This window comes from Brachyspira murdochii DSM 12563 (assembly GCF_000092845.1).
GTDB lineage: Bacteria > Spirochaetota > Brachyspiria > Brachyspirales > Brachyspiraceae > Brachyspira > Brachyspira murdochii.
The window spans coordinates 1,499,459-1,614,801 of record NC_014150.1; the positions used below are offsets into that span (position 1 = coordinate 1,499,459).

Here is a 115,343-nt window from a genome sequence, read left to right on the forward strand (position 1 = left end):
AATATTTATAGTATATTCTTTAGCTTCAAAACTACTAGAATCTTGTTTTCCTATAACAAACATAGGACTTCCAAAAACTAAAGCAAAATTATATTTAAGTTTTTCTTCTCCTTCTATAACTATTTCATTATCTGATGCATTTGCATATTGATAAATAAACTGTGATAATTCATTTGTTATATATATAATATCTTTATTTTTTTCTTCACCTTTTTTTTGTATAGATATTATGTTAAAGATAAGATTAGAAGAAGTATTATTATTATTATTATATATTAAAGTACCTTTCAAAACATATTTATCAGTACTCTTTTCTAATACTAGATCATAAACTTCTTCTGCATTATCTATATGAGATAAACTATTTAAATAATAATCAGTTACTAAACTGATATTATAATTATCACTTAGTTGATTTTTTATTGGCGGAAAATCGTATCCGTCTGAAAAATCTAAATTGGCATTATCATTATTAAAAGCTATTTTATCAGCTGATGATGTACTTCCGTTTGTTAAACCATCAACTCTTTCTTTTAATTCTTTTATATTAGAAATAGGAGCTTCGTTAGCTTGTCCTCCTTTTATTTTTTCTATATTTGATATTATTTGATTAATATCTTCTGCATATACAGTTTCTTCACTCTGCCTTGCAGATACTTCTTTATATTCGTTAGGTTTACTTAAAGCCATATAAAACTCCTAAAAACATGGATGTTTTTTATACAGCTGCTACACGGAGGTAAAAGCAGCTGTATACATATTATTTATTTTTTATATAAGTAATAATTCGTTCCTACTTGTATGTTGTACCATAGCTGCCATTCGCCAATCTTTATAATACTTTCTTGGTATCTTCTCATTAAATCTTGCCGATTTGTTACGGACTTGATTATAAATATTTCTGGCGGTGTAGAAAGCGGTACTTTGACATATTTTGTTTTTGTACTGCATGAAGTTAATATCATTAAAATACTTATAAAAATTATTAGATATATTATTAAATGTTTCATGTTCTGTCCTTGTCAGTAATTCTTCATCTATATTTTTTATCATTAAACTAGAATTACTAAAACTATTTTGAAACTTCTCATTTTCTTTAATAAATAATATTTCATTTTGAAGCGTTTGATTATTAAGCTCCAAGCCCTTAATATCTTCCTGATACTGTGCAATCTCTTTTTCTTTTTTATGTATTTCACTGTCTTTAGCAGCTATTAATACTATAAAAATAGAAACTATTAAAACCATTATGACTGCTATAATGATTTTTTTGTTTATTTTTGACAAAAAGCCCGTTATTATTGGTATCATATATACTCCTATTATTATATTTTTTAATCTTTTTTATTTAGTAAAATAAAGAACAGCTTTTATTATTGCTATGCTCAAAAAAGCCTATAAGTAAATCGATAATAAATTATCGATTTGGCTTTTTTTTCGCTTTTTTCTTATTTAGTAAAATAAAAAATAGCTCCAACTATAGTACCTATTGCTGTAAGAAGTCCTGCTATACCCACAACCGCTTTTTGAAACTTATGCAAAGTATCAACAGTAATATTACCTTCTAAACTTTTCTTTATTTCTTTTAATTCATTTTCTTTTTTATCTTTATCTTCTTTCATTTTCTGTAAAAAATCCTGTATCTGATTTTCAAGCTTTTCTATTCTTAAATCTATTTTGATAAAATCTTCTGATAGATTATCTAAATATGTATCATAGCTTTTTATATCATTTCTAAGATTTTTAATTTCTTCTTTTACTTCTTCCATTTTATGAATAAGTCCGTTTCCGTTTTTTGTACCGTCTTCATTAAGACCGACTGTATTTTCTATACGCATTAATCTTTTTTCCAATACAGCAGTTCTGCTTTCTTTTGATGCAGGCATATTAAACTCCAAGTATATTTAATATATTTTTATATCTTTCTTCTCTGTCTTCAAGTCCATTGTATCCGCCGTTAATAAGTTTAGTAACTCCTTTTACATCTCCTTTACGTGCTAGCAAACCGCAGCCTTTTTCTTTCCAAAATAATAATGCAATCTCTATAGCATTATTAGGCTCTTTGGCAAGGTCTGGATTATTAACTAAGTCAGCATTTATTTTTTTACCATAGTTTTTATAATTATTTTTTCCAGTAAGCTGTATTATTCCTCTTCCTCTATATTTATAGCCTTCGTTTTCAGCATTACCTAAACGACCGCCATAAACAAAGTTGCCAATAGCCTCAGCTCCCTGAATACATAACTTTTTAGCATTTTCCAAACTTCCAACCCTTTTTTTGAAAACTTCAAAAAGCCTTTGAGGTGCATATCTGAAGCTCTCTTCAAGTCTTTTATAATCATTGCTTTCATGTGTTGTTTGTGCCAAGAACATAGCAGCTTCTTTTATGTTTGTAATGTTATGTTTTTGAAAAGCATTATTTAATGGTAAAAGCCATTTCTTATTTATACCGATTTTATTTAATGTATTTTCATTTAGCATAGATTAAGCCTCTTTATTTTTGTTTTGTAATTCATATACTTTTATATATTCAGTTTTTTGTTTCTCTTTTGCTATTTGGAGTGTTACTTCTCTTTGCTTTAAGACTTTAATCTCTGTTTCTATATTCACTATAGCTTCACTGTATTGATATGATGTATTTTCATGCATTGATATGTTATATCCGTTATGAACTACTTTGCCTTCATGTTCTTTTAATAATGCAAGAACATCATCTTTTAAAGCCTCAATATTTTCTTTATTTTTTTTCTCTTCATTTTTCAGTTTTATATATTTTTCTATTAATGAAGTTTCTTTTTTATTTAATTCTGTTATACTTTCTTTTGCCATGTTTTATCCTTATATCTATATTCATACACTTATATAAAAAAATATAAGGATAATTCATTGCCTAAAGAAAAAATTATAAAATATACGGCATTATCTGTATCATTGAATCCTGAAGTTCTTTCTTTATACTATTTAATTTTTGAGATACATTACTTTGAGACATTTTTAATTTTTCTGCTATTTCTTTTTGTGTATATCCTTTTGCAAGCAGTTCCAGCATTTCCCTTTGGTCTTTTTTTAGTAATGCTATTATTATTCTTTTACTGTCTCTATCTTCTACTTTTGAAAGTCCAAAAGTATATATAACTTTAGAAATATCTGTTTCAAATACATTAAATGTAGCGTCAGAATAAATATCATTGTTATTTTTTTTATTTCTTATTGCTTTTTTCATATCATCACATAACTCTCTGCATTTATCTCTCTTATGACATAAATTGCAGGTATTAGTATTTTTTTTCATTTTTTATCTCCTAAATTATTTATATACTCTGCTATTTTTAAAGCATCATAAGTATTGCAAATATTTTTAATCTTTAATTTTTTCTTAGCCGAATCTATATCATTTTTCAGCTCAATATACTCAGTGTAATTATTGCTGTATGCTATATCTTCTAAAGACATATTATCTATTGTAATAACTCCTAAACTCGTAATCATAATCTACCCCCTATAATTGTCTTAATTTTATAATATTGTCAAATATATTAAGTTTAAGTATTTCACACTTACAAGGCTTTATATAATAACTTCCATCTTCTCTTTTATATTCTATCTCTACTATATCAAATAGCTTTAGAAAATCTAAAGTTTCATAATATTCAAATGTATAATACTCTTTTAATAAATATCTGCTTTTCATTATTTCATTAGATAAGCTCACTGCATCTTCTTTTCTTTTTAATAAAGTTTCAAACTCTTCATGAGCATTTATTCTATGTCTTTTTTTAGCTTCCTCTTCAAAGTCAGTATTTTTGTATGTTGACTTTAATAAATCATATTTAATACTTAAGCTTGATAAATACTCATCACTTTCTACTGTTTTATCAACTCTGCCCATGCAGTACTGTTTTATTTTATATTTAGCTTCATTGCTGCGAAATCTTGTACTGATAAAATCTATTTTATTGTTGTCTATTTCTAATCTTCCTTGTTCTAAAAAAGAAAGTTCTCCTATTAAATCAAGTGTAGTCTTTTTATTATCATTATCAAGAAGAACTGTTATTTCTCTTGAACGTTCTTCTTCAATCTGCCAATTTTCTATATTATAATTTTCTTTTATGTATGCTATGTTTTCATAATCTTCTAAAATCTCACGCATTAAAGTTAAAGATTTATAAGGAGGTATATCTATTTCTGCATATATCTCATATAAATTATCATTAGTATCTGTTATAGAATGTACTTGGTTTTTTCCTCTAAAAATTAACTGTCCTCTTTCTTTATCTAAAGTCCATACTCTTTGCTCTCCGTTTCCGTCTTGATAATCTTTAAACTCTGGAATAAATATCTCCAATTCTCCGCTTATAATAGTACCATTTTCACGTTCTATTATTTCATTTTCACTCTCTGGTGTTTCTATAAAATATATATGAGGTTTTAATTTATTGTCATCAAGCGGATCATTTCTATTAACAATACTTTCTATAGCATTCCTTGAAGTGTCGCATATTTCAAAAACTACTTCAGGAATCAAATCAGGATTTAGTATGCTTGGAGTATAATATTTTATAGGCTTTAATTTTACTGTAATACCATGTCCTGCTGCTAAAGTTCTGCATGTGTCAATAATATCTTCTCCGCTTTGCACATTCTCAGGGAAGTTCTTTAAATCTGAATATTCTTTTTCACTGAAAACATTTTTAGGAAGCTCAGTAGAAAAAGAAGCTCTTATATCAGATGCTGTTATCGTTATAGTTTCTAAAAAAGAATATTCAGGTTTTTGAATAAAACCAGAGAATATAATTTTGGAATCTAAAAAATCACTTCCATCAAATATTTGTCTTACCAAAAATCTATTGCCGTATAAATTAGAAAAATCATCAAAAAGTCCGTCATCATTTCTTAAAGTAACAGACATTTCATTTGTTTGAATAGTATCAAATGCAAGTGAATCGCCTTCTATATCCGCTGTATCTATTTCCTCCACTCTAGGCTCTACATACATATTATTTAATTCAGTAATTAAACTATTATTACTATCAAGCACCGAAGGTGGGCAGGTGTCCCATTCACGTGTGGAGAATAATTTTTTAATATTTATAATAATATTCTTTTTACTGTAAGGAGTTTCAAAGTTATTAAAATGCACGGCTATATAATTAATATTATCTTTTTTATATTGATAATAAGATTTATTCTGTTTATAAAGAGCTTCTAAAGAAAATACTTCTATATATCCTCTGTCATTATCCACACTTACAGAGCCAATATTATATAAATTATATAATTCATCTTCTTGAATATTAAATAATTCATTAAAATAAGAACTGCTGTATAATGAGTATATTTCATTAATACTTGCAGTCCATACACCTCCGAAAGGTGCAAATATTAATCTAGTATCAGGACTAGAAATATCAAGCTCTATAATATTAGCAAAACTCTTAAGCATTTTATAAACCTACTATTTCTGCATATACTCTATAACTGCTGAACCATTTTCGCCATTATTCATTCTTGTTGGATTACCATCCATATATCCGCTAACACCTCCAGATCCTACAATAATTTTAATTTTAGAATAAGCTCCTATCATATCTCTATTTATATCTACTGTAGCAGCTGAACCAGAACCGCCTCCTATTGACCCATTGTTACCTACATTATGTACTATCCCATTACCGCCATTTCCTCCGCTTGCTAAACATTGACTTTTTAAAATACCGCCTTGACCAGGTTTTCCATTATTACCATTTGATCCTTGATATAATTTACCTTGTCCGCTAGATTGACCTGCTAATCCTGAACCTTGAGTTAATCCTGTCATTTTTCCGCCGCCTCCTCCTGTGCAGGTTGTTATTGCTATATCATTTATTAATACTTGAGAATTGCCCCCATTTGTAGCATTATGATAACCATTATCGCCTGTTTCTAATATTGTCATACCAGCACCTCCTCCGCCTGAACATATATGCACAGTAATACTATTAACATCGCTTGGAAAGTCAAACTCATGTTCTCCTGCTCCAAAGCTCACTGTTTTTCTTTTTAATGTCAATCCTTTTCTTTGAAAGTCATTAATATTCCAATATTTCTTTTCAACATATCCGCCTAAACTAGTATCATATTTCATTGATAATCTTAAATATTTTGATGTTACAATATTATTATTATCTTTGACATAAAAACCTCTGTTTTCATAATCATAAGCTGGAAAATCTTCACTTTCTTTACTGCTTCCTGATGCTATTTCTGCTGTTAAATAATCATTATTACTATCTTCATTATCTCTATGAATAACAAGTTTTATATATCTTAAATCTTTATTACTATCAGTTGTATTATCAGATAATTGTATATTTTCAATTGTTTCAAATAATCTGCCTTCAAACTCGCAAATGCTTCCTGCTAAAATGTCAGGCAATTCTCTGTCTGTATCATTCCAATGATTTAATTTTATGCCGTCAAAAGCAGTATGAAGAATACGCATTTTCTGCATAATAATATTCTGCTGTCTATAGCTGTCTAGTAAATTACTTGGATTTTCTTCAGGTTCTTTTATAAGTGTAAAAATATTACTCATGACTAATATACCTCATTATTATACATATCAAAATAATCTATTTCATAAGTTCCATTTTTTGTTATTACTAATGGAATATATTTACTTATTCCTTCATTATTGATTAAATAAAAACCGCCAAGCTCTTCATTATAATAGCAGTCTAAACTGCTTACTATTTGTGCATCTAAGTTTTTACCATTATTAATTAATTTTAATAATATATATTTATTACTGTCATTATTTGTATTGTCTTTCAATATAATATGCTTTTTAGCTTCATATATTGAATAGCAAAACATACATACAGAACCTTTCCGTATAAACGGCATACTGCTTTTATTAGAGAAATCTATTTTTGTACCCTCAAATGCAGTATGCAGAAATCTTGTATGTTTTAATAATTCATTCTGTCTTTTATATCCATCTTCAATAGTAAGAGGTATGCTAGAAGGCTCATAAACAAGTTCAAACATTATTTCACCTCTCTAAATGTAAGCTCTGTAGAATACTGATATAAATCATTCTTTCCTTTCTTAAAAGCTATCTCTTCATTAGTACATACATAAAGTCCAGACTTCATATAATATTTAACTTTAGATGATGTATTATCTTTTATAATAGTTGTATGCTTAGATGTATTTTGATTTTCTATTGTTTTTGTAATAGTGTTTGTTTTACTTGCATATTTAGATAATCCATATTTGCTTATATTATATTTTGCTGTTTCTATTTCTGATTCTAAAATCTCATCAGGACTTATTGTTTCTTCTATCCATACTTGAAGTACAAAAGGTTCAAAATTACTAATATCAAAAAAGTTAATGATTTTTTCTCTGTCATCATTAGTCAGATATGGAAAAGATACTTTCCAAGTATCATAGCTTTTAACAGGTAGTTTTCTATAAAAATAATGACCTGTTAAAGAAAAATATTGATTACGAGTATAATTTATAGTATGCGTTTTACTTTTATCATGAGGAGGAAAATCTACTCCTTCACCTATTATTAAATATCCGCATTCAATCATATTGCCATCTTCATCTTTGATAAAAGTTATTTTGACTTTTATAAACTCTACAGCAGCTATATTATGAATAGCTTGTTTATTTATTATATTAATATTATATGTAAGCAGATCATTATTAATATTTGTTATTTCTAATTTTATTTTTTGAGCATTTGTATTAAATACTGCTATTTCATTTATAATGCCGTTTCCTGATAGTGTTAAACTTCCTTCGCTTTCACTTGCAAACTTTCCAACTTCAAGAGTTTGATAATTAAACATATTAGAAATAGGGAAAAAATCATATTCACTAGAGAAAGTATATTCAAAATTATTAAAAATATTATTCCATAATAGCCTCATAATATTCCCCTTTGTGATACTACCTTAACGCCTCGTTTACTTAAATTGAGCATAGTGCTTGCAACTATCTTTCCGTCAAGCATTAAATAAACAGGCTGATTGAATATAGTTTCTGACTGTGTATTTACTTCATATATTCCATCATTATTTTTAGCAGCTTCAAAAATCTGACTTCCTATTTTTGATAGTATTCTATCTTCAAGAGGTATAACCGCTTCATCGTTTGCACCCTCTCCGATTACAGCATTAATTCCTCCGTTTCTTCTCTCTACAAGTCCGCCTTTTGCCAAGTATTTAGGTTCACTCGGTTTAGCTTGAGATAATGTCGCCAAATTAACAGCACCGCCTGCAATAATTCCTGCTAAAGTTGCATAGGCTATTAAAGGCATTGGAAAAGGACCAGCACTCATAGCTGATGCCAATGCACTTATGGCTGCCTGTGCCATAGAAGCTGACGCCTGAACTAAAGACATTTTCCAGCTTTCCATTTGCGAATTATATTCTAGCTTCATCTTATCATTATTATAGTTTTTCTCTACTTCCATCTGCTTAGCTTTGGCTTCTTCTTCTATTTGTATTTTAGCTAGTTCTTTTTGTTTCTCTTCAAGTTCAGCTTTTATTCTCTCCTGCTCATAAAGTCCTAAAGCAACTTTTTGCCTATTCTGTAATTGTTTTATTTCATTTAATAAACTCTGCTTTTGCGAGTCCTCCATTATTCCTATAGCTTCAAGCCTTGCATTTTTTTCTTCTTCTATCGCTTCTAATGCTGCCTCTTTTCTTTCCTCATTTTTTTCTATTTCAAACTCTATAGCCTGTATTTGCATTTCCTGTATAGCAGAATAAAAATCATTTGTATATCCTATAGTGTCATTAAGCATTTGAAGCCAATTCGCACTAAAATAATCTGAAAAACTTTGAGTAGGTGTTTTCCAAAGTTCGCCGAACTTCTCTTTTAATATTTCTACCTGTTCAGTTGTAAGTTCTAATTCATTAGTTATGCTTTCTATTCCGCTTCTTACTATTTCACTTTTCTGTCCCTGCTGTTCAGCTTCGCTTACTTTATCGCCGAACTCTTCAGCAACAGAAACGCCTCTTTCATAAGCGGATATACTATTTTCTATTTCTTTTACTAATTCAGAAAATCTGTCAGTTTTGATACTGTCTAATGCGTAGCCGTAATTATCACTTAAATATTTTATTTGATTAGCATTTAAGTTTAGTACCGTACTCATTTCTGTGAGTATAGCACCTACTTTGTCTTTTTTAGCTTCTAAAGCCTCAGCATCACTGATTTCAGCTCCCATATTACGAAGATTGCTTACTCTGCGATTTTCCTCTGCCTCTGCTTTTTTTAGTAAAGCTAAATAATCTTCATAAGTTTTTGTTTTATCTTTTACAGCATCAGATTTACCTTTTATTGCATTAATGCTCTTTTCATTAGCTTCTTTTTCTTTAGTCTCTAAATCTATTCCATCTCTAGTTAGAGACTGTCTTAAATGCATGCTTTGATTTAAGTCATTTCTTTGTTTTTCTAATGTATTTAATGTATTTTCTACTTCTGATAATTTTTCATAATCAGAACTCTTTAATATCTCATCATTGGCTTGGCTTTCTCCCATACCAGATGCATATAAAGAACTTCTTAAGTTTTCAACAGCAGTATTATATATTTTGCTCTTTTCTTCTAATTCTTTTATTTTTGTTTCTATAGTTTGTATTTGTATACTTTCTTCTGCCGTTCTATAGTCTTCTAACTTCATAGTAGCAGAATCTATATATGTAATTCCGTCTAAAACTACAGTTTTTAAATTAGGATATAGTCTAGTAAGTTTATCAGTTACTTGGTTTAATCTTTCAGTAGCTGCTGCATCTAACTCTTTGGCACTAGCTAGTTTTTGATACTCTTCAAATAAACCTACATCTTTAAAAGAATTATCATTTAATTCTTTTGTGCTGTTAGCTAATTGGTTTGAAGTATCTATTAATGCTTTATATTCCTGATTTAATTTATATGCTTTTACTGCTAAAGCACCAAGTCCTACGGTTAAAGCTGTTATAATACCAACAGGACTTGCAATCATTACTGTATTTAATGCTTTCCAAGCTGTACTTAATCCTTGAATAGAGCTTGCGGCTGTCTTTAATGTAGATACCGCATTTTTAAAATCTTTTATAGTTTTCTTAGCTTCTGTTATTCCTTTTGAAAGTCCTACTATACCTTTTAATGCAGGACCAAAGCCTGCTGCTAAAGCAACAAAGCCTACACTTACTGCCTGCAAAGGTGCTGGCAAGTCGCTGAATGTTTTTATTAAAGATATAATAGTAAGAATCATTTTTTCAGCTATAGGTACTATTTTATCTTGCATAACAGGAAGTAAATCTTCATTAACAACAGGAAGTAAACTATTTCCAAGCTCTACTACTAAAGCACTAAGCTCTGCTTTCATTTTTTCAAACTGTCTTGCTGGACCGTCATCTATTTTTTTGAATGCCTCAGCTGTAGCTCCTGCCGAATTATTCATCTGATCTAAAGCATCTTTAAACTTATCTGCATTCTTTCCAGATAAAGCTAAACCAGCATTTGCTGCCTCAACACTGCTGAACATACTAGAAATATCTTTTCCGCTTTTATCAGCTTTTTCAGCAAGCATTTGAAGAGCTTCCTGTAAAGTTCCTCCTTGCTCTATAAACTCTTTAAAGCTTTTTCCTGCTATTTCTCTAAATGCTATATCTGTAATGCTTCCTTCTTTATTAAGTTCTACTAAAGCCTGACGAATCTGTGTTGTTGCAACAGAAGTAGGAGTTCCTTGTGCAGTCATTACAGCAATAGCAGCTCCTATATCTTCAAACTTCACTCCTAAAGCTGAAGCGGTAGGAATAACATTAAATAAAGATTTTGATAACTGAGTAAAGTCTGTTTTTCCTAGCTTCAGTGTTTGAAACATTATGTCTGAAGCTCTATTAGTATTAAGAACTTCTGTTCCATAAGCATTAGTAACAGAAGTAAGTCCGTCAACTGAAGTTTCTAATTCAGCAACACCTGCAATAGCAGCTTCGCCTGCCGTTTTTAAGAACTCAAATACATTTTCACGTGGAACTCCTGCAGAAAGTGCTTGATAAAGAGCTTTAGTTGTTTCTTCTGGAAGTTTGCCTATTTCTTTACTAAACGCTAAAGTTTCATTTTTTAATTTTTCAAAACCTTCATTGCTTAATTTAGGAAGAAGAGTAAGAACCTCACGCATTCCATTATCAAAATCAGTAGCTTTTTTAGTAGCTAATGCAAAAGCTGTTGTCCCTGCTGCTATTGGCACAGTTAAACTTTTAGTAGCTAAAGAACCGAACTTGTCAAAAGATTTTCCTATTTTATCAAAGCCTTTTTCTAAGTCTGTTGTTTTATCTTTAAGTTTTCCAAATGCCTCAATAGCTTGAGAAGCATCTGCATTAATATATACATTTAATTTACTCATTATTGCTAAACTCAAAAAAGCCTTTGAGAAAATCGATAATAAATTATCGATTTGGCTTTTTTTCGTTTTTTATTCCTTTTTTATTATTGCTAATTATTTACCGTAATAGTTTCTATTTCCCATAAACCTTGTCTTTCTTTTTTTATAGTTTTATTTCCCTGTTTTATTTCAGATGAAGAATTGTTTGATTTAGTTTTCTCTTCTACTTCTATAATATAAGGCAAATTTAAAGAAGCTGTATAATAGAGCAGAAGTCTTTGCAAACTCATCTCCATCATACAGTCTTCTGTCCACCCATAGCTATTAGCTAAATGTGCAAATAACTTTATTAATTCTATTTTTATTAGTTTTCTTTTTTTTTATCCTCATTAGGAGCATCAATTCCTGCTTTATAAAAGCCGTCCATTATCATTCTGAATATTTTTATAAGCTGATCATAATTAAAATCTTCTAATATATCTTCTCGGCAGGTATTTTTATCCTGTCTTTGTATAAGAGGAATTACTATATCTTCTATCACAGTCTGTGAATCAAGAAAACCTTTCTCTGCTATAGACTGGCTATAATCACTTATTTTTAATGCCAAGCCCACAGGTATATCATTAACATTTATCTTGTATTTGCCAAGTTTGGCATAAACTGCTTTTTTATTACTAAACTCTTCTAAATCTACAATTTCTATATCTGCCATATTTCAGATCCTTATATATTTGCATTTATATTTACTTCTATATCTTTTACAATATCTTCACTGCCTGTTTTTTTAGCTGTGATTTTTAATGTAGCTGTACCTTCTGCCTTTCCTGTGATAGTGAAAGTTTTAGTTTCAGCTTCATAGCTCACATCAAAAAACTGCTGGTCTGGAGGCTCTACTGTATGTGTTATCTCGTCAGCATTTGAAGTTAATACTACAGTATCATTTTCATCTGCTCTTATATCTACATTTGGTTTATCACTTTCTAAAGTTAAAGCTTCTGGAACCGCTTGTATATTAATAGATATATCTTTAGTAATATCTTCACTGCCTGCTTTTTTAGCTGTGATTTTTAATGTAGCTGTACCTTCTGCCTTTCCTGTAATAGTGAAAGTTTTAGTTTCAGCTTCATAGCTCACATCAAAAAACTGCTGATCTGGAGGCTCTACTGTATGTGTTATCTCGTCAGCATTTGAAGTTAATGCTACAGTATCATTTCCATCTGCTCTTATATCTACATTTGGTTTATCACTTTCTAAAGTTAATGGAACATTAGGTTCACTTTCTGTATCTGATGTTTCCTCTTCTGTATCTTTTATTTCTTCTTCATCTTTACCTACAGACTGTTCATCTTCATACCATGCAAGCTGCTCTCCGCTTTGCTGACTGCCTGCTAAAGTCGCTGAGAAACTTAATTTCCCTACCAACACATCCTGTGCTTTATCAGAAGGGAAGCTAAACTCTAAGCCGCCTGCTATTGAAGCCTGCGGTAAATATATTCTTAATTCTTTACTCTCAGCATTAGTATTAACTATCATTATGCATTTAGGTTTGATTGTAGAACTTTTTCCTCCTGTTGCCATGCGTACCATTTTAGGCATAGTTCTAGTATATGTAATAATTAAAGTATCTGTGCTAGGAGATATTTTAGTATCTGTAATTTTTATTCCATTAGTTCCTATTTTTTCGTAGCTTGATTCTTCTATGCGAATATTTCCCATAGAGTTTTTCTTTTCTACTTTAGTTATTGTTACTTCGCTTCCGTCTGCATTTCTAAATGGAACTTTTATTTCTTCACCTCTTTTATATGTATCTGATTCTACTATATACTGTTTTGTAACTTCTGTTTTACCATCATAGCTGTCTATATTATCTATACCGCCTCTTGCCTCAGCATAGTTTTTGAAATTAATTTCTAAACTGTCAAGAGTTAATTCCATTTTATGTTCTGTCACTAAAGTAGCTATAGTTCCTGCATTGTCGCTTTCTATATCTGATGTAGTTATAGTTTCTTTTACAGCAACACTGCGTGCTGCTCCTATATTTATAAGTTTATCAAATCTATCTCCTATCAAAACTTTGGCACTTCCGTATCTTATTGTTTTTTTTTTCTTGCACACTTGTTTGACTCATAATATCTCCTTATTGTTATTATGCTAGCTTTATATTAATATTTATATAATATTTCTATTATTGTCATTGTCTGATATGCATTATCTATACGAGAATGGGCTTTCATTGCTTATATCACAGCCGCATATCTCAATATTATCTATCTTTTTTTTCAAACTATTAAAATACTTACCTATTTTTTTCTGAAGAGTTAATGCATGTTCTAAACTTGTAGAATAAACACTAACTTGATAAATATCTCTTGAATATTCAAACTCATATTTAGGATTTGAACTTTGAAGAGAATAAACTATATAGCTTTTATCATTATCTACATTGCTGTCCTCAACAAAATCCAAATAAACACCTGCCGTTTTTTTATCTTCTTGAGTAAGACTTTTTAATAATTGATAAATTACTCTATGCATATTTATAAACTCTATTTATTATTAGCTTTTTGTATTACTATATTCAAAGCACTTTTGACTGCCTCTTCTATATTCTCTCTGTTTGATTCAAATAGAGGTATTAACAAAGGCACTTCATTTTTATATTTATTTCCATATTCATTAAAAAAAGCATAATACCTATCGCCTTGCTCTTTATACCATTTTATTTTATTTTTCTCAGGTGCTGTGCCTCTTTTTCCGCTAATTGTAGTAATCTTAACATTGCTTTCAGTATTACTCTTTTTGTTTATTCTTGTTTCTTTTACAGTAAAATATTTATCAAAAGTCCAGCCTCTGCTTTTTGCTTTTGCATTAGCTTCTTTTGCTATTCTTCTAGCTTCTTTTAATGAGGCTTTTTTTACTTCATTCTTAAAATCAATTCCTAACTCTTCTAAAGTTTTCCTGAACTCATCAAACCCTGTAAGAGTTACTTTATTTTTTTCAGACATATTACTCTCTATTGTCAGCTTTTTTATTATTTACTAATTTCTTTATTGTAAATATGCATTCTATATTTTTATATGAAACATTCTCCATATTAATGACTTCATAGATATCATTTTCACGGTTTATTTTGGCCATCATTCCTTTGGTATCAAACTCTTTGAAATAATGAGTATGTACTTTCAAAGTTCTTGTTAAATCTTTTCTTTTACCCTGCTGTATATCTTTATATGTTATATCTTCAATAGAGCATTTTACTTTTCTTAATTCTATTAATTCATTACTTCCTGTTCCGTTTCCATTATCTATATACTTTGTTCTATAAAAAGTTATAGTATGAATTAATTTTCCAACTTTCATTATTGTTATATTCGCCTCGCCTAATAAAAGCGAATAAGTAAACTTATTCGCTGGCTTGGCTCATCTCCTATAGAGTAAACTTTTCCCTTGCAATGGCCAATAATCTATGAACACCTTTCAAAGCAACTTCCTCACTTTGACTGGCTTCTCCTGTTTTGCTTTCAAAATAATGAGCAGCAAGTCCAAGAATAGCATACCTAACTTCAGGAGGACAATCGGCTCTTTTGTATTCTATTTCATTAGCTTTATTACAATAGCCGATTGCACTGTCTAAAGTCAGATGCAGTATATCATCATCATAGTCAATGCCTTCTAAGTTTAGAAACTTTTTGAACTCTGACAAAGTAACTACTTTATTATCTTCGCTCGCTACAAGCCCCGACAATCCCGAGTGATTAGTATCACTCGGCGGGCTTTCCGCTTGCTTTTCTTCGTCATCATCACCTTCTTCGACTACTTTTCTGACATCAATGTCTATACTATTAATATCTTCAGTATCACTGCTCATATATAAAAGCCTTATTAAAAATTATTAAGCTGCATACGCTTGATCATTTGGAAGTAATCTTACAAATGCTGATTTTTGAATAGGGGCACCGTCTCCCCAATATCCTACTTGGAAACCTACCTGATTTGTTTTGCTGTATAACTCATGCAAAACTTGAAGTTCCATAGACAAGCTGTCAAAAATCCAATAATATTTTAAGTTTGCTAAGAACCCAAAATATTTTGTAGCTTCCAGCTTATCTTCTATAAAGTCATTTTGCACAACTGGTATACCAAGTAAAATACTAGGCTGTCCCGCTATTAAACTTTCCTGCCAAATAGGACGGTCCTGCTTATCTTTTAATTTTCTTAAAGCAGCAACTGCTTTTTTATTAAGCATCCATACCGCTCCGTTTTGATATCCGCCTTTCAATCCGCTTACTGCATCTACTAAACCATCATAAGTTATAGCAGCACTTGCAGTTCCTACTTTTATATCTCTGTCAGTTGGAATAGCTGCTGTATTATCTGAAGTTTGAGCAAATATACCTAGAGGTTTATCCTGTCCATTTCCATATAAATAATTATGCTCTAATGTAGAAGCCAATTTATATACTATTCTCTCCTCAACTAAACCTTGAATATCTATGTTGCTTTGCTTTATTAATCTTTTACTAAGTTTAACTAACTTAGTTAATTGATTAGCCTTCATTTCTCTTTTTCCAAAAGACATATTTGTATCTTCTGTAACTTCTGCGATTTCTGCTGTCCAATCAAGATCATTTAAATCACTGTCAAGTGTAGGTATTCCTATGCTTGCATATCCGTTCATAGCAGGAATGATATTTGCTCTTTTTCTTATCTGTACTGCATCATCTAAGTCTTTTATAATTTGCTTTACTAGATACTGAGGTGCTATAGTATATCCGCCGCCTTCGGCAACGCCTGCCTGAAGTGTTTCTCTTATTTCTTTATCATTGCCTGATCTAAACCATCTGTCAACTTTAGCTCTTAATTCAGCTTCGTTATCATCAGCAGATGAATTGTCCAAATTATCAGCTAAATTTCTTTTATTCATAGAAGATTTAGTTTGAAGTGATAGAAGTTTATCATTTCTCTCTATTTCCTTATTTCTATTTTCTATATTCTTCATTAAAGTATCTATATCATTATCTAGTTTTGATATATCTTCTTTTTTATTTTCTCTCTCTTCAATACTCATAGCAGAATATGCTTGTCTTTTTTGCATAAGTTCATCAATAGATTGTAAATCTAAAGCATTTTCATTTTTTAGTTTTTCTATTAAAGCTCTCAATTCTTCTGGTGACATAATTTGATACTCCTTATTATTATTTATTTTTTATTTTTAGATATTTTATTTTTTGTTCATATTCTTTATTTCTATAATCAAAATCATCATTCTCTATAGGTATAGATTTATCAGGCGGTTTTGCCGATAGGCACCTACTCGGTGGAATATATACATCTTCATTTTTATGCCTAACATTCGTTTGAGGATAAGCTGGAAATGTTACTAATGATATTTCATGCAAAGTGATTTCTTCTACTTCACGTATAGGCATTCCGTATTCTTTTAATGTTTCTTTATCATCAATCCAATTATCTCTCACTACTTTGAATCCGAAAGACATCTGCTTTATATCGCCTCTGTCCACGCTTTCTTTCAAATCTCTTGCCCAAGTAGTATTTGGCATAGAAACTTCAAAATATAACCCTTTTTCATCTTCTCTTAAAATTAATGTGCCAGAACTCTTTCTGCCTAGAACATATCTTGTATCATGTCCCCCATAAACATACTTGATCATTTTCTAATAATGATTTAGTGAAAGCTCCTCTGTTTATACGCTCTCTAAATAAATCTCCATAGAGAGGCTCACTTAAAGAATTATATACAATAGCATAGCCTCTTAATTTAAGAGGCTCACCTTCTGTGTCTGTACTTTTTTGAATATTAATATCTATACTTCTAATTTCATTATTACTTGCTGGCATCTTTATATTCCTCTTCTAATTTTTTATTTTCATTATTATTTATATTAAAGTCTTGATTGCTCTCATTTTCTGAAGTTTCATAAACTGTTTTTATTGGTCTTATTTGCTGAGAAACGAAATACTCATCTCCGTATTCATCATCTACTTCGTTAAGGTTTTCCAGTATCCGCCATTCATTTCTAGTGAGAACACCATTATTTAATTTTATTTGGTTAGCCTGCTGCCTTGTAAGAGTATCGCCTCTCAAAAGTCCGTCTAAATTAAACTCTATATTATATTTTTTTCTTTCTAAATTATTTAATAAATAGCCATTCAATGCTTTTTCTATACGAACGCACCACGGTCTTATTGTGTGCGTTACAAACTCTATACTTTGATGTTCTATATTATTATTTGTACTCCTGCTTAAATCACCAATTAAATGTGGAGGTACACGGAACACTCGGCATATTTCCTCTACTGAAAATCTTCTGCTTTCTAAAAACTGTGCATCTGACAAGTTCATTGTGATAGGGTCTATTTTCATTCCTTCTTCAAGAACAACAATACCTTTTTCCCAAGCATCTCTGAAACTTTCTTTGAGATTTTGTTTGGCTTCTTTGCTTAATTGTTGCGGATGCGAAATAATTGGAACTTTTTTAACACCATTAGAAAAGAAATCTAATGCAAAATTATCCTGATAAAGTCCAGTAGTTATTTGCTTACGCATCATAGCTATTGGACTGTATCCTATCACTCCGTTCCATCCAAGTCCTGCTATATGCATAACTTGAGACGGAGATAAAGTAATTATTTCTCCATCATCTGAATATTCAAACATTTTATTGCCGTTTGAATCTCTATATATTTTAATCTTATTTGAATCTATTAGATAAAGTTCTGTTACTCTGTTGAAATTATCCCTTACTACTTCTACAAAGCCGTTGCCTTGAAGAAGTATTTGAGTGATTAGACTTTCTATAAATGATACTGATGTGCATTCTTCATTAGGAGCGTCATGCAATAATCTATATAAAGAATGATCTTTAGCTTTTATTTTATTATTTCCATTTACTTTATATACAAAAAGCGGTAAAGTAGCTATTGTTTCAGCAATAACTCTCACGCATGCAAATACTGTAGAGAAAGTTAAAGCAGTATTTGGATTGACTGCTGATAAAGTTTTATCATTTTGAATTGATAAAAAATTACTGCTGTCAATATAGCTGAAATCAGGAAACAGCCATTTTTTTATATAATTCCTTATATTTTTTATTACAGACATATATATATAAAAAAAATATAAGGAAATATAAGTTTTATTTTATATTTCCTATTTTTTTAATGTATTTATAGTCATAAATTATTATATTCATTACTATTTAATGAGCATTATTTTTTAATGGAGTCTATTATGCAAAATAAAAATGATAAAAAAAGATATAAAATACAAGCTCCTCCTAATTATTTTAATAAATATTCTATAAAAAAATGGAAAGAACTTGCACCTATCTTTGCCGAAAAAAATATGCTCGGACCTGCTGACATATCAGCTTTTGAGCTTTTATGTCTTCATTACGGCGATGCTATGAATCTTTATGAGGCTATGATTAATGAAGGAGGTTCTATAGCTGGTTATTTATCAGGTAAAAACTCTCAGACTATGGGAGAATATTTAGCTTATCATAAAGCTATAACGGCATATACAAAAATGCTTACCGAGTTTGGTTTAACTCCTGCTTCAAAAAAGAAAGTACCATATCCTGAAACTATAGAAGAGGATGATCCGCTTGAAAAAATGATAAATGGTTAAATAATATAATGTATACCTATGAAGAATATATCAATAAAGTTATAAATAAAGAATTGCCAGTGTGTCAAGCTGCTTTTTTATCTGTAAAAAGGCATTTGGACGATATAGAAAAATCAAAAAATAATGATTATCCTTTTTATTTTGATGATAATGAAGCTAAACGTCCTATCATGTTTATACAATCTTTAGTACATACAAAAGGAGAATGGGCAAATCATAATATTATACTAGAGCCTTGGGAACAGTTTATAATAGCAAGTATATTCGGATGGAGAAGAAAGGAAAATAAACTCAGACGTTACAAAAAAGCATACGTTCAAGTGAGCAGGAAAAATGGAAAAACTACTTTTGCATCTGGCATTGGTAATTATTGTTTTTTCTGCGACAGTCCTGCAGAGGCTGGAGTTGAAATATATTATATAGCTACTAAAAAAGATCAAGCGAAAATTGCATGGAGCGAAAGCGAAAGGCAAATAAGAAAAGCAAAAGCTCTTAATAAAGAAGCGATTACATATAAACAAACTTCTACAATTACAAAGAAAAAAGATACTGCATCAAAATCCAAACCGCTTGGACAGGACAGCAACACTGAAGACGGATTAAATCCTCATTTAGTGATAGTAGATGAGTACCATGCACATCCTGATAATGAACTACTAAATGTTCTTGAATCTGGAATGGGAGCTAGAAGGCAGCCGCTTGTATTTATAATTACTACTGCTGGTTTTGATAAATCTTCAGTGTGTTTTTCTGAATATGAATATGCAAAGCAAATATTAAAAGGTTCATTAAATAATGATGAATACTTTACAATAATATATGAGCCTGACAACATCAATGATATTTGGGTATTTATGTCCGAATATAAAGAAAAATTAAATAAAAATGAAGATGTTTCTAAGCAGGAAGAATTAATAAATAAAATTATTTTTCAAGCTAATCCTAATATAAATGTTTCTGTAAAAGACAGTTATCTCAAATCTAGGCTTTTAGAAGGGCTAGATAAACCTATTCAAAGAACTGATATACTTACAAAAAACTTGAATGTTTGGACACAGGCTAGTGAAGTTTGGATATCTTCTGACAGATGGATTAAATCTTATTCACATCAAAATATAAATATAAATGAATTAAAAGGCAGGAAAGCCTGCATCGGTTTGGATTTAGCAACTACAAGAGATATAGCAGCTTATGTTTTATGTTTTGATTCTATTGATAATGGTCCGTATATACTTCTGCCTCGCTTCTTTATGCCTAAAGAAAATATAAGGCAGCGTTCTAAAGAAGACAGAGTGCCTTATGAATTATGGGCTTCGCAAGGTTTAATTACTTTAACAAGCGGTGATATAATAGATTTTGATGTTATAGAATCCTCAATACTAAATGATGCGAAAGATTTTGAAATTATAGAAATAGCTTATGACCCTTGGAAAGCTATTGAAATAGTAACACACTTAGAAAGTGAGGGCTTCAAAATGGAACAGGTTAGGCAATCTTTTGCAGTCGGCGGTTTATCTGAAGGAACTTCTTTATTTGAAAAAACTATAGATGAACGAAAACTCCTTCATGGTAATAATGCAGTTCTTAATTGGATGATAAGCTGCTGTGAAGTAAAAACGGATGGGAGGGATAATTATTTGCCTGTAAAACCTGACAGAAGAAGATCATATAAAAGAATAGATGGTGTTGTAGCCTCCATTATGGCTCTTCATAGAGTGATTAAAAATCATTTTGAAGATACTAAAAGTATTTATGAAACTGAAGGCGTTTTTACATTATAATAATATCACTAATTTTATAAGTACCCCCTAATAAAAAAATTATCGCCATGCACAAAAGACTCCCCACTCGTTGCACCGATTGAAAGCCTGTAGAGATTTTCCCCACCCCCCGCCAAGCAAATATAAATCACTTATAATTTTGTTAAAGAAAAAAAGTTATTAATTTTAATTGAAAAATAGTTGACATTTTTTCAAGATATGCTATAATATAATTAATCCTAGATAAAAGGAGGAAATAATTATGGAAGTCTTAACTTTCATAGCTACAATTATTGATATAATGACCCTTATCGTAATTGTGGTTAAGCTGATAAAGATTAAAAAATAATTTTTATTAGCTTACGAAAGGGAGCTGAGTTTGCCGACTTGGCTCCTGACTTCCATAGTTATTATTATATATATAATATAGGAGTTGTCAAGATGTTAACAACTATAAATGCAATATTATCTTTAGTATCATTATCACTTAATATAGCAGTTTTAGTTCTTTTATTTAAAAGAGGTAATTAATGGATAATAAAAAAAATACTCATGGTGGTGCTAGAATTGGAGCTGGCAGAAAAAAGAAAGATGATAAGGATAAAAAGCCTAGCTATAGAATATCTTTTAGATTAAATGAAGAAGAAAATAAAATGCTTGAAGAAGCCGCAAAAAAAGAAGGAATGAGCATAGGACAATATGCTAGAAAATGTGCTTTGGAGAAATTTAAAATATAACAAATAAATAATTTATATATATTAGGTGTTGCGATAATAAAGGTTATCGTATTGGAATTCATTATGTATGTAAAAAAAGAAAGTAAATTAATAAAAGTAAATGGAAGATTAATAACAAATTCTTTAGTAGATAAAAGCAATACTTTTTTAGCTTTATGTGAACTTATAAATAATTCTATTCAAGCATCTGCAAATAATATAGAAATAAATATGACATCTGATTCTGAAGGTGAAATGATAAAAGATAGTATAACTTCTTTATCAATAAAAGACGATGGAGAAGGTGTATCTCTTAGTGATTTTCAAAAGAAAATATTAGAAATAGCTACAGACATAAAACCTAAAGGAAAAGGAACAGGAAGATTTTCAGTCTTTCAATTTGGTAAAACTGCTTATTTTGAAACAGTTTCTTATGATAAAATTTTAAATAATTATACAAAGACATCATGTACATTAAATTTAAATGAACTTCAAAATGGATATATAGATAAAGAAGTAGAACTTGAAAGTTATATTTTTAATTCAAAAAAGGATACATATTTTTTTATAGAAGTAAGAGACATATTTACTAAAGATTATGAAAATTATAACAGTAGAAAACATAAAATTTGTGATGCATTAAAAACAGAAAATATAGGTTTATCATTATTTACTATGTATCCTATAGAAATGTTAGATAAAAATATTCAATTTTTTGTAAATGGTATAAAAATTGATACTAAAAACTATCAGTTGGATAGAAACAAATTTGAAAGACAATATAACGATTATTCAATAGAATATGATGTTATAGAACATAAGTCTAAAAAAAAGAAAGAAGAAAAAGTACTTTGTATAAGAACTGAAAATAACAATATAAAAAATATATTAAATTATTTTGATATAGAAATGGATATACCTTATAAAGAAAAATCGGAAGTTAGTTGGCATATATATGTGGATTCTGAATACATAGATAAAAATGTAGAATCATTTGAAAATATAGATTTAAAGGATATGAATATTGATGTAAAAAATTTTTTAAATCAAATAGAAACAGATATCAAAAATTTTTTCTTAAATAATTATGAAGAATATTTTAATTTTAGAGATAAACTAATAAAAAATGATAACTATCCATATAAAAACAATATTAGTTCATCTAAAAGTAAAGAAATAGCATTTATACAAATAGCGTATTCTATAGAAGATAAATATAAATTATTGTCATCTAATAATAAAGATTTGATGAAAATTATTTATCCATTATTAGATGGTTGTTTAGATAATCCAAATTTAAAAAAAATAATTAATAGTATTAATACGCTAAAAAAAGAACACATCAAACAATTTGAAGAATTAATAGATAAAACAGAATTAGATGAAGTTATAACTTTTTCTGATAATGTTGCTAATAAAATGGCATTTTTAGATTTTTTACATGAAATTAATTATAGTGATGATATATCTAAATATATATTAGAACGTAAACAGTTACATAAAGTACTAGAGAAAAATTTATGGATATTTGGAGAACAATATATTTATAGTAGTGCTATAATAGAAAGTGATACTAATTTAGGAAAAAATTTAGAACGATTACGAGCAAATATTATGAAAAATAATTGTGAAGAGTTTGATGAAATAAAATCAGATGATAATATAACAAAAATAACAGATTTATTCTTTTATTCAGACTTTAAATTTAATAAAAAACATGAGGTATTAGTTGTAGAATTAAAGAGACCTAGTGTTAAATTGGGTAATAAAGAAATTGAACAAGTAAAAAGATATGGATCTGAGATATCAAAATCCAGTAGTATAAGTAAACAAAATGTAAATTTTAAAATCATATTAATAGGTTCAAGTATTAATGAAGATGATGCAATATATATAAGCAATAATGAACCATTATATAAAACAGGAAATATTGAAATATGGGTAATGAACTGGGCTGATTAATAAAAAGAAAATAGAGATAAATTAACTTATATGAGTAATGAAATAAAAGTTAAAGATAATTATATATTAAATAATATTGAAAAAAAAATATCCCTGAAATAAACTTCAATAATATTAAATTGAAGTTAAATGTGAAAAAATAATTATTAATTATATATTAATATAAAATAAATATTTTGGGAATACATTATGGAATATGAAAAACTTATTACAAAATTAGCATATGATTATAACATATTTAATAAAGATTCTAGTATAGAAAATATTTTAGAGCTTTTTAAAGATACAAATGAAATTAGTATTAAAGAATTAAATTTATTAATATTCATTATTATCAATGAAAAAAGTTACTCTAATTTTTGTAAAGAATTAAAAAATATAACTAACATATATTCAGATGAACAATTAAGTAGTCTATTTTTAAGTTTTATAGCAATTGCTAATTCTGATAGCATAGATATCACTATGCAGTATAGAAATAAATTAGAAAATGAAAAAGAATTAAATATGGTATCTATGACAAATAGTAATATAAAATTAGAAAATAATTATTTTTCATGTAATGATATTATTGACACTACTGTAGATCTTTTAGACTTTAATTTTAAATTATTTAAGTATATAACTAACAATAAGGAAATAATATCATCTACTATCAATTATATGAATATTGATCTAGTAAGAGAAAATAATAAATTTTTAATTTTAAAAACTATTTATGAATATATATGTTTTGAAAATGCATTTTTATCTGAAGTTAGTATTTATAAATATAAAATAGAATATAAAGATAAGTTTCATATATTAAAATATATTAATTTATTGAAGGTTAATGAAAAATTAATATCTTCTCTAATGAATACTCATAACTTGAAAATATATTATTTTGATAACATATACATAGAAAATTTAAAAATAAACGAAATGACTGGTGAAATATTTTTTGATATAGAAAAAAAGTCGGTAAAAAATATGTATATAGAAGGTAGAATGAAATTATATATAAATAGTTTAGTAATATACCATTATTACTATGATAAAAATTATAATGATATGGCACTAAATTTTTTCAGAGTGTTTATTGCATTAGATTATATACTATACAATGTATCAAATTATATAACTGATACAAAGCATAATATCAATTTTTATTTATTTAAAATAAATAAAAAATTACTATCTGAATATTGTACAAAAATAACTAATTTAGATAGTAATATTTGTGATGATATAATAGAATATTTAACTTATGATAATAAATCTAGTTTTTGGAATAAACCTTTAATAAAAAATGGTGATTTTTATCATTTATTAATTACACCTATAAAATATGGCAATATTATATTTATTGTAGATGAATATATGAATAATAAAACAACTTGTTTTAAAGATAAAAAAGGAAATCTATTTGAAAAATTTGTCGTAGATGAAATTACACTTCTATTATCTGAAAAAAAATTTTTTTATAAAATAGATCATGGTAAATATAAAATTTCTAAAAAAGAGATGGAGGAAATAGATTTTATATTAGAAACAAAAAATACAATTATAGTAGCTGAAATTAAATGTATTAGATATCCATTTAATTCACAGTTAATACAAAGATATGAAACTATTATTAATAAAGCGGTTGATCAAATAATAAGAAAAACTACATTTTTAATAAAAAATAATAAAAAATTTCAAAATAAAAAAATTTCATTTCAAAATAAAAAAATTATTAAATGTGTTATAACAAATTATAGTTTATTTTCTGGAACAGAAAGATCTGGAGTTTATATTATAGATATAAATATGCTTCGTAAATATATTAATGTTGGTAAAGAAGGATTTATCAAGTATGACTTAAGTACTAGAGAAAAACATGAAATAGCTAAAAACTTATATAATACTGAAGATGGAATTTTCTAATAACTTTGAAATATATTTTATGAGCTCAAATTCTTTTTATGAAGATAGAATTAAAATAATAACTAAGAAATTAAAAATAGGAAATTTTGAAATATCTATACCTACAATAATAGAGAATAAATTGTTTCATTACGAATAATAATACCTCTGCGTAAGCTTTGTGTAGTATTATTATATAGTTGCGATAACATAAATTATCGCAACACTGTATCTAATTGATATAATCTAAAATAAGTTTTTTAATATACTTACGTACGCTCATATTATTTTCTTTAGCTAATCTTTTTAATAGCTTATATTCTTTATAATTAAATCTGCAAACTACTAATCTTTTTTTCATTATTCTACCTCCAAACTTTTTAAGTATATTCCTGTTATAGCTATACTGCTATGATTTAATGCCTGTCTAATGAGTTCTATATCTTTGGTTTGTTTGTATAAAGTAACAGCAAAATAATGCCTTATATCATGTATAGAATATGCAGCTTTTATTTTACCTTGCTGATATAAACGCTTTGAACTTCTATAAAAAATGTTTCTTATCACTTCAGAACTTTTATTTTTGAAAGGATTATTAAAAGAAAGATTATTCTGTTTCGCTCTGCGGGCTTTAGCCAATAATTTAATAACTTTATCTGTAACTTTCCAGCTTATTTCCTTGCCTTTTGAATATGAATAATATTTGTTATTTCTTATTTCTAGTTTAGGTAAAGCACCAACACGTACTCCGCATTCCATTATAAAAATGATGGCCACTTTTATAAGAGGATCTGCTATATCTTTAATTATTAATTCAATTTCTTTTTTAGTTGGGACTTCAAGTCTTTTTTTGTTCTTCACAGGCGGACGAGTTTTTGTACCTCGAAAAGGATTTTTCATAAACGGATATCTTCTCTCTAAAAAAGAAAAGAAAGAGGAACATGAAGAAACTAATGCACGTATACTTAAATTAGAAAGTTCACTTGAATTGACTTCCGTTATAAAATCATCAGCTTCTCTTGCTTTAATAAATAAAATATTTTTCTTATTCATTTTGCAGTATTCCTCTAGTTTATTAAGTCCGTTTCTATATTGTCTTTTTGTGTGATTGCTTTTTGTTTTTGAACATTGCTTAAAAAAGTTTTCTTTTTCTATTTCATAATCTATCTGTTTAATAAGCTGCTCTTCTTTCATATAGTCAAGTATATTTAAGTAGTTAGCTTGCTTAATGAGAAGTTCCGCTTGTTTTTCTGTTATTATATTATTATTGTTTTGTACTATTAATTTATTATTGCTTTTAGAAGCCATGTTTATACCTTTTTATTAAATTAAAGACAAAAGCCTTCATTTAATAAAAAGAATATAAACTTTTATAACTATGTATTATTAAAACGGTACCTCCTCACCGAGTAGGTGCCTATCGGCATCATCTTCCTGACTATTATTTTCTACTGCATTATTCACATCTTTTTTATCAGCAAGCATCTGCATTGACTGCATAATTATTCTCACTTTAGATTTAGTAGTGTTTGTATTTTTATCCTGCCATCTTTCCTGCCTTAGTGTTCCGCATATTAAAACTTGCTTTCCTTTTATAAGATATTTACTTACTGTTTCTGCTAATTTTCCAAAAGCTACTATATCAAAATAATTTACTTCTGTAGTATTTTTTGTAATTACATAATAATTGTTTGCTATAGAAAACTCAGCAATTTCCATTCCTCCTTGTGTATATTTTCGCTGCGGGTCAGCAGTTAGCCTTCCTATTAATGTTACAATGTTATGATCGCTCATTATATTTCACTCCATATTAATTAATGTTATTCATATTCTATATAATCCCTAATTAAAATATTGCTGCATTTGCCATGCTTAATTCTTTTTATAGTATTAATTAAAAGCCTGTTTTCAAGTCCTTTATCAATTTTGAATGCACCGCTTTTTTTCTGTATTTTAAAATTACCATTATCATAATACCATATTAATCCCCATCCGATAGGGTAAGTCCTCTTTTTTTATTAATCCTTCAGGACATACATAATATCTATTTGTACCTATAGAAGATTTAAAAGTTTCTATACGCATTTTACTATCTAATTTATAAACTATCCTATGTGGTTTTAATAAATCCCTTCTAAAATCTTTTATATCTGTTTTTATTTCATAAAGAGTTGTATTTGAATAGTTATCAAATATTAATACATCAGGATTTTCCTTCACTAATAAACATTTATATTCTATCAAAGCAATACTTTCCAAAAAATATTTAGCTGTAAGACAGCATAGATCCGAATGTGTTATTTTTTTTATTTTTTTCATTTTACTATACCTATTTCATTGCTTAAAAGTTTAGCTTTATTAATATATCACAAAGTAAAGAAGCAATATTTGATAAAAAGAAACAAAGTAAATAGAAAGCCTTAGCTATATCATTTTTTGATGTTATACTAATAAAAATACATATAACACTAAATATTCCAAAACTTATAGAACCTATTTGATAAACCATCATTTTATAACCTTATTCAATATATTTTCTATTGCCTGCATATAAAACCCCAAACTATGATGACACTCCAATCTCTCATTATTTATAGTTAAAAATAATTCATTTTTCTTTTTTACTTTTTTATAACTAACATTAATATTTTTGTATTTATATTTTAATATTCCTAGAATATCATTCATTCTTCTGAACTCATCATTTACATCATTATAATTAATAATCGCTTTAATCATTTTTTATATCTCTACTATATCAAATAATGAGCTTAGAACATTATAATATTTATTATATTCATCTTCTGAATCACATTCTATTGTTGTAGGCAATCCGCTATCTAAAGTAAATATCCTTATGCTCTTTTTATTTTCATCAAAATAAATATTTGATATACAGTTTATATTTATTAAATATTTTTTAATAAAAATACCTTTCAGCATAAATTACTCCTCATATTCACAAACAATCGTTATTGGAATACCCATATACTTTGATAAACCTTCTAAGCATGATATACAAAGTTTACCTTCTTTTTCTTTCTCTTTTTCTATACCATCTTTATCTTTATATTTAATATTTATTTGTCCTTCCAATATCTCATCATCATTTATATTTTTTTTACATATATCACAAATCATTTTTACACTCCGTTTTTTATTATTTAAGGTTTATATATCTTTTATTAATTCCAACATTTTATTGCACTTTTTTTCTATCCGAAGTCTTTCACCGCATCTATTTAAAATATATCCGAGTGTATAAAACCTATCAAAAACTTCCATACTTAATGTATTGCAATGCTGTATTAAAGCAGAAGCTCCTATTAAGTTTAATTGTATAAATGACATATATACACACATCAAATCTAAATCATTAATATTCCATATTAATTTTTCTGCATAATTATAGCCTAATTCTTCTACTATCTGACATGAAGCTATAACAATTCCTCCGCTTCCTGCTGCTGGTTCATTGCAGTAAATAAAAGATTTACTTTCCAATAATGATTTATCAAAATTAATTTTATTCATACAGTATGATAATTCATAAGGTGTAAAAAATTGACCTTTGAAATCATTTTTTAATTCAAGTTCTTGAAATAAAACTCCTAATACATCCTGATATCTGTTACTCTGGTATTCATTTACTAATCCTAATTTAAATGCATTAAAAAACTCCATTTCATTTTCATCATAAGCAACAGCAATTTTTTTAAATTGTTCTATTCTTTTTTCCTTATCTTCCATATTAAGACTTATTCCTATTGCAATATTTAATGCTGTCATAGCTATAAAATCATAAAATACTTTAGCTATTGTATGTTTATAAGCAACATTCTTTAATATGTTATACAGATTTTTATATTTAGATGATTTTAATTTATTCATTTTTTATTTCCCTTATTCTTTTTTATATATTTATACAAAGTTTCTTTATTATCTTTGACTTTATATAATATATCCAAAACAACATCTTCAGGTTTTTTCTTAGTGTTTATAGCAGTTTGATATATAAGTGTTGCATATCCTATTAAAATATCTTCATAGCTGCCTTTGGTTTTTATCAGGGTTTGATTTTCTTTTGTATTATCAAATATTATAATAGTGTCTTTCATTATATCTTTCCATTTATCATATTCATATATCTTGTTTTTATTATTAAGTTCTTCTATAATTAAATCTATTTTTTCCCTATCTTCTTCAGATTGTTTAAACTCCCATGAATAAGGCTCTTCTAAATCGATAAGTTTAATAAAATGCTTTTTAATAATCAAAAAGCATTTTATTGCCTTCGCTATCAACTTTATCACCATCTGCATCAAAATCCCAATTATTTATATTATCAGTATCTACACTTAATGGATCTTCATCTTCATCTATTATTTTATAATTAGACTGTTCTTCATCTTCTGAGAAAGACATTATCTCATTGTTTTCTTTTAATGTTTCTTCAAAAGATTTATTTTCTCTTTTATCAATTTCTTTTTGTATATCTTCTTTATAATGATCATTCATTGTAACTTTATTCAATTCTTTTAACTCATCAATAGTAAGCTCTGATAGTCTTCTGCCCTGTGTTATTTTATTTTCAAGCTCTCTGCTTTTATTAAACTTCCTGCCTTGTAAAATATGTTTTGCAGTTTCTGTGGTATTATATAAAGCTGATAATTCTTTATCTAATGGAATTATTTTCTCAAGTTCTTCGTCTGTCAGTTCATTGTATGCTCTGCCATTTGTTATAGATTGTATTTTATTTTCAAGCTCAGTTTTTCTTGATATTTCTTTTATTGGTTTTTCTACTTCTTCTATATTGTTATCATCAATATATTCACCTCGTTTTTTCAATTCTTCTATAACTCTATTTCTATATCCTTCTTGTAAATTATAATTTGAAAGATATTGTTTTAATGAAATAGTATTTATTAGAATCCATACAGTTCCTTTGTACTCACCTATAGGACATACAGAAAAATCAATATTTTCTTTTTTCTCATTGCTGCTATTTTTTGATATAAACCTCTGTATAGCATTCATAATAGTATTAGCTTCTGCTTTATTGTCAGACTTAAAAGTTATGCCAAAAAGTCCATTATCTTCTACAAAGTTTAGCTCTCTCATTCTTCATTCCTTTTTTCTAATTCCGTTTTTAATCTTACTGCCTCTTTTATAATATCAATAAAACCATCAGCAGGTACATTTTCTTTATTGGTTACAAAGTATATAAACTCAGTCAACAAATAAATAGTATCTTCGCTGCTAATATTTTTAGCATCGATAATAATACGTTCTTCTTTATTATCTCGTTCTATATGTATATATTGTTTTTGACTATCTATTTTCATAATCATATCCTATTAATAATCTTTCTTTTTATTTCCAAAAGCTCCATCTTCTTTTGCTGTTTTTCTGCTATGACACCTTTTGCATAAAGCCTGCAGATTATTTTTATCATAAAACAGAGGATCATCTTCGCTTTCTATTCTTTTTATATGGTCCACATGTTCAGCAAAGTTATGGCATTCCTCAAAGTTTTTGCAAAGCGGATTTTCTTTCAAAAAACTTTCTCTAAAAGCACGCCATTTTTTGCTTTTGTATCTTTTATATGCTTTTTCATCTCTTCTCATTGCTGCTATGTTCGAACCCGCCTAATATACCCGAGCAAACAAGTTTACTCGGCGGCGGTTTCTCACTTTCCTCCTTTATTACTACCTTGTTCTTTTAGATAAATACTAAAAAGAACTGCATAGCCTGCTATATCAAATACAGTATCAATAATACTTTCCTCTACCATTGGCTTTTCTTTTGATAGTATAAGAGTTTTTAATCTGTTTAATTTATCTTCTATTCTTATTAATCCTATGCTTATACCGTACTCATGCAATGTTTTATCATAACTATTTCCATAATCTTTATTCTTCTTAATTAATAAGTTTTTAAGCTCTTCACATTCATTAATAATTAAATCTTCTTTATTCATTTTTTACCTCCTGATTTTTGAACATCTTATTTACAAGTTATCAACATTGTTGACAACTTATAAACATAGAATTATTCATTATTAGCTATCTCATCTTCTATATCAGTTAGCACTGATTCAAAATCTTCATATTTTCCTCTTTTAATAAAATCTTATATAAATAATCAAAATAATATTTTGACTATTTAAGCAGTTATTAATTCTTTATACTTCTGCATTTCTATTTCTATAATTTTTAAGTTTAATAGTCTGCTTGTAAGTCTGCCTTTCATATATTCAGAATCAGTTTTTTTATTCAAACTCTTTAATAAATCATCATAGCTTTTATTTGATGTCAGTATCACAGTTTTTTCTCCGCTTCTTATATTATCAAATATTTTATAGTATCCATCTATGGCATAATGAAAGCCTACGCTGTCAATATCATCTATCATAATAATATCTGCATTTTTGGCATTATCTATTTTTTTATCAATAGTGGCTTTCATATCTTTATCTTTAGCATTTTGATTAAATAAATTTTTATGCAAATCTTCAAAATGGCTAGCCTTCATATACATTACTTTGATGTTATTAATAACATATATCTGCCATAACATTTTTAGCATTGTAGTTTTACCTGTTCCGCTCTTCCCTCTGAAATATAATGACATTGTACTTCCTACATTCAAATATTTTTTTATAGAATTAATCAGCTCAGTTTGATTAAATCTTTTTGCAAAAATATCCAAAGTCATTTCATTATCTAATGTGCCGAATACTAAATTATATGTTTTTATAAGGTTATCAATTCTTTCTATCTTTTCTGATATTTTAGTTTTTTCATCGCTTACACAGTCGCACATAGTAGGCAGACTGTATCGTCTTCCTGAAAAACTTAAATCATCTGAAACTTTTAAAAATCCATCCTCATCGCATTTAGTACATTTTGGGTCTTTTCCGTCCCTTGCTGTTTTTTTTAATTCTTCCAAATATTTTTTATAGCTTTGCAGACAATATCCGTTATCCGCAATTTGCAATTTGTGAATACGCATCATCTAGGTTTCCTCCTTCTTCTATAATTTTTAATAAATAATTCAGTTTATCAATTCCGCTTGGTATTGTGTATTTTTTTGTTTCTTCGCTTTGAGTTTTATTTTCTTTGTTATCATTATTTTTTGTACTTTCATTTTTTTGGCATAAAGCCATTTTCAATAAATCCTGCAGTTTCATAGCATATCTTTTTTCTACTGGTAATTTATAAAATGCATTTTTTGTAATTTCTAAAACATCATCAATATTGTTATTTACTCTGTTTTTAAAGATTTTTATTAAATGCATTTTATAAGGAGCTCTTACCGAGTAGTCTAATTTTTCAAGCAATAACTCTTCATACAATTTTTTAAACTTTTCTAAAAACTCACTTTGAAGCTGAAGCTCTTTTATCTCTTCATCATCTGTTAAAAGTTTTGCAGGATATATTGGATTTTCGTCCACATCTTCATTAAACAAACTAGGCTCATCATATATCACAGTAACAGGAGCTTCGAGATTCTGAAGTTTTTTATCCTCTTCTTTCAGCTCTTCAATTTTATTTTTCAAATTAGTAAAATCGTATACAAGACCTTTTCTTATAACTTTTTTGTCTTTATACTCTGTAGCTATTTTTATTTTTAAATAGCCTTTTGCTTTTAAACTTTTTCTTTGTTTTGAAAAATGAGTTTTTCTGCTAGTTATATATTTGTCTTTTATATCTTGTATATTTTTATTTGTTAAATGAAATATCCAGCATATAAACTCAAACTCGCTTAATGATAATCCTAATCTGTTTCTGTATTCCATAATTTCAAAAGGTATTGCCAACAGATCTGCAGGATAATCTATTTTTCCGTAAAGTGCTGAAAACTTTTCTAACTCTGCCATTATTCTGCCTCACCAAATATATTTTTATAAGTCAATTTTCGTACTAACATTAAACCGCCTCCGTGATAGTATTTTTTTATTACTCCTTCTGCAGTGATAAAAATTATTAAGGCAAAGAACTGCCTAAATGATTTAAATAAATTTATGCTGCATTTGTTTTTGATATTTTTTAGCAGGAATGCTAATTGATGAAATAAACTCTGTTCTTTATCTAAAAAAGTCAAGCATAACTTTTTAGTTGCAATTATTATCGAGATTTTTAAGGATTGTTGTTGTTTTAAATCTAGTATGCGATGAACACATACTAGATTTTTTATTGTGTCGATTTTTATTGTGAAAGAATATTGTAAAACTCGTACCGCTTTCCATAGTCTTAGAAAATTCGTTAAAATTAAAAATTTTCAGTATATACTAATTATCTATAAAAAATTTAATCAAATAAAAACAATAAGGCAGTACATATAAAAATGCACTGCCAATTGGGGTAAAAATTAGTTTGATTTATTATTATGAGATTTTTTCAAAATTACTTTTAGGCTCTCCGCATATAGGACATACCCAATCGCTAGGTAAATCCTCAAATGGAACACTGCCCTTATACTCAAATCCGCATATTTTACATCTGTAAACAGCTTTAACCTCTTCTTTTTTTTCTTCTTTCTTCTCTTCTTTGTATGCATTTGCAGTAGAAGCATTAGGAGGAGTTTTACCTTTAACTACATTGTGATAGTAGGCATATGTCATAGAATTAGCCTCATTATCAAATATGTCGGCATCGATTAATTCTCCTATAAATATAGTATGAGTATAAACTTCTAATGTATTAACTACTTTGCATATTAAATAAGCATTAGCAGCCTTTATTATAGGAAGACCTTCCTTCATTTCATAAGATACATTTTCAAATTTATTAACATCTCTTGAACTTCTAAACCCAAATCCGCCTATCAAAACACCATCGCTTTTCTCAGAAAGAATAGAAAGAGCAAATTTACCAGTTTTCTTTATGCATTCATTAGTGTAGTTATTTTTATTAACACTAATCATTATAGTAGTAGGAGTAGAAGTTATTTGAGTAGAAGTATTAATAGTGCACCCTACAGGTTTATCTCCGTCAAGAGTAGTTAAAATATACATTCCGTATGAAAGTTTAGTTAAAGCAAAAGTGTTCATAAGAGCTGTCCTTATTAATAATAATTACTAATTATATATTAATTCTATAAAAAATCAATACTAAATAGTAATTTTAAAATAAAAATAATAAAAAACCCCGCTTATAATTTAAGCAGGGTTATAAATATAAAGTTATATAAAAAATTATTAATCTTTCATTCTAGTAGAATTAGGATCTTTTAAATAATCTCTAGTAAGCTGAGCGATTTTTGGGGAAAGGATTAAAAGCCCTATTAAGTTAGGTATAGCCATAAGTCCGTTTAGAGTATCAGCTATAGCCCAAATCAAATCTAATTGGCTAACAGCACCTACAATACCAACTGCCAAAAATATCACTCTGTAAGAAAGAGAAGCAATTTTATTTCTTTTAGTAAGATAACCCAAAGCAACAACGCCATAATGCGACCAACCTACAAAAGTGGAGAAAGCAAATAATATTAAAGAAATAGTAAGAACTACAGAACCAGCATGTCCTAAATTAGCTCCGAAAGAAGCCGAAATCAATTCAGCACCATTTAATTTAGTGCCCTGATTCATTTCTAAGAATATGATAGCCATAAGCCCAGTTAAAGTACAAACGAAAAAAGTATCAATAAGTACTTCAAATATACCCCACAAACCTTGTTCTATAGGGTTTTTAGAGTTACTCGCACCATGAGCCATAGGAGCAGTACCTAAACCAGCTTCGTTAGAAAATACACCGCGTGCAAAACCGAATTTCATACCCATCATAATAGTATATCCCATAAATCCGGCACCTACTTGTTTTAAAGAAAATGCTTCTTGAAATATACGCTGGAATGCATGAGGAATTCTGCCTGCATTCATAATAAGTATAACTATACCAGCAACTATATATATAACACACATTACTGGAACTAATTTTTCTGTAACAGTGGCTATTCTTTTGATACCGCCTATAATTATAACAGCAGTTAAAGCCACTACTATGACACCGGTTACTATATGAGGCACTCCGAAGTTCTGATTAACAACAGCAGCCATAGCATTAGTCTGTGTCATATTTCCAGCCCCGAAACAAGCTAAAGCAGCAAAAGCAGCAAATATACTTCCAAGCCAAGGAAGATTAGCACCTTTAGATATATAGTACATAGGTCCTCCATGGTGATGACCTTCGCTGTCTTTTACTCTATAATGCACAGCAAGGAGCACTTCCGAGTATTTTGTAACCATACCGAAAAAAGCAGCAAACCACATCCAAAATAATGCCCCGGGACCGCCTGCTACAATTGCAGTGGTAACGCCTGCAATATTTCCGGTTCCAACAGTGCTAGCCAATGCAGTACTAACTGCTTGGAAAGGGGTAATATTATCGTCTGGGTCTTGTTTTTTTGCCAATGCTCCGAAAGTATGCTTTACCCATAAAGGAATCTTGGTTATTTGCAAAAAACCTGTCCTAATGCTTAAAAATATTCCAGTACCTACTAATAGTGTAAGCATTACTGGACCCCATACAAAACTGTTAATGATGCCGTTAATTTTTGCTATCATTTCTACCATAATACTCTCCTTTTTTGTTTAATTTATTTTATGTATTTTTAGTATAACTCCTTATTAAAGATATTATTTTATTTTTTATCAGGCATTTTTATAAACTCTGGTAACTCTATCTCCTATATTAACTAAAACCTCATGGCTGATGCTGTCTATACGTTTAGCCAAAGTATTGGCATTAAGTCTTTTATCATTACCAAATATTAAAACATCATCTTCTGTTTTTATATCATCATTTCCTATCTCTATAATGATAGAATCCATACACACTCTTCCGCGTAAAGGATAATATTTGCCGTTAATTTTTACCTCCCAATTATTAGATAATTTTCTTGAAACCCCATCAGCATAACCTATAGGAACAACAGCTATATTAGTATCCCTATCTGCCCTCCAAGTCATACCATATGAAATACTCTCCCCCTTTTTTATTTTTCTAATTAAAACAACTTTTGATTTCAAATTAAGTATTGGCTTGATACCTAAATCATATGCCTCATCATATGTATAGCCGTATAATATTATACCTGCTCTTACCATATCAAAATATGTATTTTTATATGAAAGTAAAGCAGCAGAATTAGCTGTATGGACATTATTTATCACTATTCCATTACTTTTCAGAGTAGTTATTACATTATTAAAAATGTCTATCTGTCTTTGAGTAAACTCTCTAGAATAGTCATCTTGCATATCAGCAGCAGCATAATGCGTATTTATACCTTCTATACTTAAAGTACTGTAAGATAAAACTTTTTTAGCCAAATCCAAAACGTCCTCAGCCCTAGCCCCCATTCTATTTAGTCCAGTATCTACTTTGATGTATAGTTTCAAAGAACCGCCGTATTTTTTTAGATATCTGTCATAATACTCTAAACATTCATCATTACTTATAATAGGAATCAAATCATACCTGCATACCAATTCTGCTTCCTGTTTAAAATGCTGAAATAATACTATTATAGGCAGTTTAACTCCGCTCTCTCTTATTTTTATACCTTCTTCCACTGTAGCAACACCCAAAGCATCTGCCCCAAACTGCTCTGAAGCCTGAGAAATTTCAACTAAACCATGCCCATAAGCATTAGCCTTTACTATATTTAGTAATTTAACACCATTTGCTATAGAATGTATAATTTCAATATTATTTTTTAGTATTGATAAATCTACTTCCGCTATAGTATAATTAGTCATGATTACTTTCCATAATAATTTTATATTTCCTAGTATAACTATTTTTTATTTTTTTGTCAATAAAATAGTTTTTTATTAATAATTTGATGTGATTTTTTACACTTAAAGAATACAAAAAAGAGTGAGATATTATATCTCACTCTATAGTATATAACAATAATATTAATTTACATTGTAAACATTTCAGGATTTTTATAATCGTCCTTTAACATCTGCAAAACATCTTCATCGCTTTTGAAGTCTTCATTATCCTTTTTGAATTCCTCTTCAAGGCTTTTAAGTTCCATATCCATTTTCTTATCTACTGACATGTCAGTACTATCATTATCTTTTTTATCATTTTCTTCTACATTATCAGCATTAGTAATAAATTTGCTCATAAGTTCATTAAATTTACTGAATATTTCATTCAGCTTACTTGTAGCATTATAGAACTCTTTATTACCTTCAACAGTTTTTACAGAAAGTTCATTCAAAAAGCTCATAGCATGTACAACTTCTTTTGCTCCTGCACTGTTTGCTTCAATAATATCGGAAACTTCTCTGGTAATCTGGTCAAGCAAAGTAATCTGACTGTCTACCACATCACCGCTGTTCATTTGTTCTTTTACGCTTTCTTTAACACCTGTAGTAATATTATTTAAGTGTCTTATAGTTTCAAGTATATCTCTTCCGCCGACTTCAAGCTCGCTGTTTGCAGTATTTATTTCAGAAACAACCCTAGCAGTATTTTCTGACATATCAAGTATATTATCCAAAGACTTACCGCTGTTGCTTGCAAGTTCCACTGTCTCTTCTATTCTTTTTGTAATAGCTTTAATGATATTTGTAATAGATTTAGTATTATCAGCTGTGTGTTCAGCTAAAGACCTAATTTCATCAGCAACAACAGAGAAACCTCTTCCCTGCTCTCCGGCATGTGCTGCCTCAATAGCGGCATTCATCGCAAGAAGGTTAGTCTGTTCAGCAATACCCTGAATAACGTTAACAATCTCTTTAATTTGATCAGAGCTTTCCTCAATACCTCTAACCGCTTCAATAACCTCATCTACTGTATCGCCGCCGTCATGAGCATCAACAAGTAATTTCTTTGAAAAGCTATCTGCTTTATTAACACTCTTTGCCACTGATGTAATATTTGATATCATCTCTTCAATAGAAGCAGAAGTCTGTTCTACCGCTGATGACTGACGCTCCATATTATCATTAATCTTATAAATTGTCTGAAGCAGTTCTTCTACAGCAATAGAAGCTGAAGAAAATGCATGCCTCTGTTGGTCTGTTGAACTCGTTACATTTTGTATAGAAGTAATAATATTATTAACACTTGCTACACTCTCTGTAATGCTTGAACTTTGATCATTGATTCTATTCGTATTCTCATCAATAACTTTCTCTATTACTTTTATCTCATCAAAAACTTTATAGCTTTCTAATTTTAATTCTCCTATAAGATTGTCCAAACTTGATAAAAACAAATTAAAATTATAAACCAAAAGTCCAACCTCATCATTATTTTTAGAAGGTATCCTTTTCCTTAAATCGCCGTTTTTACCTATAAGATCTCTCGTAGATAAATTTGCTTTATTTATAGAGATTAAAAGAAGTTTTAATATAATCAAATATATAGCAAACAGCAATATAAATAAACATATATGAATAGAAGTATACCAAAATATATCTCTGTCTATATTAGATTCTTTAACTATAGTACTAATATCTTTATAAAATAAAGCAACTACATTAAGTTCGGATATATAAGAAGCTATAACTACAGACCTGCTGCCTTCTACAGAAACTATAGGAAATATTTGAAAAACTTTACTTCCAAGAGAATTTTCAAAATTTTCTACATTTGTACTTAATTCTGATGATGATGACAGTATAGAAGATGCACTTTCTGCTATATATCTGCTGTCAGAACCTAGTATTATATCCTTATTTTCTAATCTATATAATAAATGCGACCACTTAGATAGTGTATCATTATTTTTTATAAGTCTGGAAATACCTGATATATTATTTTCTGCTATAAAATATCCAATATTATTTCCAAATAATCTCAATGTAACATAAGATGAAATAAATATATTATTTCTGTCATATACATTAACATTCATAACTATATCATTATTTTCAATTTCATTTTCAAGGAAATTATGCATATATAATGCATCAGAACTTCTTGTTGTATATTTATCTGTACCTGCTTCTTTAGAAATAGTTAAAGAATAAGGTAAATCTGTATTAAGGTAAGGAGCTTCAATATTTAATGATATGCTGTCATATACATTCTTAAGTGTATTATTAAAATATGTCAGCCTGTCAAGAAATTCTGTTTGTATTATTTCTTTACTTATAACATCTCTGCCGTTATACATATTTAATATAAACTCTTTATATTCGTTCATATCATTTTTTATATTATTATTAAAAGAATTAATACGTCCATTTAAATATAAAACTTCATTTAAAGTATCGCTGCTTACCTTATCAAGATATGATGTTTCTTCTAAATTTATATAATTAAGAAGGAAAGTAAATATTAAAATAGAAAAGAACATATACACTATAAAGCCCAATTTAGCTATAAGAGGTATATAAAAAGTAATAACATTTTCTTCTAATTCAAAATTATGAGAAAACATCTTAAATATGAGCATAAATGCACATACCAAAAGAGAAGCATTAATTGTAGCAGCAAATACAGCCATTACAGTAGTATATAGGAAAAGTTTATTTACAATAGAGTAAATAGCAACTTCTATAACACTTCCAGTCAATGAAACTATAAAAAATACAAGAAGCAGTCTAAGTGCCAATTTTATTTCTACATTAGATTTCCATCTTTTTAGATATTTGAAAAAGAAAATAAAGGAAATTATAGCAAATATTATTTTTATTCCATAAATCTGCGGAATTTCTTTATATATAAAAAATAAAATAACATTCCAAACTACAATGTCTATTAATAAATAGATTGGAATAGTAAAAACTTTAAGTCTGCTTATAACATGTTGTTTAAGTTTCTCTAAGACCATAATATCCTCTATTTTGAATAATAATATAGAAAAAGCACTTCTATTTTGAATACTATTATATATTATCGTTTGTTTTTTATCAAAATTTATTTATCAAAAAATGGATCATATAATAAAAATTATACTCTTCCAACCTCATTAATAACTCTGCCCACTAAAGTATCATGAGTAGATATAGTTTTAGAGTTTAATTCATAAGCACGCTGTACTTCTATCATTCTTACCATTTCATTTACTGGATTAACATTGCTCATCTCTAAAAATCTTGATAATACTTTAGGTCTGTCTACACCTTTCTGTGCTATGTATGCAGGACCGCTTATATCTGTATCTACCCAGAAAGATTCTCCTTCTTTTTTTAAATATCTTTCATTATCAAAACGAACTATTTTTAAAGTATCAAGTATCTCTTCATCTTCCCATTCATTATCATTAAACTGTACAAATGTATTGCCGTCCTGATATCTTCTATTGATACTTACTCTGCCTTCTTCATCTATATTGAAGTTATTAGTTTTTATCTGTATATATCCATTTTCACCCATAACTTTATAGCCATGTTTAGTTACAAGATAATGATCTTTATCTATTAAAAAACTGCCGTTTCTTGTATAACGCTCCCCATGAGGAGTTTCTACAGCAAAAAATCCTTTATCCCCCAAAGCTATATCAAGCTGATTGCCAGTCTCTCTTAAAGAACCCTGCTCCCATTCTGTAAAAACCTCATTAACTTCTACACCTGTACCCATTCTTCCTACATAAGGTCTTACATCTGTTGAACCAAGCGGAAATATTACTACACCGTCATCTTCTGTTCTTGCTGCCATCATCTCTGGAAAAGATTTGAAGCTTACTGTATCTCTTTTAAATCCCGGTTTATCAACATTAGCCAAATTATTAGCTACTACATCAAGTCTTGCCTGTTCGGCCATCATGCCGCTTGCACCTGTATAAACACCTCTTACCATTTATAATCCCCCTAATTTATTATAATATATCGTCTTTTTCTCTTTTTGTATCTATATTAACAGCTTTTAATTTTTCTTCCAAATTTTCATAGCCTCTTTCTATATGATAAATTCTATGAACATTAGTAATGCCTTCAGCTACAGCTCCTGCAGCAACCAAAGCAGCACCTGCACGAAGATCGCTTGCCTGTACATCAGCTCCTGAAAGTTTCTTTCCGCCATTAACTACTATATCAGAAGTATTGAGCTCAATATCCGCACCCATACGAATAAGTTCCGGAACATGGCTAAATCTGTCCGGATAAATACCTTCTATAAGTTCGCTTTTTCCATTGATTGTACAAGCTAATGCTGTATATATTGCCTGCAAATCTGTAGGGAAACCCGGATAAGGCAAAGTTTCTACTTTAAAAGGCTTTAACTCTCTATTTGAGGCATCAATCTCTATAGTTGTATCTGTAGTTTTTATATCGCAGCCTATATCTGAGAGCAAATCTAGCACAAAGCTTAAGTGTTTAGGCTCGGCATTTTCTAGTTTTAATTTTCCTCTTCCAGCTGCTGCTATTGCTAAAAAAGTACCTGTCTCTATTCTGTCTGGTATAACTGTAAACTCAGCACCATGAAGATAATCAACTCCTTCTATAGTAATAGTATCAGTACCACCACCTGTTATTTTTGCTCCCATAGCATTAAGCAAATCTACAAGATTAACACATTCAGGCTCTTTGGCTGCATTTCGTATAATAGTAGTTCCTTTAGCTAAAGATGCCGCCATCATAACATTGTCTGTTCCCAAAACTGTAGGTCCGAACTTGCCAGACAAATCCATATCAGCACCTATAAGATTATCCTCTACTTTAGCATCAATATATCCGGCTGTTATATCTATTTTAGCTCCTAATGCCTCCATTCCTTTTAAATGCAGGTCTATTGGTCTCGGCCCGAAAGCACAGCCGCCCGGATATGATACTCGGCAATGCTTTCGTTTCGCTAGAAGAGGCCCTAATACTATAATAGAGCCTCTCATCTTTTTTACAAGTTTATAAGGAGCTTCTTCACTTTTACCGTTATGCGATATTATCACAGTAGTATTATTCTTAAAATCTACTTTCTTACCTAAAGGCTCTAATATATCTATAAGCACATGAACATCTGCTAAATCAGGCACATTATGAAGTATGACAGGTTCATCTGTTAGAATAGACGCTACAAGTAATGGTAACGAGGCATTTTTAGAGCCGGATACCTTTAATACTCCTCCAATATTCTTTGAACCTTCTATAACGTATTTATACATATATTTTCCGCCTTTAAATTTAAAAAAGAATAAAAAATCTACTGCCTATATCTTCGGTATTATACCAAATTGCTTAATAATTTTTTAGCTATATATTATGTAAATTATTAGGCGTTTATAATTAAAAATTGTAAATATGACTAAATTTTAAATAATTAAAAAATATATAAACTTTATTTTATAAAGGCTTTATTTAAATAATTTTGAGAAATATATCGCATACACTTTATTAAAGCACATCTCATATAAGGAATATAATTTTTTATCAGACATATAAAGACTGCATTAAAAACTAATACTGCATTCAAAAAATATAAAAATTAAAAAATTACTTCAGTATAATCAAAATACCTTATAGTTTTCTATATATATTCTTGCATCTTCGCTGTTTGCATATCTATTGACTTTGAGTTTATAAATAATGTCTATATAATTAGAGTTTAATAATTTCAAAACCTCTTCTTCGCTGCTGTTCCAAATAATAGCATTTATCTTTTTATCCGACTGTAACAATTCTAATCTTAAATGCAGTTTATTATTTTTCTGCATTTTCTTTATGTCATTTACTTTTACATTTTTAGAGATGAAAATAGGCTCTTCATTTCCAGAACCATAAGGCTCAAAAAGCTCTAAATCTTTAGCTAATTTCAAATCTATACTATTAAAATCAAGCTCCAAATCAAATACATCATTATCTTTTTCAGTATTAAAGTTTTGATTAGCAGCATATTTAATAATCTTACTTTGAAACTTATCAAAATTGTCAGATGATAAAGTAAATCCTGCAGCATTTTTATGTCCGCCGAATTTAGTTAAATACACACTAGCAGCCTCAAGCAAATCTCTGGCATTATCATCGCCCCTGCTTCTTATACTTCCTACACAAGTACCGTCATCGCTTTCATGCATTATAACAGCAGTTTTTCCGTATTCGCTTAATACCTTTCCGGCAATAAGTCCTGTTAAACCTTGTTCTATCTTTTTGCTTCTTACTATTATTATAGGAAGTTTTAAACAGCTGTTATTTTTTATATACTCATTAACTATATTGAAGTTTGATTCTGTGAGAGATTTTCTCGTTTCATTCATGCTGTATACTGTTTCTGCCAAACTTACAGCCTCCTCCCTAAGCTCGCATGTAAGAAGTTTTAATGCAGTCTCGGCACTTCCCATTCTTCCAGCAGCATTGATAAAAGGTGCTATTCTCCAGCTTATAACCTGAGTGTCTACTTTTGTATTTAATAAATTAATCTTCTCAAGCATAACATTATATCTTATATGACTTGGCTTTTCTAATTCTTTTAAAGCACATTTTACATATACTCTATTTTCTTCTATGAGAGGCACTACATCAGCAACAGTTCCAAACAGTACAAGTATTGATTTTTTTCGTATATAATTCTGAAGATTTTTCTGGCTTATATAAAACATACGCCTGAATATTTCTGTTTTGATAATTAAATCTCTGTATTCTATATTGTCATATTTATATATATTAATATTAAGTGCCAAAGCAAAATCATCTAAAGTTTTTGTTGTCTTTATATTAACATTTCCGTACTTAGCACCAAGCTGAAGCAGATCATAAACGCTGTCATATTCCGGAAGATATATTTCATATTTTTCATATAAAGCTATAAGCCTTTTTAATCTGTCCTCTCCTCCAGTAAGCACTAATACTGTACCGTCGCCTTCAAACATATAACTTGCAAGTTCTTCAAGCACTTCTTCTTCTGTAATAAGCTCATCATAATAATCTATATACATAGACTTATAACTGTTTTCTCCTGCAAGTTCAAAACCAAACACCTCATCGCTTGGAACAAAGTTTACCGACTTTAATGCCCTTATTCTTTTTAATGTATTTGTCTGTTTATTTATTTCATAATCAAGTACAATTATATCTTTATTATATAGTTTAGTATATGAAAAAACAAAAGCCTGCATGAGTTTAAAAGCTACAGCACAACCAGAAAAATTTTTAGAAACAAAACCAGTATTTGATATTTTAGGATTAAATAAAGCATAAGCATTAGGCATTATCTCTGGAATATCATGATGATCTGTTACTATGATATCAATAGAAAGATCGCGTGCAAACTCCACTTCTTCTACATTCGATATACCGCAGTCAACTGTAATAATAAGGCTCACACCTGAATTGGCATACTCCTCTATAACCATTTTTGAAAGCCCGTATCCTGTTTCATGATTAGGAACGAATGCCTCAACATTTTTTGTAACCATCTTTAATGTATTATATATTATAGAAGCTGCAGTTACTCCGTCAGCATCTTTATCGCCGTATACTAATATCTTTTCGTTACTCTCTATAGCCTCTTTTAATCTTGCTACAAATACATTAACATCTTTTATACTAAAAGGGTTTGAGAGTGAATATATATCCTGAAAGAAAAAATCAAATATATCCTCTTTAGAAGTTATACCTCTTAAATTTAATAGTTCTTTCATTATAGGATGCAAATTATCTATGTTTATCATATATATTATTTTTCGCTTAAATTAATAAATATTGTCTGATAGTATATTTTATTTATAATAATCTTTCAAGTACTATTTACAAGGTTTGATTATCAAGATATAATAAAAATATACGATACTGTTAATAGGATTTTTATTTATGAGTGATAAGGATGTAAGTGTATTTCTAAAAAATGCATATAATGCTTTTAATGATAAAGATTATAAAACTGCTATAGACTATTTCTCTGAGGCCATTAAACTAGACCCCAATTCTGCAGAAACATACTATAATAGAGGAAATGCCAAAGCAAATTTAGATGATAAAAAGTTATATAAAAGTGCAATAGAAGATTATTCTTGGGCTATAAATCTTAATGATAAATTTGCAGCCGCCTACTATAACAGAGGCATCTTAAACAGAAGTTTTGGAAACAATAAAGAAGCTATTGAAGATTTTGATAAGGCTATAGAACTTAACTATAATCTTGAAGAAGCCTATTATGTAAGAGGAAATACAAAAGCAAGCCTAAAAGACTATAAAGGCTCTATTGAAGATTATAATAAAGCTGTAGAAGTTTATCCTCATTTCTCTGACGCCTATTATAATATGGCTTTATCACATAATGCTATAGGAAACTATAAAGAAGCTATAAAAGCATATGATAAGGCCATAGAGTATAATTCCCATTTTGCTGATGCCTACAATAACAGAGGAAATGTTAAAGAAAAATTGGGATACTATAATGAAGCTATAGATGATTATACAAATGCTTTGCATCTTAATAGGAATTTTATAGAGGCATATTTCAACAGAGCTAATGCCAAATTTAATATAAAAAACTATAAAGGCTCTATAGAAGATTTTGACGAAATAATAAAAATTGATCCTACATATTCTAAAGCATACTATAATAGAGGAATAGTAAAAACTTCTATGGAAGAATATAAAGATGCTATTGAAGATTTTGATAAGGTTATAGAGCTTGAGCCTAAGTTTCCAGATGCATACTATAATAAAGCAGTTGCTATTAATCATTTGGGTATATATGATGAAGCGGTTGAGTTTTATGATAAGGCTATTGAACTTAATCCCAATTATGCAGAAAGCTACTGCAACAGGGCTATATCAAAATCCAAAATGGCATACATTAGAAAAGATAAAGTAAGCACTGATGAATATAATAAATTAATACAGGAAGCTGAAAATGATTTTGAAAAGGCATACGGCTTGGCTAATGATAATATAAAAGATATAATAAAAGATGGAATAAAAAAATTGGCAGACCTTAATATGGAAGCTGCTGAAAATTTCTGTAAGAAAAATAATATATAATTGTTTTAATCTATTTTATTTCATTGTTTAAAAAAAATAATAATAAAATCTATTATAAAAAATATTAGTATTATATTCATGCACAATACATTCAGAAAAGTCTTGAAAAATAAATTTACATTTTTATATAAATTTTTAAAAAAAATTTATATCTGCCTAAAAATTTTTGTTATTATTATAATATACTAATAAGATAATTAAAAATAAAAAAAATAACTTATTTTTATTATAAATGATATAAAAACAAAATTAATGTATACATTATCAATATATAATATCACAAAAAATCAGAATATATTAATTCAAAAGGAGGAAATACTATGACAAAAAATAATATAATAGCAGAAAATACCATAGAAAAAGAAGAAAATAACAATCATTATAATGACGCATTAATACCAGATGATGCTTTAATATTAAATGATGAAAAAGAATACAAATCATTAATTGATGAGTATAATGATATTATAAAAGAAGGAGAAATGATAGACATCCTTTAATAATTAATCATACAAATACAAAAATAATGACTGCATACTATATGGTTTTCAGTCATTATTTTTTTGTATAAAAAATAAAAAAATTATTAATATAAAGATAATAAAATACGAAATACTATAATAGTTATGAAATATATAAAAAATATTTTTATTACAGGCATCTTTCTTTTAATATGCACTATCTTTTTGTATTCTCAGTCTTTAACAGAAAACTCTCTCCCGCTTAAAGCAAGAAACTTTATTAATTTAAACTTTCCCGGAAATAATATAGAAACAGTATCGTTGTATCAAAGCGGCGGAGGTTATGAAACATATATAGATTTCGGGTATCATTTCATATTTTATCATACAGGATTATGGAAAAAAATTACTGCTGTAACAGATGAAGCTAAAAGAAAAGGAATACCAAGAAGCTCTATACATAAATCTATGGTTAATGTTATAGACAGCGAATATCCTTCATCAAAAATTACTGATATAGAGAGAAAAGATAAAGTATTTATAATAGTATTAGATGATAAATATCAATTAGAAATAAGCGGATACGGCATTATAATCAATACAACAGTTCTTGATGATAATGATACACAAGAGTAATCAGCCTTTAAGCGTTTTATATTTATTAAATGCTATTATAGAATTTTCAGTATCACCTAATGCATTGTAGGCACTTGAAAGAGACATATATATTTCTATATTACTTTCATCTAATTTGGCACATTCTTCAAGCATATTAACGGCATTATCATAAAGTCCGGCAGAATAATATGATAATCCTAAATAGTAGTATGATGAAGAATAAGTGTTATTTTTTTCTATGGAATTATTTAAATACTCTATAGCATTAATATAGTCTTTTATATTATAAAAAGATACTCCTATATAATAATAAAGCAGATAATCGTTATTCTCTATATTAAGAGCATTATTAAAATAAATTAAAGCATTTGAAAAATCATCAAGCATAAAAAAGCAAAGACCAGCATTGAAATAAGCTGAATAATTATCATTTTCTGCTTCTATTATTTTTTTCAATATTTCAGAAGCCTTTTGATAATCATATTTTTCTTTATAGCAAAGTGCTAAATAATAAAAACTATCATAATCATATTTATTAAGCTCCATAACCCTTTCAAATGCCTCAATTGCCTCATCAATTCTATTAAGATGATATAGTGCCAAACCCAAATTACGCCAATTAATATATTCTTTCGGAGATATCATAAAAGATTGGTTCAATATTTTTACAGCCTCTTCATACCTGCATATCTTTATATAGCAATGTCCAAGCCAGTTCAAACTTATATAATCCTTATTCTCAAGCTGATAAGCCTTCTTCAAATATATTATAGCTTTATGATAATTTTTTACTTTTATATATGACATACCTATAAGACGGTATAAAGAGTAATCATTATTATTGATAGTTAATGCTTTTTTAAATATTTCTATAGCTTCTATATGCCTCCCTAGCTGAGTATAAAAAATACCTAAATCTGTCATGGCTTTATAATTATTAGAATCCTGCTCTAATATATTCCTATAATAAGATATCATATCATTAACTCTATTTTCTAAATTATCTTCATTATCCATAATATATATTAATCCCTATTAAAAAATAATATATTAGTATATTCATAATTAGTTTTTTTTTCAACTTTTTAAACTTCTTTAATTACTTTAAATTTTAATAATATAATATAAAATAAGCATTAAAAATTGACAAATATAAATAAAATGAATATACTATATATGGGTATATAGATAAAAATATAATAAAGGAGTTTCTAAATATGAAAAAAATTATAATAATAGGAGGAGTAGCCGCTGGAATGAGTGCTGCTGCCAAAGCAAGAAGACTGGATAAAGAAGCAGAAATTACTGTATATGAAAAAACCGATGTAGTTTCTTGGGGAGCATGCGGAATGCCTTACTATGTAGGAGGCTTTTATGATAACCCTAATACTATGATAGCGAGAAGTGCTGAAGCTACAATAAAATCTGGAATCAATTTGAAAGTGAAACATGAAGTGTTAAAAATAGATGCAAAAAACAAAAAAGTGTTGGTTAAAGATATAGATAATAATAAAGAGTTTGAAGACAGTTATGATTCTTTACTTATAGCTACAGGGGCTAAATCAATAATACCTAATATTGAAAATATCAATATAGGCAATGTATCTACTTTAAAAGATTTTAAAGATGCTATCAACATGAGAGAGAAAATGAAAGATGAAAATATAAAAAATGTTGTAGTGTTGGGAGCTGGTTTTATAGCAGTAGAGGCAGCACATGCTTTAAAACACACAGGTAAAAATGTTACTATGATACAGCGTTCTGATAGAGTATTTGGCGGTAAATTTGATAAAGAGTTTTCTGATATGGTAATAGAACACATAAAAGAAAATATTGATTTACGTCTTAATGAAAAAGTTTTATCATTAGAAGCTGATAGTAATAATAATGTTAAAGCAGTTGTTACAGATAAAGGCAGATATGATGCTGATTATGTTGTAGTTGCTATAGGAGTAGTTCCTAATAGTGATTTGGCAAAAGATGCTGGAATAGAGCTAATGAATAACGGAGCTATACTTGTAGACAGAGAAGCTAAAACAAGTATTGACGGTATATATGCAGCAGGTGATTGTGCAAGCATATATGACAGAGTTACTGACAGTCAGACTTATGCTGCTCTTGCCACTGGTGCTAATAAACTTGGAAGAATGTCTGCTAGTAATTTGGTTGGCGGACATGAAAAGTTTGCTGGAAGTTTAACAAGTGCCTGCATACTTGCATTCGAACTTGAAGCTGCAAGAACTGGCATTACTGAGGAAGAAGCAAAAAAAAGAAATATCGACTACAAAACTGTTACTGTAAAAGATTTGGATCATACTCACTATTATCCGGGATATCAGGATTTGCATATAAAATTGATATATTTAGCAGATAGCAGAAAAATTATAGGAGGTCAGATATTAGGTAAAAGAGGGGCAGTATTAAGATGCGATGTTATAGCAGCATGCATATATGCTGGTATTCCTGTAGATGAATTGGGAATGCTTGATTTGTGCTATGCTCCGCCTTTTGCTAGAACTTGGGATTCACTTAATGTTGCAGGAAATGCTGCTAAATAATAATTAGGCATATTAACAAACATTTTAGTATACTCATTTTTTTAATATTTATTAGGGCTTGATATTAGAGTTTTTATTCTAATTCAAGCCTTAATTTTTATATTATTCGAATTTCACTCCCCGCCCTCTAAATTTTTTAAACATTATAATCTTATCTTTAAATTATTTTTATATATTTACTTCAACTGCTATTTCAGCACCCTCCCAAGCGTTTTTTATTTACAATATTTATCCAACGCACGCTTAACCAATTACTATATATCAATTTATCATTTAATTCTAATTTTATTATATATAAATGTTATATGCTGCGTGCGTAGAGTAAAGTGCAAATTTAAAAAAAGCTAGGGCGGGTGTGCTTAAAAAATATAGGATTTCATATGTAATTAAAACCTATTAAAAAAATAAAGTACCCAATCTAAAAGGGCGGGAATTTAAAGAGAAATTTGAAATTTATTTAGTTAAAGAACAATATTTTTTAGCTTTAATATATTAAAAATGGAAGAATTACTTAATTTTAATAATGTAAATAAAATTGTAACTCATTAATAGTATATTGAAAAAAAAACTTTTTATGATATACTAACAAAAACCTGATTATGGGATATATCGTTTATGAAATATTTATTAATTCTTTTTCTTTCTATTATAATATTTTCTTGCTCTAACAATAATAAAGAACAAAATAATAATACAGATAATAATATAAATAAAACAGAACAATCAAATACAGACGATAAAGATAATAAATCAAATAATTCATCAATAAATACAAATGAAACAGAAGAAACAACATATTATTCATACACAGATAAAGAAATTGTATCTTTTATAGAATCAGGAGATTTTCAAACAATCAAAAAATTAATCGAATCAAAAAGTTTAGATGTTAATTATAACTTAGGGGATAAATATTCTAAGTCAACCCCTTTAATACAAGCTATAAAATATAAGCAAACTGATATCATAAATTATTTATTAGAAAATAATGCGGATCTTAATTTAAAAGAAGAACTTACAGGCTTTACTCCTCTTATGGCAAGCTTCCATGATATTACTATAACAGAGCTTTTAATTGAAAAAGGTGCTGACATTGAAGCAAGGAATGTTGACGGAATTAATGCTTTAGTTTATGCGGTTTCTTTAAATGATGAAGAGATGGTAAAATTTTTACTTGAAAAGGGAGCTGACGCCAATACAGTATGCGAAATAGAAAATGAACATATTTATATGCCGCCTACTCCTTTAATGAATGCTGTTTATAACGGAAACACTAATATAATAAATATGTTATTGGAAAATGGTGCTGATATTAATTATACCACTGATGAAATGACTCCTTTAATTTATGCTGCTTATAAAGGAAACACTAATATAATAAATACGTTATTAGAAAATGGTGTTGATATTAATTATACCAATTATTATGGAATGACTGCTTTAATGTATGCAGCAAGTTATAATCAATTTGAAGCTGCAAAAATACTTTTAGAAAATAATGCTGATATTTCTATAACTGATGAAGATGGTGATACTGCTTTAATGAATGCTGCTAATAACGGAAACACTAATATAATAAATGTGTTATTAGAAAATGGTGCTGATATTAATCATACCAATAATTATGGAATGACTGCTTTAATGTATGCAGCAAATTCAATGTATGCAGCAAATTCTAATCAATTTGAAGCAGTAAAAATACTTTTAGAAAATAATGCTGATACTTCTATAACTGATGAAGATGGTAGGACTGCACTTGATCTGGCAAAATCAAAAGATAATAAGAAAGATAATAATGATATAGTTAAGCTTCTTGAAAAATATAATTAATACTTTTTAATATATACCTAAACAAATATATTTTGTCAATTCTAGTTTTTTAAATTTTATTATTTGTGATGGCACACAGACGTGCCGCTCTGCGTACTTCGTAACACCCCACTTCTTTTGCGACCGAAGGAAGTACTGCGACTGAAAGGAGTACCTGACGAAATCCACTGTAAGTGTAAGTATGGTATTGCCGCTGTAGCGTGCGGCTGGAAAAAGAACAACATAAAAATTGACAAACTTAAAAATTTTAAGTATAAACTAAAAAACAAATAAAGTTAATATTCAAGTATAAAACAATAAACATAAAGGGCGGGGTTTTAAAATAAATTTTCTAAGATTGAATTTCAATAAAAAATCATACCCTATAGGGCTTTAATATAAAACTTGAAAAAATACATTTTTATAATATAATAAATAAAAACTTGACTATAGGATATATTATTATGAAATATTTGTTAATTCTTTTTCTATCTACCATAATATTTTCTTGCTCTAACGATAATAATAACGATACTAACAATAATAAAGAACTAAATAATAATGCAGATAAAGTAACTATAAATTTAGATGACAGTACAGATAATAATATAACAGAACAATCAAATACAGACGATAAAGATAATAAATCAAATAATTCATCAATAAATACAGAAGAAACGGAAGAAACAGAATATTATTCATACACAGATAAAGAAATTATATCTTTTATAGAATCAGGAGATTTTCAAACAATCAAAAAATTAATTGAATCAAAAAGTTTAGATGTTAATTATAACTTAGAGATAGATGAATATTCCAAGTCAACACCTTTAATACAAGCTATAAAATATAAACAAACTGATATCATAAATTATTTATTAGAAAATAATGCAGATGTTAATTTAACTTTAGGATATTCTACTCCATTAATAGAAGCTATGTATTATGATGAAGGACTTGTTCGTAAACTTATAGATTTAGGAGCCGATGTAAATTTAACTACTGAGTCAGGATTTACTCCACTTATGGCAAGTGCAGGTCGTCATAATATTGCTATAGCAGATCTTTTAATTGAAAAAGGTGCTGATATTGAAGCAAGGGATGATGACGACATTAATGCTTTAGTTTATGCCTCAACTTATAATAATGAAGATATGGTAAAATTTTTACTTGAAAAGGGAGCTGACGCCAATACAGTATGCGAAATAAAAAATGAACATACGGATATATCTTCTACTCCTTTAATGAATGCTGCTTATAGAGGTAATACTAATATAATAAATATGTTATTAGAAAATGGTGCTGATATTAATTATACCACTGACTTTGGAATGACTGCTTTGATGATGGCTGCTAGTTTTAATCAGTTTGAAGCTGCAAAAGTACTTTTAGAAAATAATGCAGATACTTCTGTAACTGATGAATATGGACGTACTGCACTTGATTTGGCAAAAGAAGAAGATTATAAGGATATAGTTGAGCTTCTTGAAAAATATAATTAATACTTTGTAATATATACTGAAATTTTTTAAGTTTGTCATTTTTTTTGCAACTTTTTCCCGCTGCAAAAAGTGCAAGTATAAAATTAGTACTAAATCATACTATAATTGTATTACATGTAATATAAACTATTAATTTAAGCTAAAATATAATCTTTCGCAAAGCGTATCCGAACTTGTCGAGGATATAAGCTTCTTTGCAGCAATACCACAGGCACTCCATACGGTCGCAAAAGAAGTGTGGTGCTCTTCGTAAGGGTAAAGCCCCCACAAACAATAAAATTGAAAAAACTAAAATTGACAAAATATAATCGTTTAAGTATATATAAATAAACTTGATTATAGAATATATTAATGATGAAATATTTTCCTGCTATAATGATACATTATTCATCAAATATAATTAATACTATTTTTTATAAATAATTTTTCCATGATTTTTTATATCATTTATTAATTCTTGATTTTCTATATCATTATAAGAAATCACATCGAATTTCAAAAGAGTAGGAAGTTCTGATAATTCTTCTTTTAATCTTTCGCAAAATAGCAAATCAAACTTTCCTATTACAGCCAAATCTATATCCGAATTATATTTTTCTTTATCCATTGCCCTAGAACCAAACAGTATAACTTTTTCTATATTCCCATAAGAACTGCATATATTTTTTATACCTTCTTTTATCTTTTCATCAAGCATTAATATTTATCCTTTAATCATTTATTTTATCCAAAAAGAAACTATATAATTCATTAAGTATTTTTAAATAATTATTTTCTACCTTGATAATAATTTCTTTGAATTTAATAAAATCATAAGTATGCGAAAGTAAATTACGGCTTAACATCATATCAATAAAATCATCTTGATTTTTGATAATCTTTGCTGAATATGCTTCTTTAAAAATATTTCTAGGGGAAATATCTATATTGTTTAAACTTCCATTATATTCTAAATAATCTTTCAAAGTTTTCCAAGCTAATTCATAAGTATATTCAAATCTTTGAACAACACCTTCCTGTTCTAGTAATGATAAGTCATTTATTTCTTTTTCTTCAAATACACTTTTTAATAAATTAAAAGCTTTTTCAAAATTATAAAATCTCTGTTTCCAACGAATATTCTCTGACATAATATTTCCAAATAATTTTTAGCGATTAAATTATATAATTTAGTCTATATTTATCAAGTTTTAAATTTTATTTTAACTCCCACCCTCCAAGATTTATTAATATTATTTTTTGATATTAATATTATTTAGATTTAAAAGTTCAATTTATATTTGTTAGCACCCACCCAAGTGCTTTTTAAACTCATAATACTATTCAACGCACGTTTAATATATTCTTATATATAAACTAATTATAAATTCTAATCCGTATTATATATAAATATATCATGCTACGTGCGTAGATGAAAGTGCAAATTTAAATAACATTTTGGGTGGGTGTGCTTTTGAAGTGATTATCTTATGGATTTAATCAAAGTACATATAAAAAAAATAAAGCTTTTAAATCTAAAAGGGTGGGGATTAGAGTAAAGTTTTAAAATTTATTCTCACCCCCCTCTAAATTTTTTAATACTACCTGTTATTTATAAGTTATTTTTCTTTTTTAGCTTTAACTGTTATTTTGGCTGCCCACCCAAGCGTTTTTTAAATTTGGGATATTATACAACGCACGTATAACGAAATTAAAAATATATATTTTATTTGAAATTAAAATTTTACTATATTATAAAATTTAATTCTACGTGCGGTGAGTTTATTATAAATTTAATTATAACTTTGTAGGTATACTTTTTTATTAAGTAAAAAAATTAATATAATTTTAGTTAAAAATAAAAAAGCATAGATGGCTGTATTTATATAATACCACTCTATGCTTTAATTGTTAATAAATATTAAATAATTTTATAATACATTAGCAGCAAGCTCTGCAAGTTTTGAACGCTCTCCTTTTTCAAGTGTTACAGTACCGCTTAATACTTCTGCTTTTGTGCGGTCTATTAAATAAGTAAGACCATTGTTTCTTTCGTCCAAATACGGAGTGTCTATCTGATGAATATCTCCTGTGAACACTATTTTTGTACCTTCTCCCGCTCTAGTTATTATAGTTTTTATTTCATGAGGCGTTAAGTTCTGAGCTTCATCTACTATAAAATATATTTTATTCAAACTTCTTCCTCTTATATATGCTAAAGGAGATATAACTATCTTTTCATTTTCAAGCATTTTTTTTATGTTTTTGCTTTCATCACTATCATCAGAATGAATATGCTGTATAACAGAAAGATTATCAAATAAAGGCTGCATATAAGGGTCTAATTTGCTATTAATATCACCCGGAAGAAAACCCAAATCTTTATTAGAAAGTGCAACTACAGGACGTGCTAAAAGTATCTGTCTGTACTCTCTTCTCTTGGCTAAAGCAGCTGCAAGTGCAAGAAGAGTTTTACCAGTACCTGCCTTACCCATTATTGTTACTAGAGGTATATCATTATCAAGTAAAACGTCCAAAGCCATAGCCTGCTCTTCATTTCTAGGCTTTATTCCGTAGGCATCAATATTAGTATCAACATGAACTATTGTTTTTGTATCATCTTTATATTTGCCTATTACTGCCTCATCATCTTCTTTTACTCTGTAGCAGAAATATGTATTTGGATATATGGAATGTTCTCCTTTTACTGCTATCTCTTTGTTCTCATTAAGCTCTTTTATATAAATGCGTGCATTATCTCCTGATATACTTTCTATACCTGTAAATAATGATGATAATTTTTCTATCTTATCAGTATTATAGTCTTGTGTGTCAATACCTAAACTTCTAGCCTTCATTCTCATATTAATATCTTTGGTTATGAGAATGACACGCTGATTTTCACATTTTATATTATAGGCACATGATAGTATTTTATGATCTGGAATACTATTTGAAAATATTTTTTTAAAATCATCTCTCTCTTCATTATTAACATCTATAAATACTTTACTTTTATTATCAAGCAAAGCACCTTTTTTAAAAATATCTTTGGTTCCCTGAAGCTCTTCATTTTTCTCTACTATAACATCAAGCTCTCTTATAAACTCTCTGGCATTAAAATTGATTGTATCGCTTCCTTTTTTGAACTTATCAACCTCTTCCAATACTGTAATAGGTATAACTATATTTGTCTCTTCAAAAGAAAATATTGACTTAAAATCATGAAGTATCACATTAGTATCAAATACGAATACTTTTTTATTAGGTATGAAATTTTCTATCATTATTGCAAATCCTTTTCCATTTGTATTTTCAGTATATAATACCGCCTACTTATAGTATGGTACATAAAAATAAAAAAATCAAATTCATTAAAATTATTTTATTAACTTTGCTTCTTTTAATATTCTATTAAATTCAACAAAAATATCAGAACCAATGCCCAAATTTATATTATATTTTTTAGTTCCTATTTTTATTATAGAATTAATACTATCACATATAATTTCTTTGTTTTTAGATTTTATTATTATATCAAAGTAAGAATTTTTATTTCTATTATCTTCATATTTATCATATTTCACTTTATCAGCTTTAAACTCTGAAACTTCTACTTTATCTTTGATATACAAATAGAAAGAATATGATAGTAAATCTATTGATTCTCTTTTACCTTTAGCAGGTGGAAGAAGCAGACAATCTATAATATGATCATTATTATCAAAATGTTTTCTTATTCTTCCACATTTTTGAAATGTTTCTTCTTTGTCTATATATTCAAATAATTTTTTATCTTTTATCAATAAATATTCAAACCATAACTTATTTTTTAAATTTGCATTATTTATAATTGATATTAGTGCTTTTTCAATATCATTTTCTCTATGCAAAATTATTTTATCAAATAATTGTTTTAAATAATTTTTATTTCCAAAATCATTTTTATATCCTGACAGTAACCAATTCCACGCCTCTCTGTCTCTGTATACACTTACTTGAGGTATATTACCATAATAATAATAATAATTTCTAGAATAAAATCCATAATCTCCAAAAATTAACAAAGCTCTTTGAAATAAATTTAGAAAACCATCTTGTTTTATTATTCTATCAATAATTTCAATTGTTAAATTAGTATACTTTGTAAATTTATCAAAATCTTCTTTATTATTTTTTTTACTAAAATCTAATAGAAATCCTACCCAGCCAACTAAAAAATTATTATCGCTTGTTTTATTCAAAATGTCTTCCCAATTATCCCCACCATATCTGCTTTCTAAAATTAGTTTAGCTTTTTTTATTTCTAATTCATATATTTCTGTATGAAAAGAACTCAATTTAGATTTACAAGATAAATATTTATATATATCACTATATCCATTAGATAAATCAGCAAATAAATCATAAAAACTTTTAATATGTTCAGGTTTATCCAATCTATGATTTTCTATAAAATGTCTGCATACTCTGTAATAATCATTAAATATCTTTTTATCAAAATTATCATTATTTAATTTTTTTATAAAAAATAAGAAAGCATAAAAGTAGCATATATCTTTTCTTAATAATTTTATATCATCAAATATTTTAATATTTAAAATATCTTTATATTTATATAATACTTCAATAGCATTATTAAGTAGTTTAATATTCTTATATAATTTTAGTATACTAAAAAAGCTATGATCTATAATTTCAATATTACTATCCAAATAATTTATTAAATCTTTATTAGAAATATTTGAATCGATATGAAAAAACAAAGCAGAATAATATAAGAAAGATAAGGCTCTATTATCAAATTTGTCTTTATTTTTTATGTCAAAAAAATAATCACTCCATAAATTATCTATACTTGCAAGTAAATCATAATGTTCTTTTAAATTTAAATCACTCTCTATATATGCTTTAAGATTTTCGTACTTACTTAATTGCTTTCCTCTGGCATTCATTTTTATATATAATTCTTCACCTAGATCATATTCACCCATATTGAAAATAGAAAAAGTAATATTATCTAAATTATTTTTATATTTATTCAATGTTTGAGTATCTTTATCTTCTATTTTTTTATAAATTAAATCCATCATATTAAGCATAGCTTTTATAGTAGGATCATTGTTTAATTCATCAGTTTTGCCAAAAGTGCCTGTGCTATTTAAAATATATTCTTTGGGATTTACATCTAACTTTAATTCTTTATTTATAAGGTTTTTACAAAATTTATATGAACTTTCTCTTATTCTATATGAAAAATTAGATAATAATTCCTTTATATTATCAAAATCATTATTAATTTTATATATAATTAAATATAAAAGCCATAATGTTGTTACTCTCTGCTGACCATCTATAAGTATAAAATTATTATCTTCTAAATATCCGTAAATAAAATCTATATGTAACTTATTTTGATTACCCTCAAGAACCTCAAATATATTACGCAAAAAAGATTCGGCTATACTAATTTTTGATTTTTTACCTTGTACATAATCTCTTTGAAGCATAGGAATAACAACATTATATTCATTTAATAAATTTTTTAAATTATTTATATTCATGATTTTTTCTCCAATTAGATTATTGTTTGAAAAATATTTGTAATTTTTCAATAATAGCTTTTATATAATACTCTCTGTCTTCTTTTAAAAAATAATCTTTGTTTTTTATTTTATCTGAAAAAAATTTTTCAAATACAAGTTTAGTACATATTGGAATAAGTTTACCCTGCTGACCTAATCTTTCTATTTCCAAACGTTTGCTGCTAAAAATCATATTTCCTATTCTAATATTTGATTGCTTATCTAATAAACATAAATTGCCTATACCATTCAAAGAATCTTCATCTTTGAAATAATTATCTATTTCATCAAACAGTTTCTCATTATATGGATTTTTTTTATTTATTAATTCTTCTATTTTTGGTTTTAGTTCATCACAATATTTGCTTACTTCTTTTAACCAATAAATAATTTTTTCATTATCTTTATTTTTTATATCTTCTTTTATACTCTTTGAATTCTGAGCATAAATATGTTCGATGCTCCACTGTTCTAATTGAAATCTATTAAACTCAAAATACTTATGAGATCCCTCATCTTTTAATAAATAAGCTATATTAAATAAAACAAGTATTTTATAAATTATTTTTTTATGATTTTTATCATTAAAATTTAATTCCCGTAAATCTTCTTCAAAATCATTATCCTTAATTGATTTAAATAAACTAATATTATCTTCTATTGATTTTTTGAGAGATGAAGAGAAATTTATTTTATTCTTATCTTCTATCCATATTTTATAAATATCATTAATATCCATTATATTATTTAATATAAGAAAACCAATGTAATGGAAAATATTTCTCTCTTCACCAATACCATTTTGATCTGATGAAAAACTGTTTAATGTATCTATACAGCTTTCTAAATTTTCCCAAGTTTCTTTTAATTTATTTTCTTTATATAACTTATAAAAATATTCAAATATAGAATAATTTTTATTTTTCATAATAGCTTCAAGATATACTCGAATCCTCAAAAAATCATCATTTAATGTATTATTTTCTTTTGTTATATATCTCTCATCTATCTTTTTTAATACACAATATCTATAATCATTATTATATCTTAATTCTTTTTCTTCGTCATACCATTTTTCAGCTATTTCATCTATATTTTCAATACCATTACTTTTTGAAAGAAATAATGCTTTGATATTTTCCTCATCTAATAATGGAATTTTTCCTATATTGAGTCTTATAAAAACATCTTCCTCTTTTTCATCATATGATATTTCATACCACAATACTTTACAGTTATTAAGTAATATATTATAAAAATTATTCTTATTAACTTTACTGCTGAAAAAATCACTTATATTTTTATATGCCTGAAAAAAATAATAAAAATCAATATTTTTAGCATCATTTTCTTTTTTACTTTGAATATTTTCTAAAAATTCGGAGGATTGCTTTCTAGTTTCATACTCTATTGAAAAGAAAGATTGATTTTGAATATATTTAATTATTAAAAAAATAGTTGTTAATCTTTGCTGCCCATCAATAACAATATATTTATCTTTATATTTTTTTACAACTATGGGTTGTAGAGAATAAAAATCATTATCACTTTCTTTATAATTAATAAAATCTGTAATATCTCCTAATAAAGCATTTACTTCATTATCCCATCTATAACCTCTCTGATAACTTGGTATAAAAAAATTTTTATTTGATAACTCATTAATAGGAATAAATCCATTTTCTATTGTTTCTAATTTCACTATTATACCCCAAACTATTTTAAATATCATTATATATATTAATATCAAATTAATCAATAATATATAATATTAACTATATTTATTAATCTAAATAATAAAATTATACTTTTTAGGTATAAAAATATATAACACATAATTATTTGATATAATTTAATTTTTCTGTAAAATACAAATAAATCAAAAACATAAGGAAAAACTAAAATGAATATGGAAGAGTTTATTAAATACTGCAAAGAGGGCAATCCCATATCAAGCGAAGATAAAGAATTATCACCGCTTTTATATGAATGCTCACAAAATGCAATAAAAATCACTATGGAAATCAATAATAAATATCATACTACAGATGAAGTAAGAGAATTATTTGAAGAGCTTACAGGAGAAAAAATAGATAAAAGTTTCACATGCTTTCCTCCATTTTATACTGACTTTGGAAAGAACATAAAGATAGGAAAGAATGTATTTTTCAACTGCGGCTGTTCTTTTCAGGATAGAGGAGGCATTGTCATAGGAGATAATGTATTTATAGGAATGAATGCCACTATTTCAACACTCAATCATGGAATAGAAGTAGAATACAGAAGTATAACTTACCCAAAAAAAGTAGTAATTGGAAATAATGTATGGATAGGTTCAGGGGTACATATACTTTCTGGAGTAACTATAGGTGATAATTCTATAATAGCAGCAGGAGCTTTGGTTAATAAAGATGTGCCTTCAAATGTGATAGTAGGAGGTATGCCTGCTAAAATTATAAAAGAAATAAATAGATTAAAAATAGCAAATTAAATAAAAAATTAAAATAAAGGAGAAAATATGAAAAAAACAATATCATCAATTTTATTATTACTAGCATTTATAATTTCTTGTAATAATAACAGCACACAAAATAATAATTCACAAAAAGGAGATAATATGGACAGCAGAGTATTCACAGTTTACACAAATATTGAAATGAAAGAAGTAAGATTCAAAAATCGCTATGGTATAGAGATAGCAGGACATTTATATTTGCCTCAAGACTACAGTAACAAAAAAAATCCTGCATTGGTAGTGTCTGGACCATTCGGAGCAGTTAAGGAACAGGCATCTGGTTTATACGCTCAGGAAATGGCTGTCAATGGTTTTGTAGCATTAGCTTTTGACCCATCTTTTACAGGTGAAAGCGGGGGAGAAGTTAGAAACAATGCTTCACCTGATATATTCACAGAAGATTACAGTGCTGCTGTAGATTATTTAGGGCTTCTTGATTATGTAGACAGAAACCGTATCGGAGCAATAGGTATATGCGGACTTTCTGGTATGGCTATAACTGCTGCTGGTACTGATACTAGAATTAAGGCTGTTGCTGTAGCTTCAATGTATGATATGTCAAGAGATATGAGCAAAGGACATCAAGACTATTATACAAAAGAGCAAAGAAGAAAAATAAGAGAGTATTTAAGCGAGCAGCGTTGGAAAGATGCTGAAAATGGAAATTATGCTTTAGGTAATCATGAGCCTACTTTCGATGCAAATAATAATATACAGGCTTCTGCAATGGTTGTACCTGAAGAGCTTCCAGAAAATGCAGACCCAGTATTTGCTGCATTTTACAACTATTATGCAAAAAGAGCTTATCACCCTCGTGCGATAAACTTCGTTACTTCTTGGACTGCTACTATGCCTTTTTCTTTCTGGAACTTTAATTTGATGGATAATCTTGGGGATTTGGATACTACTCCTGTACTTTTAATAGCAGGCGACAGAGCACATTCAAGATATTATTCTGAAGATGTTTATAATGAAATATCTGGAAATAATAAAGAATTAGTAATAATAGAAGATGCAGACCATGTTTCATTATATGATGACATGTCAAAAATACCTTTTGAGAAAATAACACAGTTTTTTAATGCCAATCTAAAATAATATACAGCTATTATCATTAACTAATAAAACTCTCAAGTATTAATTTGCTTGGGAGTTTTTGTCATATATGTTTGAAATTTAACTATTTTTATCAATTTCAAGTTCTTCTAAATATTTAAAAGCATAAGGAAAATATGAATAATTTTTAGTAACAAGTATTTATTTTTATATTATAAAAATATTATTCATCAGAATTTCTACCTTTTCTATAACCTACACCATATCCGCCAAATCCTCCGCCTATAGTACCTACAGCAAAACTTATAATTGGCGGAATAACTATTTTTAAAAATTCAGTATTATCTTTAAAAATAATGAGTATTGATAATATTAATAATACAAAAATTACAGTTAAAGATATTGCTAGAATCAAAATAAATTTTCTCTCATCTTTTCTGTCATCATTTTTACATTTTATAGTTTCTTTTTCAACTTCTATCATATTATCTATATTTTTTTCAGATAATTTTACTATAGGGTTAGAAGATTGCATAACCATAGATAGAGTTCTTTTTATCTGACCGTTTATTATTGAAGTTTTAGCATTTTTATCAATAATATTTTGGTTTTGTTCTTTACTAGAATTATCTTTATTATTTTTATTATTAGACATATTACTTTTCTATTGCTCTTTTGATTATTTTATTATATGTAGGAATTATATATTTTTCTATAGAATTATTAATTTGTTTTTGTGCTATTCTGCTATAGCAAAAACTTACGATAGTGTTAAAATCATTTTGAGTTAATTCTTCTCTATGTTTCAAAGCGAGATTAAGTAATTTTTTTTCTTCTTTTGTGTTATTAGAATACATAATCCCTCCTTTATATTTATAAATATATCGGAAATATATAAATTTCCTCTATATAAATTTTAGCATAAAAATAATATTTGTCAAGTGAATCATTTTCTATACAGTATATTTAATCACTATATATTATAGCTATATTTATCAATTCTCTTATAAACCTCATCAATACTGCCTTTAAGCTCAATAGCCTTTCCAATAACAATAGTAACTTTATTCATGCTATACTGTTTGGAGAATTATATAGCTTTATAATTAGAAAATTTAATAACAAATATCTTACAAAAAACTTTTATTCATTCTTTCCAAAAATATTTTTGAAGCCCTTGAAAACTCCTGATTTTTCTTCCATACAACATTAAGCCCAGATTCCAATTTAGGCTTTAAAGGTAAAAAACATATATCTTCATTATGCATATTATCCATAAGTCTGTCTAAAGCAAAAGCATAACCCATACCCTCTCGTACCATAATCAGGGCATTATAAATAAGATTATAAGTAGCTGTTATATTCAAACTGCTGAAACTTACTCCTAACCATCTTAAAAAATCATTATTTTTCATCTCATCTTGAATAGTCTGTCTTGATACTATTAGAGGAATATTAAGAATATCCTTTTTTACTATATACTTTTTTTGTGCCAGCTTTGAATCTCTTCTCATAATAAGCCCCCAAGTATCTTTTGCAGGCATTTTTAAATAATCGTACTTTGACAAATCAGCTGGATCTATCAATACCCCGAAATCTAATAATCCTTTATCGAGCTTCTCTGTAATATCTTCAGAGTTTCCGCTGTAAATATTATATCTTATATGCGGATAGTCTTTTTGCATATCCCGCATAATAGAGGCAAGCAATGCAATAGCCCAAGTCTCCCCTGCCCCTATAAATATATCGCCTGCTATTAATTCATCAGTAAAATTGAACTCAGCCCTTGTTTTATCTATCATATTTAATATTTCTTCAGCTCTTTTTTTAAGTAAAATACCCTCTGGAGTAAGCTCTATATTATTATGTTTTCTTTCAAATAATTTATGTCCTATATCTCTTTCTAGAATGTTTATCTGACGTGATAAATTAGGCTGTGTTAAATTGAGATATTTTGCTGCCTTTGTGATGTTTCCCTCTCTTACTGTAGTTAAAAAATATTTTAAAGCTCTTACTTCCATATATTTAAATCTCCTTTATTTTTATAATAATACAAAATTATTCATTTTTAATCAATACCTAAAAAGTATATATATTCATAATCAATAAATATTTGCTATAGTTTATTAATTATTATATTCTATGACTATAACAATTAAACGGAGGATATTATAATGTTTAAAAATATTTTAAAAAGAGCTTTATTATTTTCAGCATATATGCTTTTTCCTATAGGAAGCATCATGGCACAGAACAATACATTACAATGGGATAAAACTTTTAAAAAGAGCGATAAAATAAATGTAAAAAAAGTATCATTTTATAACAGACTAGGTATAAATATAGCAGCTGACTTATACACACCTGTAAATATTAATACCAATCAAAAATATAAGGCATTAGTTATAGGAGGTCCGTACGGAGCAGTAAAAGAACAGGCTGCCGGAGTATATGCTCAGGCTATGGCAGAGAGAGACTTTATTGCTATAGCGTTTGATGCATCATACAATGGGGAAAGCGGAGGATCTCCTCATTATACAGCTTCACCGGAGGCATTCGCAGAAGATTTTAGTGCCGCAGTAGATTTTATAGGTTCATTAAACTATGTTGACAGAAACAAAATAGGAGCTATAGGAATATGCGGAAGCGGAAGTTTTGTTTTAAGTGCAGCTAAAATTGACAGCAGAATAAAAGCAATAGCTGCAGCAAGTATGTATGATATGGGAAGAGTAGCACGAAACGGAATGTATGATTCTTTAACTGATGAAGACAGAAAAAAAATGATTGAAGCAGTTTCCATGCAAAGATGGAATGAATATAATGGCGGAGAAAAACAATTTCAAATAGGTACTCCTGAAAATATAGATGAAAACGCTCCAGATATAGTAAAAGAGTTCTACAGTTATTATCGTACAAAGAGAGGTTTTCACCCTCGTGCCACAACTGCTATGTCTGTTATAAGCAGCATCAGCTTAATGAATTATTACCCTTTAGAGAATATTGACATTATATCACCAAGACCAATGCTTTTTATAGCAGGAGAAAAAGCTCATTCAAGATATTTCAGCGAAGATGCGTATAAAAAAGCTAAAGAACCAAAAGAGTTAATCATAATACCTAATGCTAATCATGTTGATCTATATGATAGAACAGATTTAATACCTTTTGATAAACTAGCAGATTTTTTTAATACTAGCTTAACAAATAAAAATAATTAAAAAATACTATTAATAGGGCTCTTAAAAAAGCCCTATTATATTTTAAACATGAAGTTTGAAATATTCAAGTTCTGAATAAACATTATCAGTTCCGTCAGCAACTTCTCTTCCTAGTACAGCACTGTCATGCACAAGATTAGCATTTTCCTGAGTAATTTTATTTAATTCATTCATAGCAAGAGCAATTTCCTTAACACTTCCCTCTTCATCAGATACCGCATTATGCAAATCAACAAGAACATTAGATACTTCTTTTGCTGAGTTTTCTATATTTAAAAGCACATCAAGAGAATGTTTTACAGATTCATTTCCAGTCTCTATTTTGGATACAGTATTTTCTATTATATCAGTAATCTTACCAGCCGCATCATTAACATTCTGTGCAAGCGAACGTATTTCAGAAGCAACAACGGCAAATCCCTTACCCTGCTCACCGGCACGTGCTGCCTCTACTGCGGCATTAAGAGATAATATATTAGTCTGAAAAGCTATTGACTGTATAAGTTTAATAATATCTGATATCTCTTTACTCGATTCTGATATATCAAGCATATTATTTGAAATTTGAGTTACAGCTTCAACTCCTGCCTTTGTTTCTTCAGCTACTTTATTGCTCATATCTTTTACATCATTAGTATGCTTTGAAGTATCCGATATTGAGGAAAACAAACTTTCTATAGAACCGCTTACCTCTTCTATAGCTGCTGCCTGTGATGAAGTTCTATCTGATAAATTATCTATTCCGTTTGATATCTGACCGCTTGAATTATTAATAGAAGACATATGCATTTTTATTCCAGAAACTATTGAAGATATTTTGTTTTGCATATCATTAACAGAATTAACCAAATGACCAGACTCATCCTGTAAAGCTAAATCATTTTTATCGAATACGCTATTAAAATTACCGTCTTTCATTAAATCTATTATTTTTATAGTATTTTTTAAAGGCTTAACTATTTTTCCTACAAGAAGCCATTCCAAAAGAAGTATAAGAAGCATAACAATAAATACAGCAAGCATCAAAAGTCTAAACTGATTATGAACTATACTAGCATCGCCTTTAAATATCAAAACCCAAGGAGCATTATCTGTTTTTTCTATAGCATACCATTCATTACCTTTTATCTTTATTTCGCCTATATGTGAAGTGAGATTTCCTTTAAACTCAGCAAACATAGGATCTTTAAATAAATTATTATTTTCATTTAAGACATAATCACTTTTTTCATGTGTCATATATATACCATTTTCTGATACTATATAAAAACTTCCGTTAAAATGCTTCTTTACGTCCTCCATGATTTTATTCATATTTATAAAGTCTATAGCAAATACTCCTTTTAAACTGCCGTTTGTATATATTGCCTTGCTGAATGTAATTGTAAGCTCATTAACTGCAAAATCTATATATGGATCACTTATTACTATATCTCTAGTTTTAAGTGCATCTATATACCAAGGTCTTGAAGTCTGATTATAAGTACGTGGATATTCTTCTAAAGTATTTATATATATGCCTCCTTCAGAATATGGAACAGTATCTCCAAAGTACATATTTAAATACCCATCATTAGATTTTTCTACATTTGTAATAAACTTTCCAAAACTTATTAAATCAGGATTTGCTTCTAAATTATTAACTATTAGATTAACTGTATTTTTTATTTCTCTTATATAGCCTTCTGTTTCATTTTTAGCATTTATGGTCTGAAAATATTTTTCATTCAAGAATTTAGACTTATAAACTGGCTTATAAAATATATAAAATGCAAAAAAAGCAATAAATAAAAATATAGAAAATATGCTTAAAAATTTAAACATTAATCCTTTTCTCATACATGAATCTCCATAAGTGTATAGACTAATTAAAAACCAAAAATATTGTAAAGAAGATAGTAATAAAAAATTATTTGTTATATAGAGAGTTAAAGAAATAAAATAAATTATGAGCGGGCGAACGGAATCGAACCGTCATCTTTAGATTGGAAGTCTAAGGTAATAACCATTATACGACGCCCGCGTTTTTTAAGTGTTAAAATTATAGCATAACAATAAAAAAAATCAATAGCATGGCTAATATTTTTATAAAAATTAACGCATGTTAAACTTATTCTTATATATGAAATAAATTATATTTGTTCATCAAACTATATTAAAAAAATTTCTTCTACGTGCGTTTTGTAAAACCTTAAATGAAAAAATTATTAATTAAAAAGTATAAAAAAATCAAAATAAATAAACTTATAAAGAATATTGATTTTTTATATATTTATTTATATTATAATAATATGAATATAAGAGATGATAAACAAAATTTAAATAGATGGCGTCTAATATTAGGAAGTTTTGCCGAGGATAATTTAAAACTTGACAGTGAATATACTGAAATAGATTCAGCATTAGGCTTTTTATATGACAGAGAATACAGTAAAGAAGCAGGCTATGCCGACTTTGAAAATGATAAAAATAGAGGCGGAAGAGGAAAAAGCAATTTAACTATTCCATCTTGGGTTTCTAAAGTAAAAAAATTGTTCCCTAAAAAAACTGTTGAAATAATGCAGACTCAGGCATTAGAAAAATATAAGCTTACAGAGATGATAACTGATGAGGATATTTTAAAAGAAATGGAACCTAATATGGAGCTTTTAAAAAATGTTCTCACTTTTAAAGATATGATGAACGGCAATGTAAAAAAACTTGCTTATGGTATAGTAAGAAAAGTTGTTGAAGATATTAAAAAGAAAATGGAAAGCGATATTAAAAAAGTATTTTATGGAAAAAAACTTCCTAACTCTACAACACAAAATAAAATATTCAAAAACCTTGATATAAAAAAAACAATACGTAATAATCTTAAAAATTATAATATCGTAGATAAAACCATTTTTGTTGATAAATTATACTTCAATCAAAATATAAAAAAGTATAATCCTTGGCATATAATAATACTTATAGATGAAAGCGGTTCTATGCTTGATTCAGTTATATATTCTTCGATAATGGCTTCTATATTTTCTAATATTCCCTATTTGTCTGTAAAACTTGTAATATTTGATACATCTATTGTAGATTTATCAGATCAAGTTAAAGATCCTATAGAAGTATTGTTTAAAGTGCAATTAGGAGGCGGTACTGATATATCATTAGCTTTAGAATATGCTAAAAAAATCACAACTGTACCCGATAAAACAATAGTTCTTCTTATAAGTGATTTATACGACTATAATTATAAACATATGTACAAAAGTGCTAATGATATAATAGAATCAAGGTCAAAACTTTTTGTACTTCCAGCTTTGGACTATAATGCTAATGCAAGTTATGATAAAGAGGCAGCAAAACAGTTTGCAAAAATGGGGGCTAAAGTTGCAGCTATTACACCTGATGAGCTATCAAAGTGGATAAGTACAGTAATATCTTAAAGTATTAAAAAGAGGTTTAGGAATATATGGAAATTATTAAATATCTTTTTACTAAGCATATTGAGAAATGCAGAAATATATTAAATGAAATTAATACTGATGCAGAAGAATTAAAAAATTATGCTGATAAGGCAAATGATTTTTTAAATACTATAGATATGGAAAATTATACTAGCTTTAATGAGTTTAATAAATATATAGAAAATCTAAACTCATCTTTTACAGCAGATATTTATATAAATAAATTAGAAACATTTTCTTATAATGAAAATTTTGTTAATGATATATATAAGCATTCAGCAAAGTATTTAAAATCTTTGGATAAATTAATTTCGCTTTCAAAAGAAGATTTTGAAAGCTATAAAACAGAACTTTATAAACATAGAGGAGATGTAGAAACAGATTTGAACCTATATGATGAAGCTATTGAAGATTATAAAAAGGCATTAGAACTTAATCCCAACTATATCGAAGCTAAAAAAGCATTGGAAGAAGCAGATAGAAAATTAAAAGAATATAATCTGAATAAATCATTTGATAATTACTATATAGAAGGTGTTAATTACTATAATAAAAAACAATTTGAAGATGCATTAAAAACGCTTAATAAAGCTATAGAATTAGATCCAAATAAAGCTAAAGCATACCTTTACAGAGGAGTATCCCAATTAGTTATGGGAAGAAATGAAGAAGCTATAAAAGATTTTGACAAGGCTATAGAGTTAGACCCAAATTATCCAAAGTTTTACTTATATAGAGGACATTCTAAAAATCTGCTAAAAAAATATGAAGAGGCTGTAAAAGATTTTGATAAGGCTATAGAATTAGATTCTAATTATGCTAAAGCGTATATGTATAGAGGAGTATCAAAATTGGGATTAAATAAATATGAGGAAGCTATTAAAGATTTTGATAAAACTATAGAATTAAATCCTAATTATATAGATGCTTACTATCACAGAGGTCTTTCAAAACTCGGTCTAAACCAAAATGATGAAGGTATTGAAGACTTTGATAAAATAGCAGAACTTAATCCAGACAATTCATTCGTTTATTTTGTAAGAGGCAATATTAAAAAAAGTTTAAACAAAGATGAAGAAGCCTTAAAAGATTTTCAGAAATATGAAGAGCTTGAAAAACAAAATAGCCAAATATAATTTTTTAATATTAGGCTTGTTTGAAAACTATTTTGTAATTTTTAAAAAATTACAGATGCTATTAAATCTATTTTATAAAAATACTTTAATTTTTATCTAGGCTTTCACTATAGATATTATACTGAAAATAATAAATAGTATTAAATAATACTAATTATAATATCAACTTCTAAAATATTGCCGCTTTAAATTAAAAAATATATAAAAACTGCATTTTTTATTCTACAAAATTTATAAGCTCTCCTATCCCTTCTATAGAACATGTTATTTTATCTCCATGCTTCATATATTTAGGAGGATTAAATGACATTCCCACTCCTCCGGGAGTGCCTGTTGCTATAATATCGCCCGCTTCTAATGTCATACCTTTTGATATATCCGAAACCAAATAATTTATATTATGTATCATATATTTCGTATTTGATGCCTGTCTTACTTCATCATTTAAAATACTTTTTACTTCAAGCGGGAATTTTATATCATCTTTATAAACTATACAAGGTCCCATAGCACTATAAGCATCTAAACTTTTTCCTTTATACCACTGAGAATGGCATTTTTGTATATCCCTAGAAGATATATCATTAAAAATACTGTATCCGAATATATAGTCATTAACTTCTTCAGCCTTTATATCTTTTGCAGTTTTACCAATAATAACAGCAAGCTCAACCTCATAATCAAGGCATTCATCTAAATCAAATCTTCCTTTTATTTTATCCCCAAGCCCTATAATCTCTATAGCACGTTTAGAAAAATATACAGGTGCTTTAACTTCTTTAAAATCTTTCATATCTTTTTTTATTTCAGATAAATGATCATTATAATTAACCCCAACACATATAATATCATGAATAGGTTTTCTTATAGGCGAAAGTATCTGTACATTTTCAAGCGAATAAGAACGGGGACAATTCTCTTCAGCATATCTTAATTTTTTTAGTACATCATCATTCATCATTTTTATTAACTTAATCATAGGATTATCATTTGCTTTAAAGTCAGGTATTATTTCATTTATGGCTATTACTTTTTTTTCATCCTTACTTAATATGCCGATAGATTCTGTGTTATTCCATTCTACAAAAGATACAAATTTCATTTACTGCTCCGTTTATAAAAATTGCAAAACGAACATTATTGCAGCTTAAAAGTAAAGCTGTATATTAAAAAATTAATGATGTTTTAAGACAATTTTTAAAAAGTTTTTTAATTTATAATAGTGTTTGCTATATTATAATAGATTTATCATTGTTTTTCAATATGCTGTAATTGTTTTAAAATTATTTTTAAAGCGATGTTATAGTTTGATATATACACAATTAAATGATATAATAAAAAACTATATTTATAATAATTACGGATTTTTCTTTAGTATGAATCATTTAATCACAGGACCAATGTTTGCCGGAAAGTCTAAATATCTGATAAAGACATTAGACTATCTCTTAATGGAAAATAAAGACATAAAAATATTATTTATATACCCTGCTGTTTCTTTCCGAGGATATTTCTGCCGGGATAAAAACGTTTACTTAGATAAAAGAATCGATATAATTACTGAAGAAGAAATTGAAAAATATTTAGGAAGCAATATAGAAAATATTTACAAATATATTTCAAAGTATAACGTTATAGGTATAGATGAGTTTTGCTTTTTAAAAGAACCTAACATATTTGCTGATTTGATGAAAATGTGCAGTAATGATAATATAGACTTCTGTGTTGCTTCTCTTGATATGGATTATAAAAGAAATTATTGGGAAAGTGTATCAAATCTTATAGAAGAGGATTTAATAGATATTCATACAAAAGTATTTGGTAAATGCGAATGCGGAAGAAAGGGTATATATTCAAAGAGAATAGTAAAAGATGTTGATAGAGTTGTAATTGGAGATGATATATATAAATGCGTTTGCCGATACTGCTATGAAGGCGAAGATGAAGAAAAATTTGATTTATGATAATAATGCTGATATTAAAAAAGAAAAAAGAATAAAATACTGCAAAAATGTTATAAACATTCTCCGCAGTATTCTTATTGATAAACTTAAGAATTTTTACTATACTTACTTTCTATATCCTCAAAATCTTCTTTAGATAAAGTATCAATGCAAAGCGGTATAAGAATGTTTTCTTCTTTAAATATCATGTCTAAAATACTAGCATTTATCTCTTCGTATTTTTCTTTTAAATCATCACTATTTAAATTGCTGTCTATAATATATTTTAAACTTTCAAGTATATCTTTGTCTACCCTTGTCATTACCTTTGAAGGCTCATCATTGCCGTATGACTTCAAAGCTTTAAATAATATGCTCTCTTTTTTATAGTAATGACGGCTTAACTTTTTATACAAAATATTAATACTGCTAATATCATTTAATAATTTTTCTATATATCTATTTTCTTTTTTAAATATATTTATAATATTATAATTGTTTGTAATATTACAATTATCAATAGCATCTCTCAAAAGTAAAGTACGTATATAAAAAAAGCGTTTAGCCTCATCTATACTCATACCGCTATTTATAAGTTCATGCATAGCATTATGAACCTCTTCAGCTGATACTTTAAATAATTTCTTCTCAAAGTCTATTTTTATGCTATCAATATTTTCACCATTATGAAGCCTTACTATAAGAGATTTTAATACTTCATTTCTTTCATCTATAGTTTTATCTGTATTTTTGATGTAAGTATTCAAGCCAATATCAAATCCGTATTCATTAAGTTTGTCCTTAATATCTTTAATATCAATATCTTTCATTTTTAAAGCATTATTAATAGTCATAAACTTTGATATGGTATTAAACATTATTGGATTTTTTATCTTATCAAATCCCAAATCATATAAAGCATCTTTTAATTTTGGATATTTAGTGCATAAATTATATATAGATTCATTAATATTAATATATTCTAAAGTTATCATTATGTTCTCCTTATATTTGTTAGATTATTCTAACTTATTTTATGCTATTATCAAAAATTGTCAATAATTATTTACAATATATATATTAAAAACCTGATAAAATTTTCTTTTTATTGTTGATTTTATAATATCAATCTGTTAATATTAACATATTATTTTATTAATAAAATCTCATTTTGATTTTAAGGATTTTTTTATGAGCAATTTAAACGAAGTAAAAAATGAGTATCTTCATATGCTAAAAGACAATGTTATACCATTTTGGCTTAAAAACGGTCTGGATAAAAAGCATGGCGGATACTACACTGCCTTAGACAGAAAAGGAAACCTTATAGAAAGCGATAAATCCGTATGGTTTCAGGGAAGATTTGCTTGGGTATTATCTACTCTTTACGCTGATTTTGAAAAAAAAGAAGAATATTTGGAAGCTGCAAAATTGGGAATAGACTTTTTGGAAAAATACTGTTTTGATAAAGACGGCGACGGAAGAATGTTTTTCAGAGTAACTGAAGATGGTAAGCCAATTATAAAAAGATTAAGATACTACTACTCAGAAACATTCTGTCTTATAGCTATGGCTGCATATTCAAGAGCCAGCGGAGATAAAAGCTATGCTAAAAAGGCAAGAAAAATATTGGACGATATAGACAGATATCAAAAAGAAGGTCTTTTAATTCCTAAAGTAAATCCTGTAAACAGACCTACTATAGCTTTCGGACCTCCTATGATAATGCTTGCTACTGTTCAGGAATTAAGAAAAGCTGATCCTGAAAATAAAGATTATTATAATAAATATATAGATAATCTTTTGTCTAATATTCAGTTATTTTTGTATGAAGAGAAAAAGGCAGTATTGGAGCAATGTAATCCGGACGGCACTTTGCAAGATCACTTTGAAGGAAGACTATTAAATCCAGGTCATGCTATAGAATCATCTTGGTTTATATTAAGAGAGTCTATAGAAAGAGGACATGATGAAAAATTAAAAGCCCTAGGACTAAAAATATTTGACTGGATGTGGGAATGGGGCTGGGATAAAGAGTACGGCGGTATTATTCAGTATATGGACGTACTTGGAAAACCTAAAAGTGAATATCATCATGACATGAAATTCTGGTGGCCTCAGACTGAAGCTGCTATTGCTGCTTTATACTGCTATTATTTTACTAAAGATGATAAATATTTGGAAAAGCATGACATGGTTAAAGAATACACCAAAAAATTTATTGATACAGAATATGGTGAGTGGTTTGGATATCTTCACAGAGACGGAAGAATATCTACAGACTTAAAAGGCAACATGTATAAAGGACCTTTCCATATACCTAGAATGTACATGAAATGTGTTGAAATAATAGATGCTATTAATGCAAAATAATTTTTAAAATATAGTTAAATTCGAGGCTAGGCTTTTTTATTAGTACCTAGCCTTTTTATTTTTTTATTGCTATATATATACTATAGTAAATAAATTTGTAATTTTACACGCTATAGGTTACAATATCTGTACTATTTTAATTTTCAAGGTTTTTTATTCAATGTATATTATTGATGATATAAAAAATACAATTATAAAAGGCGATGCATTAGAAGAATTAAAAAAAATACCAGATGATAGTATAGATTTAATATTTGCAGACCCCCCATATTATATGCAAACAGAAGGTGAACTTTTAAGAACTAACGGAACTAAATTCAGCGGTGTTGATGATGAATGGGATAAGTTTAAAAATTTTGAAGATTATGATAATTTTTCTATAAATTGGTTAAAAGAATGCAGAAGAGTATTAAAAATTACAGGAAGTATTTGGGTTATAGGCTCATTTCAGAATATATTCCGCATAGGTAAAATAATGCAGGATTTAGGTTTTTGGATACTCAATGATATAATATGGAGCAAAACAAATCCAGTACCCAATTTTGGAGGAACTAGATTCTGCAATGCTCATGAAACTTTAATTTGGTGCGGAAAAAATAAAAATACTAAATATACTTTTAACTATAAAACTATGAAACATCTAAATAATGATAAGCAGGATAAAAGTATATGGAATATATCTCTTTGTACAGGTAATGAAAGATTAAAAGATAAAGACGGAAATAAAGTACATTCTACACAAAAACCAGAAGAGCTTTTATTTAAAGTAATACTTTCTTCTTCAAAACCAAATGATATAGTTTTAGATCCTTTTTTTGGAACAGGAACTACAGGAGCAGTTGCTAAAAGACTTTCTAGAAATTATATAGGAATAGAAAGAGAAGATAAATATATATACTACGCAAAAGATCGTATAAAAAATACAAATGTAGAAATGACAGATTTAATAAATCTTGATTATGAAGTGAAGCCCCCTAAAGTTCCTATAAAGAATCTTATTGAAAAAGGATATTTGAAAGTTAATCAAGTTCTATACAGTAAGAAAGGAGATGAGGTTTGTAAATTGAATGAAAATGGAAATGTTGAAAATGAACTTGGAAATTTTTCTATACATCAAATGAGTGCAAAACTTCAGAATTTATCTAAATATAATGGCTGGAATTATTTTTATATATATTATAAAGATAAATTTATATCTATAGATGAATTAAGATATATTTATATTGGAGATAATCATGAATAGCAATATAAAAAATATTATAAATCAGGCTGTATATAATATCATAAATAATTCTGCCTCAGATAATAAAATAATTGAATTAAATAAAAAGCATAATGTTAAAATACACTTTATACCAAAAAGATATAGAATATTTGGCGGATTACTTCAAAGTATGAATATACAATTTGGCAATTTTATTGAAGAACTTATGAAAGTAATTATCTCAAATGAAAAAAGATATAAAATTATAGATGAATACAGCGGCAAAAAAAGCAATAATTTTTATATTTCTAAGTCAAATGAAACTAGAATAGATAATTATATAACCAGCTGTCAAACTACCTCAAACACTGATGAACAGTTAGAAGTTTCATTTAAAAATCTGCAAAAAGAAATTATAAATGATATAAATAATAATAAAGAAAATATAAATAATTCATTTAAACATGATATAGACCTGCTTTTTGAAGATAAAGAAACCAATATTATTTATTATCTTGAAATTAAATATAATGATGATCATGACACAGGTAAATTTGTTGATATAAACAGAAAATTTATAAAAACTTTTGCATATCTTGTAAATGAGCTTAAAACAAAAGAAATTATACCAATATTATTCTTTTTTAATAATAAGAGAATGAAAGGAAACATTTATATACCAGAAAATACTAATATACGAAGAGGAAAACAATTTTTTGAGAAGTTTTTATCAATAAAATATGATGATGTAGACAGTTATTTGCAAAATCTATCAGAAAGTAATGAAGTAATAGAAATGTTTGACAATTTATACAAAAAAGTTATGGAATTAAAATAATAATAAACTATATACGATAATAAGAAATATATTCTATGTTTAAGGAATTTTATGGCATCATTAAGAAAACAGCTGGAAGAAAGAGAGTTTGAAACTTTAGATTTATTTACTGTTTCTTTTTCTCTATTTACTGCAAATTTCAAAAATTTTTTTATAATAGCTTTAATATGCTCTCTTCCTATAATATTAAGCAGCATATATTTTCCTGTAAAAATGTTTAAATCTTCAGATGTAAAAACATTTGAAGATTTAGTTTATCTATTCAAAACAGAGGTAAGCGTAGGATTTTATGTAAATATTTTTCTCTCTTGGTTTTTAGATGTACTTTCTGTAATATCAGTATCATTACTTGTAGAAAGTTTAATTTTTAAAAGAGTAAAAAGTGCTACTTGGGCTATTGTAAAAAGTTTTAAATTTATATTTCCTGCTTTAGTTACATCGTTTATATATTTTGTATTGGTATTTTTAGGTCTTACATTTTTTATAGTACCCGGTATAGCTTTAATTATCTTTTTCGTATTTATAAAAAATATTTGTGCTTTAAGACATACTTGGGGAATAAATGCTTTGAGATATTCATATTACCTTGTAAAGCCTAAATTTTTTAAAACATTATTCATATTGCTATTTATATTTTTCTTTCAAAACGTATTTTCGATAACTTTTCTATCATCGCCTATAAACAGCAGAGAAGGACTTCTTTCATATTTTATTGCTATGATAGTGCTTTATATATTTGATATTTATTTCAAAATAATAATATCATTATTTTTCTTAAACCGAGACTATATAAGCAGTACTCAGTCAGATGATGATGAATACGAAGATAATAATGAAGCAGGTGAGCAATAACTGATTTATTATATTTATACCTAAACAAATATAGTTTGTCAAAAATTAGTTTTTACACAGCAATACTGCTCAATTAATAATAATTTAATTATTTATTATAAATAGTTAAAATTTGACAAATTATAGTTATTTAGGAATATAATAAAAATTTTATCGTATTTTATTATTGTAATGATACTGTTGTTTTAGTTAAAGTTCCTTTGCCTTTATCTAAAGAATCTTGAACTTCAAACGTAAAAGTACCATTATTATCACTTGAAAATAAAAAAGTTACTGTTATTTCTTTATTACTTTCATTAGCATTATAAAATGTCATTTGATAACTTTCATTTCCATTATCTTTTATATTGCTTGCATCTCCAAATTCTTGAGATTTTACACTTCCGTCATTTCCTATTGTTACATGCCCCTCTCCAAGATCTGCCGGCTCTGTAAACGTAAGATTCCATTATCCAGCATAATATGCTAATCCTTTTGTTGTAGAACTTGTTTTGTCTTTATTATTACAGCTTATCATTAGTACAGATGATAATAATAAAACCAAAATTATTATACTTAATTTTTTAATCATATGTTTATCCTTAAAAATTGTTTTTATTCATCAGCCCACATTCTCTCTACTTTAGATATTCCTATTATATCAAAACATAAGCCTAGAACTTTTTTTACTGCTTTTACTAAAGTTAATCTCTCCTGTCTTATTTCAGCATTCTCTTCAAGTACTATATTATCATAGTAGAACTTATGCAAAGCACTTGCTATTTCATAAGTATAATTTATAAGAGTATAAACTTCTAATGATTTAGCAGATTCATATACCTCGTCTGGAAATCTTAATATTATTTTAGCTAGTTTTAATGAGCTTTCATTGGCAATTTTAGATATGTCAAAAGGTTTTGCATCATCATATGACATATTTTTCTCTTCCATTTTGAAAAATATATTGCATACTCTTGCATAGGCATACTGTACATAATATACTGGATTATCATTATCTTTCTTTTTAGCAAGTTCCAAATCAAAATCAAGCGAGCTGGAATATGAACGCATAAGAAGAAAATATCTAGTAGGATCAACACCTATCTCATCAATAACATCTTCAAGACTAATCATGTCCCCAGTTCTCTTGCTCATTCTCACAAGTTCATTTCCTCTGTAAAGACGCACTAACTGACCTAATATTACTTTTAAAGAAGCAGTATCTTTACTTACAGCCCTAACAGCCGCAGTAATTCTAGGAACATAACCATGATGGTCTGCCCCCAATATATCTATCAAATAATGATATCCTCTGTCTATTTTATTTTTATGATATGTTATATCTGGAGCAAAGTATGTATAGCTGCCGTTACTTTTTTTTACTACTCTGTCTTTATCATCACCGTATTTTGTACTTCTAAACCAAACGGCATTATCCTCTTCAAATAAAAGTCCTTCCTTATCCAAAAAGTCCATAGTTTTTTCTAATTCTCCGCCCTCACGTATTTTAAGTTCGGAAGCGTAATTGTCCATATGAGTACCGAATCTTTCAAGAAGTTTTTTCTGGCTTTCTAATATAATATCTTTAGGTACTCCGTCTAGTTTTGCTACTTCTTTTATATATTCTCCATGATAACCGTCTTCCGGAATCTCTCTTCCTTCTTTTACGGCATTAACACTCTCATTTAATTTTGTTATCTGCTCTCCTGCATCATTAACATAAAACTCCTGATAAACTTCATGTCCTGCATATTTAAGTATATTTGATAAAGCACTTCCAATAGCTGCCCATCTTCCATGTCCTATATGAAGAGGTCCTGTAGGATTGGCACTTACATATTCTATTAATATCTTTTTCTTATCTTCTACAGTATTTTTTCCATAATTATCATTATTCAAAAGGTCATTTATACATTCATTTATATAATTATATGATAGTGTCAAATTAATAAATCCAGGTTTTACGGCTTCTATTTTCTCAAAATATTTTTTATCTATTTTTTCTGTTATTGAAGCTGCTATTTCTAAGGGATTTTTTTTAAGCACTTTGGCAAGCCTCATTGCCGCAGGGCAGGCATAATCTCCGAACTTATCATCTGCTGCATAACCTATTTCTATATAAGAATCAATTTCTTTTACATCTGTATCTTTCAAATAATCTTCTAATGCAGTTTTTATAATATTTGAGATAATTTTTTTTAGCATACTCTCCCCGCAATAATGAAATTTAATAAGATAGAGTATATCAGAGATTAAAACTTCTGCAAGTATATTTTTTATAAATCAAATATGGTTGACATATTATAAAAAAAATATAATATTTGTATTTAAGAAGGATTGTTTTATGTCAAAATATATGCTGCCTGAAGAAGAGCTTTCCAGAGCATCAAACTGGATAAGCAATTTTTTAATGCGTGAAGGATATCATGCCGATTATACTATAGAAAGTTTGGCTGAAGTGGATAAGTTTTTTAAAGAAAAACTAAATTTAGTTTTGGAAAGCGATAATAACAGAAACTTTATATTTTCTATTAGTTCTTATATAGGCGAAGTGATAAGAATCAAATTTCATGGAACTTGGGAAGTATCAAGAAATATTGATTTAGATGATGAAACTATAGGAATAAGTTTTAAAAATCACAATACTATATATCCGCTTAATATTACACTAGAACTTATACAAAAAAAATATACAATGAAAGAATATTTAAAAAATAACTTTAATGTTTTAATATAAAATTGTTATATTTAATAATGAAGGTAAAAGGTTGCTTATTATGATTTCATTTAATGAAGTAGAAAAATATATTGATAATTCTTACGTTATTTTAGACTTAAAGGCTTCCGATAAAAATGAAGCTATAAGTGAAATGCTAATATATTCAGAATCAAAAGGGCTTAGAATAAATATTGCACAGACTATAGAATCTATGTATAAAAAAGAGGATATTATAAGCAGCGGCTTGGGATACGGGGTAGCTTTTCCGCATGTGAGAACCAATGAAGTAGAAGATAATGATATAATTTTTGCTGTTTCTAAAAAGGGATTAAACTACTTTGCATTAGATAAAAAACCTGTTCACTTGCTCACTATGTTTTTAACTAATAAAAATAGTAATGAAAAATATTTGGGACTTCTGTCTTTATTCACAAAAATTTCAAGAATGAGTATGTATCCTGTAATTTTACTGGAATCTAAAACAGAAGAAGAGTTTAAAACAAAAATGAAAAATATATCTAAAGAGATGCTAGGAGTTAAATAATTATGTCTAATAAAGTTACAGCAATAATACCAGCCAGATATGAATCAACAAGATTTCCAAGAAAATTAACATACGAACTATTAGGAAAGCCTATAATAATAGCAGTATATGATAATGTAAAAGCTGCCAAAAAAATAGATGACTGTATTATAGCAGCAGATTCTAAAGAGATAATGGATATATGCGAAAAAAATAATGCTAAAGCAGTTATGACTTCTAAAGATCACACATCTGGAACTTCAAGAATTATAGAAGCAGCTAAAAATATAGACTCTGATATTATAATTAATGTTCAGGGAGATGAGCCTTTAATAGATGAGTCGGTTCTTAATCCTATAATAGATGTATTTGATGACAGTTCTGTTGATATTGCAACTTTAAAAGTAAAAATAGAGGATGACAGCTCTTTAATAAAAGATGAAAATGCTGTAAAAGTAGTTACAGACATTAATGATTATGCAATGTATTTCTCACGTGCTGCTATACCCCATAGAAGATTTGACCAGAATATAAATGTAAAATATTATAAACATATTGGTATTTATGCCTTTAGAAAAGATATACTTCTAAAAATAGAAAATCTTAAAGAATGCGATTATGAGAGCATAGAAAAACTTGAACAGTTAAGATGGCTTTATAACGGAATGAAAATAAAAGTTTTAGAAACTAAAAAATTTCTTCATGGTATAGATACTATGGAAGATTTAGAATTTGTTCAGAATTATTTAAGAAACTTTGCTGAAAGCGAATTAAACAATGAAAACATATATAAATAAAATTTTATAAACGCACGCAGAACGCATTTTTTAATATCAATAAATTTAGTATTCTAATTTTATTGTATATAAGAATTTCATTCTACGTGCGTTAAATAGCACTATAAATTTAAAACGCACTTGGGCGGCAACAGTAAAAGCTAATAAAGAAAAAAGAATTAAAAAAATGACAGTATAAAACTAAATAATTTAGAGGGTGGGAGTTAAAATAAATTTTTAAACTTTATTTTAATCCCCGCCCTTTTAGATTTAAATGTCTTATTTTTTTACATAGCTTTAATTAAATCTATAATCTATTACTTCAAAAGCACACCCGCCCTAGCGGAATTTAAATTTGCACTCTTCCTCATCACTTATATAAGATATTCTAATATATCAATTAATAAATCTGATTTTATATTACAATAAATCAATCTTCAGTTAAATCTACTTCCGTATTTGAAATTTTTTGAAGTATTTCATCATAAGTCATTTTAGCTAAAGAACTATCGCTTCCGCAGGCAATGTATAGATCATCAAACCTTTTCATACTTTTATCTACTAATACCTCAATGTTTTTGTCTATACCGAAAGGACATACTCCTCCAAAAGTAAATCCGGTTAAATTATATGTATCTTCTGCATTAGCAAAACTAGTCTTACAACCGAAATAAGTTCTCATTTTTTTAGAAGATATTTTTTTATCTCCGGAAGCTATAATCATAGCAAAGTTTTTTTTTGAGGGCTTTACCAGTATAGATTTAGCTACCTGCCCTTTTTCTATATTTAGAGTTTTAGCTGCATCATCAACTGTCTTTGTAACGCCTGCTTCTTCAAATTCTTTATAATCTATATTAAGCTGTTTCAAAGCATTGAGTACTTTTTCATTCATCATAATTTTACCTATAATTAAAGATCTAAAGGAGCATATTCATTTTTTTTAACATATTCTATCAAACTTAAAATACGCTCTTTGCATCCGCCGCATCCGGTAGAAGCCTGAGTTTTATCTACAACCTCATCAAGAGAAGTGAGTTTATTATCAGCTATAGCTTTATAAGCATCTCTGTATGAAACATTTTTACAGTAGCATAGCGTTTTATCATAATTAATTGAAGTTTGATTTTTTAGATATTCTACATCGTATTCCATCAGGCACCCCCGTTTTTATTTTCATGATATATAAATATTATAAATTCCAAATATGTAAAAAACATTTTTAATAAATAATTATTTTTACTTTACATAATACATTATAACATAGCTGTAATTTAATTTAAAGTATTAATTGTATGATTATATAAAAAGAGCTGACAAATATATGCCAGCCCAATTTATTATTAGTTATAATCTATTATTTTTCTAATCTTACAACAGGCTTAATCAAATCAGCAGGTTTTTCTCCCATGATTTTAACAGCCTCAGGAAGCTGATCCCATCCTTCATATACATGAGTAATTAAATGACGAACATTTAATCTTCCAGAAGAAACTAAAGAACCTAATTTCTCAGCTCTTAATCTTCCGCCAGGCATAAGACCGCCGAATATGGCTTTATGTCCCATACCAACACCCCATTCAATTCTAGGTATCAATACGTTATCACCTTCCCCAAGATAGTTAACATTTCCAATCTTACCGCCAGCTTTTAATGATTTAACAGCTTCCGAGAAAGTTTCAACTCCTCCTCCAGCAATGATAACTTTATCAACGCCTTTTCCATTAGTCATTTTTAATACTTGTTCATCTATAGGACCATTTTTATAGCTGATAAACTCATTAGCTCCGTAAATTTTGGCAACTTCCACACATTTAGGTCTAGTACCAACAGCAATAATTCTGGAAGCACCTCTTAAAGCAGCACCAGCAACTCCCATAAGACCAACCGGTCCAATACCTATAACTAAAACAGTATCACCATACTGTATATCAGCAAGTTCTGCACCATGAAAACCAGTAGGAACCATGTCAGAAATCATACAAGCGTCTATAGGATCCATTCCTTCAGGAAGTAAAGCTAAATTACCATCAGCATCATTAACATGGAAATATTCAGAAAATACTCCGTCTTTTACATTAGAAAATTTCCAACCATTAAGCATACCGCCAGAGTGCATAGAATATCCAGCCTGAGCTTCCACTGTACTCCAATCTGGGGTAATAGCCGTAACTAATACTCTATCTCCTTTTTTAAAATCTTTTACTAAACTTCCAACTTCATATACTTCTCCGCAAACTTCATGACCTAAAATCATATCTTTTCTATCACCTATAGCACCTGCGATAGTGTGTATATCAGAAGTACATATGGCCACCGCCAAAGGTTTTACAATAGCATCAAGAGGTCCGCAAGCTGGTATCTCTTTTTCAACCCAGCCTGTTTCTCCTATCTTTTTCATAGCAAATCCTTTCATTTTACACTCCTTTTATTGTATTTATTTTTTATTTTTATAGTATACAACTTTTACTAAAAAAGTCAAAAATATAACTTTATTAGTTAAACTTCTATCAATTTTATACCATATTTATCAGATAAAGTTTCATATTTATTATTAATATTTTTATTATCATATATTGAACTTCCGCAATTCATCATTACATTAATTTTTTTGGTAATATTTTTATCTCCTGAGTACATAATGCAAATTTGTTTTACAGTTTCATAAAGTCCTAAATCTTTAGCTTCTCCGCATATATATATCTTTTTATAATTCTTCAAATCATACACCCAAGCCATATCGAAGAATCTAGTTTCAGGAGTTACTATTTCTGGTTTAATAGCCCCATACATCTCTGTAAATCGTTCTGTACCTTTGATTATTTTATTAATATTTGTTTCTTTAGCCCTTTCAAAAAATAATAGCATATTATTAAGCTGTTTTTCTATGAGCCAGCCGTCTGTACCATGAAGACAATGATAAGGCCATATTATTAGATTCTTCATATTCTCTTTTTTTAGCTTTTTTATATATTCTGTCTGTTCTTTTTTGTAAATTGGTATAATTTCATTAGAATTAATTTTTTCTAATGTTATTTCAGTGAAAGGTTCTACCTCTTCGCCATTGGGTTTTTTCCACATATAAGGGTGAAATATTGAATTATAATAATGCGTATCTATTGCCGTATAAATAGCATATATATCTTCCAAATTTTCATAAATAAATTGTATTATTCTTCTAACATCTTTAACTGCCCCTTTTACTGGCAAAGCACCTTTTTTTTGGTCTATAAAATCTCTCTGAACATTTACAATTATAAGTCCTATGCCGTTGCTTTTTTTTTCATTGGTTCTTGAATAATCTTTTGCCAAAGAAAGTATATCTTTTTGATTAATTGGATTAATTTCTTTACCTATATGTTTTTCACTTATGATTTTATTATATATATCTTTCATAAATAAATTTGACCTTAACACTAATATTATACTCTTAAAATAATAACCAAATAAAATTATATTAATAATATATTTTTCATTGTTTTATTAAAAAATTGACATTAAATATTTATTTTATTATTAAAATTACATATTTATCAATTATCTTTATAGTTTTTAAAACTGATATATATAAGTTTTTATAGATGAATTAAAAAATAAAAATGCACCGAGTGTCAATACCCGATGCATTATAATCAATCATTTAAATTAGTTAAAAAGAAGCAAAACCGTCATCTGTCATCTCATTTGAAGTAGAAGAATAAGTAACACCAAACTCATCATTTCTAACTGTAGAAGAGTTTTCGCTTTTACTTTCAAGCTCTCTTGCTTTTGCCACAGAAGGCGGCACTTTTAATTCAGATTTTTGATTTTTTATCTCTTCTTTTTTAGGAGTTTCTTTTTTAAATTCTCTATCCTCCGAATTTTTAATCATCTTAATATCATTATCTTTTTTAATTTCTGTACTTCCTGCTTTAAGAGTTTTCACAGATTTTTCTTTTGTCAAATCAGCCGCATTTAATTTAAAGAAACTGACAGTATCTTTAAGAGCATGAGCCTGTTCAAGAAGTGATTCTGAAGTATAAGTACTTTCCTGTACCAAAGAAGCATTATGCTGAGTAACAGTATCCATTTCAGCAACAGCCTTATTAACCTGATCAACCCCAACCTGCTGCTCCATAGCTGTAGCACTGATATCCTGCATTATCTTAGCTGTATTATCTATCTTCTCTTTAATATCCATAAATATATCCTGCGACTGACGTGCTGTTTCTGTGGCTTTATTAATTTTCTCATTGGTATTATCAACTAAAGCTGTAATATCTTTAACAGATGACTGAGTAGTCTGAGCTAAGTTTCTTACCTCGCTCGCTACTACAGCAAAACCTTTACCCTGATCCCCAGCACGTGCTGCTTCTACTGCCGCATTTAATGCAAGTATATTTGTCTGAAATGCTATGTCTTCTATTATCTTAGTAATGTTTCTTATTTTTTCGCTAGCCTCATAAACTTCTTCTATGTTAAGAGTAGTTTCTGCAATAATTTTTCCAGCACTCTCTACTGCCTCTTTAGAAGTAACCATCATATCGTTTCCTGCAACAGCATGATCGGTAGAAGATTTTATTGTAGAAGCCATCTCCTCCATAGATGAGGCTGTTTCTTCCAAACTTGCTGCCTGTGATTCTGTTCTTCTTGAAAGATCTGCATTGCCCTGTGCCAATTCCTGAGCTGCTTTTACTATATTATTTGAAGCTGTATTAACTTCTGTAATTGTTTCTGCAAGTTTTTTACGCATACTTAAAAAAGATCTTGATAAAGCACCTATTTCATCTTTTCTAGGTTTTATACGCTGTTTAATATTACTTAAATCGCCTCTTTCTATCTCTTCAGCCTCCTCTACTACAATTTCAAGAGGTTTAGTAATAGTTCCTATAAATAGGCTCACAAATGCAGCAACTACTATAATTGATATAACTCCTATTATAATACTTGCGATTATTAATTTGGCATTTTGTTCGTATATCTCATAATCCATCATAGCAAGTGCTATAATCCAAGGTCTGCTCTTCATTTTATAATATGCTGCTGTTCTTTTTTGACCTTCTACATCATAACTAATTATACCGCTTCCTGCACCGCTGAATGCCTGTCTGTATATAGGATTTATCTGCATCACTGCTATATTTTCATATTTAGAGTCCATTATATTATAAAGATCTTCACTCGTTATAAAAAGTCCGCCTGTTTTACCCAAATCTATATTAGAAAAATGTGTCTGATGAAGTACAGCCCAATCTAAAAGTACATATATATATCCTACAGTTTGATTATTACTGCCTTTAACAAGTTTAATAGCAGGCATAGACCATTTTCCAGTAATATCAGATTGTATCAATTTATCGCCATATACAATGCTGTCATTATTAGGCGAAACTTTAGACCAAGTATTTGGAATATAATCACTTAAATTTCTTCCTATTAGTGAAGATGATACAGAATCTGAAACTATACGTCCATTCATATCAGCAACACCAATATTGATTATATATAAATTATTACTCTTAAAATTCTTTATTGTATTTAATAGTAATTCTGCAGGCGTAGCTTCATTGCCTTCTAAATATCTCACAACCACAGGAGTTACAGCATATGTATTTATCAAAGAACTCTCTAGTCCAAACCAAGTATCTAAAACAGAAGCATATCCTGCTATTGTGCTGTTGAAGCCTCCCAATTTACTTGAACTGATGCCAAAACTGGCTATCCTTATTGAAGATATTAACATTACTATTATTATTACAACTACTATCAAACATATAACAAATGGCATTCTAAATGCTAAACTATTTATTTTCTTCATATACTATAATTCTTCTCCAAAAATACAAATTTATTTTCAAATAAATGTTATTATATTAATAGTAACAATTAATTAAAATTTTTGATATAGAAATTATATAATTTAACAAATTTTTTCAATATTTCAACTTATTTTTATAAAAAGTTTTAATAAAATAAAAGCTGCAATAAAAATATACTGCAGCTTTTTATCAGAAAATTATATAATATTACTTATATGATTTTTCTAATATGCTCAATACTTCATCATCTGTAAAATTATGAGGATCGCATTCAAATAATCCGCCCATAGCAAATCTGGCATTTTTAGCTATAGCAGGCAAATCTTCTTTTTTCATATCATAATCTGAAAGTTTTAAATTATCAACTCCGCATGCTTTCTGCAAATCAACTAATGCATCCACAAAATCCATTGGTTTATTTGCATCTTTTTTACCCAAAGCTCTGGCCATATTTACCATTTTTTCATCGCGTACTTTAGCATTAGCTATAGATGTATAATATTCTTTGCTTATAATAATAAGTCCTGCACCATGTTCAAGTTTAGGATAATAAGCACTCATAGCATGTTCAATAGAGTGTTCTACTGTACAGCTTGATACACTTTCAACTATTCCAGATAAAGTATTAGCCATTGCTACATCTTCTCTAGCCTGCATATTGTTTCCATCTTTAACAGCAGCAGCCAAACTTTTACCTATAAGCTCTATAGCTTTCAAAGCAAATAAATCGCTCATTTCACTAGCCATTTTATTAAGATATCCTTCTGTGCTGTGAAACAATGCATCAAAACCCTGATATGCTGTAAGTTTTGGAGGAACTGTTTTCATAAGTTCTGGGTCTACTATAGAAAGATAAGGATAAGTTTTTTCATAACCAAAACCTATTTTTTCATTTCCATTTGTAATAACAGTCCAAGGATCAGCTTCTGTTCCAGTACCTGCAGTTGTAGTGATAGCCACTACAGGAAGAGGATCATTAGGTATAGCTTTTCCTTTACCAGTACCGCCGAATATATAATCCCAATAATCGCCTTCATTTGCAGCCATTATAGCTATAGATTTTGAAGAGTCTATACTGCTTCCGCCGCCTATTCCTATAACAAAATCACAGTTTTCTTTTTTTGCCAAAGAAGCTCCTTCCATAACATGATCTTTAATAGGGTTTGGAAGTATTTTATCAAATAAAACATGATTAACATTTGCTTTATCTAATTCTTCTTCCAATTTTTTTAAATATCCGTATTTTTTTATAGAAGTTCCGCCTGTTACTATCAATGCTTTTTTACCAGGTAATTTTTGTTTATGAAGTTTGGATAAAGAACCACTTCCGAATATTACCCTGCTAGGCATATAAAAATTAAAATTCATATTACTACCCCTTAAATTAATACAAAAATTATTATGTTTACTATTATACAATGCTACAAAATTTAAATCAAATATACAATATGAAATTGTTTACATATTTCAAAATAAAAAACCACAAGCATTATATAAAATAATACTTGATGGAATTTACCATACAAATAAATATTATACTTATTTTAAAATTATTTTAATTATTATTTATAATAATTTTAAATATGGTATTTAAAATTTATAACTGAGCTTTACTGCAAAGCACTCAGTTGTACTGAAGTTCTTTTATGAAATCTGTAAGCTGTAAACAAAAGGAAGTAGAGTTAAATATAGTGCGACATAAAAAACAAATCTCTGCCAACACCAGTATATAAAATATTTGTTTTGATATAATAAATATTATGCAATATATAATAAACTTCTAAAGCTATTCATCAATATGTTTTGAAACAAGTCTATTATTTTTCTTCTATATCATCAGGATTAATTTCACTAAAATTTAAAATAGGTAAATCTAAAGGCGGCAATTTAGCCATAACAGAAATTTGAGCAGCTATAGGTCTTAAATAAGAATAAAGTATAGACATTAAATTTATAAATAACTTTTTATCTATTCCATTTTCAAAAGAAAAAATACCAGCTAAATGAAACTGCATAATACCTAAATCTATATTGTCCTTATTGGCATCTTCTTGAAAAAGTTTTAACTGTATACCCAAGTTAAACTGTATTGTATTATCACTATCTAATTTACTATAAGAAGCATTGAATCCTAAACCAATATCCATATTTTCAAGATTAATTGGATTATCTTTTTGTATAAAATTTAACTGAACAAGTTTTACAGATTTTACAGATACAGATGATTTTTTAGGCTGCAGTGTATCCATTTAATTCCCCTAATATACTAATACATATAGAACTATCTATGTTATCATAAATATCAAAATATAATTTATAATCATAAAAATTACTATTCTCTAATAATTTATATTTTACAATTTCTGAGTTTTTACAGTTGGATTTAATTTCACTAAAAATAAATGAATCTGTAATATCAATTATTTTATTTTTCTTTACATCATCTTCAAAATCTTTTATATCTTTATACCAATCATAAAAATATTGGCATTGTATTGTTTTGTATATTTTAAATTTATTATGTATTTCATAGGAAATTTTATTAATAATTTTTCTTATATGTAAATCTCTTTTATCAAAAATATAAATTACATAATAATCTTTATTATCAGCTATTTTAAATCTATTTAAATTATTTTCTTTTAATTTATTTATATAATAATTTAAAGCATCATGCTCATTTTGTATACACATTATAACATCCTCAATATTTAAAAATTTAAAATGTATTTAAAATTTCATATATTTCATTAAATATTCTTCTAGCATTATTAAAATCTATATCACTGCATAAATTACCAGAATATTCATAATACTCACGCAATCTGGCAAGTTCCTCCCCCTGAAGAATATCACTATGATATTCTTCAAAAAAATCAGCCAATCTACTCCATATACTTTTAATATCATGCTCTTTATTAGATTTATGTTTAAAATACTTAGAAAGATCAACAATACCTTTAATATTTACTAAATAGTCCTTAGCTATTAAATAAAGTCCATAATACCATCTTGATATTATTATATGTCTTAAATCACTGTTCTCTATATTAATAGTAATATGGTTTGATACAAAGTTAAAATTATCATACAGATAATCAGCTATAGCTATGTTTACCTCGCCTCTTTTCTTCATAAAAAGATATCCTAATTATATTGATAATCGGCAAAAAATATATATACAAATATAAAAAATATAAGTATATATAAATTATAGTATACATATATTAACAAAATTGTCAAGGAATTAAAGTGCACTTATATGCAAAAAACTATTTATTTCTATATAAAAACCCCAAGCATTATATAATAATACTTGGGGAAAAACTATGATTAGAATATATTAATTAAAAGTTAACATCGTTTCCATAATAAGCTGCTTCTAATACTTTTTTCATATTAGCTTCATCTGTTTCTCTTGGGTTAGAGCCAGTACAAGGATCAGTTACAGCGTTTTTAACTATACTGTCGCACTTTTGTTTGAAGTGTTCTTCTGTTACTCCGTTTTCTTTATAAGTTTGTTTAATGCCTAATTTAGCATTTAACTCTTTTACTTTTTTAACTAATGAAGCTGTAAGTTCGGCGTCAGTATTACCAGAAAGTTTAAGCATTCTAGCTATATCAGCAAATCTGTCGGCACAAACTTTTGAATTGTACTCTATAACATAAGGAAGAAGTATAGCATTGCATCTTCCATGTGTGATGTGGAATTCGGCACCTGTTTTATGAGCCAAACTATGAACTATACCAAGCAAAGCATTTGAAAAAGCCATACCAGCCAAACATTGAGCAACATGAAGTTTTGCTCTTCCTTCTTTATCACCCTTAACTGCTTTTTCTATATTATGCACTATCATATATATTGCTTTCATAGCTAAAGCATCTGTTATATCAGTTCTAAGTGATGCAACATATGCTTCTATAGAGTGAGTAAGTGCATCCATACCAGTATCAGCAGAAACTGTCTCCGGCATTGTCATAGGTATAGAGTAATCAAGTATAGCAATATCCGGAGTAATTTCAAAGTCTGCTAATGGGTATTTGATATTTGTAGAATAATCAGTTATAACTGAAAAAGCTGTAACTTCTGAAGCAGTACCGCTTGTAGAAGGTATAGCTGCAAATATAGCTTTTTTTCTAAGTTTAGGCATAGTAAAAGGAGTTTTAATATCATCAAATTTTTTATCCGGATATTCATAGAAAACCCACATAGCTTTAGCAGCATCAAGAGCAGAACCACCGCCTAAAGCTACTATTAAATCCGGATTAAACTCTCTCATAGCCTCAGCACCTTTATAAACCGTTTCTATAGAAGGGTCTGGTTCAACACCATCAAAAATTTTTACTTCCAAACCAGCCTCTTTTAATATCTTTTCGCATTTATCAAGAAAGCCGCCTCTTTTCATAGAAGAGCCTCCAGTAACAATTATTGCCTTTTTATGATCTTGTAAATTTTTTAATTCCTCCATAGCGTTATCGCCATAGTATAAATCTCTAGGAATAGTAAATCTTGACATTTTTTAATCTCCTAAAATATCATTTTATTGTTCTTAATTATAACATTTATAAATACAATGTCAATGATATTATTATTAAATACATACATTTTTTAATAATTATAATATATAAAATTTGTATAATACATCATTCTTTTTAAATTTATTATTTATTATGTAATGATAAATATTATTATTATATAATAATATATTTTAAATGTATAAAATAAGGTATAAAATATTGAATGATGAATTATAAATTAAATTTTTATAATAATATGAATATTCAATAATAAAAATACTTTAATTCTATAATTTTATAAATATCTAATATAAAAAAAGAGCAGAAATATAAATTTCTGCTCTTTATATAATATCATAAAAAACGAATAATATTTTAAAAAATTAATCCCTGCTGAAATTCTGATATATAAATTTAAATGGTATATATATTTTACCATTTTCAGCATAATCATTCCATAAACCTTGAGGAGGAGGCTTTAATTTTTTAGCATACTCTATTGCTTTAGAGCATGAATTATCAAGGCTGGTTTGTCCGTTTTCTGATTTCTTTAAAAATTTTTCAAATAATATATTACCCTCTTCATCTATAGATATTAAAACCTCAACTTCATCTGTTCTTATAAGCCCTAAATAATGAGCCTGATTAGGTATAGTAAGATACCAAGAATCTCTTATAGAACCCACCAAAGAATAAAAATACCAAAAATATTCCTGAGCTTTTGTTCCAAGCTGTATGCTTCCAGTTTCGCTTGAAAATACAACAGCTCTGTCTGCACCCTCTTCAAAAGAGGCTGGAATTTTAGTGTCTCCCTTTATACCGGGATTTTTAGGTTTATATGTTTCTATATTATCCCTGCTTGTTTCTCTTCCTAATTCTTTTCTCTGATTTTGATTTTGCAATGTATTATTATTATTAAAGTTCTGATTAGGTCTTCTCTCTACTACAGGACTGTTAGCTCCATCACCAAGAAACGAAAAAACTGAAGTATCAGAAAAAGTTTTTGAAGGCTTAACATCAGTCTGACCTTTAGATCTTAAAGTTTTATCAGAGGCAAAAGGTGTATCTTCTTTACTTTCTTCCTCTTCAACTTCAGGGGTTTCTACCAAAAACATATAATCATCTTTTTTAGTTTCTTCTTCAGCTTCTTGCTTAGCTTTCTCATATGCAAATACATCTTGCATTATTGAAGTATTAATAAAGCTAAATATAAAAACATGAAGTATAAAGGATACTATAACAGAAAATATTATATCCTTTCTTTTAATTATTTTTTGTTTAAGTTTTTTAATTTTTTCTTTCATACGTAAATACAATAAAACTATAATTTAATATAAGTATAATTTTATACTAATTAGTATAATTTACAATATTAATTTTATAATAAATTTAAACATATTAAATTGCTAAAGATTAAAAATTGTTTCACGTGAAAAAATCAGGCTTTTATAAACTTTAATGAGTAATCGTTTTAGTTTTTTATTGATAAGCATAGTTTATTGATTAGAAGATTTTTTTATATATAATAGACTTGTTTCAAAACTATTTGACAAAGAATTTTATAAGTTTATTATTTTATCTTAAAATTATAAAATATAAATTATCTATTTAGTCTATACATTATGTTATATAAATGAAGTTATTCCACCTGCATACGGCACTCTGTATACCTCAGAGCTATTATTAAAAAAATATTAAATAAAAAACTATATATTAACAAATTAATTTTTGAAGTAAGTATGATATTTAAGTTTGTCAAATTTTTTTCACTTTTTCCCGACGGCTTCGCCAAAAGTGCAAGTACAAAGATAATACTAAATAAAACATGGATTTTATTTGAGCGGGGGCTGCACCTGCTTATTATTATAGGCTGATAACTCTTACATAAACAATAATTAATGCGGCCGCATATTTATTTAAAAAAGTAGTAAAAAAATTTAAGTATGGTACAAATATAATTATTAAAATTTATAATATAAAAATATTTAGTATATTTAATCAATTTATCATAATTTTACTAACCTTATAAAAGACTATATATTATTCTAAGCATATTAAATACACAATTTGTTTCACGTGAAAACTTATAATTTATTAATCTCTAATATAAAAATATCTATAAATCAATGTTTCACATGAAACATTTTTTAATTACAGTAATATTGTATTAATCAAAAATTAATATATAATTAAATTAATAAAATATAGGAGAAGCACTATTAAAAACAATAAATACAACAATGAAGAAATAAATACTAAAACTGATGATGAGTTTGTAGAAGAAATTATCAATAATGAAAATAATAAAAATGAGGTGGAAAACGGCGTTATTTATGTTGTAGCAACACCTATAGGAAATATAGAAGATATTACTATAAGAGCATTGAAAATATTAAGAAATGTTGACTTTATATTAGCTGAAGATACAAGAGTTGCTATGAGGCTGCTTAACTTCTATAAAATAAAAAATAAAATGTTTTCATATCATAGCCATTCTTCTGAATACAGAATTAATGAATATATTGATGAAATATTAGAAGGCAAATCCGCAGCCATCATAAGCGATGCAGGTACTCCTTGTATAAGCGATCCCGGTGTAAGCATTATAAAAATAGCTATTGAAAAAAATATTAAAATAGTACCTGTAGGCGGAATATCCGCTTTCACTTCCCTACTCTCTGTTTCCGGACTTTCTGGAAATACTCTATTTGTGGGCTTCCTTTCCAATAAATCTGGAAAAAGAAAAAACCAATTAAAAGACTTATATTTAAATCATAAAACTATAATTGTAATATATGAATCTGTTTACAGAGTTAAAGAATGCCTTGAAGATATTGTTAACATATTCGGAGAAAAAACGGATATTGTTATCGGAAGAGAACTAACAAAACAATTTGAGCAAATTATAAGGGCAGAAGCTAAAAATATCCTTGATTTTTTTACAGATGGTAGTATACTAACTAAAGGTGAATTTTGCATTATCATTGATAATAGAAAATCTAAAGTATGCGAAGCTAATGCCGAAAATAATCTTATGTAAGGAGTCAGTTATGACAATTGATAAAATAGGCGGCACATCAAATATACAGCAAAAATCTAATATTAAATATAATGAAAAAGTTTCTAAAATGGGTTCAGATAGAATAGAAATTTCTAATGAATCTAGAATAGCTTTGCAAAATGAAAAACTTGTTAATATCATTAAAGAAGCTCCTGATGTAAGAGAAGAAAAAATAGCCGAAGCTAAAAAAAGACTTGAGTTATATATGCAAGATGGTGCCTTAAGAGAAGAAGTTTTGAACTCCCTTGCTAATTCTATTATAGACTCTATGCCATTAGATTGATTTTGTAATAGCTTTAAAGAGAGATAACTCTTCTAAAAATAGTAAGTCAGAAAACTTACTATTTTTTTCAAAGTACTAGTTATCATAAGTAAATAAAATCTGAATATATTATTCTTCACTTTGTAAATTTGTTTACAAGCTCTACCCTATTCTTTACGCCGGATTTCTCATATATATTTGCCACATGATTATTAACTGTATTTAAAGATATATCTAGTATTAATGATACTTCCTTATTGGTTTTACCATCAAGAAGATATGATAATATTTCACGTTCTCTTCTAGTTAAATTTACTGCGTTTTCTATGTCCTCAATATTTGAGCTTTTATTTGTTTCATTTATATCGTTATCATTTGATTTAGTATTTAAACTATTAAAAATATTCTTACTCTTTACTATACTTATAAAATACCAAGATAAATAACCAAGCATAACCAAATTCCACCATATGTAAAATAAAACTAAAGTTATATCCATAGAGCCTATATCAGCAGCTTCTCTTCTATATACTATAAGCTGATAAATCAAAACAGGATATATTATAATAGTTATAATGCCCAATATTTTAACTATAAACTTTATTGTTTTATCTTCTATTCTTTTATAATTAAGAACGCCTATTATAAATATTACTATTATAGAAACATAAAATATTATGCTGCTTATAATATATATATCAAATCTTGTAAGTATTCCCAATATGCTTAAAATAAAATGTGTTACCGAAACTATTATATAAATAATATTCTCTTTAAAAGTCCATTTTAAGTTTAAAAATCTATATAAAAAAGCTGGTATAAAATAAAGCATTAAAGACATAGCAACAGAAAAGCTGAAAAAATATAATGTATTAAATATATTTCCAGACATAAAGGAAGGTACCGTTAAAAAACTTAGTAGTTTAATAGCTCTTATAAAAAGAAGAAAAGCAAATGTAAATAAAAATACTATATAATATTTGAGCCAAGCTACCCTCTCTATTATATAATAAATAATAGAAAAAAGTATGGAAGAAAAACCTATTATAAATCCAAATAAATAGGCAAGTAATAGTCCGTATCCCAATATGTAATTCATAATTTATTCTTAGCTGGAAAAACGATGTTGATCCTTTCCTTATTTTCTAAAGATTCCATCCATATATTTCCATAATGTTTTTTTATAATATTATAGGCAGTATAAAGATAAAGATTATTGAAATTCATGTTTTCATATGATATTAAAGGTGTTTTAAAAAGTTTTCTTTTTACATCTTCAGGTATTTTATCACATTCAAATGTTACAGATATATCTATGCATTCTTTGCTTAATTCTAATTTCTTTTCATCATGTTCGCTTATTCTATTAACACCATTCATAAGTAAGAAATCTTCATCATCATCATAGTCAACCAAACTGAATGATATATTCAAAGTACTGTTTATCTTTATTATATTATATATAAAAGAAAAAATGTTTAAAAGGCTTCCTTTTATTCTTGCCCTATCCATCATAACTGTACAGCTTTTTAATATATCATCATTTAATGTAAACTTAACTCTCTTTGATTTAAATAAATCAAGAATACTATCTAAAACTTCATTAATTATATTATTTATATTTTCAAAATTCATGCTGAGCTCAAATGAACTTGAATTAATGTTATTAAAGTCATTAAGAGCTTCCATTGTTCTATTTATTAAAAAAGACTGTCTTACTATTGTATTTCTTGATTCACTGCAATAATTATTAGCACATCTTTCTAAATCTATATATTTTAATATTATACTATTATAGTTCTGAACATCATAAATTAGATTTGATATTAATTCTTTTAATTTTTCATTCATATAAAAACTTTGCTTCATAACTATCACCGCTAATAAACATAATATCTATTTTTAATTATTATAACATAAAATAATTAAAAATGCTAATCAGTAATTTTTATTATCAATTATAAATTCAAATTTTGAATTCATATATAAAATTCATATTATAAATTTTTTGTTTGAATTTTATAGTGAAATTTATACAGTATCTTTTATTTAAAATTATCAACATTATCAACAATTTATCAACATTAATTAAATAATTGAATTCATAATTTTCATTTATTACAAATTCAAATTTTGAATTTATAATGTTTTTTAAGTATTATAATAATATTATATATATTAAATTTTTTAAAAATTTATTATTATTATTAAGACGTTTATATGTTGATAACTTTTTGCATATAAGAAGAAAATTAAAAAATATGCTTTATATGATGTTGATAACTTTGTTTATATTAACTAAAATATAATCAATGAAAAATAACAAATTTACCTGTAAAATTCAAATTTTTAATGGTTTATAAATTTGTCAGTAATGTTAATAGTTTTTTATTATTTATTAACAATTTATTAACAAAAAGATTTATCCCATCTTCATTACTAATTTTTTAAACTTGCACTTTCGCGAAGCGTATCCGAGCTTGTCGAGGATATAAGGTTCTTTTGGCGAAGCCCGCCACTCTGTGTGCCGTAGGCAAGCGAAGGCGTGAAAAAGAACAATAAAAAAATAACAAACTATATCTGTTTAGTTATATACTAAAGATTTTAAAAAAACTCCCCCTACCCTACTGTTAAACTTATATTATTGATATTTAGAGTATTCTAATATATAATCAAACTCTATGATATTATAAATACATATAAAATAATTTTAATATAAAAATAATTAAGGATTAATGGTTATGAATATTTTCACTTTTACAAAAAAAGGTTCTAATACAAAAATAAATACTGATACTATTCTTTTCAATAGTGAGGCTGTATCAGGACACCCCATTCTTATTAATGAGCAGGAAAATTACTCTCATTTTATAAATAATATAAGCGGTACAGCTGTTTCACTTATAGCTGACGGACTTGGAGATACATTTGCTTCAAAGTTGGCTGTAGATGTTTATAATGAAAATTTTTTGGATTTGATTGAGCTAGTTGGAGAGCAGGAAGTATTTAACTGGATAGTTCATAACTTTGTAAAATTGGAGGTTGTAGCTTCTAGGGATTCAGCAGATGATAAAGAAAAATCTATGGCTGGAGCTTCTATTGCCGGTGTTTTATATCATAAGTTTGTAGGTGCTTTTGTTTTTAATGCAGGAGATTCTAAAGTTTTTGCTGTGAATAAAAACAGAGCTATTCAAGTGACTAGAGATCATATAAACGGAAATGCTTTGGAAAATTGTGCTTGTGCAGGAGGCGGACATTATATTACTGTTGAAGGGGCTAGAAGAAATCAGAATTATAATTATTTTATAGCTTCTAATTCTATGATTGAACTATTATCAAATAAATATAAAAATCATGAAGAAGCAGTTATTGATATAATGCTTTCTTCAAATACTGAAGATGCTTTAAATAAGATAAATAAAATTACTGAAAACTCTAAGGATAATGTTAGTGCTTTAGGATTATTTAATATATTTGAATAATTTTCAGTATATATTTAAAAAAGTACAGTTTGTTAAAGAATTAGTTTTTTAAATTTTTATGTTCTCATGGTTTTTCTTACCGGCTGTAAAAGTTGAATAAAAAACTGATAAACTTAAGAAGTTTCAGAATATATTAAATTAATTAAAAAAAATATAAAAAGTTTCGAGAATTTTTACATAAAATATATTTACGGACTTAATTTATGAAAAAAGGTACAGTAAGAACTATACCTATAATGTTTTTATTAAATATTATTACATGCGGCTGGTATTATATTTATTGGATATATCAGACTTCATCTGAGATAAAACGCTTTACTGAAAGAGAAGATTTAAATCCTGCATTAGAGGTAATATTAGGTATAGTTACTGGAGGACTTTATTTTAAGTATTGGTATTATAAATATGGAAAAATTGTTTATAAAGAAATGCCTCTAAAAGTTGGTATGAATAATACTGAAGATAAAACAATTGTTCTTGTGCTTATTGATATTGCAGTTGCTGTTCTTTATTTCTTTAATATTTTCTTTAATGTTCTCATTTTGACATTAAAATTGATTAGCTCTCCTGCTAAAGCGGAAGATTTAGTTATGCTTTCTAGTATTATACCTACTGGTTTAATTTTTATAGTAAATATTTCTTCTCTTATGATGCAGGATAAACTTAATAATATTTGGGATAAAGTACAGTAATTTTTTATTATTGCCTGTCTTATTATAATTTAATATTATCAATAATTATTGGTTTTATTAATTATGAAATATGATGATATTATAAAGAAGTTTCCATATTTGTTTGCAATATTAATTGGCATTTTATTTATTTTAGCTGCTGTTTTTAAATGGCGTTTTCTTTTAAACAATAACAGTTCAAATTTTATGATGAGTATATATGAGATGTTTGGAGAGATTGGGGTTAGAGTAGTTACATTTATTTTGGGTCTTGTAATAATAATATGCTCTATAATAATTTGGATAATAAGAAAATAATTTTTTATGATTTTTAATAATGTATATAGAAAAACATTTATTTGATGATATTAATTTCTTTCCTGATAGAATGAGAGTTTTGATACTAGGTACTTTTCCAGTGCCTAATTATTCTAATATAGAAAAATTTGAAAAATTAAGCAGCAAAGAAAAAGAAAATGCTTGGTATTATGCAAGTAAGAGAAGCGAGTTTTGGAAGATAATATCATACAGTTTTGACATTGATTATAATAATTTAATTTCATCAAAACAAAATAAAAAAAAACTTTTTGAAGAAAATAGGGTAGGTATAGCTGATGTTTTTTCAAAATGTAAAAGAAAAAATAAAGAGAGTGCCAGAGATACTGACTTAATAATACTTGAATACAATAATATATTAAGCGAAATAATAACAAATAAAGATTTGAAGATTATAATATTTACAAGCAGATTTACAGAGAATCATTTTTTTAAGATACTTAAGAGTAATAAAATAGATTATAATACAGAAGAGAGCAGGGGAGTTTATGATTATTACAATAATGGAATAAATGATAAAGGTATTACACTCGGTATTATAAATGCTTTAAGAGAGCGTTATTTATATATTAGTAATTCTAAAAAAATAAAACTTGCAACTATTACATTAAAAATAAGCCCTATAAAGGGTGTAAGTTTATATGATACAAAAAAAGAGCTTTATAAATATTATTTAACTAATAGTAAATAAATTATGTATCATCATTAATTTATTTTCACTCCCCTCCCTTTAAATTCTTTAATATTATCTGTTATTTATGTATAGTTATTCTCTCTTTGTTTTTACTGTTATTTAAGTACCCACCCAAGCGGGTTTTAAATTTATAATATTATAAAACGCACGTTCAATTAATTATTATTATCTAATTTTATTATGAATTCTAATTTTTATTATATATAAATGCTTCATTCTGCGTGCGTTGAGAAAAGTGCTAAATTAGGCTATGTGTCAAGTATGTAAATATAGCATTGAAAAATAATATTTAATTTGTCTAAAAATAAATTGCAAAGCTATTAATAATTAATATATATCATTCCGAAATTTGATAATAGCTAAAATTCTATACTTTAAGGAAGAATTAAATATGCGTTATTTATGTTTTATTTTAATATTTTTGAATACGTTTTTTTCTCTATTTGCTCAAACTCCAAATACAGGCAGATTAGATCAATTATTAGATTATGCTAATACAGGTGATGTTAATGGTATAAGAAGATTAATTTCTCAAGGTCCTATTTCTAATTTTATAAACTTTGGAGACAATCAGGGACATAATGCTTTAATAATCGCTTCTTCAAAAGGATATAAAGATGCTGTTCTTTTATTATTATCACAAAATGCAAATGTTAATCTAACCTGCATACATGGCAAAACAGCTTTAACTTATGCCGCAGATGCCGGATATGTAGATATAGTTTCTTATTTGCTTGCTAAGAATGCCGACCCTAATATAAAAATAAACGGCGGTACAACAGCACTATTACAGGCATCAGGAAAAGGATACTATAGTATTGTAGAAATGATAGTTAATTCAAAAGCAGATTTGAGGGTAACAGGCACTTATAGAAGCGGAAATGATGATGGTATTAATTATAATATGACTCCTTTAATGGTAGCTGCTTTTAATAATCATGACTTAATAGTAAGATTATTATTAGATAAAGGAAGCGATATTAATTATATAAATGAATACGGAGCTAATGCTTTATTTTATGCTATAGCCAGAGGAAATAATGAAGTTGCTAAAATATTATTAGAACGTGGTGCCGATGCCAATATTGCAGCTTCTTACGGTCCTTATGGTAATATAACGCCTCTTGCTTTGGCTTCTACATTAGGCTTAACAGATATTATTTCTTCTCTTTTGATAGGAAAATCAAATATCAACTTCAAAATGAGAGATGGAAGAACAGCTTTGATATGGGCATCAATTGCAGGAAAGAGTGATGCGGTTAATGCTTTGGTTATGAGTAAAGCTGATTTAAATATAGCTGATAATGACGGAAAAACAGCTTTGATGTTTGCTGCAGAAAATGGAGATTATGCTTCAGTAGAATATTTAATTAATGCAGGAGCGTATTTAAATACTTTGGATAAGTTTAATAAAACAGCATTAATGTATGCTATGGAAAATGGCAATACAGAAGTTGTTGATTTACTAACTAGAGCAAGTTTAACTTATAATAGATAATGCATATAAATATATTAAAAGGGATTGTATAATGAAATACATTCCCTTTTTTATTTTTTATTAAATTATTTTTACTGCTGTTTTTCAGATTTTTCTCTATGTCTCTTATGCGGAGCAGCTTCTTTAACATCGTTAATAAAGTAGAATAAAGATTCTATCTCATCAGCAATATTAACATCATTAATAATGCAGTCAGGTCTTTCCAAAAGTTTAATAGGTGCGAAGTTTAATACCCCTTTTATACCAGCATTACAAATAACATCAAACATTCTCTGAGCTTCCAAATCCGGTACAGTTAATATAGCTACTTCTATTTTATTATTGATAATGAAATCTTTTAATTCTTCTATAGGAAGTATTGGAGTAGGGGCTTCTCTGTTTATTTTTTCTGGGTTATGATCAAATGCTGCGATTATTTTTATAGCTTCGCTTTCAAAACCTCTGTAATTAACTAATGCTTTTCCTATTTTACCATATCCTATTAAAATGATATTATGAGAAATTTGCTTCCCCAATATACTGTCAATTTGCTCAAGTAAATCATCTATATTATATCCGCCTTTTTTGTTCCCAGATATATTAAAAAGTGAGAAGTCTTTTCTCACTTGTACAGATGTAATGCCTATTGCGTCTCCTAAATTATTTGAATATGCTTTTATAAATCCGAAACTCTTCATACGTCTTAAAGCGTTTTTATATTTTAGTAGACGCATAATTTGTGTTCTGCTAATCATAATATGTCCTTAAAATAATTTTTATATTGATAAATATTTAATATTGTTTAATTATAACATAATAAAGTTATCTGTCAATAAATATTATAGTGAAATCTATTTTTTATGGTAAAAATAAAATATAAATATCAGAACATTAACTACTGTTTTTTTGGGAGATTATTATTATATGCAATAATATTTATAATATAAATATTATCAAATTTGATTAAATTAAATTAAATATTATTTTATTTATAAGTATTATTATTTACTAATAATATTTACTATATATTGTTTTTTAAATTTATTGTTATATACGTATCTTTAATTAAATGTTAATAATAGCAGATATAAACAATAAATAGATATATAATAATTTAAATTATAAACAGTGAGGATAATAATGAATAATAAATTCAGAATGAATATATGTTTATCTTCTGATGATAATTATGCTAAATATATTTTAACAGTAATGATTTCTATGCAAAAAATAGTTTGGAAGATGAGGAAATAGTATTTCATTTATTAATAAAAAATTAAGATATAAATTTGGAAGTAAATTTTTTTAAGAGGATTATGGTAAAAAATATATTATTATTGTATAATGAATTAAAAGGTTAGGGAGTATATCATGATAGATTATCAGTCAGCAGCTAAAATTATAAAAGAATCAAAATATGTTGTATCGTTTACTGGTGCTGGTATAAGTGTAGAAAGCGGAGTTCCGCCTTTCAGAGGAGAAAACGGACTTTGGGAGAAGCATGGAAGTCAGTTTGCTGAAATATCTTATTTTATGAAGCATCAGAAAGAATCTTGGAATTCTTTAAAAAAAGTTTTTTATGATCCTATTACCGATGTAAAGCCGAATAAAGCACATATAGTATTAGCTAATTTAGAGAAAATGGGTATAATGCGTAGTGTAATTACTCAAAATATAGATAATCTTCATCAGGAGGCTGGAAGTAAAATAGTTTATGAGCTTCATGGAACAGCTAAATATGCAGTATGTACTAAATGCAAAACAAAATACAAAATAACAAAAGAAATACTCTCAATGGATCCTCCTAGTTGTGAAAAATGTGCTTCTGTACTAAAGCCAGATTTTGTATTTTTCGGAGAACAGCTTCCTGCAATAGCTTTTAATTCTTCTATAGAGGATGCCGAGAAAAGCGATTTATTTATTATAATAGGAACAGGAGGGGAAGTTATGCCTGCAGCTCAGATTCCTCATATTGCTAAAAGATCCGGAGCTAAGATTATGGAGATTAACCCGGCACCTTCTAGTTTTACTAATTCTATAGTTGATATCTATATACAAGAAAAAGCTGGTGCTGCATTTACAGAAATAGAAAAATATTTATAGTTTTTATTATTTAACTTTGTTACAATTTTCATAATTTACCAATTATAAAAATAATGTTTTATATGTTTTTAAATTAGCGAATATGAAATATTTCGAGTATTATTTTGAATTCAATTATAAATAAAATTAGTTTTTGGAATTAAAAAGCCTTAAAATAATACTTTAAGGCTTTTATTAATTATTTATTCATTATCAGAATCATCTTGACATATTGTTTTTAAAGATGTTTTTAATTCATATATGAACTTTTTGTCTTCAACTATAATATGGTTAATAAGCCAATTTTTTAGAAAGTCAATAAAATCTTCTATAACCAAATTGTCTCCATTCTCATATTTATTAACTTCTTCAACAACCTTAATAGAAAAAGATCTATGTTTAGATATATGATCTCTTGCTATAGAATAATTTATAGCCTTCATGATTTTTTCTTCATAAGAGAAATGATAAGTAGCATACTCTATTGTTCTTTTAATAATAGCATTAAATGATCTTCTTACATATTCATTGCTGAGGTCTCCCACAACACCTGTTTCATATAAATCATTAATAATATTAACAAGTTCTTTGTGCTGATCATCTATTCTTTTATAGCCTGTTTGGAATTTAGTTTCCCATTTAATCCAAGGCTTTTTTATAGAAACTCGATTATACATTTTGATAACTCCTATTGATTATTATTCTGCTGCGAAAGTTGTTTTAATGCATCTATTACTTCCCCAACAAATTCTTTATCTGAAACTAAAACATGATTTAAAAGCCAATCCCTTAAATACTTTACCAAATTATTCACAGCTTCCAAGGAACCATTTTCATAAGACTGAACATAATCGTAAATGGTTTGAGTAAACTCTCTATGAGAAGAAGAGTGTTCTAATAGTTTTCTATACTTTATAGCCGTCATAATTTTCTCTTCATAAGAGAAATGATATGAAACATAATCTACAGTTTTTTTAAGAGCATTTTTAAAAGCCTCTTTTAATTTTTTATCTTCTGAGCTGCTGTATCCTATGCAGTCATATAAACTATTAATAATATTTATAAGTTCTTTATGCTGATCATCTATTCTTTTGTATCCTATTTTGTATTTATCTTCCCATTTTATCCATTCTATTTTTTTATTATTTTCACTCATAGAAGAAACTCCTATTTTTTATTGCTGTGAAATTTTTTTTAATGCTTCCTTTACTTCAGCAACAAATTTTTTGTCTGTAACTAAAATATGATTTAAAAACCAATCTTTCAAATATTGTACTAAATCATCAATAGCCTTCAGAGAACCGTCTTCATAAGACTGCACATATCTGTAAATAGTGTTTGTGAATTCTCTATGATATGATGAATGCTGTATTATTTTATCATATTTTATAGCATTCATAATTTTCTCTTCGCATGAAAAGTGATATGAAACATAATCTACAGTTTTTTTAAGAGCATTTTTAAAAGCCTCTTTTAATTTTTCATCTTCTGAATCTCTATTATCCATACAGTCATATAAATCGTTAATAATTTCTATTAATTCAAAATGCTGATCATCTATTCTTTTATAGCCTGTTTTATATTTATCTTCCCAAACTATATACCTATCGCTCATAAATTATTCCTTTATTTATATATATATATTCGTATCATATATATTATTATCAGATTAAAATAAAAAATATTTATATATATTAATTATATTGATATTTTTTATTTTTTAAAGTAAAAATGAATATTTTTTATAATACAAAAACAAATACACAAACAGTTAAAAGTTTTTAATCGTTTTGCAAAAAAAGTATTTTTATATGCTTTATTATATTTATTTTAAAGTTAGTTATAATTTAAACTATGCAGTGTTCAATTGATAGTGAAAATAAATTTTTAAACTTTATTTTAATCCCCGCCCTTTTAGATTTAAATGTTTTATTTTTTTACATAGTTTTAATTAAATCTATAATCTCTCACTTCGCCATAGCTTAGTTTAAATTTGCAATTTACTTAATTAAATAAATTTTATGCACTTCTATAATTTGGGAGTATGCAAATAATTTTTATCTTTATATCCAAATATAAAAAAAGAGGCAGTAACGAAATATCGTCATTACCTCTTATGCAAGCTTTAAATCCAAATTATTATTTCATAACATTATAAAATGCTTTTTTATTATTGTTGCTAGCGATAAACTCGCATAAAAAAGCTGGTACCAATAAATTGTTACCAGCTCTCGTTTATCGCTTCAAAGCTAAATTATTATTTAATGCTTAATCAATATTATTATTTCATAATATTATAAAATGCTTTTTTACCTAAGTAAATAGCTCTGCTGCCTAATTCTTCTTCAATTCTTAATAATTGATTGTATTTAGCAATCCTATCACTTCTTGAAGCAGAACCTGTTTTGATTTGACCAGCATTAGTAGCTACTACTATATCAGCAATAGTAGAATCTTCTGTTTCACCAGATCTGTGAGAAACTACAGCAGTATAATTATGAGTTTTAGCAAGTTCTATAGAGTCTAAAGTTTCAGTTAAAGTACCGATTTGGTTTACTTTGATTAATATAGAGTTAGCAACACCTTTATCTAAACCCATTTGAAGTCTTTTTACATTAGTAACAAATAAGTCATCTCCTACTAATTGAACTTTTTTGCCTAATTTTTCTGTCAATATTTTCCAGCCTTCCCAGTCATCTTCAGCAACACCATCTTCTATAGAGATAATAGGATATTTACTGCATAAATCAGCGTAGAAATCAACCATTTCAGCAGGAGTTAATTCTCTGTTATCAGATTTATGGAATACATATTTTTTCTTATCTTTATTATAGAATTCGCTTGAAGCAGGGTCCATAGCTATCATCACATCTTCACCGGGTTTGTATCCAGCTTTTTCTATAGCCTGCATAATTACTTGAAGAGGTTCTTCATTATCTTTAAGAGTAGGTGCAAATCCGCCTTCATCACCAACAGTAGTGCTTAAGCCTCTGTCATGAAGTATATTTTTTAAGTTATGGAATACTTCAGCTACATAGCGTAAGCCTTCTTTGAAAGTAGGGGCACCAACCGGCATTACCATATATTCTTGGAAATCGATTGGAGCTGATGAGTGAGCACCGCCGTTTAAAATATTAGCCATAGGTACTGGTAAGGTTTTAGCATTAGTTCCTCCAATATATCTGTATAATGGCATACCTAATTCTTCAGCAGCTGCTTTTGCTACAGCGAGTGATACACCTAATATAGCATTAGCACCTAATTTGCCTTTGTTTTCAGTACCGTCAAGTTCTATCATAGTTCTGTCTATTTCTACTTGATCCAAAGCGTCCATATCAATAAGTTCATTGCAAATAATTTCATTAACATTTTCTACAGCTTTTTGAACACCTTTACCCATATATCTTGATTTATCGCCGTCTCTTAATTCTACTGCTTCATGTTCGCCTGTAGAAGCTCCTGATGGTACAGCAGCTCTGCCCATAACACCGCTGTCTAAGTAAACATCTACTTCTACTGTAGGGTTTCCTCTTGAGTCTAGTATTTCTCTAGCTACTATATTATCTATTAAAGACATATTAAAACTCCTTATAAATTAATTGATTATATCATATAACATAACCTATAAATTTCAAGTGAAAAAATCGGACATTTATAAATAAGAGTAATTTTATTATAATTCAAAACTTTGGAAAATTCTTTTATTGATATAAATATATAGCAGAATAATGTTTTTTTACTTATTTCTAAAATTTATTAATTTAAATAATTAAAAGATAAAGCCTCCAGCAATGATTTTATTACTGGAGGCTTTTTATAATTATTTTTTATTACTTCTTTTTACCTTGATTAGCTACTGCTTCCATAGCTTTTTTAACAGCTTCAGGGTCGCCTAAATACTGTTTGTTTACAGCTTTAAAATTATCATCAAGCTCATAAACTAAAGGCATTCCAGTAGGTATATTAAGCTCTGTAATGTCAGCATCAGAGATATTGTCTAAATATTTTACTAATGCTCTTAAACTGTTTCCATGTGCTGCTATGATGATTTTTTTTCCAGCTTTAATATCCGGAAGTATAACATTTTCCCAAAAAGGTACTACTCTTGCCACAGTATCTTTTAAACATTCTGTTAAAGGGAGTTCTTTTTCTGATAAGTTTTTATAACGCGGATCATGACCCGGATATCTTTCATCATCTTTTGTCAAAGCTGGAGGCGGAGTATCATAGCTTCTTCTCCAGATTTTTACCTGATCCTCTCCGTATTTTTCAGCTGTTTGCGATTTATTTAAGCCTTGTAATGCTCCGTAATGTCTTTCATTTAACTGCCAGCATTTCTCTACTGGTATCCATAAAAGTCCCATTTCTTCTAAAACTAGATTTAAAGTTTTGATAGCACGTGTTAAAGTAGAAGTATATGCTTTATCAAAAGTAAATCCTGCTTTTTTAAGTTCTGCTCCGCCTGCTTTAGCTTCTTCTATACCTTTTTCAGACAAAGTTACATCTGCCCAGCCTGTAAATAAATTTTCTTTATTCCATACGCTCTCACCATGACGTATTAAAACAACTTTTGTCATTTTTATAACTCCTTATAAATAAGATTAAGTTCTATTATATATTAAAATAAGAAAAAAGTTAAACAAAAAATCTATTGTTTTTATTATTATAATATATTATATTTTACTAATAATAAATAGGGATTTTTATCTATGAATAACGAAGAATTAGATTTACAATTGCAAAAATTATATGAAGAGGGAAAACATAGCGAAATCATTAAATTAATACTCTCTTTACCAGAAGATCAATTAAATGATAATATTAAAGGGCTTCTTGCTGCAGCATATAATAATACTTCAGAATTTGACTTGGCAATAGAAATATTAAATTCTTTATCTGAAGAAAATAAAGATAATCATACTTGGTTTTATAAAATTGCTTATGCATATTCAGGTAAATCGGATATAAGCAATGCCAATTTAAATATAGACAGAGCATTATATATATTAGAAATGAATAAGGCTTCTATAAGCAGTGAAGAGTATGATTACTTCAGCAATCTGTATAATAATTTAAAAGAATACATACAAAATGGAAGTTTTCATTATGAAGCTAATTCTGTTAATATAGACGATAATGATTCTATTATAAAAGATATATCTTCTGTTTTAGCAAATGATATAGATAATGAAATAATAGAAGGAAGTATTGTTGTAAAAAAATGGAATATATTTATCAATGCTTATGCAGAAGATATAACAGATAAAAGTGCTGTTATAAACTATTATATATCTAGTCCTGATTGGGATAGAGATATATTTGAATGCTGTGCAAGTGCAGGAAAAGATGCTAATACTTCTGTAGGACTTTCAAATGGAAGTTTTATATTTGGAATAATGACAGGCATAAAAGCGATGAATGAAAATATAATACTCGATGAGGCAGAAACCGAATCTGCTGGAAAAAAACATAAATGGAAAGTATATACTAGTAATTTGGTTAATATGGGTAGAGATAATGGAAAGCCAAAAAACGTAAATATTTATTGGGATATGTTTAAAGATGATATTTTAAAAAGAATAGGAAATCAAAAAATTTGCTATATTAAAATATATGGAGCTAAGGCTTCTAATGATTATTCTATAGGAGAGCTTAGAATAAATGATGTTAATATACAAGAGCTTTCCGACAAAATGAATGAATATGTGAAAACTTGGAATGAAACAGATTTCTCATCAGACAAACAATTTTTCTTTTTGGTTCAGGATAATGAAACTTATATTCCTTATCCATTTAGTAATGATACTATTTTAAATTTTGTTAAAGAATACTGCAATATAGTATTAAACTTTAAAGAAAATGATTATGATAAATTAGGAAATTTAGCTGAGCAGCTTACGAAGGACTATACTTTAGCAACAGATCTATTTTTATTTCTTCCGGAAATATGTGCGGATAATGAGTTTTTTAATGAACTTCATTCATCTGAAAAGATTAATTTTAATTTTGAATCAGAAGAAAAAAATACAGCTGTATACAAAACACAGATTTACACATATCATTTAATTAGTAATTATTTATTTGAGCTTTTCAGGGAAAATGCTTTTAATGGAAATGAAAATGAAGTGTATGCAAAATTTATAAATATGAGTGCATTATATAATATTTATTCTCAAGTAAAAGAAGATTATGAAAAGAAAAATAAAACACTGGAAAATCTTAAAGTTAATTTATCTTTTAGTGTAAATAATGATTATTATATTAGATAAGTTAATCAATAGATATAATAAAAACTTCTCTTCATAAGAAAATATATTTTGCATGCTTTATATTAAAAGTGCAAATTTAAATTCCGCTATGGCGGGTGTGCTTTTGAAGTAAGAGATTATAGATTTAATTAAAGCTATGTAAAAAAATAAAACATTTAAATCTAAAAGGGCGGGGATTAAAATAAAGTTTAAAAATTTATTTTAACTCCTACCCTTTAAATTCTTTAGTTTTATACTGTTATTTTTTAATTCTTTTTTCTTTATTAGCTTTTACTGCCCACCCAAGCAGTTTTTAAATTTGTGATATGCTTTAACGCACGTAGAATGAAATCTTTATATACAATAAAATTAGAATACTAAATTTATTAATATTAAAAAAATGCGTTCTGCGTGCGTATAGGAAATCTTAAATTATAAATCTGTATTCCAGTTAGCCGATTGAATAATAACATCTATATCACTGTACGCCTTTGAGAGTTTATCAGCTTCTGCCTGAATCTCTTTTACATTAACTAGAACTTTCATCTTTATTTCATTTTTAGCATTTCTGTAATCCTTGCTGTTAAGTTCTTTTAAAACAGTTTTATAAATATCTAATTCTCTGTCTAATTTATCTCTTATGTTTATAGCATCGGCAATCGATATTCCTATTTCAAGTTTTGTTTCATGTTCTTTATTAGTTATTTTCACAATTAAATCTGAAAGCTCATTATTTACATCAATATATTCTTTTATTAAATCATTAGGATTTTCATTGTTTTCATTATCATCTCTCAGTAAGACATTGTTTTTTATTCTCTTTTTAATATTTTCCTGTCTTTTAATATATTCATCTTTTTTTAATAAAGCCTCTCCTAATTTCATAATATCTCCTATTTTTTTATTTTTTTAATTGCATAATAATGTATATAATAAATTTTATAAATAAAGTATAATAGAAAAGCTATTCTAGTCAATAATAATTTTTAAGGTAATTTATATTATGAAAAAGATTTTTTGTCTTAGTTTATTTTTTGTTATTATTTTAATAAGCTGCAATATATATGTAAATGATAATATAGGTATTTTAATATTTGATGAAGATACTAAAGGAAATAGATTAACAAATGAAACATTAACTTTTATATTGCTTAAAAGAGAAGATAAAAACTCATTTAATAATATAACATACATATTAGGAGAAATATATAATAAAAACAGCAGTCAAAATATAAAATACATAGAAGAAGCAAAATATATAAAAGATATCAAAAATACAAACAGTTCTAAGTATTTAAATATTGATAATACTAAAATGATGATTGATTATAATAAAAAAAGAATAATATTCACAGATTATGACGGAAAGAAATATACTCTGCCTTTAAATAATTCTGAGGATACTTGGATTTACAAACTCCTTTCTGACAGCACCAATTTATAATTTTTTAATATGTGAGATGATATTATTTTATTAGTTTGCATTCTTTTATAAAGGAATGTATATTTATAATCATATAATTATAGAAGAGAAGTAAATGAAATATAAATTGATAATAATATTATTGCTTGTAATAATTTCATGCATAAACAATAGTAAAGAAAATAATATAATCTCTGTTAATAGAGATGAAATAGAGCCTAATGATAGTTTTGAATATTCGCAGTTTATAGACACAAGTACTTTTATAAATGCTAGTTTTCAAAGTGATGAAGATATTGACTATTATCAGATAAAGCCTACCAATTCTTCAGTGATGAATTTATCAGTTTATGCAAATAAATTGGATATAAATTTAACTTTAATGTCATCTTCAAACAGCAATGTAATTAATATTAATACAAAATATATTGAAAATTACAGAGGCTTTATTGAATTAAAAGATTTTATGTTTTATGATGACAGTTATTTTCTTAAATTAAGTTCTGATAAAGAGGGTAAATATGACTTGAGATTTGAGTTTAAAAATGATTATTTCCCTTCTAATGAAATAGAGCCTAATAATAATATTAATGCGGCAAATATAATTAATTATCCTAATGAATTATTTTACGGATATTTTTTATATAATGATTTTTATTCTAATAATTTTAATATAGATGAAAATATAAAACCTTATATAAAAAATTCTGACATAACAGATATAGATTTTTATGAAATAAGAAATGATACTGATATAAATACTTCTATTAATATAATTCTTGAATATTCAAAGGATATAGATATGCTTTTGTTTGATGAAAATTATAATTATATAAAGAAAGGTATTAACAAATTAAGCACAAGTTTTAAATCAGGAAGTAAGTATTATATAGCATTAGTGTGCTTTGGAAGTAAATCAATTATTGAAAGATACACACTTCATTATGAGTTTAATTGATTAAAATGTATGCTATTGACAAATCAGTATTTTTGATATAGAATTATCTTTACTATTAAAAGTAAGAACAATTTTGGAATATTATAATGAATAATTCTTTTTTAAAAAAAGCCTTCTCTCTTTGGGAGTGTTAAATTATTGATATTTTACAATATGTAATAATTTTTTAAAATTTTGCCTCCCAAAATAAGGGGGCTTTTTTTATATTTTTTATTGTCATTAAAATATTTTCATAATTATAAAAAATGTATATATTAATTAGGAGTAAACTTTATGGAACATTATGGTATATTAGGTATTATACCTCCTCTTTTAGCCATTATACTTGCTTTGGTTACAAAAGAAGTTATTATTTCTCTCACGCTTGGTATACTTTCCGGAACATTGATAATAGCACATGGTAATATATTTACAGCTATTACAATATTCACAGATAAAGTTGCCGAGATGAGCGGCGATGCTTGGAATATACGCATACTTTTATTTTGTGCTTTGCTTGGTGCTTTTGTTAGCATGCTTTCAAAGACTGGTGCTACTAAAGCATTCGGTCTTTGGGCGAGTAAATATTTGAAAACAAAAAAAAGCATACTTATATTTACTTGGTTTTTCGGTCTTATTATCTTTATAGATGACTACTTCAACAGCCTGTCAGTAGGTACTGTTATGCGTCCTGCTTTTGACCAGAATAAAATTTCAAGGGCTAAATTGGCATATATACTAGATTCAACTGCTGCTCCTGTTTGTATACTTGCTCCTATATCCACTTGGGTTGTTACTGTTATGAGCTATATTAGAGATTCTGAAGGTTTTGAATCTTTAAATATTAGTGAATTTGTTTTCTTTATCAAAATGATACCTTATTCTGTTTATCCGCTTTTGGCTTTAGCATTTGTAGTTCTTATGGCTTTGGTATTTAAAGATTTCGGACCTATGAAAAGAAGTGAAGATAATGCCAAAAATGGAAAACTATTTGATGAAGAATTATACGGTGATTGTCCGGGTAATTTGGAAAGCTCTTCAAATGACACTGCTAAATGGTATGATATGGTTATAGCTATAGCTGTACTTATTATAGTATGTATAGTAATGTTCCCTGTTACAACATATATGGGCTTAATAGGTAAAGAAGGTATAGATACTTTTTCTGCTGCTATGTCTAGTATATCTTTAAATCAGGCTTTTTTGGATACTGATGCTTCTAAGGCTTTATTTTATGGTGCAGTTATTTCTATTATGATAATGTACATATACTATATGGCTAGAAGATTATTAAATATACGTTCAGCTGGAAACTCCATAATAGAAGGTATAAAATCAATGGTTCCAGCTTTGGCGGTACTTGCATTAGCTTGGTCTATAGGAAGTGTTATAAAATCAAGTCCTGAAGACGGCGGACTTGGGCTTGCTGCTTTTCTTTCTGAGGCTGTAAAAGGAGGCGGTTTTCCTCTTTGGATACTTCCTGCTATAGGATATTTGCTTGGATGCGTTATCGCTTTCTCTACTGGTACAAGCTGGGGTACTTTTGCCATACTGATACCTATAGTTATACCTATAGCTAACGGACTTGCTGCAGGAAACGGATATACTGGCGAAGCTTTACTTAACGTTCTTCTTATAAGTGTAGGTTCTGTTGTTTCTGGTGCTGTTTTTGGGGATCACTGTTCGCCTATATCTGATACTACTATACTTTCTTCTACTGGAAGTAATTGTCCTTTGCTTGAGCATGTGGCAACTCAAATTCCTTATGCTGGATTAGTTGCTGTTTCATCATTCGTTGGTGTTGTAGTAGGAGGTATTACTTTAAATCCTATAGCTGCTTTATTAGTAGGTTTTATAGTGATGTGCGTACTTGCTATGCTTGCTCCTAAATTCTATGACAGAATATCATCTTTATATAAAAAAAATACATCAGAAAATCTTAAATAATTTATAGCTTTTTAATATTTATGCTATTATATTGTGGGGATTAGATTAAAAAATTAAAAATAAAAGGTTTTTTCTAATCCCCACCCTCTTAGATTTAAATATTTTATTTTCTTAATTTGATTTAATTAAATACATAAGCCTTCACTTCAAACATTGCACCCGCCCAAGCGTTAATTTAACTTTGTACTTTACTCCACGCACGTATAACTAATTTTTAAAATATATATTAATTAATAATTCTAATTTTGCTTTATATAAAAATCGATTGAACGTGCGTTGAAGAACATTACAAATTTATAACGCACTTGGGTGGGCAGCCATAGTAACAGTCAACGCTGAAAAAATAAAAAACATTTAGAATAGTAAATAGCATTAAAAAATTTAAAGGGTGGGGCGTGAGAGTAAATTTAAAAACTTTATTTATATCACCGACCTTTTAGATTTTAAGGCTTTATTTTTTTTATATTAGATTGATTAAATCTTCTAAATCTTCACTTCAAAAAGTGCACCCGCTCAAAGCGTGATTTAAATTATGCACTTTTTATACTTAATTATAATAATATAAATTCTTATGTATTCAATCCTTATATACTTATAATAACTTATATTTTTTCTTAATAGTATATTGATATAAGTATATTTAGGAGTTTTTATTTATGTCTTTTAATTTTCAGTTGATTGTAAGAGATAAGTATTCAGAAGATATTTTTGATATTATAAGCGAAGCTCAGAGTATAAAAGCTGATGATATAAAAACTGACTATAAAACATCAGACGGAAACAGAGCTTATTCTATAAAAACTGGTATAGGAAATATCTCAAGCGGCAGAAGTTTTAGTATAAGCATACCCATTTATGAATATAAAAATGATTTAGGCATATGGGTAAAAATAGAAGATCAGTATGCAAAATATACAAGTATGATACTATCAAGCAATATTAAAAGATATTTTATAAGAACTATTTTTGAAGATGAGATTTATGAGGCAGAATATATTATTAAATCAGTAGGCGGATACAATATTAAGTATATAAATAATTTGGGAGTAGTGGACATTACACTTGAGGCATTAGATAAAGTAT

Annotated in this window: 116 protein-coding genes, 1 tRNA gene and 1 pseudogene (2 of these 118 running past the window's edge); 37 read left to right on the plus strand and 81 right to left on the minus strand. The window is 27.4% G+C overall.

The genetic code is table 11. From position 1 onward, the window contains the following. The 22 genes and pseudogenes from BMUR_RS06495 to BMUR_RS06600 all read right to left on the minus strand — a co-directional run. Positions 1-690, minus strand: partial view of a hypothetical protein gene (locus tag BMUR_RS06495; RefSeq protein WP_013113807.1) — the 5' portion only. 1,194 nt of this gene lie to the left of the window's left edge; 690 of the gene's 1,884 nt are visible here — the first part of the coding sequence; its start codon is at positions 688-690; the stop codon falls past the left edge of the window. Positions 691-771: 81 nt separating this feature from the next. Then, complete coding sequence (locus BMUR_RS06500; protein WP_013113808.1) at positions 772-1,311, minus strand: hypothetical protein; 540 nt, start codon at positions 1,309-1,311, stop codon at positions 772-774. A gap of 137 nt (positions 1,312-1,448) precedes the next feature. After that, positions 1,449-1,886 (minus strand): hypothetical protein, encoded by a 438-nt coding sequence (locus BMUR_RS06505; RefSeq protein ID WP_013113809.1) that lies wholly within the window; start codon positions 1,884-1,886, stop codon positions 1,449-1,451. A 1-nt stretch (position 1,887) separates the two neighbouring features. Beyond that, positions 1,888-2,481, minus strand: coding sequence for a glycoside hydrolase family 19 protein (locus tag BMUR_RS06510; protein WP_013113810.1), 594 nt, complete (start codon positions 2,479-2,481; stop codon positions 1,888-1,890). 3 nt (positions 2,482-2,484) lie between these two features. Then, positions 2,485-2,829, minus strand: coding sequence for a hypothetical protein (locus BMUR_RS06515; RefSeq protein ID WP_013113811.1), 345 nt, complete (start codon positions 2,827-2,829; stop codon positions 2,485-2,487). A gap of 73 nt (positions 2,830-2,902) precedes the next feature. Further along, a complete protein-coding gene (locus BMUR_RS06520) occupies positions 2,903-3,292 on the minus strand; it encodes a helix-turn-helix transcriptional regulator (protein WP_013113812.1) in 390 nt (129 codons plus the stop codon). Beyond that, positions 3,289-3,489 carry a hypothetical protein gene (locus BMUR_RS06525; protein ID WP_041749991.1) on the minus strand — a complete coding sequence of 67 codons (201 nt, stop codon included), beginning with the start codon at positions 3,487-3,489 and terminating at the stop codon, positions 3,289-3,291. Before BMUR_RS06525 ends, BMUR_RS06520 begins: the two co-directional genes overlap by 4 nt. 10 nt (positions 3,490-3,499) lie before the next feature. Further along, positions 3,500-5,443: a hypothetical protein gene (locus tag BMUR_RS06530; protein WP_013113813.1), complete on the minus strand. Its 1,944-nt coding sequence runs from the start codon at positions 5,441-5,443 to the stop codon at positions 3,500-3,502. A gap of 12 nt (positions 5,444-5,455) precedes the next feature. Next, positions 5,456-6,565 (minus strand): hypothetical protein, encoded by a 1,110-nt coding sequence (locus BMUR_RS06535; RefSeq protein ID WP_041750081.1) that lies wholly within the window; start codon positions 6,563-6,565, stop codon positions 5,456-5,458. Between the two features lie 11 nt (positions 6,566-6,576). Further along, the gene (locus BMUR_RS06540) at positions 6,577-7,029 is read right to left on the minus strand and encodes a hypothetical protein (protein ID WP_013113815.1); all 453 of its coding nucleotides are present in this window, start codon (positions 7,027-7,029) and stop codon (positions 6,577-6,579) included. Next, a complete protein-coding gene (locus BMUR_RS06545; RefSeq protein WP_013113816.1) occupies positions 7,029-7,925 on the minus strand; it encodes a hypothetical protein in 897 nt (298 codons plus the stop codon). Before BMUR_RS06545 ends, BMUR_RS06540 begins: the two co-directional genes overlap by 1 nt. Beyond that, positions 7,922-11,392 carry a phage tail tape measure protein gene (locus BMUR_RS06550; protein WP_013113817.1) on the minus strand — a complete coding sequence of 1,157 codons (3,471 nt, stop codon included), beginning with the start codon at positions 11,390-11,392 and terminating at the stop codon, positions 7,922-7,924. Before BMUR_RS06550 ends, BMUR_RS06545 begins: the two co-directional genes overlap by 4 nt. Before the next feature lie 89 nt (positions 11,393-11,481). Continuing rightward, positions 11,482-11,670 carry a hypothetical protein gene (locus BMUR_RS06555; protein ID WP_013113818.1) on the minus strand — a complete coding sequence of 63 codons (189 nt, stop codon included), beginning with the start codon at positions 11,668-11,670 and terminating at the stop codon, positions 11,482-11,484. A gap of 65 nt (positions 11,671-11,735) precedes the next feature. Then, positions 11,736-12,083, minus strand: coding sequence for a hypothetical protein (locus tag BMUR_RS06560; RefSeq protein ID WP_013113819.1), 348 nt, complete (start codon positions 12,081-12,083; stop codon positions 11,736-11,738). 11 nt (positions 12,084-12,094) lie between these two features. After that, positions 12,095-13,486: a hypothetical protein gene (locus BMUR_RS06565; protein ID WP_013113820.1), complete on the minus strand. Its 1,392-nt coding sequence runs from the start codon at positions 13,484-13,486 to the stop codon at positions 12,095-12,097. A gap of 93 nt (positions 13,487-13,579) precedes the next feature. Continuing rightward, positions 13,580-13,906: a hypothetical protein gene (locus tag BMUR_RS06570; protein ID WP_013113821.1), complete on the minus strand. Its 327-nt coding sequence runs from the start codon at positions 13,904-13,906 to the stop codon at positions 13,580-13,582. Between the two features lie 11 nt (positions 13,907-13,917). After that, positions 13,918-14,376, minus strand: coding sequence for a hypothetical protein (locus tag BMUR_RS06575; protein WP_008730217.1), 459 nt, complete (start codon positions 14,374-14,376; stop codon positions 13,918-13,920). Between the two features lies 1 nt (position 14,377). Next, a complete protein-coding gene (locus BMUR_RS06580) occupies positions 14,378-14,731 on the minus strand; it encodes a phage head completion protein (protein ID WP_008730219.1) in 354 nt (117 codons plus the stop codon). Between the two features lie 67 nt (positions 14,732-14,798). Next, positions 14,799-15,239: a head-tail connector protein gene (locus BMUR_RS06585; protein WP_013113822.1), complete on the minus strand. Its 441-nt coding sequence runs from the start codon at positions 15,237-15,239 to the stop codon at positions 14,799-14,801. Positions 15,240-15,263: 24 nt separating this feature from the next. Further along, positions 15,264-16,547 (minus strand): phage major capsid protein, encoded by a 1,284-nt coding sequence (locus BMUR_RS06590; protein ID WP_013113823.1) that lies wholly within the window; start codon positions 16,545-16,547, stop codon positions 15,264-15,266. 19 nt (positions 16,548-16,566) lie between these two features. After that, positions 16,567-17,230, minus strand: a pseudogene (locus BMUR_RS06595) (HK97 family phage prohead protease). Further along, positions 17,217-18,494, minus strand: a complete 1,278-nt coding sequence (locus tag BMUR_RS06600) for a phage portal protein (RefSeq protein ID WP_013113824.1) — start codon at positions 18,492-18,494, stop codon at positions 17,217-17,219. Before BMUR_RS06600 ends, BMUR_RS06595 begins: the two are co-directional and overlap by 14 nt. Positions 18,495-18,623: 129 nt before the next feature. Between BMUR_RS06600 and BMUR_RS06605 the strand changes: the two genes are divergently transcribed. The 5 genes from BMUR_RS06605 to BMUR_RS06625 all read left to right on the plus strand — a co-directional run bounded on the left by BMUR_RS06605 (position 18,624) and on the right by BMUR_RS06625 (position 25,371). After that, positions 18,624-19,022 carry a P27 family phage terminase small subunit gene (locus tag BMUR_RS06605; RefSeq protein ID WP_013113825.1) on the plus strand — a complete coding sequence of 133 codons (399 nt, stop codon included), beginning with the start codon at positions 18,624-18,626 and terminating at the stop codon, positions 19,020-19,022. A gap of 8 nt (positions 19,023-19,030) precedes the next feature. Next, positions 19,031-20,803: a terminase large subunit gene (locus tag BMUR_RS06610; protein ID WP_013113826.1), complete on the plus strand. Its 1,773-nt coding sequence runs from the start codon at positions 19,031-19,033 to the stop codon at positions 20,801-20,803. Between the two features lie 509 nt (positions 20,804-21,312). Further along, positions 21,313-21,519 carry a DUF6290 family protein gene (locus BMUR_RS06615; protein ID WP_013113827.1) on the plus strand — a complete coding sequence of 69 codons (207 nt, stop codon included), beginning with the start codon at positions 21,313-21,315 and terminating at the stop codon, positions 21,517-21,519. A gap of 63 nt (positions 21,520-21,582) precedes the next feature. Next, the gene (locus tag BMUR_RS06620) at positions 21,583-23,460 is read left to right on the plus strand and encodes an ATP-binding protein (RefSeq protein ID WP_013113828.1); all 1,878 of its coding nucleotides are present in this window, start codon (positions 21,583-21,585) and stop codon (positions 23,458-23,460) included. A 189-nt stretch (positions 23,461-23,649) separates the two neighbouring features. Continuing rightward, positions 23,650-25,371 carry an NERD domain-containing protein gene (locus BMUR_RS06625; protein WP_013113829.1) on the plus strand — a complete coding sequence of 574 codons (1,722 nt, stop codon included), beginning with the start codon at positions 23,650-23,652 and terminating at the stop codon, positions 25,369-25,371. Between the two features lie 211 nt (positions 25,372-25,582). Here BMUR_RS06625 and BMUR_RS15180 read toward each other — a convergent pair whose 3' ends face one another. The 23 genes from BMUR_RS15180 to recJ form a co-directional block, all read right to left on the minus strand. Next, positions 25,583-25,711: a hypothetical protein gene (locus tag BMUR_RS15180; protein WP_008729085.1), complete on the minus strand. Its 129-nt coding sequence runs from the start codon at positions 25,709-25,711 to the stop codon at positions 25,583-25,585. Further along, on the minus strand, positions 25,711-26,658 hold the full coding sequence (locus tag BMUR_RS06630) for a tyrosine-type recombinase/integrase (RefSeq protein WP_013113830.1): 948 nt from the start codon (positions 26,656-26,658) through the stop codon (positions 25,711-25,713). The genes BMUR_RS15180 and BMUR_RS06630 overlap by 1 nt, the downstream gene beginning before the upstream one ends. Positions 26,659-26,736: 78 nt before the next feature. Continuing rightward, positions 26,737-27,144, minus strand: coding sequence for a single-stranded DNA-binding protein (locus BMUR_RS06635; protein ID WP_013113831.1), 408 nt, complete (start codon positions 27,142-27,144; stop codon positions 26,737-26,739). A 174-nt stretch (positions 27,145-27,318) separates the two neighbouring features. After that, positions 27,319-27,669 (minus strand): hypothetical protein, encoded by a 351-nt coding sequence (locus BMUR_RS06640; RefSeq protein WP_013113832.1) that lies wholly within the window; start codon positions 27,667-27,669, stop codon positions 27,319-27,321. A gap of 22 nt (positions 27,670-27,691) precedes the next feature. Next, entirely contained in the window at positions 27,692-27,862 is a 171-nt protein-coding gene (locus BMUR_RS06645; protein ID WP_013113833.1) for a hypothetical protein, read from the minus strand. Continuing rightward, entirely contained in the window at positions 27,859-28,089 is a 231-nt protein-coding gene (locus BMUR_RS06650) for a hypothetical protein (RefSeq protein ID WP_013113834.1), read from the minus strand. Before BMUR_RS06650 ends, BMUR_RS06645 begins: the two co-directional genes overlap by 4 nt. Positions 28,090-28,092: 3 nt before the next feature. Continuing rightward, the gene (locus BMUR_RS06655; RefSeq protein WP_013113835.1) at positions 28,093-28,293 is read right to left on the minus strand and encodes a hypothetical protein; all 201 of its coding nucleotides are present in this window, start codon (positions 28,291-28,293) and stop codon (positions 28,093-28,095) included. Positions 28,294-28,296: 3 nt separating this feature from the next. Beyond that, on the minus strand, positions 28,297-28,491 hold the full coding sequence (locus BMUR_RS06660; protein WP_013113836.1) for a hypothetical protein: 195 nt from the start codon (positions 28,489-28,491) through the stop codon (positions 28,297-28,299). Positions 28,492-28,521: 30 nt separating this feature from the next. Further along, positions 28,522-29,241, minus strand: a complete 720-nt coding sequence (locus tag BMUR_RS06665; protein WP_013113837.1) for an N-6 DNA methylase — start codon at positions 29,239-29,241, stop codon at positions 28,522-28,524. Then, positions 29,238-29,627, minus strand: a complete 390-nt coding sequence (locus tag BMUR_RS06670; RefSeq protein ID WP_013113838.1) for a hypothetical protein — start codon at positions 29,625-29,627, stop codon at positions 29,238-29,240. Before BMUR_RS06670 ends, BMUR_RS06665 begins: the two co-directional genes overlap by 4 nt. Continuing rightward, complete coding sequence (locus BMUR_RS06675; RefSeq protein WP_013113839.1) at positions 29,617-30,471, minus strand: hypothetical protein; 855 nt, start codon at positions 30,469-30,471, stop codon at positions 29,617-29,619. Before BMUR_RS06675 ends, BMUR_RS06670 begins: the two co-directional genes overlap by 11 nt. Further along, complete coding sequence (locus BMUR_RS06680) at positions 30,468-30,695, minus strand: hypothetical protein (RefSeq protein WP_013113840.1); 228 nt, start codon at positions 30,693-30,695, stop codon at positions 30,468-30,470. The genes BMUR_RS06675 and BMUR_RS06680 overlap by 4 nt, the downstream gene beginning before the upstream one ends. 12 nt (positions 30,696-30,707) lie before the next feature. Beyond that, the gene (locus BMUR_RS06685) at positions 30,708-30,977 is read right to left on the minus strand and encodes an HNH endonuclease signature motif containing protein (protein WP_013113841.1); all 270 of its coding nucleotides are present in this window, start codon (positions 30,975-30,977) and stop codon (positions 30,708-30,710) included. 62 nt (positions 30,978-31,039) lie between these two features. Beyond that, positions 31,040-31,330 carry a nucleotide modification associated domain-containing protein gene (locus tag BMUR_RS06690; RefSeq protein WP_013113842.1) on the minus strand — a complete coding sequence of 97 codons (291 nt, stop codon included), beginning with the start codon at positions 31,328-31,330 and terminating at the stop codon, positions 31,040-31,042. A 185-nt stretch (positions 31,331-31,515) separates the two neighbouring features. After that, a complete protein-coding gene (locus tag BMUR_RS06695) occupies positions 31,516-32,367 on the minus strand; it encodes an AAA family ATPase (RefSeq protein ID WP_013113843.1) in 852 nt (283 codons plus the stop codon). Next, positions 32,333-33,232 (minus strand): hypothetical protein, encoded by a 900-nt coding sequence (locus tag BMUR_RS06700; RefSeq protein WP_013113844.1) that lies wholly within the window; start codon positions 33,230-33,232, stop codon positions 32,333-32,335. The genes BMUR_RS06695 and BMUR_RS06700 overlap by 35 nt, the downstream gene beginning before the upstream one ends. A gap of 507 nt (positions 33,233-33,739) precedes the next feature. Continuing rightward, the gene (locus tag BMUR_RS06710) at positions 33,740-34,405 is read right to left on the minus strand and encodes a flavin reductase (protein ID WP_013113845.1); all 666 of its coding nucleotides are present in this window, start codon (positions 34,403-34,405) and stop codon (positions 33,740-33,742) included. Positions 34,406-34,552: 147 nt separating this feature from the next. Further along, positions 34,553-35,926 (minus strand): alanine/glycine:cation symporter family protein, encoded by a 1,374-nt coding sequence (locus tag BMUR_RS06715; RefSeq protein WP_013113846.1) that lies wholly within the window; start codon positions 35,924-35,926, stop codon positions 34,553-34,555. A gap of 78 nt (positions 35,927-36,004) precedes the next feature. Then, positions 36,005-37,114, minus strand: a complete 1,110-nt coding sequence (gene alr / locus BMUR_RS06720; RefSeq protein WP_013113847.1) for an alanine racemase — start codon at positions 37,112-37,114, stop codon at positions 36,005-36,007. Positions 37,115-37,281: 167 nt separating this feature from the next. Then, positions 37,282-40,155, minus strand: a complete 2,874-nt coding sequence (locus tag BMUR_RS06725; protein ID WP_013113848.1) for a methyl-accepting chemotaxis protein — start codon at positions 40,153-40,155, stop codon at positions 37,282-37,284. 119 nt (positions 40,156-40,274) lie between these two features. Next, the gene (gene flgF, locus BMUR_RS06730) at positions 40,275-41,123 is read right to left on the minus strand and encodes a flagellar basal-body rod protein FlgF (RefSeq protein WP_013113849.1); all 849 of its coding nucleotides are present in this window, start codon (positions 41,121-41,123) and stop codon (positions 40,275-40,277) included. A 19-nt stretch (positions 41,124-41,142) separates the two neighbouring features. Further along, the gene (gene murA / locus BMUR_RS06735; RefSeq protein ID WP_013113850.1) at positions 41,143-42,420 is read right to left on the minus strand and encodes a UDP-N-acetylglucosamine 1-carboxyvinyltransferase; all 1,278 of its coding nucleotides are present in this window, start codon (positions 42,418-42,420) and stop codon (positions 41,143-41,145) included. 342 nt (positions 42,421-42,762) lie between these two features. Then, positions 42,763-44,922 carry a single-stranded-DNA-specific exonuclease RecJ gene (recJ, locus tag BMUR_RS06740; protein ID WP_013113851.1) on the minus strand — a complete coding sequence of 720 codons (2,160 nt, stop codon included), beginning with the start codon at positions 44,920-44,922 and terminating at the stop codon, positions 42,763-42,765. A gap of 139 nt (positions 44,923-45,061) precedes the next feature. Here recJ and BMUR_RS06745 point away from each other — a divergent pair, with 139 nt between their 5' ends. From BMUR_RS06745 to BMUR_RS06755, 3 genes are all read left to right on the plus strand, one after another. Beyond that, the gene (locus tag BMUR_RS06745) at positions 45,062-46,237 is read left to right on the plus strand and encodes a tetratricopeptide repeat protein (protein ID WP_013113852.1); all 1,176 of its coding nucleotides are present in this window, start codon (positions 45,062-45,064) and stop codon (positions 46,235-46,237) included. Positions 46,238-46,557: 320 nt separating this feature from the next. Further along, positions 46,558-46,737 (plus strand): hypothetical protein, encoded by a 180-nt coding sequence (locus BMUR_RS06750; protein WP_013113853.1) that lies wholly within the window; start codon positions 46,558-46,560, stop codon positions 46,735-46,737. 126 nt (positions 46,738-46,863) lie between these two features. Next, positions 46,864-47,334, plus strand: coding sequence for a PepSY-like domain-containing protein (locus BMUR_RS06755; RefSeq protein WP_013113854.1), 471 nt, complete (start codon positions 46,864-46,866; stop codon positions 47,332-47,334). On the opposite strand, the gene BMUR_RS06760 is transcribed toward BMUR_RS06755, so the two are convergent. Then, positions 47,335-48,333: a tetratricopeptide repeat protein gene (locus BMUR_RS06760; protein WP_013113855.1), complete on the minus strand. Its 999-nt coding sequence runs from the start codon at positions 48,331-48,333 to the stop codon at positions 47,335-47,337. It abuts the gene before it with no gap. A 200-nt stretch (positions 48,334-48,533) separates the two neighbouring features. On the opposite strand from BMUR_RS06760, the gene BMUR_RS06765 reads away from it, so the two are divergent. The 3 genes from BMUR_RS06765 (at position 48,534) to BMUR_RS06775 (ending at position 53,185) form a co-directional block, all read left to right on the plus strand. Further along, positions 48,534-49,874 carry a CoA-disulfide reductase gene (locus BMUR_RS06765; protein ID WP_013113856.1) on the plus strand — a complete coding sequence of 447 codons (1,341 nt, stop codon included), beginning with the start codon at positions 48,534-48,536 and terminating at the stop codon, positions 49,872-49,874. Between the two features lie 615 nt (positions 49,875-50,489). Then, positions 50,490-51,704: an ankyrin repeat domain-containing protein gene (locus tag BMUR_RS06770; RefSeq protein ID WP_013113857.1), complete on the plus strand. Its 1,215-nt coding sequence runs from the start codon at positions 50,490-50,492 to the stop codon at positions 51,702-51,704. Positions 51,705-52,147: 443 nt separating this feature from the next. Next, positions 52,148-53,185 carry an ankyrin repeat domain-containing protein gene (locus tag BMUR_RS06775; protein WP_013113858.1) on the plus strand — a complete coding sequence of 346 codons (1,038 nt, stop codon included), beginning with the start codon at positions 52,148-52,150 and terminating at the stop codon, positions 53,183-53,185. 406 nt (positions 53,186-53,591) lie between these two features. Here BMUR_RS06775 and BMUR_RS06780 read toward each other — a convergent pair whose 3' ends face one another. The 5 genes from BMUR_RS06780 to BMUR_RS06800 all read right to left on the minus strand — a co-directional run bounded on the left by BMUR_RS06780 (position 53,592) and on the right by BMUR_RS06800 (position 60,451). Beyond that, a complete protein-coding gene (locus BMUR_RS06780; RefSeq protein ID WP_013113859.1) occupies positions 53,592-53,882 on the minus strand; it encodes a nucleotidyltransferase domain-containing protein in 291 nt (96 codons plus the stop codon). A gap of 13 nt (positions 53,883-53,895) precedes the next feature. Beyond that, a complete protein-coding gene (locus tag BMUR_RS06785) occupies positions 53,896-54,315 on the minus strand; it encodes a nucleotidyltransferase substrate binding protein (protein ID WP_013113860.1) in 420 nt (139 codons plus the stop codon). 780 nt (positions 54,316-55,095) lie between these two features. After that, positions 55,096-56,451 carry a PhoH family protein gene (locus tag BMUR_RS06790; protein ID WP_013113861.1) on the minus strand — a complete coding sequence of 452 codons (1,356 nt, stop codon included), beginning with the start codon at positions 56,449-56,451 and terminating at the stop codon, positions 55,096-55,098. A gap of 93 nt (positions 56,452-56,544) precedes the next feature. Next, on the minus strand, positions 56,545-58,728 hold the full coding sequence (locus tag BMUR_RS06795) for a DUF262 domain-containing protein (protein WP_013113862.1): 2,184 nt from the start codon (positions 58,726-58,728) through the stop codon (positions 56,545-56,547). Between the two features lie 19 nt (positions 58,729-58,747). Further along, the gene (locus BMUR_RS06800) at positions 58,748-60,451 is read right to left on the minus strand and encodes a DUF262 domain-containing protein (RefSeq protein WP_222832576.1); all 1,704 of its coding nucleotides are present in this window, start codon (positions 60,449-60,451) and stop codon (positions 58,748-58,750) included. 201 nt (positions 60,452-60,652) lie between these two features. On the opposite strand from BMUR_RS06800, the gene BMUR_RS06805 reads away from it, so the two are divergent. Both BMUR_RS06805 and BMUR_RS06810 read left to right on the plus strand, forming a co-directional pair. After that, positions 60,653-61,240 (plus strand): DapH/DapD/GlmU-related protein, encoded by a 588-nt coding sequence (locus tag BMUR_RS06805; RefSeq protein WP_008726917.1) that lies wholly within the window; start codon positions 60,653-60,655, stop codon positions 61,238-61,240. Positions 61,241-61,267: 27 nt separating this feature from the next. Next, positions 61,268-62,362, plus strand: coding sequence for an alpha/beta hydrolase (locus BMUR_RS06810; protein WP_013113864.1), 1,095 nt, complete (start codon positions 61,268-61,270; stop codon positions 62,360-62,362). A 181-nt stretch (positions 62,363-62,543) separates the two neighbouring features. Here BMUR_RS06810 and BMUR_RS06815 read toward each other — a convergent pair whose 3' ends face one another. The 3 genes from BMUR_RS06815 to BMUR_RS06825 all read right to left on the minus strand — a co-directional run bounded on the left by BMUR_RS06815 (position 62,544) and on the right by BMUR_RS06825 (position 64,341). Next, entirely contained in the window at positions 62,544-62,975 is a 432-nt protein-coding gene (locus tag BMUR_RS06815; RefSeq protein WP_013113865.1) for a hypothetical protein, read from the minus strand. Between the two features lies 1 nt (position 62,976). Further along, positions 62,977-63,177: a hypothetical protein gene (locus BMUR_RS06820; protein ID WP_013113866.1), complete on the minus strand. Its 201-nt coding sequence runs from the start codon at positions 63,175-63,177 to the stop codon at positions 62,977-62,979. A gap of 273 nt (positions 63,178-63,450) precedes the next feature. Further along, on the minus strand, positions 63,451-64,341 hold the full coding sequence (locus tag BMUR_RS06825; protein ID WP_013113867.1) for a LysR family transcriptional regulator: 891 nt from the start codon (positions 64,339-64,341) through the stop codon (positions 63,451-63,453). 153 nt (positions 64,342-64,494) lie between these two features. Between BMUR_RS06825 and BMUR_RS06830 the strand changes: the two genes are divergently transcribed. After that, the gene (locus tag BMUR_RS06830) at positions 64,495-65,538 is read left to right on the plus strand and encodes an alpha/beta hydrolase (protein ID WP_013113868.1); all 1,044 of its coding nucleotides are present in this window, start codon (positions 64,495-64,497) and stop codon (positions 65,536-65,538) included. A 42-nt stretch (positions 65,539-65,580) separates the two neighbouring features. Here the strand turns inward: BMUR_RS06830 and BMUR_RS06835 are convergent, their stop codons facing one another. Both BMUR_RS06835 and BMUR_RS06840 read right to left on the minus strand, forming a co-directional pair. Next, entirely contained in the window at positions 65,581-67,377 is a 1,797-nt protein-coding gene (locus BMUR_RS06835) for a methyl-accepting chemotaxis protein (RefSeq protein WP_013113869.1), read from the minus strand. Positions 67,378-67,489: 112 nt separating this feature from the next. Then, positions 67,490-67,561, minus strand: a tRNA-Gly gene (locus tag BMUR_RS06840). 268 nt (positions 67,562-67,829) lie between these two features. On the opposite strand from BMUR_RS06840, the gene BMUR_RS06845 reads away from it, so the two are divergent. Then, complete coding sequence (locus BMUR_RS06845; RefSeq protein WP_013113870.1) at positions 67,830-68,963, plus strand: VWA domain-containing protein; 1,134 nt, start codon at positions 67,830-67,832, stop codon at positions 68,961-68,963. Positions 68,964-68,989: 26 nt separating this feature from the next. Further along, the gene (locus tag BMUR_RS06850; protein ID WP_013113871.1) at positions 68,990-70,120 is read left to right on the plus strand and encodes a tetratricopeptide repeat protein; all 1,131 of its coding nucleotides are present in this window, start codon (positions 68,990-68,992) and stop codon (positions 70,118-70,120) included. Between the two features lie 217 nt (positions 70,121-70,337). Here BMUR_RS06850 and BMUR_RS06855 read toward each other — a convergent pair whose 3' ends face one another. After that, a complete protein-coding gene (locus tag BMUR_RS06855) occupies positions 70,338-71,222 on the minus strand; it encodes a fumarylacetoacetate hydrolase family protein (RefSeq protein ID WP_013113872.1) in 885 nt (294 codons plus the stop codon). A gap of 274 nt (positions 71,223-71,496) precedes the next feature. On the opposite strand from BMUR_RS06855, the gene BMUR_RS06860 reads away from it, so the two are divergent. Then, complete coding sequence (locus BMUR_RS06860) at positions 71,497-72,084, plus strand: thymidine kinase (RefSeq protein ID WP_013113873.1); 588 nt, start codon at positions 71,497-71,499, stop codon at positions 72,082-72,084. Between the two features lie 86 nt (positions 72,085-72,170). On the opposite strand, the gene BMUR_RS06865 is transcribed toward BMUR_RS06860, so the two are convergent. Further along, a complete protein-coding gene (locus tag BMUR_RS06865; protein ID WP_013113874.1) occupies positions 72,171-73,058 on the minus strand; it encodes a DUF438 domain-containing protein in 888 nt (295 codons plus the stop codon). Positions 73,059-73,254: 196 nt separating this feature from the next. Between BMUR_RS06865 and BMUR_RS06870 the strand changes: the two genes are divergently transcribed. From BMUR_RS06870 to BMUR_RS06885, 4 genes are all read left to right on the plus strand, one after another. Next, positions 73,255-74,436: an AGE family epimerase/isomerase gene (locus BMUR_RS06870; protein WP_013113875.1), complete on the plus strand. Its 1,182-nt coding sequence runs from the start codon at positions 73,255-73,257 to the stop codon at positions 74,434-74,436. A gap of 160 nt (positions 74,437-74,596) precedes the next feature. Beyond that, a complete protein-coding gene (locus BMUR_RS06875; RefSeq protein ID WP_013113876.1) occupies positions 74,597-75,679 on the plus strand; it encodes a DNA-methyltransferase in 1,083 nt (360 codons plus the stop codon). Beyond that, a complete protein-coding gene (locus BMUR_RS06880) occupies positions 75,672-76,478 on the plus strand; it encodes a HinfI family type II restriction enzyme (protein ID WP_013113877.1) in 807 nt (268 codons plus the stop codon). Before BMUR_RS06875 ends, BMUR_RS06880 begins: the two co-directional genes overlap by 8 nt. A gap of 51 nt (positions 76,479-76,529) precedes the next feature. Then, complete coding sequence (locus BMUR_RS06885; protein ID WP_013113878.1) at positions 76,530-77,330, plus strand: hypothetical protein; 801 nt, start codon at positions 76,530-76,532, stop codon at positions 77,328-77,330. Between the two features lie 163 nt (positions 77,331-77,493). On the opposite strand, the gene BMUR_RS14755 is transcribed toward BMUR_RS06885, so the two are convergent. The 3 genes from BMUR_RS14755 to BMUR_RS06890 all read right to left on the minus strand — a co-directional run bounded on the left by BMUR_RS14755 (position 77,494) and on the right by BMUR_RS06890 (position 79,514). After that, positions 77,494-77,646: a hypothetical protein gene (locus tag BMUR_RS14755; protein WP_013113879.1), complete on the minus strand. Its 153-nt coding sequence runs from the start codon at positions 77,644-77,646 to the stop codon at positions 77,494-77,496. A gap of 132 nt (positions 77,647-77,778) precedes the next feature. Next, positions 77,779-77,901 carry a hypothetical protein gene (locus BMUR_RS15185; RefSeq protein ID WP_013113880.1) on the minus strand — a complete coding sequence of 41 codons (123 nt, stop codon included), beginning with the start codon at positions 77,899-77,901 and terminating at the stop codon, positions 77,779-77,781. Positions 77,902-77,924: 23 nt separating this feature from the next. Beyond that, entirely contained in the window at positions 77,925-79,514 is a 1,590-nt protein-coding gene (locus BMUR_RS06890; protein ID WP_013113881.1) for an arginine--tRNA ligase, read from the minus strand. Between the two features lie 139 nt (positions 79,515-79,653). On the opposite strand from BMUR_RS06890, the gene BMUR_RS06895 reads away from it, so the two are divergent. The 3 genes from BMUR_RS06895 to kdsB are packed head-to-tail and all read left to right on the plus strand — an operon-like array spanning position 79,654 to position 81,348. Further along, positions 79,654-80,046 carry a hypothetical protein gene (locus BMUR_RS06895; RefSeq protein ID WP_013113882.1) on the plus strand — a complete coding sequence of 131 codons (393 nt, stop codon included), beginning with the start codon at positions 79,654-79,656 and terminating at the stop codon, positions 80,044-80,046. Between the two features lie 40 nt (positions 80,047-80,086). After that, complete coding sequence (locus BMUR_RS06900) at positions 80,087-80,572, plus strand: PTS sugar transporter subunit IIA (protein WP_013113883.1); 486 nt, start codon at positions 80,087-80,089, stop codon at positions 80,570-80,572. Positions 80,573-80,574: 2 nt separating this feature from the next. After that, positions 80,575-81,348, plus strand: a complete 774-nt coding sequence (gene kdsB, locus BMUR_RS06905) for a 3-deoxy-manno-octulosonate cytidylyltransferase (RefSeq protein ID WP_013113884.1) — start codon at positions 80,575-80,577, stop codon at positions 81,346-81,348. A 409-nt stretch (positions 81,349-81,757) separates the two neighbouring features. On the opposite strand, the gene BMUR_RS06910 is transcribed toward kdsB, so the two are convergent. The 11 genes from BMUR_RS06910 to BMUR_RS06960 form a co-directional block, all read right to left on the minus strand. After that, a complete protein-coding gene (locus BMUR_RS06910; RefSeq protein ID WP_041749993.1) occupies positions 81,758-82,219 on the minus strand; it encodes a YbaK/EbsC family protein in 462 nt (153 codons plus the stop codon). Between the two features lie 17 nt (positions 82,220-82,236). Continuing rightward, positions 82,237-82,479 (minus strand): (2Fe-2S)-binding protein, encoded by a 243-nt coding sequence (locus BMUR_RS06915; RefSeq protein WP_013113886.1) that lies wholly within the window; start codon positions 82,477-82,479, stop codon positions 82,237-82,239. Positions 82,480-82,681: 202 nt separating this feature from the next. Further along, positions 82,682-83,740 carry an NAD(P)-dependent alcohol dehydrogenase gene (locus BMUR_RS06920; RefSeq protein ID WP_013113887.1) on the minus strand — a complete coding sequence of 353 codons (1,059 nt, stop codon included), beginning with the start codon at positions 83,738-83,740 and terminating at the stop codon, positions 82,682-82,684. Positions 83,741-83,823: 83 nt separating this feature from the next. Beyond that, a complete protein-coding gene (locus BMUR_RS06925) occupies positions 83,824-84,720 on the minus strand; it encodes a hypothetical protein (protein ID WP_013113888.1) in 897 nt (298 codons plus the stop codon). Positions 84,721-84,973: 253 nt separating this feature from the next. Continuing rightward, a complete protein-coding gene (locus BMUR_RS06930) occupies positions 84,974-87,121 on the minus strand; it encodes a methyl-accepting chemotaxis protein (protein ID WP_013113889.1) in 2,148 nt (715 codons plus the stop codon). Positions 87,122-87,329: 208 nt separating this feature from the next. Next, positions 87,330-88,490, minus strand: a complete 1,161-nt coding sequence (locus BMUR_RS06935; protein WP_013113890.1) for an iron-containing alcohol dehydrogenase — start codon at positions 88,488-88,490, stop codon at positions 87,330-87,332. Between the two features lie 449 nt (positions 88,491-88,939). Further along, positions 88,940-89,371, minus strand: coding sequence for a protein-export chaperone SecB (locus BMUR_RS06940; protein WP_013113891.1), 432 nt, complete (start codon positions 89,369-89,371; stop codon positions 88,940-88,942). Then, a complete protein-coding gene (locus tag BMUR_RS06945) occupies positions 89,352-89,816 on the minus strand; it encodes a hypothetical protein (protein ID WP_013113892.1) in 465 nt (154 codons plus the stop codon). Before BMUR_RS06945 ends, BMUR_RS06940 begins: the two co-directional genes overlap by 20 nt. A 25-nt stretch (positions 89,817-89,841) precedes the next feature. Next, entirely contained in the window at positions 89,842-90,258 is a 417-nt protein-coding gene (locus tag BMUR_RS06950) for a hypothetical protein (protein ID WP_013113893.1), read from the minus strand. 211 nt (positions 90,259-90,469) lie between these two features. Further along, entirely contained in the window at positions 90,470-91,639 is a 1,170-nt protein-coding gene (locus tag BMUR_RS06955) for an iron-containing alcohol dehydrogenase (protein ID WP_013113894.1), read from the minus strand. Between the two features lie 384 nt (positions 91,640-92,023). Beyond that, entirely contained in the window at positions 92,024-92,944 is a 921-nt protein-coding gene (locus tag BMUR_RS06960) for a TonB C-terminal domain-containing protein (RefSeq protein WP_013113895.1), read from the minus strand. A gap of 1,010 nt (positions 92,945-93,954) precedes the next feature. Between BMUR_RS06960 and rsmI the strand changes: the two genes are divergently transcribed. Next, a complete protein-coding gene (gene rsmI / locus BMUR_RS06965; protein WP_013113896.1) occupies positions 93,955-94,680 on the plus strand; it encodes a 16S rRNA (cytidine(1402)-2'-O)-methyltransferase in 726 nt (241 codons plus the stop codon). Between the two features lie 10 nt (positions 94,681-94,690). Continuing rightward, positions 94,691-94,984 carry a flagellar biosynthesis anti-sigma factor FlgM gene (locus tag BMUR_RS06970; RefSeq protein ID WP_013113897.1) on the plus strand — a complete coding sequence of 98 codons (294 nt, stop codon included), beginning with the start codon at positions 94,691-94,693 and terminating at the stop codon, positions 94,982-94,984. Between the two features lie 115 nt (positions 94,985-95,099). Here the strand turns inward: BMUR_RS06970 and BMUR_RS06975 are convergent, their stop codons facing one another. Together BMUR_RS06975 and BMUR_RS06980 are read right to left on the minus strand one after the other, a co-directional pair. Continuing rightward, entirely contained in the window at positions 95,100-96,062 is a 963-nt protein-coding gene (locus BMUR_RS06975) for a helix-turn-helix domain-containing protein (RefSeq protein ID WP_013113898.1), read from the minus strand. After that, a complete protein-coding gene (locus tag BMUR_RS06980) occupies positions 96,059-96,832 on the minus strand; it encodes a hypothetical protein (RefSeq protein WP_013113899.1) in 774 nt (257 codons plus the stop codon). Before BMUR_RS06980 ends, BMUR_RS06975 begins: the two co-directional genes overlap by 4 nt. A gap of 872 nt (positions 96,833-97,704) precedes the next feature. Between BMUR_RS06980 and BMUR_RS06985 the strand changes: the two genes are divergently transcribed. The 5 genes from BMUR_RS06985 (at position 97,705) to BMUR_RS07005 (ending at position 101,644) form a co-directional block, all read left to right on the plus strand. Further along, positions 97,705-98,445 (plus strand): PP2C family serine/threonine-protein phosphatase, encoded by a 741-nt coding sequence (locus BMUR_RS06985; RefSeq protein ID WP_013113900.1) that lies wholly within the window; start codon positions 97,705-97,707, stop codon positions 98,443-98,445. Between the two features lie 203 nt (positions 98,446-98,648). Further along, entirely contained in the window at positions 98,649-99,137 is a 489-nt protein-coding gene (locus tag BMUR_RS06990) for a DUF4234 domain-containing protein (RefSeq protein WP_013113901.1), read from the plus strand. Between the two features lie 63 nt (positions 99,138-99,200). Next, a complete protein-coding gene (locus BMUR_RS06995) occupies positions 99,201-99,434 on the plus strand; it encodes an Imm17 family immunity protein (RefSeq protein ID WP_013113902.1) in 234 nt (77 codons plus the stop codon). Positions 99,435-99,453: 19 nt separating this feature from the next. Continuing rightward, positions 99,454-100,143: a uracil-DNA glycosylase family protein gene (locus tag BMUR_RS07000; RefSeq protein WP_013113903.1), complete on the plus strand. Its 690-nt coding sequence runs from the start codon at positions 99,454-99,456 to the stop codon at positions 100,141-100,143. Between the two features lie 394 nt (positions 100,144-100,537). Then, positions 100,538-101,644: an ankyrin repeat domain-containing protein gene (locus BMUR_RS07005; RefSeq protein WP_013113904.1), complete on the plus strand. Its 1,107-nt coding sequence runs from the start codon at positions 100,538-100,540 to the stop codon at positions 101,642-101,644. A gap of 71 nt (positions 101,645-101,715) precedes the next feature. Here BMUR_RS07005 and BMUR_RS07010 read toward each other — a convergent pair whose 3' ends face one another. After that, positions 101,716-102,378, minus strand: coding sequence for a redox-sensing transcriptional repressor Rex (locus tag BMUR_RS07010; RefSeq protein WP_013113905.1), 663 nt, complete (start codon positions 102,376-102,378; stop codon positions 101,716-101,718). 616 nt (positions 102,379-102,994) lie between these two features. Here BMUR_RS07010 and BMUR_RS07015 point away from each other — a divergent pair. Continuing rightward, a complete protein-coding gene (locus BMUR_RS07015) occupies positions 102,995-103,726 on the plus strand; it encodes an NAD-dependent deacylase (protein ID WP_013113907.1) in 732 nt (243 codons plus the stop codon). A 182-nt stretch (positions 103,727-103,908) separates the two neighbouring features. Here BMUR_RS07015 and BMUR_RS07020 read toward each other — a convergent pair whose 3' ends face one another. From BMUR_RS07020 to gpmA, 5 genes are all read right to left on the minus strand, one after another. Beyond that, positions 103,909-104,382, minus strand: a complete 474-nt coding sequence (locus BMUR_RS07020) for a bacteriohemerythrin (protein WP_013113908.1) — start codon at positions 104,380-104,382, stop codon at positions 103,909-103,911. Positions 104,383-104,393: 11 nt separating this feature from the next. Continuing rightward, positions 104,394-104,861 (minus strand): bacteriohemerythrin, encoded by a 468-nt coding sequence (locus BMUR_RS07025; protein ID WP_013113909.1) that lies wholly within the window; start codon positions 104,859-104,861, stop codon positions 104,394-104,396. 18 nt (positions 104,862-104,879) lie between these two features. Further along, positions 104,880-105,320 carry a bacteriohemerythrin gene (locus tag BMUR_RS07030; protein ID WP_013113910.1) on the minus strand — a complete coding sequence of 147 codons (441 nt, stop codon included), beginning with the start codon at positions 105,318-105,320 and terminating at the stop codon, positions 104,880-104,882. 666 nt (positions 105,321-105,986) lie between these two features. Further along, positions 105,987-107,282, minus strand: coding sequence for a phosphopyruvate hydratase (eno, locus tag BMUR_RS07035; RefSeq protein WP_013113911.1), 1,296 nt, complete (start codon positions 107,280-107,282; stop codon positions 105,987-105,989). A gap of 253 nt (positions 107,283-107,535) precedes the next feature. After that, positions 107,536-108,282 carry a 2,3-diphosphoglycerate-dependent phosphoglycerate mutase gene (gene gpmA, locus BMUR_RS07040; RefSeq protein WP_013113912.1) on the minus strand — a complete coding sequence of 249 codons (747 nt, stop codon included), beginning with the start codon at positions 108,280-108,282 and terminating at the stop codon, positions 107,536-107,538. 132 nt (positions 108,283-108,414) lie between these two features. Between gpmA and BMUR_RS07045 the strand changes: the two genes are divergently transcribed. Then, on the plus strand, positions 108,415-109,974 hold the full coding sequence (locus BMUR_RS07045) for a DUF6348 family protein (RefSeq protein WP_013113913.1): 1,560 nt from the start codon (positions 108,415-108,417) through the stop codon (positions 109,972-109,974). Positions 109,975-110,385: 411 nt separating this feature from the next. On the opposite strand, the gene BMUR_RS07050 is transcribed toward BMUR_RS07045, so the two are convergent. Then, positions 110,386-110,838, minus strand: coding sequence for a DIP1984 family protein (locus BMUR_RS07050; protein ID WP_013113914.1), 453 nt, complete (start codon positions 110,836-110,838; stop codon positions 110,386-110,388). Between the two features lie 118 nt (positions 110,839-110,956). Here BMUR_RS07050 and BMUR_RS07055 point away from each other — a divergent pair, with 118 nt between their 5' ends. The 4 genes from BMUR_RS07055 to BMUR_RS07070 all read left to right on the plus strand — a co-directional run. Then, a complete protein-coding gene (locus tag BMUR_RS07055) occupies positions 110,957-111,397 on the plus strand; it encodes a hypothetical protein (protein ID WP_013113915.1) in 441 nt (146 codons plus the stop codon). A 94-nt stretch (positions 111,398-111,491) separates the two neighbouring features. Further along, the gene (locus BMUR_RS07060) at positions 111,492-112,334 is read left to right on the plus strand and encodes a hypothetical protein (RefSeq protein WP_013113916.1); all 843 of its coding nucleotides are present in this window, start codon (positions 111,492-111,494) and stop codon (positions 112,332-112,334) included. A gap of 273 nt (positions 112,335-112,607) precedes the next feature. Then, complete coding sequence (locus BMUR_RS07065; RefSeq protein ID WP_013113917.1) at positions 112,608-114,260, plus strand: Na+/H+ antiporter NhaC family protein; 1,653 nt, start codon at positions 112,608-112,610, stop codon at positions 114,258-114,260. A gap of 656 nt (positions 114,261-114,916) precedes the next feature. Next, a protein-coding gene (locus BMUR_RS07070; RefSeq protein ID WP_013113918.1) for a hypothetical protein crosses the window boundary here: on the plus strand, positions 114,917-115,343 show its 5' portion. 368 nt of this gene lie beyond the right edge of the window; only the first 427 of its 795 coding nucleotides appear in the window; its start codon is at positions 114,917-114,919; the stop codon falls past the right edge of the window.

Bases quoted from the DNA above. Each gene is read 5' to 3' on its own strand.
- BMUR_RS06500 (WP_013113808.1), bottom strand. From the start codon at position 1,311: ATGATACCAATAATAACGGGCTTTTTGTCAAAAATAAACAAAAAAATC.
- BMUR_RS06505 (WP_013113809.1), bottom strand. From the start codon at position 1,886: ATGCCTGCATCAAAAGAAAGCAGAACTGCTGTATTGGAAAAAAGATTA.
- BMUR_RS06510 (WP_013113810.1), bottom strand. From the start codon at position 2,481: ATGCTAAATGAAAATACATTAAATAAAATCGGTATAAATAAGAAATGG.
- BMUR_RS06515 (WP_013113811.1), bottom strand. From the start codon at position 2,829: ATGGCAAAAGAAAGTATAACAGAATTAAATAAAAAAGAAACTTCATTA.
- BMUR_RS06520 (WP_013113812.1), bottom strand. From the start codon at position 3,292: ATGAAAAAAAATACTAATACCTGCAATTTATGTCATAAGAGAGATAAA.
- BMUR_RS06525 (WP_041749991.1), bottom strand. From the start codon at position 3,489: ATGATTACGAGTTTAGGAGTTATTACAATAGATAATATGTCTTTAGAA.
- BMUR_RS06530 (WP_013113813.1), bottom strand. From the start codon at position 5,443: ATGCTTAAGAGTTTTGCTAATATTATAGAGCTTGATATTTCTAGTCCT.
- BMUR_RS06540 (WP_013113815.1), bottom strand. From the start codon at position 7,029: ATGTTTGAACTTGTTTATGAGCCTTCTAGCATACCTCTTACTATTGAA.
- BMUR_RS06545 (WP_013113816.1), bottom strand. From the start codon at position 7,925: ATGAGGCTATTATGGAATAATATTTTTAATAATTTTGAATATACTTTC.
- BMUR_RS06550 (WP_013113817.1), bottom strand. From the start codon at position 11,392: ATGAGTAAATTAAATGTATATATTAATGCAGATGCTTCTCAAGCTATT.
- BMUR_RS06555 (WP_013113818.1), bottom strand. From the start codon at position 11,670: ATGATGGAGATGAGTTTGCAAAGACTTCTGCTCTATTATACAGCTTCT.
- BMUR_RS06560 (WP_013113819.1), bottom strand. From the start codon at position 12,083: ATGGCAGATATAGAAATTGTAGATTTAGAAGAGTTTAGTAATAAAAAA.
- BMUR_RS06570 (WP_013113821.1), bottom strand. From the start codon at position 13,906: ATGCATAGAGTAATTTATCAATTATTAAAAAGTCTTACTCAAGAAGAT.
- BMUR_RS06575 (WP_008730217.1), bottom strand. From the start codon at position 14,376: ATGTCTGAAAAAAATAAAGTAACTCTTACAGGGTTTGATGAGTTCAGG.
- BMUR_RS06580 (WP_008730219.1), bottom strand. From the start codon at position 14,731: ATGAAAGTTGGAAAATTAATTCATACTATAACTTTTTATAGAACAAAG.
- BMUR_RS06585 (WP_013113822.1), bottom strand. From the start codon at position 15,239: ATGAGCAGTGATACTGAAGATATTAATAGTATAGACATTGATGTCAGA.
- BMUR_RS06590 (WP_013113823.1), bottom strand. From the start codon at position 16,547: ATGTCACCAGAAGAATTGAGAGCTTTAATAGAAAAACTAAAAAATGAA.
- BMUR_RS06600 (WP_013113824.1), bottom strand. From the start codon at position 18,494: ATGTCTGTAATAAAAAATATAAGGAATTATATAAAAAAATGGCTGTTT.
- BMUR_RS06605 (WP_013113825.1), top strand. From the start codon at position 18,624: ATGCAAAATAAAAATGATAAAAAAAGATATAAAATACAAGCTCCTCCT.
- BMUR_RS06610 (WP_013113826.1), top strand. From the start codon at position 19,031: ATGTATACCTATGAAGAATATATCAATAAAGTTATAAATAAAGAATTG.
- BMUR_RS06615 (WP_013113827.1), top strand. From the start codon at position 21,313: ATGGATAATAAAAAAAATACTCATGGTGGTGCTAGAATTGGAGCTGGC.
- BMUR_RS06620 (WP_013113828.1), top strand. From the start codon at position 21,583: ATGTATGTAAAAAAAGAAAGTAAATTAATAAAAGTAAATGGAAGATTA.
- BMUR_RS06625 (WP_013113829.1), top strand. From the start codon at position 23,650: ATGGAATATGAAAAACTTATTACAAAATTAGCATATGATTATAACATA.
- BMUR_RS15180 (WP_008729085.1), bottom strand. From the start codon at position 25,711: ATGAAAAAAAGATTAGTAGTTTGCAGATTTAATTATAAAGAATATAAG.
- BMUR_RS06630 (WP_013113830.1), bottom strand. From the start codon at position 26,658: ATGGCTTCTAAAAGCAATAATAAATTAATAGTACAAAACAATAATAAT.
- BMUR_RS06635 (WP_013113831.1), bottom strand. From the start codon at position 27,144: ATGAGCGATCATAACATTGTAACATTAATAGGAAGGCTAACTGCTGAC.
- BMUR_RS06640 (WP_013113832.1), bottom strand. From the start codon at position 27,669: ATGAAAAAAATAAAAAAAATAACACATTCGGATCTATGCTGTCTTACA.
- BMUR_RS06645 (WP_013113833.1), bottom strand. From the start codon at position 27,862: ATGATGGTTTATCAAATAGGTTCTATAAGTTTTGGAATATTTAGTGTT.
- BMUR_RS06650 (WP_013113834.1), bottom strand. From the start codon at position 28,089: ATGATTAAAGCGATTATTAATTATAATGATGTAAATGATGAGTTCAGA.
- BMUR_RS06655 (WP_013113835.1), bottom strand. From the start codon at position 28,293: ATGCTGAAAGGTATTTTTATTAAAAAATATTTAATAAATATAAACTGT.
- BMUR_RS06660 (WP_013113836.1), bottom strand. From the start codon at position 28,491: ATGATTTGTGATATATGTAAAAAAAATATAAATGATGATGAGATATTG.
- BMUR_RS06665 (WP_013113837.1), bottom strand. From the start codon at position 29,241: ATGAATAAATTAAAATCATCTAAATATAAAAATCTGTATAACATATTA.
- BMUR_RS06675 (WP_013113839.1), bottom strand. From the start codon at position 30,471: ATGAGAGAGCTAAACTTTGTAGAAGATAATGGACTTTTTGGCATAACT.
- BMUR_RS06680 (WP_013113840.1), bottom strand. From the start codon at position 30,695: ATGAAAATAGATAGTCAAAAACAATATATACATATAGAACGAGATAAT.
- BMUR_RS06685 (WP_013113841.1), bottom strand. From the start codon at position 30,977: ATGAGAAGAGATGAAAAAGCATATAAAAGATACAAAAGCAAAAAATGG.
- BMUR_RS06690 (WP_013113842.1), bottom strand. From the start codon at position 31,330: ATGAATAAAGAAGATTTAATTATTAATGAATGTGAAGAGCTTAAAAAC.
- BMUR_RS06695 (WP_013113843.1), bottom strand. From the start codon at position 32,367: ATGATGCGTATTCACAAATTGCAAATTGCGGATAACGGATATTGTCTG.
- BMUR_RS06700 (WP_013113844.1), bottom strand. From the start codon at position 33,232: ATGGCAGAGTTAGAAAAGTTTTCAGCACTTTACGGAAAAATAGATTAT.
- BMUR_RS06710 (WP_013113845.1), bottom strand. From the start codon at position 34,405: ATGAACACTTTTGCTTTAACTAAACTTTCATACGGAATGTATATTTTA.
- BMUR_RS06715 (WP_013113846.1), bottom strand. From the start codon at position 35,926: ATGGTAGAAATGATAGCAAAAATTAACGGCATCATTAACAGTTTTGTA.
- alr (WP_013113847.1), bottom strand. From the start codon at position 37,114: ATGACTAATTATACTATAGCGGAAGTAGATTTATCAATACTAAAAAAT.
- BMUR_RS06725 (WP_013113848.1), bottom strand. From the start codon at position 40,155: ATGGTCTTAGAGAAACTTAAACAACATGTTATAAGCAGACTTAAAGTT.
- flgF (WP_013113849.1), bottom strand. From the start codon at position 41,123: ATGGTAAGAGGTGTTTATACAGGTGCAAGCGGCATGATGGCCGAACAG.
- murA (WP_013113850.1), bottom strand. From the start codon at position 42,420: ATGTATAAATACGTTATAGAAGGTTCAAAGAATATTGGAGGAGTATTA.
- recJ (WP_013113851.1), bottom strand. From the start codon at position 44,922: ATGATAAACATAGATAATTTGCATCCTATAATGAAAGAACTATTAAAT.
- BMUR_RS06745 (WP_013113852.1), top strand. From the start codon at position 45,062: ATGAGTGATAAGGATGTAAGTGTATTTCTAAAAAATGCATATAATGCT.
- BMUR_RS06750 (WP_013113853.1), top strand. From the start codon at position 46,558: ATGACAAAAAATAATATAATAGCAGAAAATACCATAGAAAAAGAAGAA.
- BMUR_RS06755 (WP_013113854.1), top strand. From the start codon at position 46,864: ATGAAATATATAAAAAATATTTTTATTACAGGCATCTTTCTTTTAATA.
- BMUR_RS06760 (WP_013113855.1), bottom strand. From the start codon at position 48,333: ATGGATAATGAAGATAATTTAGAAAATAGAGTTAATGATATGATATCT.
- BMUR_RS06765 (WP_013113856.1), top strand. From the start codon at position 48,534: ATGAAAAAAATTATAATAATAGGAGGAGTAGCCGCTGGAATGAGTGCT.
- BMUR_RS06770 (WP_013113857.1), top strand. From the start codon at position 50,490: ATGAAATATTTATTAATTCTTTTTCTTTCTATTATAATATTTTCTTGC.
- BMUR_RS06775 (WP_013113858.1), top strand. From the start codon at position 52,148: ATGAAATATTTGTTAATTCTTTTTCTATCTACCATAATATTTTCTTGC.
- BMUR_RS06780 (WP_013113859.1), bottom strand. From the start codon at position 53,882: ATGCTTGATGAAAAGATAAAAGAAGGTATAAAAAATATATGCAGTTCT.
- BMUR_RS06785 (WP_013113860.1), bottom strand. From the start codon at position 54,315: ATGTCAGAGAATATTCGTTGGAAACAGAGATTTTATAATTTTGAAAAA.
- BMUR_RS06790 (WP_013113861.1), bottom strand. From the start codon at position 56,451: ATGATAGAAAATTTCATACCTAATAAAAAAGTATTCGTATTTGATACT.
- BMUR_RS06795 (WP_013113862.1), bottom strand. From the start codon at position 58,728: ATGAATATAAATAATTTAAAAAATTTATTAAATGAATATAATGTTGTT.
- BMUR_RS06805 (WP_008726917.1), top strand. From the start codon at position 60,653: ATGAATATGGAAGAGTTTATTAAATACTGCAAAGAGGGCAATCCCATA.
- BMUR_RS06810 (WP_013113864.1), top strand. From the start codon at position 61,268: ATGAAAAAAACAATATCATCAATTTTATTATTACTAGCATTTATAATT.
- BMUR_RS06815 (WP_013113865.1), bottom strand. From the start codon at position 62,975: ATGTCTAATAATAAAAATAATAAAGATAATTCTAGTAAAGAACAAAAC.
- BMUR_RS06820 (WP_013113866.1), bottom strand. From the start codon at position 63,177: ATGTATTCTAATAACACAAAAGAAGAAAAAAAATTACTTAATCTCGCT.
- BMUR_RS06825 (WP_013113867.1), bottom strand. From the start codon at position 64,341: ATGGAAGTAAGAGCTTTAAAATATTTTTTAACTACAGTAAGAGAGGGA.
- BMUR_RS06830 (WP_013113868.1), top strand. From the start codon at position 64,495: ATGTTTAAAAATATTTTAAAAAGAGCTTTATTATTTTCAGCATATATG.
- BMUR_RS06835 (WP_013113869.1), bottom strand. From the start codon at position 67,377: ATGAGAAAAGGATTAATGTTTAAATTTTTAAGCATATTTTCTATATTT.
- BMUR_RS06845 (WP_013113870.1), top strand. From the start codon at position 67,830: ATGAATATAAGAGATGATAAACAAAATTTAAATAGATGGCGTCTAATA.
- BMUR_RS06850 (WP_013113871.1), top strand. From the start codon at position 68,990: ATGGAAATTATTAAATATCTTTTTACTAAGCATATTGAGAAATGCAGA.
- BMUR_RS06855 (WP_013113872.1), bottom strand. From the start codon at position 71,222: ATGAAATTTGTATCTTTTGTAGAATGGAATAACACAGAATCTATCGGC.
- BMUR_RS06860 (WP_013113873.1), top strand. From the start codon at position 71,497: ATGAATCATTTAATCACAGGACCAATGTTTGCCGGAAAGTCTAAATAT.
- BMUR_RS06865 (WP_013113874.1), bottom strand. From the start codon at position 73,058: ATGATAACTTTAGAATATATTAATATTAATGAATCTATATATAATTTA.
- BMUR_RS06870 (WP_013113875.1), top strand. From the start codon at position 73,255: ATGAGCAATTTAAACGAAGTAAAAAATGAGTATCTTCATATGCTAAAA.
- BMUR_RS06875 (WP_013113876.1), top strand. From the start codon at position 74,597: ATGTATATTATTGATGATATAAAAAATACAATTATAAAAGGCGATGCA.
- BMUR_RS06880 (WP_013113877.1), top strand. From the start codon at position 75,672: ATGAATAGCAATATAAAAAATATTATAAATCAGGCTGTATATAATATC.
- BMUR_RS06885 (WP_013113878.1), top strand. From the start codon at position 76,530: ATGGCATCATTAAGAAAACAGCTGGAAGAAAGAGAGTTTGAAACTTTA.
- BMUR_RS14755 (WP_013113879.1), bottom strand. From the start codon at position 77,646: ATGACATTTTATAATGCTAATGAAAGTAATAAAGAAATAACAGTAACT.
- BMUR_RS15185 (WP_013113880.1), bottom strand. From the start codon at position 77,901: ATGATTAAAAAATTAAGTATAATAATTTTGGTTTTATTATTATCATCT.
- BMUR_RS06890 (WP_013113881.1), bottom strand. From the start codon at position 79,514: ATGCTAAAAAAAATTATCTCAAATATTATAAAAACTGCATTAGAAGAT.
- BMUR_RS06895 (WP_013113882.1), top strand. From the start codon at position 79,654: ATGTCAAAATATATGCTGCCTGAAGAAGAGCTTTCCAGAGCATCAAAC.
- BMUR_RS06900 (WP_013113883.1), top strand. From the start codon at position 80,087: ATGATTTCATTTAATGAAGTAGAAAAATATATTGATAATTCTTACGTT.
- kdsB (WP_013113884.1), top strand. From the start codon at position 80,575: ATGTCTAATAAAGTTACAGCAATAATACCAGCCAGATATGAATCAACA.
- BMUR_RS06910 (WP_041749993.1), bottom strand. From the start codon at position 82,219: ATGAATGAAAAAGTACTCAATGCTTTGAAACAGCTTAATATAGATTAT.
- BMUR_RS06915 (WP_013113886.1), bottom strand. From the start codon at position 82,479: ATGGAATACGATGTAGAATATCTAAAAAATCAAACTTCAATTAATTAT.
- BMUR_RS06920 (WP_013113887.1), bottom strand. From the start codon at position 83,740: ATGAAAGGATTTGCTATGAAAAAGATAGGAGAAACAGGCTGGGTTGAA.
- BMUR_RS06925 (WP_013113888.1), bottom strand. From the start codon at position 84,720: ATGAAAGATATATATAATAAAATCATAAGTGAAAAACATATAGGTAAA.
- BMUR_RS06930 (WP_013113889.1), bottom strand. From the start codon at position 87,121: ATGAAGAAAATAAATAGTTTAGCATTTAGAATGCCATTTGTTATATGT.
- BMUR_RS06935 (WP_013113890.1), bottom strand. From the start codon at position 88,490: ATGAATTTTAATTTTTATATGCCTAGCAGGGTAATATTCGGAAGTGGT.
- BMUR_RS06940 (WP_013113891.1), bottom strand. From the start codon at position 89,371: ATGGATACACTGCAGCCTAAAAAATCATCTGTATCTGTAAAATCTGTA.
- BMUR_RS06945 (WP_013113892.1), bottom strand. From the start codon at position 89,816: ATGTGTATACAAAATGAGCATGATGCTTTAAATTATTATATAAATAAA.
- BMUR_RS06950 (WP_013113893.1), bottom strand. From the start codon at position 90,258: ATGAAGAAAAGAGGCGAGGTAAACATAGCTATAGCTGATTATCTGTAT.
- BMUR_RS06955 (WP_013113894.1), bottom strand. From the start codon at position 91,639: ATGTCAAGATTTACTATTCCTAGAGATTTATACTATGGCGATAACGCT.
- BMUR_RS06960 (WP_013113895.1), bottom strand. From the start codon at position 92,944: ATGAAAGAAAAAATTAAAAAACTTAAACAAAAAATAATTAAAAGAAAG.
- BMUR_RS06970 (WP_013113897.1), top strand. From the start codon at position 94,691: ATGACAATTGATAAAATAGGCGGCACATCAAATATACAGCAAAAATCT.
- BMUR_RS06975 (WP_013113898.1), bottom strand. From the start codon at position 96,062: ATGAATTACATATTGGGATACGGACTATTACTTGCCTATTTATTTGGA.
- BMUR_RS06980 (WP_013113899.1), bottom strand. From the start codon at position 96,832: ATGAAGCAAAGTTTTTATATGAATGAAAAATTAAAAGAATTAATATCA.
- BMUR_RS06985 (WP_013113900.1), top strand. From the start codon at position 97,705: ATGAATATTTTCACTTTTACAAAAAAAGGTTCTAATACAAAAATAAAT.
- BMUR_RS06990 (WP_013113901.1), top strand. From the start codon at position 98,649: ATGAAAAAAGGTACAGTAAGAACTATACCTATAATGTTTTTATTAAAT.
- BMUR_RS06995 (WP_013113902.1), top strand. From the start codon at position 99,201: ATGAAATATGATGATATTATAAAGAAGTTTCCATATTTGTTTGCAATA.
- BMUR_RS07000 (WP_013113903.1), top strand. From the start codon at position 99,454: ATGTATATAGAAAAACATTTATTTGATGATATTAATTTCTTTCCTGAT.
- BMUR_RS07005 (WP_013113904.1), top strand. From the start codon at position 100,538: ATGCGTTATTTATGTTTTATTTTAATATTTTTGAATACGTTTTTTTCT.
- BMUR_RS07010 (WP_013113905.1), bottom strand. From the start codon at position 102,378: ATGATTAGCAGAACACAAATTATGCGTCTACTAAAATATAAAAACGCT.
- BMUR_RS07015 (WP_013113907.1), top strand. From the start codon at position 102,995: ATGATAGATTATCAGTCAGCAGCTAAAATTATAAAAGAATCAAAATAT.
- BMUR_RS07020 (WP_013113908.1), bottom strand. From the start codon at position 104,382: ATGTATAATCGAGTTTCTATAAAAAAGCCTTGGATTAAATGGGAAACT.
- BMUR_RS07025 (WP_013113909.1), bottom strand. From the start codon at position 104,861: ATGAGTGAAAATAATAAAAAAATAGAATGGATAAAATGGGAAGATAAA.
- BMUR_RS07030 (WP_013113910.1), bottom strand. From the start codon at position 105,320: ATGAGCGATAGGTATATAGTTTGGGAAGATAAATATAAAACAGGCTAT.
- eno (WP_013113911.1), bottom strand. From the start codon at position 107,282: ATGTCTTTAATAGATAATATAGTAGCTAGAGAAATACTAGACTCAAGA.
- gpmA (WP_013113912.1), bottom strand. From the start codon at position 108,282: ATGACAAAAGTTGTTTTAATACGTCATGGTGAGAGCGTATGGAATAAA.
- BMUR_RS07045 (WP_013113913.1), top strand. From the start codon at position 108,415: ATGAATAACGAAGAATTAGATTTACAATTGCAAAAATTATATGAAGAG.
- BMUR_RS07050 (WP_013113914.1), bottom strand. From the start codon at position 110,838: ATGAAATTAGGAGAGGCTTTATTAAAAAAAGATGAATATATTAAAAGA.
- BMUR_RS07055 (WP_013113915.1), top strand. From the start codon at position 110,957: ATGAAAAAGATTTTTTGTCTTAGTTTATTTTTTGTTATTATTTTAATA.
- BMUR_RS07060 (WP_013113916.1), top strand. From the start codon at position 111,492: ATGAAATATAAATTGATAATAATATTATTGCTTGTAATAATTTCATGC.
- BMUR_RS07065 (WP_013113917.1), top strand. From the start codon at position 112,608: ATGGAACATTATGGTATATTAGGTATTATACCTCCTCTTTTAGCCATT.